This is a genomic window from Vibrio sp. R15-SG3-ISO1A (genome assembly GCF_059833955.1).
In genome coordinates, this window is sequence record NZ_JCBDGH010000085.1 from 1 (window position 1) to 83,420 (window position 83,420).

The following is an 83,420-nucleotide window of genomic DNA, read 5'->3' on the forward strand; positions in this document are numbered from 1 at the left end:
AGTCTCTGGATATAGACCCGAAACCAGGTGATCTAGCCATGGGCAGGTTGAAGGTTGAGTAACATCAACTGGAGGACCGAACCGACTAATGTTGAAAAATTAGCGGATGACTTGTGGCTAGGGGTGAAAGGCCAATCAAACCTGGAGATAGCTGGTTCTCCCCGAAAGCTATTTAGGTAGCGCCTCGGACGAATACTACTGGGGGTAGAGCACTGTTAAGGCTAGGGGGTCATCCCGACTTACCAACCCTTTGCAAACTCCGAATACCAGTAAGTACTATCCGGGAGACACACGGCGGGTGCTAACGTCCGTCGTGGAGAGGGAAACAACCCAGACCGCCAGCTAAGGTCCCAAATTATAGCTAAGTGGGAAACGATGTGGGAAGGCTTAGACAGCTAGGATGTTGGCTTAGAAGCAGCCATCATTTAAAGAAAGCGTAATAGCTCACTAGTCGAGTCGGCCTGCGCGGAAGATGTAACGGGGCTAAGCTATAAACCGAAGCTGCGGCAATACAGTTTACTGTATTGGGTAGGGGAGCGTTCTGTAAGCCGTTGAAGGTGTGTTGTAAAGCATGCTGGAGGTATCAGAAGTGCGAATGCTGACATGAGTAACGATAAAGGGGGTGAAAAACCTCCTCGCCGGAAGACCAAGGGTTCCTGTCCAACGTTAATCGGGGCAGGGTAAGTCGACCCCTAAGGCGAGGCCGAAAGGCGTAGTCGATGGGAAACGGGTTAATATTCCCGTACTTCAACTTATTGCGATGGGGGGACGGAGAAGGCTAGGTGGGCCTGGCGACGGTTGTCCAGGTTCAAGTGCGTAGGCTTGAGAGTTAGGTAAATCCGGCTCTCTTTAAGGCTGAGACACGATGTCGAGCGCCCAAGGGCGTGAAGTCATTGATGCCATGCTTCCAGGAAAAGCCTCTAAGCTTCAGATAAGTTGGAATCGTACCCCAAACCGACACAGGTGGTCGGGTAGAGAATACCAAGGCGCTTGAGAGAACTCGGGTGAAGGAACTAGGCAAAATGGTACCGTAACTTCGGGAGAAGGTACGCTCTTGACGGTGAAGTCCCTTGCGGATGGAGCTATTGAGAGTCGCAGATACCAGGTGGCTGCAACTGTTTATTAAAAACACAGCACTGTGCAAAATCGTAAGATGACGTATACGGTGTGACGCCTGCCCGGTGCCGGAAGGTTAATTGATGGGGTTAGACTTCGGTCGAAGCTCTTGATCGAAGCCCCGGTAAACGGCGGCCGTAACTATAACGGTCCTAAGGTAGCGAAATTCCTTGTCGGGTAAGTTCCGACCTGCACGAATGGCGTAATGATGGCCACGCTGTCTCCACCCGAGACTCAGTGAAATTGAAATCGCTGTGAAGATGCAGTGTACCCGCGGCTAGACGGAAAGACCCCGTGAACCTTTACTACAGCTTGGCACTGAACATTGAGCCTACATGTGTAGGATAGGTGGGAGGCTTTGAAGCAGGTACGCCAGTATCTGTGGAGCCGACCTTGAAATACCACCCTTGTATGTTTGATGTTCTAACTTAGCCCCGTTATCCGGGGTGAGGACAGTGCCTGGTGGGTAGTTTGACTGGGGCGGTCTCCTCCCAAAGAGTAACGGAGGAGCACGAAGGTGGGCTAATCACGGTTGGACATCGTGAGGTTAGTGCAATGGCATAAGCCCGCTTGACTGCGAGAATGACAATTCGAGCAGGTGCGAAAGCAGGTCATAGTGATCCGGTGGTTCTGAATGGAAGGGCCATCGCTCAACGGATAAAAGGTACTCCGGGGATAACAGGCTGATACCGCCCAAGAGTTCATATCGACGGCGGTGTTTGGCACCTCGATGTCGGCTCATCACATCCTGGGGCTGAAGTCGGTCCCAAGGGTATGGCTGTTCGCCATTTAAAGTGGTACGCGAGCTGGGTTTAGAACGTCGTGAGACAGTTCGGTCCCTATCTGCCGTGGGCGTTGGAAGATTGAAGGGGGCTGCTCCTAGTACGAGAGGACCGGAGTGGACGAACCTCTGGTGTTCGGGTTGTGATGCCAATCGCATTGCCCGGTAGCTAAGTTCGGAATCGATAACCGCTGAAAGCATCTAAGCGGGAAGCGAGCCCTGAGATGAGTCTTCCCTGATACTTTAAGTATCCTTAAGGGTTGTTCGAGACTAGAACGTTGATAGGCAGGGTGTGTAAGCGCTGTGAGGCGTTGAGCTAACCTGTACTAATTGCCCGTGAGGCTTAACCATACAACACCCAAAGGGTTTTGATGGACTCAATGAAGAACATTGAATGTGTAATGAAGAGACGAGTGACTAGTTCCTAGTCGCTAGAAACGATAAACACAGCTTTCCGAATTATTAAGTTCTAGGAACTAGGCACTAACTTCTAGGAACTTAAACAGAATTTGCTTGGCGACCATAGCGATTTGGACCCACCTGATTCCATGCCGAACTCAGAAGTGAAACGAATTAGCGCCGATGGTAGTGTGGGGCTTCCCCATGTGAGAGTAGGACATCGCCAGGCTTCAAATTATGGACACTTGCTTAGGCGAGTGATACCACTGCGGAGTGGTAGTTCAGTTGGTTAGAATACCGGCCTGTCACGCCGGGGGTCGCGGGTTCGAGTCCCGTCCACTCCGCCACTTATAAACCTCGTTTATCGAGGTTTTTTTGAATCTAATTTTTAGGGGGGTAGCTCTCATTAATAGAGCAGCGGATTCCCCAAAAGTCCTCGAGAAGGCGCGTGTTGGGAGTTCGAATCTCTCTTCCACGAACAATTTGAACCTAATTTTAGGGGTGTAGCTCCAATTGGCAGAGCAGCGGATTCCAAATCCGCGTGTTGGGAGTTCGAATCTCTCCACCCCTGCCATATTCTAAGGCTCTAGTCGAAAGACTAGAGCCTTTTTATATCTATACATACCAAATTTGAGATTTGAGGCTCTAGACTAGGCGTCCCCGACGTAAGACTAGAGCCTTTTTTGTCTCCGTCTTTTTAATCTTGCACGCGACAAAACCACAAATCGCTCATTGCACTGAGAATCATTCGCAGTATTTTGCTACATTATACGTCTTGTCTGTTTTAGGTGTTTACCGTTATGGCTTTGAGTCGTCGCCAATTTCTTCAATCTTCACTTGCTTTGTCTGCTCTCTCAATGATTCCTGCTTGTTCAGTGACTCGGCAAACTCGGACTCGAGAAGGCTATGTTTACGAGCTCACTGCTGAGCCTAGCCGGGCCGAACTCGTCCCTGGGTATCAAACAGACGTACTGGGGTTTAATGGTGCGATCCCTGCGCCGACACTCTATTGTCGTCAGGGGGAAGAGGTCGTGATTCGTTTCACGAACAAACTGTCAGAGCCTACAACCATACATTGGCACGGCTTGCGAATTCCTATCGAGATGGACGGCGTTCCTTTTCTCAGTCAAGCGCCTATCATGCCGGGAGAGACGTTTGAGTATCGATTCACTCCGCCTGACGCAGGCACGTTTTGGTATCACCCACACATGAACAGCGTTGAACAGTTAGGGCGAGGACTCGTTGGACTGATTATTGTTGAAGAGCGCGACCCCGTGGTTTTTGATGAAGAGCATGCGTTGATGCTCAAGCATTGGCACATTGACAGCCAGGGGCAGTGGAAGGAGAGAATGATTCCACGTTTAAGTGCTCGGATGGGCACTCCAGGGGAGTGGAGCAGTGTGAATGGCGTTCATGAGCCTGTATATACGCTTAAAGCACACGCGACCACTCGCTTACGCATTGCAAATGTCGACAATACCATTACCTATCCAATAGCGATTGAAGGGGCAGAGGCTTGGATATTGGCGATTGATGGTAACCCGGTCAGCACGCCAATTGAGCTCTCTCAGCATAAAATGGGACCGGGCATGAGGGTGGATCTTGGTCTGATTGCACCATCTGCTGGCAACAAAGTGTTTGTTCGTCAAATGAAGGGGCGTTTCCCTTTTCCTCTGTGTGAATTTGATGTCGTCGCGTCTGATTTGCCACAGGATCAAGCGCTGCCAAACTTGCCTCTTAACCCTGTGCCCGCGCTCGATCTTGCCAACGCTGAAGAGATTGACTTTGTGTTTGAGTGGCAAGGTGCGGTGACGCCCGTAGGCAAAGATGGCAAGGCGAGTCCAACCTTTTGGTTGACCAACAAGGTGGCGTGGCAGGGGATGAGTCGTCATTCGATTCCTGCGCCGCTGGCACAGTTGGAGCTAGGCAAAACCTACATCTTCGATCTTAAAAATGTCACTCAGTACCATCATCCTATTCATCTTCATGGCCACACCTTTACCGTGCTCGAAATGGACGGTAAGCCGCTCCCAGAGCCGTTCCATACGGATACGGTACTACTGGGCAAGAATGGTCGTGCCAAAGCGGCTTTCGTCGCGGACAACCCCGGTCGGTGGATGTATCACTGTCATGTCATAGAGCACATGAAAACCGGTTTGATGGGTTACATCGAAGTAAAGTGACTCCTGTAACTTTTTAAATCTAGCAGGATGTTTAGCGTCATTACATTGATCTGAAGTCTGTTTTTTTGTCTGTTTGGCGCTACACTAACGCCATAAATTTGGAGGGGTTATGGGTCAGTTTGCAATTTTAGGGTTTATTGCCATGGGTGGCGCCGTTGGTGCGTGCTCTCGTTATTTAGTGTCTGAGCTGTGTGCGACATTACTGGGGCGAGGTTTTCCATACGGTACGCTAACTGTTAACGTAGTCGGCTCACTGGCGATGGGCTTACTGATTGCCGCGTTTGAAAATGGCAACCTTGCGACTGAACCATGGAGACAGATCATCGGGCTCGGTTTTCTTGGTGCTTTGACGACGTTCTCTACGTTTTCGATGGACAACGTTTTACTCATGCAGCAGGGCGCCTTTTTCAAGATGGGACTCAATGTCTTACTCAATGTGGTATTAAGCATCTCTGCCGCTTGGGTGGGCTTTCAACTGCTGATCAAAAGCTAGCTTGCTTAGAGGTGCTTTGAGCCTCACTAGACAAAATTTACACAGGTCGGCTTGGTTTATCCAAGCCGTTTTTATATACTCGGTTCACTTGTCGGAGTGCCATAAGGCTGAGACCGTTTATTCGGGATCCGTTGAACCTGATCAGGTTAATACCTGCGAAGGGAACAAGAGAAGATATCGACCCTCCTAATCTAGGATTCGTTCTCTCTGATCTGAGCGTCATGCGATCTATCTACAGATAGATACCCGCGTCAGATCGCCCTCTTGTCGCATCTTTCCGCCAAGCATTTTTATCTCTAACACTCATGCTCCTACGAGCAATAAAGAGCAAGGAAAAATGCTATGTCGAATCGCAAACAAGCGAGACTGGAAGCCAAACAGTTTATTGATACCCTCTCGGTACAGGCGTACCCCAATTCACGCAAGGTTTATGTAGAAGGTTCACGACCTGATATTCGTGTTCCTATGCGAGAAATCTCCCTCGCTGACAGCTTGATTGGCGGTACTAAAGACGCGCCGATCTTTGAGCCCAATGAGCCGATTCGCGTTTACGACACTTCTGGTCCTTATACCGATCCTGACCATACGATTGACCTCTACCATGGATTACCTAAGTTACGTGAACAGTGGATTGAAGAGCGCGGTGATACGGAGCTGCTCGATGAGGTCAGTTCGGTATACACCAAACAGCGCTTGGAAGACGATACGCTAGACGAGCTGCGTTATGGTAACTTACCTCGCATTCGCCGTGCGAAAAGCGGTCAGTGTGTTACTCAGCTCCACTACGCGCGTCAAGGTGTGATTACACCGGAAATGGAATACATCGCTCTGCGTGAAAACATGGGGCGTGCTCGTTATCGCGATGAGGTGTTGAACCAACAGCATCCAGGTCAAAGCTTTGGGGCCCACTTGCCAAAGGACATCAGTGCTGAGTTTGTCCGCCAAGAAGTGGCCGCGGGCCGTGCCATCATTCCATCCAACATCAACCACCCGGAAGCGGAGCCAATGATCATTGGTCGCAACTTCTTGGTCAAGGTGAACGCCAATATTGGTAACTCCTCTGTGACCTCTTCCATTGAGGAAGAAGTTGAGAAATTGGTTTGGGCAACACGTTGGGGTGGCGATACGGTGATGGATTTGTCGACCGGACGCAATATTCACGAGACTCGAGAGTGGATTCTACGTAACAGCCCAGTTCCGATTGGTACCGTGCCTATGTACCAAGCGCTCGAAAAAGTGAATGGCATCGCAGAAAACCTCAATTGGGAAGTGATGCGAGACACCTTGATCGAGCAAGCTGAGCAGGGCGTCGATTACTTCACGATTCATGCCGGTTTGCTGTTGCGTTATGTGCCGATGACGGCCAAACGTGTCACGGGTATTGTCTCTCGCGGCGGCTCGATCATCGCTAAGTGGTGTCTCGCTCACCATCAAGAAAGCTTCCTTTACACCCACTTCCGCGAAATTTGTGAAATTTGTGCCAAGTACGATGTCGCGCTTTCGCTCGGTGATGGCTTGCGTCCAGGTTCGGTGGCCGATGCCAATGATGAAGCGCAGTTTGCTGAGCTACGCACGTTGGGTGAACTGACTAAGATCGCGTGGGAGTATGACGTGCAGGTGATCATTGAAGGCCCTGGGCATGTACCTATGCACATGATCAAAGCCAATATGGATGAGCAGCTAGAGCACTGCCACGAAGCGCCATTCTACACTTTGGGTCCTCTGACGACCGATATTGCCCCTGGGTACGATCATATTACCTCTGGCATTGGCGCTGCGATGATCGGCTGGTACGGATGTGCGATGCTCTGCTATGTGACGCCGAAAGAGCACCTTGGTCTACCCAACAAAGAAGACGTTAAGACGGGCTTGATTACTTATAAGCTCGCGGCGCATGCGGCGGATTTGGCTAAAGGCCACCCTGGTGCTCAGGTTCGTGACAATGCACTCTCAAAAGCTCGCTTTGAGTTCCGCTGGGAGGATCAGTTCAACTTATCGCTTGACCCTGATACAGCGCGAGCTTTCCACGATGAAACTTTGCCGCAAGAGTCGGGCAAAGTGGCTCACTTTTGTTCAATGTGTGGACCAAAATTCTGTTCGATGAAAATTTCTCAGGAAGTGCGCGAGTACGCTAAAGACACGCAACAAGTCGAAGCTGACCAAGCCATCTCCGTTAAAATGCTCGATGATCCACTCGAAGGGATGCGCCAGAAGTCAGAGGAGTTCCGTCAATCGGGTTCTGAGTTGTATCATCCTGCCGCTCAGCCTGAAAGTGTAGAGTCGTAGGAACGCGGCGATGAAAATTGTGATTCCTCACTCAGAGCCCACATTGCGCGATGATATCGCGCAATGCTTGGCATTAGCCGGCGAGCAAGGGTTTGCCACACAAGAGATTCAGTTGATTGAAGGGGCTGAGTCGACGGTTGAACTGCGCGGTGCGTCTTCTTCTGTTTGGATTGCTCGGGATACGCAAGTCTTTGAGTCTTCCTCTCTCAGTGACGACAGCGAACAAAACGTTCATCAACTGGTGTACTCAGTTGCAGAGGGTGATGTCTCGCTGGCGGACTATGCCCCGCATGCGATCGTTATTGGCGCAAGGTGCGAAGGGCGCGTGCTCGATATTTGGCAACACAGCACGCGTGCTCATGCTGAAGTGCGTGCGCTTAATGTCCACCAAATGGCGCTTGACCCTACACAGCACTTCGCATGGTTTATCACCTTGCGGGCGCTCGATTTTCCCGTTGAAGATGCACTGACGCTCGCACGTGCGATGGGGCATGTTTCACGTGAAACATCTCAATGGCCATGTTGTTTTGAGCAATTTCCTACGCCTGTGCTGGAAGACGAAACTCTCGGCATTCGTGTTGGTTGGAAAACTGAAGGCCGCGCGATCTCTTTTCCCTCTATGGCGAAAGAGGTGTTGGGTCTCTATCCGGTGGTCGACGATGTCCGTTGGATTGAACGATTGCTGCCTCTAGGCATTAAAACCATACAGCTGCGCATCAAAGATCCACAGCAAGCTGATTTGGAGGCGCAGGTGATACGTGCGATTGCATTGGGTCAGCAATACCAAGCAAACGTGTTTATCAACGATCATTGGCAGTTGGCGATTAAGCACGGTGCATTCGGTGTTCACCTTGGCCAAGAAGATATTGAAGCGTCGAACTTGAAGGCATTGTCACAGGCAGATATCGCTTTAGGGCTCTCGACACACGGCTACTACGAACTGCTGCGTATTGTGCAGATTGCGCCAAGCTACATCGCACTGGGGCATATCTTCCCAACCACGACCAAGGTTATGCCTTCAAAGCCACAAGGTTTAGTGCGCTTGAAGCTTTATCAACAGTTGATTGATTCGATTCCTCGCTCGCAAGGTACGGGCTTTCCTACGGTTGCGATTGGCGGTATCGACCAAGGTAACGCTGCGATGGTGTGGCAGTGCGGTGTCTCAAGCCTGGCTGTCGTGCGCGCGATTACGCTCGCCGACGACCCAAAACCGGTCATTACGGCTTTTACTGAGTTGATGAAGGCAAACAAGCAAGTAGGAGAGCAGGGATGACTATGCTGTCTGACGAGGCGTTCTTACGTTACCAAAGACAAGTGTCGTTGCCACAATGGGGCGAACAAGGGCAAGCAAAATTGTCGGATGCTCATGTGTTGCTGATTGGTTGTGGTGGCCTCGGGTCGGCGGCAAGCCTTTATTTAGCGTCCGCTGGTGTGGGCAAATTGGTGTTGGTGGATGATGACCGTGTCGAGCTAAGCAATCTTCAGCGCCAAGTCATCTATCGAAACGATGACCAAGGGCAGAGCAAAGCGTTGGCGGCTAAGAGTCAATTAGAGTATCTCAACCCTTTGATTCGCATTCGCGCGATTGACCAACGGCTCGATGATACCCAACTTGCGCTTGAGATCATGCTTGCCGACATCGTGCTTGATTGCACAGACAACCTTGAAACGCGCCAGCAAATCAATCGGCTCTGCTTCAAAAACCGGACACCTTTGATCTCGGCGTCGGCCATGGGATGGCAAGGGCAGTTCGCGTTGTTTGACTATCAGCAAGATAGTCCATGCTACCACTGCCTATACCCGTTCGATTCACTTCCTTCTGGCCAAAAATGCAGTGAACTTGGCGTGGTAGGTCCGGTGGTAGGGACGTTAGGTAATTACCAAGCGCTGGCGGCGATTCAATGGTTAGCCCTTGATGAGCCACAGCTTAGCGCATCGACATTACACCTGTTTGATGGACTCACGATGCGCTGGCAGACGTTAACTATCTCAGTGGATGCCACTTGTCACGTGTGTCAGTCAAACACCGTTAAGGAATGAACATGGAACCCATCACTATCACCGTCAATGGTGAAACTCATACGACTCACGCAGGGACAACATTGACGGCGCTCATTGCTGAGTTATCGCTCGCCGAGGTGGGCTGTGTGTTTGCCATCAATAACTGTGTCGTTCCGCGCAGCGAGTGGGACAGACATATCGTCAATCAAGGCGATGCCATCGCACTATTTCAAGCCATTGCAGGAGGCTGATCATGGCGCCAATAACACCGCTTACTATCGCGGGCAAAGTGTTTGACTCGCGTCTGTTTACCGGCACGGGTAAGTTTTCGAACAGTACTACCATGGCGCGCGCTATTGAGGCGTCGGGATCGCAACTGGCGACTATGGCGCTCAAGCGCGTCGATATCCATGATAAGCAAGATGATATCTTAGCGCCGTTGATTGCCGCTGGCGTGAATTTATTACCGAATACCTCTGGGGCAAAAACTGCGCAAGATGCCATTTTCGCCGCACACTTAGCACGTGAAGCCTTGGGCACAGAGTGGCTTAAACTGGAGATTCATCCCGATCCTAAATACCTGATGCCTGACCCAATTGAAACCCTCAAAGCGGCACAGCAGTTGGTCAAAGATGGCTTTATTGTTTTGCCGTACTGCCACGCAGACCCGGTGTTGTGTAAGCGGTTAGAAGAGGTGGGCTGCGCAGCAGTGATGCCTCTAGGTGCTCCCATAGGCTCGAACAAAGGACTGGCGTCGCAAGACTTTTTGGAGATCATCATCGACCAAGCCGGTGTCCCCGTCATTGTTGATGCCGGGATTGGTGCTCCGTCTCATGCGGCAAAAGCGATGGAGATGGGCGCAGATGCGGTGTTGGTGAATACCGCGATCGCGGCGGCGAGCAATCCCGTAGCGATGGCGCAAGCGTTTAAGATGGCGGTGGAAAGCGGGCGGATAGCGTTTGAATCCGGCTTGGCTGGTCAGGTTACCCATGCTGTTGCCTCTAGCCCATTAACCGCCTTCTTGGAGTGAGGGACGCAGAATGAGTTTTGTATCGATTCATCAACGCATGGACTGGGATGACATAAGACTGTCGATTTACGCGAAAACTCATCAGGATGTGGAACGCGCATTGGCGAAATCTAAGCGTGATCTCGAAGATTTTAAAGCCTTGATTTCACCTGCGGCAGAGCCTTACCTTGAGCAAATGGCGCAGCAATCCTATGCGCTCACGCGTAAACGGTTTGGCAACACGATTGGATTGTATATCCCGCTTTATCTCTCCAACTTGTGCGCCAATGCATGTACCTACTGCGGTTTTTCGATGGAGAACCGAATTAAACGCCGTACGCTGACAGAGCAAGAAATCGCGGCAGAGATAGACGCGATTAAGTTGATGAAGTTCGACAGTGTGCTTTTGGTCACCGGTGAGCATCAAACCAAAGTGGGGATGGACTACTTTCGCCGCGCACTGCCACTTGTTAAAGCGCACTTTAACTACTTGGCAATGGAAGTGCAGCCGCTTGATGAAGGGCAGTACCGTGAACTGAAACCCTTGGGCCTCGATGCAGTAATGGTCTATCAGGAAACTTACCATCGTCGCACTTACGCGCAGCACCATTTGCGTGGCAACAAAACAGATTTTGACTATCGCTTGGAAACGCCGGATCGATTGGCTCGAGCCGGGATCGATAAGATCGGTATAGGCGCGCTCATCGGCTTGGACGATTGGCGCACGGATTGTTTTTACGTCGCCGCGCACCTTGACTACTTAGAGCGTACCTATTGGCAAACTCGTTACTCGATTTCTTTTCCACGGCTTCGACCTTGTGAGGGCAATGCATCGGAAGGGGTGATTCAACCCAAATCGGTGATGAGTGATAAGCAGTTGGTTCAGTTAATCTGTGCCTATCGGTTGTTGAATCCGACGGTTGAGCTCTCGTTATCGACACGAGAGTCACCGCAGTTTAGGGACAATGTGTTGCCACTGGGTGTGACATCCATGTCCGCTGCATCAAAAACACAGCCCGGCGGATACGCGATGCAGGACGTCGAGTTGGAACAGTTTGAGATCAGTGATGAGCGCAGCGCCGAGTCAGTCGAGCAGGCGTTACGCTCAAAAGGGTATGACCCCGTTTGGCGAGACTGGAACGCAATTTATTCTGGATAATGTTTCACGTGAAACAACCACGCCACAATTAAAAAAGGCTCTCATGTAGAGAGCCTTTTGTTCACCTTCACGCGATATGCAGATCTACCGAGTGTTCAAAGCGCGATTAGTCGCGGTGAGCGATGGGCGACGTTGCGCGCTCTAACCACGTTTTTACCTCACCATCGACCAATGGGCTGAGGTCACTCCACACTTTTTGGTGGTAATCATTAAGCCAAGCGAGCTCAGGTTTGGTCAACATATCGATGTTGATGTTGCGCTTATCAATCGGGCAACGTGTGAGTGACTCGAAGCTCAACACTGGGAAATCACCTTGCGTTGGGGTTTCCACTACCAGTTCTAAGTTCTCAATACGAATGCCAAACGCATCGGCGCGGTAGTAACCGGGCTCATTGGAGAGCACCATACCTTCCATCAAAGCCACATCAATTTGTCGTTTGGAAATGCTTGCTGGTCCCTCATGGACACTGAGGAAGTGGCCGACACCGTGGCCCGTACCGTGGTCATAGTCAAAGCCTTCTGCCCATAGGTGTTGACGGGCAAGGGTATCAATTTGATAGCCGCGTGTTCCTTTAGGAAAACGGGCGCGTGCGACACCAATATGACCTTTGAGCGCTAAGGTAAACTGCTTGATCATCTCATCGCTAGGTTGACCGATGGCCACAGTACGTGTGATGTCCGTCGTTCCGTTGAGGTATTGGCCGCCAGAGTCGACCAGGTAGAGAGAGTTCAGGCTCAACTGACCCGGGGTCGGTTGGTTTTCGTGGTTGTAGTGACACATTGCCGCGTTGCTGCCTGCTGCGGAGATGGTATCAAAACTTAGGTCTACTAACGTTTCATCCTCACGGCGGTACGCTTCTAAACGGTCGGCTAGGTAGGCTTCATCGTGAAGTTGGCCGTTGGCGACTTCGTTATCAAGCCAAGAGAGGAACTTGACCATGGCGACGCCATCGCGCACATGACACGCTTTCATGCCCTCAATTTCGACCGCATTTTTTTGCGCTTTCGGCAGCAAGCAAGGATCGGCTGCACTTACGACATGCGCGCCACTGTTTTGCAGTGTCAATTTAAACCACGCATTGCTCGTCGCTGGGTCAAGTAATACTCGGCGTCCATTAAGCGAGTTAAGAATATTCTCCAAAGACTCGGGAGCATGAACTCTGACACCGGTACCAACATGCTCAGCAAAGCCTTGCGGCAGACGTTCTTGGCGAATAAAGAAATCAACACTGGCGTCGCGGTGAATAATCGCGTGAGACAACAATACGGGCAGGCGAGAGACATCGAGGCCACGCACATTAAGCAGCCAACAGATAGAGTCAAGCGCGGTCACGACTGCAGCATCAAGGTTCTGCTTTGTCAGTTGCTTGGCAATCTCTTCACGTTTGGATAATGAGGTTTGACCGACAGATTCAATCGGCATTAAGCGCGCAGGTGATTCGAGGGCGGCTGGGCGATCATGCCACAGTGCGTCGATGGGGTGACTGGTTAACAGCTTGAGTTCAAGTTTGTCCGCCAGTTTGGTTTGCGCAGACTCCAGCCAACCTGCATTGTGCATGCGTGGGTCAATGGCGACGACGCTGCCGGGTTGTAGCTCACTGAGCAGCCAGTCTAATGCCGGCTCTTCAATTAAATGGCGGTATTCGAACAGCTCGCTAGGGACTTGCTTGGTCACTTGTACCGTGTATCGACCATCGACAAACACCGCAGCTTTTGTTTGTGTGACCACCGCGGCCCCGGCTGAACCAGTGAAGCCGGTTAGCCAATGCAGGCGTTCGTTGTGCGCAGGAATGTACTCGCCCAAGTATTCGTCTTCATGGGGCACAAAAAGGGCATCGATATTGTTCTGAACCAGCCACTCTTTGATGGCTGTCAATCGTTGTTCAGTGGTGTTTAGCATCTGTGAATCCTTCAGTTATTAGAGGTGTCCATCCGACGTCTTAGACTCGTTATGACCGCGCATCTTGATGAGCGGGCGAATCACGTTTTGGGCTTGGACGATGGCCATTAAGCTACTCCTTTTACCAGAGCGCTGCAAATGGTCTGGATCGATAGCCGGGTAAGGCTCGCGGGGTAAGGTTAACTGAATACGTGACGTAAAAGCAGTGCGTTTATCGTCACGTAGTTAGCGTAGCGCGGCTAACGTAGCGCGGTTATCGTAACGCGGTCGTCTTTTCGCGGATAATTTGTCTGAGCCAGGCAAGAGCCGGGTCGTTCTCTCGGTCGCGATGCCAAAACAGGGTATAGGCCATAGGCGGAAATTCTAACGGCAGTGGCAGCACCGCGAGGTTAAGCTGTTTCGAGGCAAGCTTGACGAAGTGGCTTGGCGCGGTAAAGACAAAGTCCGTGTAGGAACACAGACTGGCGGCGCTGTTGAAGTCCGGAACAGTGATGGCGATATCGCGCTCTTTGCCGATGTCGGCAAGGCGATAATCAAGCAGCCAGCGATCGTTGCCATCGCAGCGTACTTGAACATGACGTTGGCTAAGAAACTGTTCTAACGTCCAAGGACGGCTCAAGGCAGGGTGATCCGCGCGCAATAAACACATCTGGTTATCACGGTAGATCTCTTGTTCACTAATATCACTCGGCGGCAACATGGTCAGCTTGGCATCATTGATGTCGATGTCCTTGCCGGTAATACCAAGATCAATTTCGCCTTTTTGCAGCAGCTTAAAGGTTTGATCGGACCAAGAGTGGGTGCTGATGGTGACACCGGGGGCACGTTTAAAAATCTCGGGTAGAAAATGGGGCAGTATCAGCGGGTAGACACTCTCTACTGCGGCGATTTGAAACTTGTAATCACTGCTGTCAGGCTGAAACTGCTCGGGTTGTGTCAGCAGCTCCAGCTGATGGATCAGCGCATCCAATTTAGGCTTAAGAAAGAGGGCTTTGGGCGTTGGCTTTAACCCATGCGCTTGGCGTACGAACAGAGGGTCATCGAATTGGTCACGAAGCTTGGCGAGGTTCTTACTGACCGCAGATTGGCTGAGACACAATCGGTGAGCAGCGCGTGTTACATTCAGCTCTTCAGTAAGAACCTTGAGGCACACCAGTAAATTCAAATCTAAGCGAGCAAGCTTCTCTATATTCATACATTCCCCTAAGGAATAACTTAAATGATGATTTGTCATTGGATGTCATATCTAGACTAACTTAGACTTTGCCGAGTTTCATCCTTTCTTGTGCATAATCATTTTAAAAGAGGCGAGCAGTGAACGCTGACAACCCGATCATCTACGGCAAACTTCAATTCATTCTTTTGACCCTGTTGGTGCTGTTTAGCCCGCTGGCAATTGATATTTATCTGCCTGCATTGCCACAAATTTCTCAAGCGTTTCACGTGGAACACGCCTTAGCACAAGATACCATCACATGGTTTTTGTTCGCGATGGGGGTCGGCCAACTGTTTGCTGGCCCGCTGGCGGATAAGCTAGGACGTCGAACTGTTGCATTAGGTGGGATCAGCATCTACGCCGCGAGCGCTTTATTGGCGTGGAGTGCTCAAAACATCGAGTGGATGCTGGTTTCGCGCTTGCTGCAAGGCTTAGGAGCGTGTGCGACATCGGTGGCCGCCTTTGCAACAGTTCGCGATATCTTCGGTCCCCAGAAAAGTGGCAAGATGATCAGCTACCTCAACGGAGCCATCTGTTTTATCCCTGCATTGGCGCCGATTCTTGGTGCATGGCTGACTCAGCAATTTGGCTGGCGGGCCAACTTCAGCTTTATGGCCGGGTTCGCGTTGATTGGTCTGGTGGCGATGTCGTTTGGCCTTAAAGAGACCAATCCGCAAGTCAGCACCGCGCCGGTATTTCGTCTACGACGCTATTGGCAAGTGCTGAGTACGCCGACGTTTTTGTTCCACGCATCGTTGTGTATGTTGGCGATGGCGGTGATTCTCGGTTATGTCACCTCAGCCCCTGTGGTGCTGATGGAAAATCTTGGCTTAAGCATGAACGCATTTACCTTTTGGTTCGGTATCAATGCGTTGATCAACATTGTCGCGTGTATGACAGCGCCTAGATTTATGGATAAGTTCGGCACGCATACAACGCTCAATGTCGGCATCTTGTTGTTGGGATTAGGTGGTATCGTGATGATAGCAATGGCGTCGCAAGCAAGTGCCTTTGCCTTTATGCTGCCAATCTTCCTATCCTCGATTGGTTTTGCGTGGATTCTCGGCGCGGCAGCAGGTAAGGCGCTTGCCCCGTTCGGTGACAAAGCGGGCACTGCCGCTGCGCTACTCGGGCTGTTCCAAATGAGTGGAGCGGGCTTGGTCGTCGGCACCATGCAGCGTTTTGGGTGGGAGCCGCAAGTGCTTATCGCCTCATTGATGCTCATCATCACACCAGCACTACTGATTTTGTGGACCAAAGCGGGCAGAGAGTGGCACTACTGTTATGAGTAAACCGTAATAAATAAGCTGCTATGAGCAAGTTGTTGTCGACACCTTGCTCACATCACTAAGTGAGGGCGCACTTAGCTTTACAAGGAAAAATATCCTTGTATATTGAGGCAAGTTAATCTTGTAACGATGGAAAAACCACCTCTATGTCGATGACGACGTACGAAAAAGCGCGTTTGATGGAGCAGCTTGAAGAGTCTCCAGAAAAAGTGATGTTTGGTAAATTAATTCATGAGCTCGGCAATCAGAGCAGCGAACGTATTCGCAGTGCCGCCAAGCAAGTCCCGCTCGATGTGTTGCGTGATATCGTGTTCCATTTTCAGCAAGTGATTGAGTCACGTAAAGGCGAGCAGCTAGATATCATCGCAAAGCAACTTGCCCAGCAGGGCATCTCAGCGGAGCAGCTCAAACAGTACATGGAAAACCAAGGCAAATAACCTTGCCGATTCGATTGGGTCAGTTGGATTCGTTCAGTTAGATTTGATAGAAAGCTCGCACAACGCGAGCTTTTTTATGGGTTGACGTTGCGGTTGATGGGATTTTGCAAAGAGATGAGCGTTTCGGTGGATTGCACTTCATCAATGGCTTGCAACTTATCGATCAGTACGTGTTGCAGCTCCTCAATCGAGCGACACATCAATTTGACGAAGATGTTGTACGCACCCGTCGTATAATACGCTTCCACCACTTCCTCGAGTGCATTGAGCTTTTGCAAAGCTGAGTGATAATCGCGCGCCGCGTTGAGGTTAATACCAATAAAGCAGCACACGTCGTAACCGAGTTTTTTCGTATCGACAATCACTTCCGTGCCTTGAATGATGTCGGCTGACTTCATCTTTTCTATTCGAACGTGAATGGTCGCAGGGCTGACATCAAATTGCTTCGCCATTTCGGCGTAGGGCGTCCGCGCATCTTCCATTAAGGTTTTCAAAATCGCTTTGTCGAGGTCATCGAGCTTGGTTGAGTGAGCTTGCATAGTCAGCCTTGTTGAGAATAGAAAGACTATTATTGCCGTGAACGGGCGAAGACATCAATGGCGATTTGTTCGTAGCGAAGTGGGGAAACTGTTAGGTAGAGCCAGCTAAAATCCATTACACTGACGCGCACGCGTCCCTCAACACTGACCTACACCGGAGCCGATAGTGGATTTGCAACTTCTCTGCGAACACCCTGAACAGACCCAACAACTGAACGACATTGCTGCTCGCTGGGGGCTTAGCCACAGTGACACCAGTCCGTTTGCTTTGGTGTTGACGGCGCAGCGTTTGGAACTTCGTAAAACCGATGAGCCCAAATTAGGGGCGATTTATGTCGACCTGGCGGGAGGCGCCGCTGAGCATCGCCGCAAGTTTGGGGGCGGAAAAGGGCAAGCGATCGCCAAAGCGGCCGGGCTCAACAAAGGTGTGGTACCGACAGTGCTTGATGGCACCGCTGGCCTTGGGCGAGATGCGTTTGTGTTGGCCTCTTTGGGCTGTCAGGTGCAGATGGTGGAGCGTCACCCTGTGGTGGCGGCGCTACTGGATGATGGCTTAGAACGCGCCAAACAGGACCCAGAAATCGGCGTCTGGGTCAGTGAGCGAATGTCACTGCTGCACGCGTCGAGCCACAACGCGCTGGAAACGCTCGCGAGTCAGCCTGATTTTGTGCGCCCTGATGTGGTCTACTTAGATCCCATGTATCCTCACCCTGAGAACAAAAAGAAAAGTGCGTTAGTGAAAAAAGAGATGCGCGTATTTCAAACGCTTGTGGGCGCCGATCACGACGCAGATGGCTTACTCACGCCAGCACTAGCGTTAGCAACTAAACGAGTGGTGGTTAAACGCCCTGACTACGCCGATTGGCTAGATGGTGTCAAACCGGCGATGGCAATAGAGACCAAGAAAAACCGCTTTGATGTCTATGTTAATGCAGCCATGAGCTAAGTGACTGATTCTATTTATACTCACCACACCGTGCTTTATCGCGGTGGAAAATAACACTTGCCAAGCCCGTCTGATGACTATATATCTTACTAAGAACTATTCGTATTCTTTTTAAGGTAAGTCGATGGCAAAGCGTTTGTGCAAGTTGAGTCGTAAACAAGTCGCACACAGTTTGGGTGAGATAGAAAAGCTCGTGGTTGAACCCAAGTTTGTCTGCCGCTCTTGCGCGCGTGCCAGTCACAGTAAACAACACTTATGCAAACCGGCGTCAATTGCGGCGGCTGCCCATACCCAGCCAACGACTCATACACCGAAAATCCTTAAGCCTCTCTCTGCGCGAGCTGAATCTGCACTTTTAGCACCTCAACAAGCGGCGGTGGCCTCTGCGCCTTCAGATACGCAGAATGTCGCTCAAGCGATCGAGACAAAGCGTGAAGAGCAAAAAGCGCAAGCCGTGCAGCGCGTCATCGCGCGAGTGAAAGCTCGCAAAGCTGACGTTGAGTTAAATACGCTGACGTCGGTGAATTCCATGACGTCGGCAGTCGAGACGTTGGATTTGATGGATAAAAAGGCGTTCAAGAAAGCGAGAAAAGAGCTCAAACGTGCTTATAAGCAGCAGAAGAAGTGGCTAAAAACGCTGAAAAAACAGCAAAAGCTCAGTAAAAAGCAGGCTAAACTGCAGGCCAAGTTAGACGTCATGCCCACCTGGCCAACCGGCTTAGCAGAGACAGAGAAGCGCCAAGCCAAGGTGCATTAAACCGAGACTAGGCGCTAGACTTTGGATTTACGCGGCGTTGGCGACACGCTTTTTCACCCAGGTTTCGTTGACCCAAAGTGAAAGGACAATAGTAGCGCCGCCAATGGTCAGTCTCGTCAGGTCGACATCGCGATTCCAGATCACGATATTGACGATAAGCCCAGCGGGGACCAATGCATTGTTCATCACCGCCAGCGCACCGGCATTCACCATGGTCGCGCCTTTATTCCACGCGAAATACCCCAACCCAGACGCAATCAAGCCTAAGTAGGTCAGAACGCCCCATTGCGTTGCCGTGCTCGGCAATTTCTCACTGTTGCCCATCAGCGCAAACGCGATGAGTGCCACAGCCAGCGCGCCCAAATAAAAGTAACCAAAGACCGTATGCTGTGGCAGGGCGACTTGCTGCTTTTCCATCAAGTATTTGTAGCCCACTTGGCCGATAGCAAAGCAGAGATTGGCTCCTTGCACCACCATAAAGCCAAGTAAGAAATGCTCATTGACCCCGGCAAACTTGATAAAGGCAGCGCCAGCCACTGCGATCGCCGCGGTGACCAAATACCAAGGTGAAAAGCGACCTTTGAGCAGATCGTAGATTAACGTGACGTAAATCGGCGTGAACACCGTGAACAGCAAGACTTCTGGTACAGACAGAAGGAGGAAGGATTGATAGTAGAAACAGTACATCAAGCCAAGTTGAAAGCCGCCAACGACCATCAATTTGGCAATCAGGGATTTCTCAACCCCTTTAAATTTCAGGAAAGGGAGGAAAACCAAGCTTGCTAAGGCGACGCGCATTAAAACCGAAAACCACGCGTCGACTTGGCCCGCCAAATAGACACCAATCAAGCTGAAGGAGAACGCCCACAGCACGGTGACCGAAGAGAGATAAAACATGATTAAGACTCATTATCAAAAACTATCTGATTATTTTATCTCAATTCATCCCTTGAATCAGTCTTTTAGTGGTACAACCAACATATCGACCGGTGAGCAATTGATCAACTGACGGGTCGAGGAGAGCAGTTTGCTCCAAAAGTCTTGATGATGGCCACACACCACAAGATCGACGTTGAACTCTTGAATGGTATCGCACAGCTCATTACCTAAGTCGCCACTGCCCACTAGGGTATGTTTAATGGGGAAGTTGGCGTGGTCCGCAAGGTTTTGCAATTGCTTTTGCGATGCCTCAATAGCTTGATGTTGTGTCTCCGCCAGGTTGATGTCGATGAGGCCGGTATACAACTCGGCGTAGTTAACATCAATGTGGATAAATGAGACCGCCGCGTCGAGCGGCTTGGCCAAGGAGACCGCTTTGTCTACCAGCAGTTTGCTGTCTTCAGACAGGTCGATGGCCACTAGAATGTGTTGATAGCTCATACCGAATCCTCTTATTTCACTCGCCTAAAGTTAGATTAGCACCTCGCTGGTCAATTTTTTGCCAAGGTGATCTCATATCCACATTCACCATACAAAGTGTTATGGTGGCTAGCATGATATAGTCAGTTTAAGTTCATAGACTTAGTAGGAGTGCGAAATGCTGTCACAAGCGATGGTCGAGCAATTGAATGAGCAAATTAATCTCGAATTCTTTTCATCCAATCTATACTTACAAATGAGTGCTTGGTGTGAGGACAAAGGCTTTGAAGGCGCGGCCGAATTTTTACGCAAACACGCCGTTGAAGAGATGGAGCACATGCAGCGTTTATTCACGTATGTGAGTGAAACGGGGGCAATGCCGATTCTAGGTGCTATCGATGCACCAAAACATGAATTTGAGAGCCTAGGTGAAGTCTTTCGCGAGACCTATGAACATGAGCAAATGATTACGCAAAAAATCAACAAATTGGCTCACGTTGCGTTTACTTCTCAAGATTACTCAACATTCAACTTCTTGCAGTGGTACGTTGCAGAGCAGCACGAAGAAGAGAAGTTGTTTAAAGGGATTTTAGACAAGCTAGAACTGGTTGGTGAAGATGGTAAGGCGCTGTTCTTCATCGACAAAGACCTAGCTGCTTTAGCAAAAGAAGGTTCATCTTCTATTATGGATACCGCCGCTGAATAATTGTCAGCGAAAGATGCTCTGATGGGATCGTCTTTTCTTCGGTAACCTATGAAGATGTAGGGAGGAAAAGATGATCAATGCAGACACCATTCTATTCACGTTGATGCTTGTAACGGCGGTGAACATGGCCCGTTACCTCACTGCACTGCGTTCTCTGATATACATCATGCGCGAGGCGCATCCTCTTTTGTACCAGCAAGTCGACGGCAACGGTTTCTTTACCACGCACGGCAATATGGCCAAGCAGGTCCGCCTGTTCCATTACATCAAAAGCAAAGAGTATCACCATCATCACGATGAAGTGTTCACGGGCAAATGCGATCGCGTCAGAGAGCTGTTCATACTCACCACCTCATTGCTCGCGGTGACCTTACTGGCAGCGTTTATTCTTTGATGATCGGCGCCTTTAAATTGGCAAGGTAGGCAATAGCCGTTAAAATAGCCACCTATTGCGAAGGATGTGCTCAGTGCACATCCTTTTTTATTGAATCATGACAGAGTTAGTAACCACCATGGCAGAGAAGTTTGATGTAGTAGTGATTGGCGCCGGTGCGGCGGGCCTGATGTGTGCCGCCCAAGCAGGAGAGCGGGGCCGTCGCGTGTTAGTGCTGGATCATGCCAAGAAACCGGGCCGAAAAATCCTCATCGCTGGGGGCGGCCGCTGCAACTTTACCAACTACGATGTGTCTGCCAAACACTACCTGTCACGCAACCCGCATTTTGTTAAATCGGCCTTGGCACAGTACACCAACTGGGACTTTATCTCGATGATCTACAAACACGGCATCGAGTTTGAAGAGCGCGATCATGGTCAGCTGTTTTGTGTCGGTGACTATGACTCCAAAGACATCGTTAAAATGCTTCTCGCCGAGTGCGATAAACCGAGTATCCAATTTCGCTACCAGCAAGCCGTTGACAATATCGAGCAGCAAGCCAATGGCTTTTCTCTGACGACCAATGGCCATGCGATTGAGTGCGAATCCCTCGTCATCGCCACCGGCGGCCTGTCGATGCCTAAGCTTGGCGCAACCCCCTTTGGTTACAAAGTGGCAGAGCAGTTCGGCCTTGAGGTCCTTCCAACCAGTGCGGCCTTGGTGCCGTTTACGCTGCATAAAGAAGACAAAGAGGATTTTTCTGAACTGTCAGGGATTGCGATTCCGGTTGAAATCACCGCTAAAAACAACACCAAATTCAAAGAGGCGCTGCTGTTTACCCACCGTGGTCTGTCTGGCCCGTCGGTGTTGCAAATCTCCTCCTACTGGACCCCGGGCGAAGCGGTTGAAGTGAACCTGGTGCCCGATGTCGATGTGCAAGCCTTGCTAACGCGTTCATTGGAAAAACACCCCAATCAAACCTTGAAAAACACCTTAGCGAAAGTGCTCCCCAAGCGACTGGTTGAAGTGTTGATCGAGCGCAAAACCCTCGAAGACAAACCGCTAAAGCAATTTAGCAGCAAGGCTCTGGAAGAGGTGGTTAACACGCTTGAGCATTGGAGCATTGCCCCCAATGGGACAGAAGGCTACCGCACCGCCGAGGTCACCCTAGGCGGCGTCAATACCGATCACTTGTCGTCGAAAACCATGGAGTGCAAATCGATCAAAGGCCTCTACTTTATCGGCGAAGTCGTCGACGTCACCGGCTGGCTAGGAGGCTACAATTTCCAGTGGTGCTGGAGCTCCGGTTATGTAGCGGGGCAGTGGGTTTAATCTCGCGCCCATTGCGCTTTCTTTTTCCACTTCACCTGTTGAATGACGAGCCCGGCGATGATCAACACAAGGCCGATTAGGGTGCTGGGGTGAATGGCTTCGCCGATGATGGTCGCCAGTAAGATCAAAGAGATAAATGGCGAGGCGAAGATGAGGTTACTGATTCTCGCGGTATTGTGAGTGGATTTTAAGGCGCTGAGCCACAAGACGAAGGTGACGCCCATTTCAAACAGTCCGACATAGCTGACCGCCAGCCAACCTTGAGGAGAAATGGCGGCAAGGCCAGCTCCTTCCCACCACGTCAGCCCTAGAGCGAAAGGGATCGCGACGAGAAAACCGAGCAGCACGCCGACCACAGGGTCGGCTTTGTTTTTGGTGTTTAAGATCCAATATCCTGCCCACAGCAGCGTTGAGAGCAACGCAAGTCCAACCCCTAGCGGGCTATCAAAATCGAGCGCCAATACGTTGCCTTTGGTGGCGATGACAATGACGCCGAGGTAGCTCAAACAGCACGCGACCCAATCTTGCTTGCGGATGGCTTGACCTAAAAACACCGCCGCCATTAGGGTGAGGGTGATTGCCCAGCTGTAGTTAATCGCCTGCGCTTGTGAGGCAGGCAGGAGATCGTAGGCTTTAAACAAAATGATGTAATACGCCAGCGGGTTGATGATCCCCAGTAATAAGTAATAGCCCGGATTGGCGGTCAAGGTGGTCACCAGCGTATTGAGCTTGCCTTGCACGGCGCAGATGAGGGTTAAGGCGAGGGCAGAGACGATACTGGCGACCGTCAACATCTGAATTGGAGTAAACTCAGCTAAGGTTAATTTAAACGCGGTGGCTACTGTCGACCAGAGCAAAACAGCAGACAAACCAAAGCCCAGCGCGCGGCGCTCATTCATAGTAAGCCTAAAAAACGGTGAAGTGATGCGCTAGTCTAACGGTAGGCCAATTGCCCTACAAACTGGACATTTATCCAGTGGTGAAATACCATCAAATGACTTGAATTTGATGAATGTACGCCGCTCATGCAATGGATTTTTGATAACGCCCCTCTTCTTATCACCGCGGCTGGCAGCGCCGTCACCAGTGGCGTTGTCGTCGGTTGGTGGGTCACCCAGAAAATGCGCCTGCAACAGCAATTGCTCAGCGCCAAGCTTGATACTCAGCAACAACTCTCACACAGTGAAATCACCCAGTTAAAAAACGCCTTAGCGGAGGCCGAGCAAGAGCTGGAAGCGTTGGATGCAGCGCGGGACAAAGCGGCATTTGAGCTCAAGCAGTCTCACGGCAAGTTGATGGCGGTGCTAGAGAAGCTGCGTTACTTTGACAGTGTTAAGCAAGAGCGTCAGCAATACCTCGACGAACTTGGACTGATGCGTGATGAAAAGGCGCAGCTCGAAGTGACCTTGAGAGAGCAAGAGGCTCGTCATGAACAGATCACCCAAGCCAACCAAGAGAAACTCGCCCTGCTCGAGAAAGCCGAAGAGCGGCTAAAACAGCAGTTTGAACACCTCGCCAGTCAGCTGTTTGATGAGAAAACGGCGCGCGTTGATCAGCAAAATAAACAGAGTTTGGATGCCTTACTGTCGCCGCTCAAAGAGCAGTTGGAAGGGTTTCGCAAGCAAGTCAATGACAGCTTTACTGTGGAAGCCAAAGAGCGCCACACCTTAGTTCATGAGCTGAAGAACTTGCAGCGCCTCAACGAGCAGATGGCCAAAGAAGCGCTCAACCTGACCCAAGCGCTCAAAGGTGACAACAAGCAGCAAGGCAACTGGGGAGAGGTGGTTCTGGCGAGAGTATTGGCTGAGTCTGGCCTAAGGGAAGGGCATGAGTATCACACCCAAGTGAATCTACAAAACGAGGCGGGCAAGCGTTATCAGCCAGATGTGGTTGTGCATCTACCTAATGATAAGCAGGTGGTGATTGACGCCAAAATGGCGCTGGTCGCCTATGAGCGCTACTTTAATGCCGAGACCGATCAGCAGCGTGACAAGGCCTTAGGTGAGCACTTACTCGCTATTCGCAGCCATATCAAAGGGCTTTCACACAAGGATTATCATCAACTCAAAGGCATTCAGAGCTTGGATTATGTGTTGATGTTTATCCCCGTCGAGCCTGCCTTCCAAGTAGCGATTTCCTCCGACCCTAGCTTGGTCAAAGATGCGATGGAGCACAATATCATTCTCGTCAGCCCGACCACCTTGCTGGTGGCACTGCGCACCATCGATAACTTATGGCGCAACGAAAGACAGAGCCAAAACGCGAAAATCATCGCGCAGCGAGCCAGTAAGCTCTACGACAAACTGCGCCTGTTCGTTGATGATATGGAGAGCCTCGGCGGCGCATTAGACAAGGCCAATCAAAACTACCAAGGTGCCATGAATAAACTGGTGACTGGGCGCGGCAACGTGATTCGACAAGCGGAGAGCTTTAAGCAATTAGGGGTGGAGGTCAAACGACCAATCTCGATGAATTTAGTGGAACTGGCGGAGCAAGAAACGCTGCCAGAATCACAGCTTAGCGGTGAAAATGACCACTTACTAGAAAGACATCCGGCTGAGGATAAAGTAAACTAATCGCCCGCAGTGCTTTGGCCGTATTGAATAGAGAGCACTGCTAAAAGAGGAATCATAATGACGGATATTAGTGTGCAATCGACGACAGCTCTAGAATCTCAGCAAGACGCAGAAACGACCCACTTCGGTTTTACCACGGTAGCGAAAGAGGAAAAAGTCACCAAGGTAGCGGAAGTGTTTCACTCAGTGGCCGCCAAATACGACATTATGAATGACCTGATGTCGGGAGGCATTCACCGCTTGTGGAAGCGCTTTACCATCGATTGCAGCGGTGCCCGTCCTGGACAACGTATCCTCGATTTAGGGGGAGGCACCGGCGATTTGACGGCGAAGTTCTCTCGTATTGTTGGCGACAAAGGCCACGTCGTACTCGCTGACATCAACAACTCGATGCTCAATGTTGGGCGTGACAAACTGCGCGATATCGGCATTGTAGGCAATGTGCACTATGTTCAAGCGAACGCTGAAGAGCTGCCGTTTCCCGATGACTACTTTGACGCGATTACGATCAGCTTCTGTCTGCGTAACGTAACCGATAAAGACAAAGCGCTGCGTTCGATGTACCGCGTACTGAAACCCGGCGGCCGCCTGTTGGTGCTGGAGTTTTCCAAACCTGTCTTTGACCCACTCTCTAAAGTCTACGATGCGTATTCGTTCCACTTGTTGCCGAAAATGGGTGAGCTGGTGGCCAATGATGCAGAAAGCTACCGCTACTTGGCTGAATCCATTCGCATGCACCCTGACCAAGAGACGTTAAAAGGGATGATGGACGACGCGGGCTTTGAAAATACGCGTTACTACAACCTAACGGGCGGCATTGTCGCCTTGCACCGCGGCTACAAGTTCTAAAGGAGCCGAGCATGCCTTTTGAGCCTATGATGACGGCGGTCATCGAAACGTCACTCAATACTCTCATTCAAGATGATCCTGATCTGGTGCGCCGACTGGCGCGACTGAAAGGTCAGGTCATTCAAGTGCATCTCAAAGAGTTCGATAAGCGCTTAACCTTCGTTTTCAGTCAACAAGTCGATGTGTTAGCCCACTACGAAGGCACCCCCGATTGCACCTTATCCCTCAATGTGTCGGTATTACCTGAGCTGAAAGATCAATCCAATATCACCAAACTCATCAAGCAGGATAAGTTGGATCTAGATGGCGACATCCAACTGGCGCAGAGCTTTTCGCAATTGATCACCCAATGCAAACCCGATATTGAAGAGTGGATCTCGCGTGTCACCGGCGATGTTGTGGCGCACACCTTAGTGCAAGGCGCAACGCAGATTGGCCAGTTCGCCCGCACTCAGCTTCGTCACCAGCAAGATTACCTTGCGCAAGTGGTCACCGAAGAGTGGCGTTTGGCGCCGCCGCCGTTAGAAGTGGCGCATTTCTGCGATCAAGTGGATGAGATCAAGAGCCAAGCGGCGCGAGTGGAAGCGAAATTGAATCAACTACTGGAGCGAGTATGACGTTAGCGGAGCTAAAACGCCTCTACCGCATCATCAAGGTGCAGCTCGAATATGGATTGGATGAGCTAGCGCCCAATCATCAACTCGCCAAAGCGCCGTTATTGGCACGAAAGGGTCTGTTTTGGATTCGTAATCAGCATCCGGACAAAACCTTAGGCGAGCGACTGCGTCTCGCACTGCAAGAACTTGGACCGGTGTGGATCAAGTTTGGCCAGATGATGTCTACTCGGCGCGATCTATTTCCTCCTCATATCGCCGATCCGCTTGCCCTATTGCAAGATCAAGTGTCCCCCTTTGACGGCCAACTGGCTAAGCAGACCATTGAACAGGCATTGGGCGGTCCAATCGAAACCTGGTTTGACGAGTTTGATATTGAGCCGCTGGCGTCGGCGTCGATTGCACAGGTGCACACGGCGAAACTCAAGTCGACGCAACAAGAAGTGGTGTTAAAAGTCATTCGGCCTGATATTCGACCGGTGATTGATGCCGATCTTAAACTCATGTACCGCATGGCGCGCATTGTCGCCAAGATGCTGCCAGAGGCAAGACGCCTCAAACCCGTCGAGGTGGTGCGCGAGTACGAGAAAACCCTGCTCGATGAGCTGGATTTGCGCCGAGAAGCGGCGAATGCCATCCAACTAAGACGTAACTTCGACAACAGTGAATCGCTGTACGTGCCTGAAGTATTTACTGATTTCAGTAATAAAACTGTCATGGTTTCTGAGCGAATATATGGCATCCAAGTGTCGGACATCGAGGGCTTGGTCGCCAATGGCACCAACATGAAGCTGCTGGCCGAGCGAGGAGTCAGCGTGTTTTTCACTCAGGTCTTCCGCGACAGTTTTTTCCATGCGGACATGCACCCGGGTAACGTCTTTGTTGAACGTGAGCACCCAGAGAATCCGCGTTGGATCGGGTTAGATTGTGGCATTGTTGGCACACTCAATAGCGAAGACAAACGCTATCTTGCGGAAAACTTTCTGGCGTTTTTCAATCGAGACTATCGCCGCGTTGCCGAATTGCATGTCGAGTCGGGATGGGTTCCACGTGAAACCAATATTGATGAGTTTGAATTTGCCATTCGCATCGTGTGTGAGCCGATTTTCGCCAAACCACTGTGCGAAATCTCGTTTGGTCATGTGTTGTTGAACCTATTTAACACCGCAAGACGCTTCCATATGGAAGTGCAACCTCAGTTGGTGTTGTTGCAAAAGACGCTGCTGTATGTCGAAGGACTGGGCCGTCAACTCTACCCTCAGTTGGATCTGTGGGAGACGGCCAAGCCGTTCCTTGAAGAGTGGATGATGAACCAAGTCGGGCCAAAAGCGGTGATCAATGCGGTGAAAGATCGCGCGCCGTTTTGGGCGGAAAAGCTGCCAGAGTTGCCAGAGCTTCTCTACGACAGCCTGCGCCAAGGCAAGATGATGAATCAGCGTATCGATCAACTCTATCAAGGGTATCGTCAGTCGAAGCGTCAGCAAGCGACAGGGAAATTTTTGTTTGGTGTTGGCGCAACATTAGTCGTATGCTCGGCAATATTGGTCAACACTCCGTATGAGCAACTGTCTATGGTCAGCGCCTTAGGTGGCGTCACATTTTGGTTGCTTAGTTGGCGAGCTTACCGTCGTTAGGCGGTAAACTTAAGAATTCAACAGTTAGACCCGAGGTAAAAAGAATGGGTGGTATTAGTATTTGGCAACTGCTTATCATTGCGGTGATTGTGGTACTTCTATTTGGTACGAAGAAACTGCGTGGCATTGGTGGCGATTTAGGTAGTGCGGTAAAAGGCTTTAAGAAAGCGATGAACGACGAAGAGCCTGCAAAGAAAGACGCCGACTTTGAGCCAAAAAACATCGAGCAACAGCAGAAAACAGACGCCACTGCTGACACTAAAAAAGACAAAGAGCAGGCATAACTCGTGTTTGATATCGGTTTCTGGGAACTGGTATTGATCTCTGTGGTGGGGCTGGTAGTTCTCGGCCCTGAGCGATTGCCGCATGCGATTCGCAGTGTCACTCGTTTTGTCGGTGCGGCCAAGAACATGGCAAACAGCGTCAAAGACGAATTGTCCCATGAGCTTAAGGTGCAAGAGCTGCAAGAGAATTTGCGTAAAGCTGAGCAGATGGGCATGGAAGATCTCTCGCCAGAGTTGAAATCCTCCGTTGACCAGTTAAAGCAAGCCGCGCAAGACGTACAGCGCCCTTATGCCAAGAAAAGCGACGAGCCTGCCAAGACTGAGCCATCTGAAGAGGCAGCGTCAAAAGCGCCTTCCGCCGACGCCACAGAGTCTTTGCATGTTGCCCCGGCTACAACAGATAAAAAGCCTGAGTAGTTCACCACTCTGATTATTGAGGGGCAGCCAATCGCTGCTCCTTTTGATTCCCAATAGTTGAGGTCTTCATGTCTTCTGTTGAGCAGACACAACCTTTGATTAGCCACCTTCTCGAACTGAGAAACCGCTTGCTGCGCGCACTCGTGGCGGTATTGGTGGTGTTTGTTGGTTTGATTTACTTTGCCAACGACATTTACGAATTTGTCTCAGCGCCCTTGGTGGAGCGCCTGCCTGAAGGGGCGACGATGATCGCCACCGATGTGGCGTCGCCGTTTTTTACTCCGCTCAAACTCACCCTGATTGCGTCCATCTTTATTGCGGTGCCTTTCATCTTGTACCAAGTGTGGGCGTTTGTGGCGCCGGGTCTTTACAAGCATGAACGTCGATTGATCATGCCGCTGATGTTCTCCAGCTCACTGCTGTTTTACTGTGGTGTGGCGTTTGCGTACTTTGTCGTGTTCCCGTTAGTGTTTGGCTTCTTTACTGCGATTTCACTCGGTGGCGTTGAGTTTGCGACGGATATTTCCAGCTATCTGGATTTCGTGTTAGCTCTCTTCCTAGCTTTTGGTATCGCCTTTGAAGTGCCAGTGGCGATCATCTTGCTGTGTTGGACTGGCGCAACCAATCCTAAAAGCCTCAGCGAGAAGCGCCCGTATATTGTGGTCGGCGCGTTTGTGGTGGGAATGATGCTGACACCGCCAGACATGATTTCTCAGACCTTACTTGCCATACCCATGTGTTTGTTGTTTGAAGTCGGCCTATTTTTCGCCCGTTTTTATGTGCGAAAAGAGGACGAACAGAGCGAGTAGTCGCTGATATAAAAAAGGCTTGCCGATGGGCAAGCCTTTTTTATCGAGTCCAATATCTTGGCACTAAAGAGTCGAGGGGAACACGCGTTGCTGGCTATAGCCTAAACAAGGCCTTGGCATTGTCGGTAGTAATCGCGTCTACTTCCTCGACCGAGATATCGCGAAGGCTGGCAACACGCTGCGCAACCAAATGGGTGTAGGCAGGCTCATTACGCTTACCGCGATGAGGCACAGGTGCGAGGTAAGGGCAGTCGGTTTCCAGAATCACTTTACTCATATCCAAATGTGGGATGACGCTATCCATCCCACCATTTTTAAAGGTGGAGACGCCACCAAGGCCAAGGTGAAAACCCAACTCATTAATTGCCTTGGCTTCCTCGAGACTACCGCCAAAACAGTGAAAAACCCCGCTGAGGGACCCGTCTTGCTCTTTTTCAAGCAGAGTGAGGGTCTCTTCAATGGAGTCACGGGTGTGGATCACCACCGGTAGATCCATTGCTTTGGCCCATTGCAGCTGCGTGACAAACGCGTGTTCTTGTTCGGCGCGATAGGTTTTGTCCCAATAGAGATCGATGCCAATTTCGCCCACGGCAATGAACGCATGTTGACTAAACCAGGCATGAATTTGCGCAAGGGTTTGCTCAACATTGCCATCGACGTAGCAAGGGTGGAGCCCCATCATCGAGCGGCATACATCGGGAAACTGACGCTCCGTGGCCAACATAGGGCCAATAGAATCAAGGTCGATGTTAGGTAATAAGATGCGGTCTATGCCTTGTTCCAATGCGCGGGCCACCACGGCGTCGCGATCGCCATCAAACTCACTGGCGTAGATATGGGCATGGGTGTCGATCATGGGATGTGTCTCTGGATAAAACGTCAATGGAGCCAGTATACCTGTCTGAGTAGAAGATGCAGCAAATGGCGCCAATCTGCCTAGGTCGTATTTTGCGTGATTTTTTCGCCTTGTTGGCTGGTGCAAGAGAGCGGGAGTGATATGATGCGACACAAGCACTTTCACCACACAAGGAGAATCGAGTGTCAGTTTCTATCCAAGGTCAGTTTCCTGGCCGTCGCATGCGTCGTATGCGTAAGCATGATTTCAGTCGTCGCCTTATGGCAGAAAATCAACTCTCAGTGAATGATCTGATTTATCCCATGTTTATTCTGATGGGCAAAGATCGCCGAGAAACTGTCGATTCGATGCCGGGTATTGAGCGTCTTTCCATTGATTTAATGTTGGAAGAGGCGCAATACCTCGCGCAGCTTGGTGTTCCTGCTATTGCGCTGTTCCCTGTGGTGAACCAAGATGCCAAAAGCCTGTGTGCGGCAGAGGCGTACAACCCAGAGGGCTTAGTTCAGCGTGCCGTTCGTTCGCTCAAAGAGCATGTGCCAGAGATGGGGGTGATCACCGATGTGGCGCTCGACCCGTTCACCACCCACGGTCAAGATGGCATCATCGATGACGAAGGTTACGTACTCAATGATGAAACCACTAAGGTATTGGTCAAGCAGGCACTATCGCACGCCGAAGCAGGGGCGGAAGTGGTCGCGCCTTCTGACATGATGGATGGCCGCATTGGCGCGATTCGTGAAGCGCTAGAGCAAGCGGGTCACATCAATACCCAAATCATGGCCTATTCGGCGAAATACGCCTCTTGTTACTACGGCCCGTTCCGCGATGCGGTTGGCTCGGCGAGTAACCTTAAAGGCGGCAACAAAAAGAACTACCAAATGGATCCGGCCAACAGTGATGAAGCCATTCATGAAGTGGCGATGGACATCAACGAAGGCGCCGATATGGTGATGGTGAAGCCGGGCATGCCGTATCTGGATGTGGTTCGCCGTGTGAAATCTGAGCTGCAAGTACCGACGTTTGCTTATCAAGTTTCCGGTGAATACGCGATGCACAAAGCCGCGTTTGCCAATGGCTGGCTTAAAGAGCGCGACACTGTGATGGAATCCCTACTGTGCTTTAAACGGGCGGGGGCCGATGGCATTTTGACCTATTTTGCTAAAGATGTGGCGCAATGGTTGGCGCAGGAGCAGGCGCAAGCGGCGACGTTTTTAAAGCAAGAGTAAGCGAAGCGACAATACTGAGGTCGGCGCATGCCGGCCTTTTTCTTTTTCACCAAACCCAGAGAAGAGATCGCAATGAGTGTGCAGTATCGTGAAGGCACGTTGGAAGAGTGTGTCGAGGTGGTCAACCAAATCAATGAATTTGCTCAAAAGGAAACGGTTGAGAGCTTGGCGGCGAGATTGAAAGGGCGCCGTTACTTGATTCAAGTGGCGCAAGAAGGGGAGCAGTTGCTCGGTTTCAAAATTGGCTACGAGCTCGATGCTGAGACATTCTACAGCTGGTTTGGCGGCGTATCGCCGTTAGCGCGCAATAAAGGCGTGGCGCAAACGCTGCTCGACGTACAAGAGGCGTGGGTGGCGAAGCAGGGCTATCTGCGCTTGAAAGTGAAATCTCGCAACCAATTTCCAGCCATGCTGAGATTGCTATTGCGCAATGGCTATCTGATCGAACACTTTGAAGAAAAAGCACCATTAATCGAGTCGCGCATTCATTTTGTAAAGACGATGTAATCTGTCATAAAAATTAAATGAGATTTTTTCTCATTTAACTATTGACGGGATAAATGAGAATGGTTATTGTTTATCTCGTCTTAGGGAATGAGGGAAGTTCACAAGGACGTGGTAGAACCGGATTCGATATGGAAAAGGTGATGCCAGACTCTAACGAACTTGCACACGTTTCTTTTGACACGACATTGCTCACATTGCTTCCAGTGTAATTTATAGCTTTACGGCAAAGTGTGATTCGCATGAACATGCTTTGACCTTTTCTGCTAGGCGACATCCTCACGATGTCGCTTTTTTTATGCCCGTCATTTGAGGTGAATAAAAGGACACCAGGTGTCTTTTCCACAGTTGAAGATCTCTAAAAGATCGATCTTTGCATGATCGATCTTGGTTATTTTTATTGTATTACAATGGTTTAAGATCTTGTTTGGCATCATTTTGTCAAATTTCACATCGCAGTGGAAAATAGTATAAACAGACTTATCCACAGCGTGAGCAAGACAAGAGGCGATCACCAACACGCTGTGTGATCGCGATTCCTCGACAGAACATGGATTCACTGCTTGAGTCATGGCATCCTAAGCAGAAATTTGGACAGGCAGATAACAAACTATGGCTCGTATCCCAGACAACCCTTTGATCTTAATTGATGGCTCTTCTTACCTTTATCGCGCATTTCATGCTTACCCCGGCACGATGAGCAACGGGGAGATCCCAACCAACGCCGTTTATGGTGTGGTGAACATGCTGCGCAGTATGATGCGTCAATTTGCCAGTGATCGTATCGCGGTGGTCTTTGATGCGAAAGGCAAAACGTTTCGCGATGATCTGTACGCCGAGTACAAGGCCAATCGTCCGCCTATGCCGGATGATCTGCGTTGCCAAATCGAGCCTTTGCACAATGTGATTCGTGCTATGGGGCTTCCTTTAATTTGTGTGCCGGGCGTGGAAGCCGATGACGTGATCGGTACGCTGGCGCATCAAGCGTCTCAAGCAGGTATGCCGGTGTTGATCAGCACCGGTGATAAAGACATGGCTCAGCTGGTGGATGACAACGTCACCCTCATCAACACCATGACTAACGTGGTGATGGACAGAGAAGGGGTGGTCGAGAAGTTCGGAATTGGCCCTGAGCTGATTATCGACTACCTCGCGCTGATGGGCGATAAAGTCGATAACATTCCCGGTGTCCCTGGCGTGGGTGATAAAACCGCGACGGCTTTGCTGCAAGGCATTGGTGGTTTAGACAAGCTGTACCAACAGTTGGATGACATTGCCGCGCTCGGTTTCCGTGGTTCGAAAACCATAGCGAAAAAGCTGCTGGATAACAAAGACAATGCCTACCTTTCCTACGAGCTGGCGACGATTAAGCTCGACGTTGAGCTCGAAGAGAGTTTAGACGCGTTGGTGAAGTCTGTGCCGAATAAGGATGAGCTGGTCAAACTCTATGGAGAACTGGCGTTTAAATCTTGGCTCAATGAGCTGCTCGAAGGCGGCACGGGCGTAGTGGAAGCGAATGAGAAATCCGGGCAACGTGAAGTCAGCTCGTCAGCCAAAGCGCCGGAGCTCAATGTCGCCGCAGCGAGCATCGATCGCAGCCAGTATGAAACCATTTTGGATGAAGCGCAGTTCGCTAAGTGGCTAGACGCTCTACGCGAAGCCAAGGTGTTTGCGTTCGATACGGAAACCGACAGCCTCGATTACATGGTGGCGAATTTAGTGGGTGTCTCTTTTGCGACCGAAGAAGGTGTCGCGGCGTATGTGCCTGTCGCACATGATTATCTTGATGCGCCGGCTCAGCTTGACCGAGATTGGGTACTCACGCAGCTCAAGCCTTTGCTCGAAGATGAATCGCAAGCCAAAGTTGGCCAGAACTTAAAATACGATGCGAGTGTGCTGGCGCGTTATGGCATCGACATGAAAGGCATCAAACATGACACCATGTTGGCATCTTATGTCTACAACAGTGTCGGTGGTAAGCATGACATGGACAGCCTCGCGCTGCGCTTTTTGCAACACAACTGCATCTCGTTTGAGCAGATCGCGGGTAAAGGCAAAAAGCAGCTGACGTTTAACCAAATTGAATTGGACCAAGCGGCGCCTTATGCCGCAGAAGATGCGGATGTCACCTTGCGTCTGCACAATCGCTTGATGGAAAACATCGAGCAAGACGACAAGCTAAAGTCCGTCTATGAAACCATCGAGATGCCGCTCGTACCTGTTCTATCGAGGATTGAGCGCACCGGTGTCTTGATTGATGACATGAAGCTGGCCGCGCAATCTCAAGAGATCGCAAAGCGTCTTGATGAGCTTGAACAAAAAGCCTATGAGGTGGCAGAGCAAGAGTTCAATATGAACTCGCCTAAACAGCTGCAAGCGATTCTGTTTGAGAAAATGGGATTACCTGTAGTGAAGAAGACACCATCGGGTACACCATCGACTAACGAAGAGGTGCTGCAAGAGCTCGCGCTGGATTATCCACTGCCGAAGCTAATCTTAGAGTATCGCGGCATGGCGAAGCTTAAATCGACCTACACCGATAAGCTGCCTAAGATGATCAATCCTGAAACGGGCCGAGTACACACCTCGTACCATCAAGCTGTCACGGCGACAGGGCGTTTGTCCTCAACCGATCCGAACTTACAAAACATCCCGATTCGAAACGAAGAGGGGCGTCGTATTCGCCAAGCGTTCGTCGCGCCTCACGGGTACAAAATCATGGCGGTCGACTACTCGCAAATTGAACTGCGTATTATGGCGCACTTGTCAGGCGATAAAGCGTTACTTGATGCCTTCCAACAAGGTAAAGACATCCACGCCGCGACCGCCGCTGAAATCATTGGCGTCGACATTGAACAAGTGACCAGTGAGCAGCGTCGCCGAGCGAAAGCGGTTAACTTTGGCCTGATCTATGGGATGAGTGCCTTTGGTCTGGCCAAGCAGCTAGGGATCCCGCGTGGTGAAGCGCAGCAATACATGGATACCTATTTCGAGCGCTACCCAGGCGTTATGCAGTATATGGAAGACACGCGCAGCACAGCGGCTGAGTTAGGTTATGTGGAAACCTTGTTTGGTCGACGCTTGCACCTTCCTGAGATCACATCACGTAACGGCATGCGCCGAAAAGCAGCAGAGCGTGCCGCGATCAATGCACCAATGCAGGGCACGGCCGCCGACATCATCAAGAAAGCGATGCTGGTTGTCGATGAGTGGATCCAAAACGAAGGCCAAGACCGAGTGAAATTATTGATGCAAGTGCATGATGAACTGGTGTTTGAGGTCGAAGAGTCATCGTTAGCCGAAATTGAAAGTAAAGTACAAGAATTGATGGAATCGGCTGCACAATTAGATGTCCCTCTGATCGCCGAAGTGGGGCATGGTGACAACTGGGATCAAGCACACTAAGCATAATTTGCACTAAATTGGTGAAATAAGTTGAGTCAGCGCACAAACGCTGACTTTTTTTTGCCTCTAAATAAGATCCGGCATAGCCATATCAAATGTTGCTTAATAAAACTTTAATGAAAAAAAATTACAAAAAAGGTTTCACTTTCTGACCAATTGTTGTACATTAAGAGGCGTAGGGTACAGAGGTAAGATGTTCTATCTTTCAGACCTTTTGTTTCACGTTATTGGATTAGGCTGATTCAGCCGCCCCAGTCAGTTTTTGACTGGGGCGTTTTTTATTGTGCGAAAGAAAAGTCCAAACAATTCAGCATCCTGCCTAAAAGCACGCCTTTATCCTCTATTCCATTCACTTGGCTTAGCGCCTGTCAGCTGATTTCATTCGTTTTGTTTTCTTTTCATCAGATGTAGGAAAACACCAATCACACTTTGGTTATTTTGACTCAGAAATCATGTGTGTAGGTGTGCATATTTTTCGTTGCGTTTGCTTCTAAGTAATTGTAATTATTATGATAGTTGGTTTTTTATCTGCGCTGTGACTTCAGCAGTAGGGCGATTGCATTTTAGCGGGCTTGGCTTATGCTAGGCGCATAATAATTATTACCAGTTATTTCTCTCCCGTTTCCCTGCCAGGATGGTGGGGATTTTTGTTTCTGGCGTTAAGGTTTTTATTGTTTCGCTGGCGAACGAATCGCACCTCACGTTCAGCGCTTCTATTGAGACAGAAAAAAGGCCCTATCGATGGATAGAGCCTATTCATTAGGTATCTCAGTGGATATGAGTGGGATGAACGCTTTAGGCGTTTGGATCTGACGGTTGTTCGTCGGCTGGCTCGTCAGCGGAGGTCGCTTCCTCTTCTGCGAGCACCTCAAGCGCACTCTCGGCAAAGGCTGGGGCAAACCACTCATCGAGTTTATTGCGCAGCACATCGACGCCCAGTCCTTTCAATGAGGAGAAGGCGGCGACGCTGACATCACCACCAAAGCCAAGGGCGGCTTCGCGGATCTTCAATACCGCCGCTTTACGCGCGCCACTTTTCAGTTTGTCCGCTTTGGTCAACAACACTTGGACAGGAATGCCGCAATCGACCGCCCAGTAGATCAGTTGTTGGTCGAGATCTTTCATTGGGTGACGAATATCCATCAGTACCACTAACCCTTTCAAGCATTGACGCTTTTGCAGGTATTCACCGAGGGATTTCTGCCACTTTTTTTTCATCTCAAGTGGGACTTGGGCAAAGCCATAGCCCGGCAAGTCGACAATGTGACAACCGTCGGCAACCTTGAACAGGTTAATCAGCTGAGTACGGCCAGGTGTTTTACTCGTCTTCGCCAAGCTCTTTTGGTTGGTCAGTCGATTGAGCGAGCTGGACTTGCCCGCATTGGAACGTCCTGCGAACGCAACTTCGATGCCTTCATCTTCTGGCATATGACGAATATCAGGTGCACTGGTGATGAAATGCGTGTTTTGATAATGAATTTTTACGCTCACTGTTAACTCCATCTCGACTTTGTGTAGTCGATTGATTACTTTTTTGTGAAATTGTGTAAAATAACCGTGCTCGGCATAAGGTCGCCTATTGTACCATGAGTGGCAACGCAGAGTGGTACTGGAAGCTTGATAATTATAATGGAATGTCATGAAGAAATTAGCGCTAATCTTGAGTCTTTTAGCCAGCTGCTCTGTGTGGGCCCAAGGCAGCATCGAAGCTGGTAAAGCAAAATCTCAAACGTGTGTTGCCTGCCATGGTGCTGATGGCAACAGTCAACTCGCCATGTACCCGAAATTGGCAGGTCAGCATGCTAAATATATCGAAAAGCAGCTAAAAGACCTGAAACTGGGTATGACCAGCAATGGCCAGCAAGGCCGTATGGACCCTGTGATGAGTGGCATGGCGATGCCATTGTCAGAGCAGGACATGCAAGATCTTGCGGCGTACTACGCTTCTCTGCCTATTTCGCACAACACCACACCTGAAAACGTGGTGGAGAAAGGCAAAACCCTTTACACCGCTGGTGATGCAGAGCGCGGTTTGACGGCGTGTATCGCTTGTCACGGCCCGCGTGGTAACGGTACTGAACTGTCTGGATTCCCTAAGATCTCCGGTCAGCACGCCGATTACATTAAATCCCAATTACTAAAATTCCGTGACGGCACACGCGCCAATGACATGAATGCCATGATGCGTGATATTGCGAAAAAGTTAACGGATGATGATATCGAAACCCTATCCAAATACGTAGGCGGTCTGCACTGATCACCTCAGCCTGTTCGAGCATCGCAGTAGAGAAACAGCCCAAGCCGATCGGTTTGGGCTGTTTCGTTTGAGCTCGATCACACCCCATTTTTCTGCTCGATACGCCATCTCGCTATCGATGTTGTGAGACATTGGCTATATCGAATGACGCAATTCAGATGGACAATTCGCTAACCTAATGAAAAATAAAGAGTGGAAAACAAGAGCGAAAAAAAAGTGCAATAAAAGTCTGAGCCGGATTGTCTGAGCGAATCATTGGGGTAAAGTGAACACATCGGCAGGGCGCTGAATCAGGATGACAGACCAAGATGGTCTCCACGGATGCGAGTAACGGAAACTCGGCAGTTGATATGGAAAGGGTAGGCAGGATGCCTGCTGGATAAGGATGATCGACTTGTCTGATGGTTTAGACAGCGAAAGGGATCAGGCTCAGGATGAGCTCAGTGACGGGACGTCGCCAACGGAAAGCCAAAATTCACTCGGACAGTGAAAAACAACACCTTTTGCAGGGAAAGCACCAAAAACAAAAGGACATTTGATGCATTGATATCGATGCAACACAGTTTCGCCGTCAGGCATTTAGAAAGCGATAGGGTTCCTATCGCTTTTTTTATCTCTTCTACATCGCGACATATTCGCCATTTCTTTTCTTTCACTCATAGAGAATATTTTCATCAATTGATGGGAATTTGTACAATAGCCCTCCACTCTAGGTCGAGTTTCTGGTATGTTTCGCATCCCTGTTTGAGGATGTCATTATGGAACCTTGTCCCCTTTGTCACAGTGTGGATACCCACGCGTATGTTTCTGATAAACGTCGTGACTATTTACAGTGCGCGCAGTGCCAGTTGGTGTTTGTACCGGCTTTGCAAAGGTTGGATGCGGCGACAGAAAAAGCCCACTATGATCAACATGAGAACTCGCCCAGCGATGTCGGTTACCGGCGCTTTTTATCGCGCGTGGCTGACCCTATGTTACACCGAGTGGCGCCCCATTCTCACGGGTTAGATTTTGGTTGTGGCCCTGGCCCGACATTGTCATTGATGATGGAGGAGCAGGGACACACGATGAGTGTGTATGATCTTTACTATTATCCTGATGTGACGGTATTAGAGAGACAATACGACTTCATCACCTCCACCGAAGTGATCGAGCATTTGTATCAGCCCGACATCGTGTGGAAGCAATGGTTAAATTTGGTTAAGCCTGGTGGCTGGATAGGGTTGATGACGAAGATGGTCATCGATGTCGACGCGTTTGCAAACTGGCACTACAAGAATGATCCCACCCACGTGATTTTCTTTAGTCGTGCGACGTTTGCCTACTTGGCAGAGCGGGATCAGCTCGAGCTAGAATTTATTGGAAATGATGTAATTTTACTGAGGAAACCCCAGTAATGAGCCGTAGTAAAAAAGCCCGATCAGGTGGCAATGGTGACCTGATTGTCGTTCGTAATCGTACAGAGTCTGATGTTGAAGGACGTCTACGTAAGAAAGACAAAAAACGCAAAGGTCTAAAGACCGGCAACCGTAACTCAGAAGTCAAGCAAGCGAAGCAGCACACTTCTGGCGGCGCGCGTGACCCACGTTTGGGCAGCAAAAAGAAGATTCCGCTGATTGTGGATGCGCCGAAAAAGCAGACCAAAGCGCAGCGCCGTCTCAATGCGGAGCAAGAGCTGGAGATGCTGGAAAACGACGCGCAGTTGAACGTGTTGCTTGACCGTCTCGATAACGGTGAGAGTTTAGGCGCCGGTCTACAGAAATACGTCGATGAGAAGCTAGAGCGCATCGAAGTGCTGATGAAGCAACTTGGTCTCTACCAAGAAGACGACGAGATGGACGACGACGCAGAGCAAGAGAGTGAACCTGTTGTGCCTGCGAGTAAAAAATCGAGCAAGAAATTGGCCACCGATGATGAACTTCTCTCGCAGTTCGAAGACTTGGATTTAAACCAATTTAAAGGATAACACGCCCAATGAATGTCACCTTGTTAGCCATCGCTGGAGGCGCTGTCATTCTCGGCCTCGCTTCCTATGCAGGGTACCTTTTGCTGCAACTGAAAAAGCAAAAGGCTTTGCAACTGCATCATCAAAAGCTGGCGATCGACAAGCGCAACGCGAATATCTTTGAGAGTGTCAGCACCTTGTGTTTAGCAGGCATCCAGGGCCAATGCGATTTATCAGAAATCAGCATTCGCCTCTACAACATTATGGATTACGTCCAAGGGGAATCGCGCGTCGACTTTGACAGTGAGTACCCAGCGACCTCTGAGCTTTACCATATTGTCAAAGAGATGGCTCGTGGTGACGAGCGTCAAGCCTTACCGAAAAAAGAACGCATGAAGCAAAATTTAGAGCGACACAAAGCAGAATCCCGTCTTGAAGACGCGATTGTGGCTGAGTTAACTCGTTTGCAAAAGCACGTTCAACCTTTGAATAACCAGATCAATATTCAGACGATCGGCTAATTCGCACCTCGATCACCCCAAAGTGGCAGTGATCGAGGTATCAAAACTGAGCATTGCTGCTCAAAATTCCTCGTGCCCCTCTACGGGTTGCCAACTTGTATGGCAAAATAGCGGGCCATAATAAGACGTCTCTTTTTTGCTAGAGCCAAGCTCAGTCATGGCCTATAGCCCAAACGGAATATCATCATGTCGCAGCCAGTTGTCGCCAGTCAGCAAATCGTGTGGGACCAAGCGGTTCTTGATAAGTACAACTATTCGGGTCCTCGCTACACCTCATACCCCACCGCGCTGGAGTTTCATGAGGCCTTTACCATCTCGGATTACGATATGGCGTGTACTGAGTACCCTCAGCGTCCTCTCTCGCTTTATATCCACATCCCGTTTTGTCATAAGCTTTGCTACTACTGCGGCTGCAACAAGGTCATTACCCGCCACTCGCACAAGGCCGATGAGTACTTGGATGTGCTGGAGCTTGAGATCCGCACTCGCGCGTCGTTACTCCATGAACGCAAAGTCACCCAACTGCACTTTGGTGGCGGAACGCCAACCTTCTTAAGCAAGGAGCAAGTGAGCCGTTTGATGTCGATTTTGCGCGCCGAATTCTATTTCGACACTGACGCGGAAATCAGTATTGAGGTTGATCCACGCGAAATTGAGCTCGACATGCTGGATCACCTACGCAGCGAAGGCTTCAACCGCTTGAGTATCGGCGTACAAGACTTCAACAAAGAGGTGCAACAGCTCGTCAATCGAGAGCAAGATGAAGACTTTATCGTCGCCATGGTTGAGCGTGCCAAGCAATTGGGTTTCCGTTCCACCAACCTAGACTTGATTTATGGCTTGCCCAAGCAAACCCAAGCCTCGTTTGCTAAGACTCTTGAGCAAGTGTTGAAGATGCAGCCGGGGCGTTTGTCCGTCTTTAACTACGCCCACATGCCGAGCCTCTTTGCCGCGCAGCGTAAAATCAAAGATGACGATCTGCCTGCTGCCCAAGAGAAGATGGCGATTTTGCAAGACACCATCGCCACTTTGACCAGTGCTGGCTATCAGTTCATTGGTATGGATCACTTTGCGCTGCCAGATGATGAGCTTGCGGTGGCGCAGCGCCGCGGTGAGCTGCATCGCAACTTCCAAGGCTACACCACTCAAGGTGATTGTGACTTGGTTGGTTTTGGCGTGTCAGCCATCTCCATGATTGGTGACGCTTACGCGCAAAATCAGAAAGAGTTGAAAAAGTACTACGCACAAGTCAGTGGCCAGCGCCATGCCTTAAGGAAAGGTGTGGTCCTTGATAGTGATGACTTACTTCGACGTGAAGTGATTAAGCAACTGATCTGTAATTTCTCTCTCGATATCCGCGCTATTGAGCAAGGCTTTAACGTCACGTTTGATGAGTACTTCAAGCAAGATTTGCAATTGCTGCAAACCTTTATCGATGATGGTTTGGTGGAGAAAGACGCCACCTCGATTCAGGTGACCCTGCGTGGTCGATTGCTGATCCGCAACATATGCATGTGTTTTGACAAATACTTAAGAGCCAAAGCGCGTCAGCAGCAATTCTCACGGGTGATTTAAACACTCAGACGGCAACGAGAGATAGTCTAGGGAGGCCCAGTTCGTCCTTGATAAGACGGACTATCAGCACAGAGATAAGCGCGGCGTTAAGTCGCGCTTTTGTTTATCTTGGAGCAGGGTAGGTATGGTCATTAGGGCGCAATATAGGTCGCTTGCGCCACCTCCCACAACGCCTTAACCAACGGGTTATCCAACTGCGATCGTTTGCAGCACACACCGAGCTTAAACGGTTCAATCGACGCCACTTTTAAGCGCTGAATCTTCTCTTTGACTGGGCTGTTGTTGATCACCACATCCGGCGCAATACCCACGCCACAGCCTAACGCCACCATACTGACGATCGCTTCATGCCCCGAGACTTGCGCGTAGATATTGGGCTTAATCTTCATCGCTTTAAACCAGGCATTCGCCCGATCTCTTGCCGTGCCAGACTCTGGGACAATAAAGGGGATGTTGGTCCAATCCGGTTTGTCTTGGCCAAGCGAGTGGGCAAAGTGACTCACGCCGGTGGGCGCGATCACTGATAGGGGAATTTCGCTGATGGTTTCAAACTCAACTCGCGCTGGCAGTTGTTCGGGGAAGGCAGAAATCGCCACGTCCACGTCATCATTGATGATCTTGTCAATTGCTTGTGCAGGATCGCCAGTGGAGAGCTTGAATTCAATAAACGGATGTTGGAGACGAAATTCAGACAAGAGATCAGGCAGATGGCTGTAGCTTGCGGTCACAGAGCAAAAAAGACGGATCTCGCCGCGCAACTCCGCGTCCTGTCCTTTGAGCTGCGCACGGTACGTCTGCCACTCGCCTTGAATTGACAGCGCAACCGGCAGCAGTTTTTTTGCCGCAGGGGTGAGCTCTACACTGCGGTTGTCTCGCACGAACAGCGTTTGACCGGTATCCGCTTCCAGTTTTTGAATTTGTCGACTGAGCGCTGATGGGCTGATGTGCATCGCGCTGGCGGTTTTGGCAAAGCTTTGGCTGTCGCACAAATGGATAAACAGCTGGAGACTTTTGATATTCATAAAACCGTCATTTCCTTGTTGCATTAATTGCAATTACTAATTGTGAATATATCACTTTAGGCAATTAAATACCTGCTTTAGTATGGACTCATTCGGTGCCAAGCCACCGACCGATACGGAAAAATTCTATAAAGGAGCGCCACATGGCTAACTATTTCAATACTTTGAACTTACGTGAGCAACTAGACCAATTGGGTCGTTGTCGTTTTATGGACCGCAGCGAATTCGCATCAGAAGCGGATTACCTAAAAGGAAAAAAAGTGGTCATCGTGGGTTGTGGTGCTCAAGGTCTTAACCAAGGCTTGAACATGCGTGATTCTGGTCTGGATGTGGCTTACGCATTGCGTCAAGCGGCGATAGACGAGCAGCGTCAATCGTTCAAAAATGCAAAAGACAACGGCTTTGAAGTGGGCAGCTACGAAACACTGATCCCTCAAGCAGACTTAGTGATTAACCTAACGCCAGACAAGCAGCACACCAACGTTGTAGAAACGGTTATGCCTTTGATGAAGCAAGGCGCGGCACTGGGTTACTCTCACGGCTTTAACGTGGTGGAAGAGGGCATGCAGATCCGTGAAGACCTGACGGTTGTCATGGTGGCGCCTAAGTGTCCAGGTACCGAAGTGCGTGAAGAATACAAGCGTGGCTTTGGTGTGCCTACCCTGATTGCGGTTCACCCAGAAAACGACCCGAAAGGTGAAGGTTGGGACATCGCCAAAGCATGGGCGGCCGGTACAGGCGGTCACCGCGCAGGTTGTCTAGAGTCTTCATTTGTTGCTGAAGTAAAATCGGATCTGATGGGTGAGCAGACCATTCTATGTGGCATGCTGCAAGCGGGTTCTATTGTCTGCTACGAGAAAATGATCGCCGACGGTATCGATCCCGGTTACGCAGGTAAACTGCTGCAATACGGTTGGGAAACCATCACGGAAGCACTTAAGTTTGGTGGCATCACGCACATGATGGATCGCCTCTCTAACCCAGCTAAAATCAAAGCGTTTGAGCTTTCTGAAGAGCTAAAAGAGTTGATGCGTCCGCTGTACAACAAGCACATGGATGACATCATCTCTGGTCACTTCTCTAGCACCATGATGGCAGACTGGGCGAACGATGACGTTAACCTACTAGGCTGGCGTGCAGAGACCGGTGAAACGGCATTCGAAAATTACCCAGAAACTGACGTTGAGATCTCTGAGCAAGAGTACTTCGACAACGGTATTTTGATGGTGGCTATGGTGCGCGCTGGGGTAGAGTTGGCATTCGAAGCGATGACGGCTTCTGGCATTATCGACGAATCGGCGTACTACGAGTCGCTGCATGAGCTACCATTAATTGCGAACACCATTGCTCGTAAACGTCTGTACGAAATGAACGTTGTTATCTCTGATACGGCGGAATACGGCAACTACTTGTTTGCGAATGTAGCGACGCCGCTACTGCGCGAGAAGTTTATGCCAGCGGTGAACACCGATGTAATTGGTAAAGGCCTAGGTGAGACATCCAACCAAGTGGACAACGCGACGCTTATCGCAGTGAATGAAACCATTCGCAACCACCCGGTTGAGTACATCGGTGAAGAGCTGCGTGGTTACATGACTGACATGAAACGCATCGCGGTTGGCGGCTAATCACTGCATTTCACTGCGTCATCGGCTTAGGCTAGGTTGGCGCAGTCACTAAACTCCAGGCAGACTGGGGTGATAAATACAAAATAAAACACGACATCTAATAAAAAGGCTTGGTCAGTTGACCAAGCCTTTTGTTTTTCTTTCGTACGCGATCTTACTCGAGAGTGGGCGCTGAGCCGATTACTTGTCGGCCAGTTTGGCTTCAAGCTCTGCGAGCTTTTGTTCCATTTCCGTCAGCTTTTGACGCGTGCGCAGTAGAACTTGCGTTTGAACATCAAACTCTTCACGGCTAACCACATCAAGCTTGTTGAGTTGGCCTTGAATTACTTGGCGTACTTTTTGGTCAACGTCCGCGCCGAGCTCTTTAACAGGGGCGGGCATAGAGTCATGAATTTGTTTGGCAATTTGTTCCAGTTTCTTTGGGTCAAACATGTGGCAACTACTCCTATTATTCTTGTCTGTATTCTACGTAATCGGACGGGGAAAGTCGTCAAGTGTTGCGTAAAAAGCGTGCGCGCGTTGGTGGAATAGCAATAGTTGGTCGAACAGCAATAAAAGTCGAATAACGATAAACGTCGAATCACAATAAAAAAGGCCACCGAAGTGACCTTTTGATATTGAATGAGGGCGTGTGCGTTTTATGACGACTGCTGCGCGGCGCGCTGCTCATCCTCACGCGCTAACGCCTCGAGTTCGTCATCTTCAACAAATACCGGTAGAGGCTTGTGCTGCTCAGCCAGGTAGCTGTAGATCACTGGCAGTACGAACAGAGTAAACAGCGTACCAATCGCCAAACCAGAGACAATCACGATACCGATACTAAAGCGCTGCGCCGCGCCAGCGCCAGTGGCGTACATCAGCGGGATCAAACCAGCAATCATCGCCGCCGTTGTCATCAAGATCGGACGCAGACGCACTTTCGCTGCTTCCATCACCGCTTCAGTTTTGCTCAGTTTGTTGTGCAGCTGCTCTTCTTTGGCAACCTCACAAATCAAGATACCGTGCTTGGTGATAAGACCGACCAGAGTGATCAAACCGACTTGTGAGTAGATGTTCATCGATGCCGCGCCCCAGGCAAGAGCGATTAAGGCGCCACAAATGGCGAGCGGAACCGAGACCATGATAACCAGCGGATCTTTCACTGACTCAAACTGAATCGCCAATACCAAAAAGATGATCGCCAACGCTAAACCAAAGGTGGCGTATAGCGCGCTGCCTTCTGTCACGTACTGACGAGCTTCACCCATGTAGTCATGGTTGTAACCGCTTGGCAATTTATTCACTGCGGTCTCTTCAAACCAAGCGATTGCATCGCCCATCGCGGTACCCGGAGCGGGGACGGCACCGATGGTGGCCGAGTTAAGCTGGTTGAAGTGTGGCAGCGAGCGAGGTTCGGCAATCACATCAATGGTGATGAGGCTACCTAGAGGTACGGCTTTGCCATCCGCGGCGCGTACATAGTAGTTGTTCATTGATTCTGGGTTGAGACGCCATTTACGCTCGACCTGAGGGATCACTTCGTACGAGCGGCCATTGAGGTCGATACGGTTGACGTAACCATCGGCCATCATGGTGCTCAATGTGATACCGATGTCTTGCATGGTCACACCGTAGGCACCGGCTTTGTCTTTGTCGATGTTGATTTTCATCGTCGCTGAATCGTAGTTCAGATCCAGGTTCGAGTAGACGAACATCGGGTTCGATTGCACCGTGAGCAAGATGTCAGACGCGATGGTAAACAAGCTTTCAAATGCATTAGGCGTGGTGATTACGAACTGAATCGGCAGACCTGAACCCGCACCTGGCAACTCAGGCATCTGGAATGCCGTGACCGCCATACCCGGAACATTTGACACCAGTCCACTCACTCGGTTGGTGACTTCCGCTTGGCTTGCTTCGCGTTCACTCCAAGGCACCATTGATGCAATACCAAACGCTTGGTTGGAGTTAGGGACACCAGTAAACACCTGCGCGTACGCCACTTCCGGTTGATCCGATAAGATGGTGTTGACATCGTTCATGGTGTTTTGCATGTAGTCGAGGTTGGCATTCGATGACGCCGTGCCAAGCAGCATGATCACGCCCTTGTCTTCCGACGGAGCCAACTCACTTGGGATGAACTTAAACAGCATCGGCAAGCTAGCAAACACAATCAGTGCAAAGGCAATCACGACAGGACGACGCTGCATGACCGCACCAAGCATACGCGAGTAGCGGTTGGTCATACGATCCAATACGTGATGCACTTTTTGCTCAAACTTGTTGGGCTCTTCATTAGCCTTAAACATTTTTGAACACATCATTGGCGACAAGGTCAGCGCGACGATACCCGAAACAAACACCGAACCGGCAAGGGTAAGGGCAAACTCTTTAAACAGCGAACCCGTGATGCCACCCATCAAGGCGATCGGAGCGTATACCGCGCCGAGGGTCAGCGTCATTGCAATGACAGGCACGGCAATTTCGCGGGTACCAATGATGGCCGCGCGAAACGGCGATTCGCCAAGCTTGATATGGCGGTCAACGTTTTCCAGTACGACAATCGCATCATCCACTACCAAACCGATGGCCAATACCATCGCGAGTAGCGTCATCAAGTTCCACGAGAAGCCCATCGCCTGCATCACCATCGCAACACCAATCAGTGACAGCGGGATGGTGACAATCGGGATAAGAACGGCGCGGAAAGAGCCTAAGAAAAGGGTGATAACGACCAATACAATCAGCGCCGCTTCAACGATAGTCTTGATGACTTCGCTGATGGACTCATTGATCGCGATGGTGGAGTCGTACATCACGTTCATCTTGATGGTGCTTGGCAAGTTACGCTCAAGTTGAGGCAACAGCTCTAGCACGTCGGCGGCAATGTTGATTGGGTTAGCACTTGGCGCGGCGTTGATCGCGGCCACCACGGCTTCTTGACCGTTGGCACTGGCGCGATAGGTGTCATGACTCTTTTCAAGCGTCACTTTCGCGATGTCACTTAAACGGGTCACATCCCCTTCATCCGAGCTAACGACCAGATTCTCTAGTTCCGCGACATTCGACACCTGCGTATCGGCACTGCCGTTGTACAGCACGAATTCACCAATCGCTTGACCGGTGGCAGACTGATAGTTGTTGGCATTGAGCACGCTCATCACATCGGTAGCGGTCAGGCCAAGCGCGGCCATTTTCGCTGGATCCAACCAGACGCGTAGGGCGTATTTCATCCCACCGTACAAGTCGATTTTCGATACGCCATTGACGGTAAAGAGCTGTGGGTTGACCACTCGCTCTAGGTAGTCAGTGATTTGGCTCGATGAGAGCTCATCACTGGTAAAGCCAATATACAGCACCGCAGTCGTGGAGCCCGTCGACATGGTCACCGTGGGATCTTCTGCCTCGCCGGGGAGCTGCGAGCGAACCGAGTTGGTTTTCGCCAACACGTCCGATAGCGCCGCGTTAGGATCGGTATTGAGCTTCATGTTGACCGTAATCGTCGACTGACCCAGCACCGATTGTGAGGTCATATAGTCGATGTTATCGGCCTGAGCGACCGCTTGCTCCAGAGGCTGAGTAATAAAGCCTTGGATCAAATCGGCACTGGCACCGTAGTAGCTGGTGGTGACCGTCACCACCGTATTCGTCATTTCAGGGTATTCACGAACTTGCATTTTGAACACCGCTTGCAGACCAAGCAGGGCAATCAAAAAGCTGATCGATACCGCTAAAACTGGACGTTTTATGAAAACATCAGTAAAGCGCATGAATCCTCCACATTACAGCATAGGGGTTTGTTCAGGTGGTGTGGTCGCATCGCTTTCTACGACGCGGACTTTGGCACCGTTGCTGAGACGCACTTGACCTGATGTCACGACTACATCGCCCGGTTGCACCCCATCGAGGATGTGTGCGATGTCTTGGGTGCGTTCACCCACTTTAATCACTTGCTGCTTAACGCGCTTCTCACCGTTTTCCTCAGAGACAAGGTAAACATTGTCACCGTAGAGGGTAAAGGTGATGGCGGTTTGTGGCAGCGCCACTTGGTTTTCCAGCTTAGGCAGGATGATGTTGGCACGCGCGAACATACCGCTGCGCAGTTTGCCATCACTGTTTGGAATGTCAGCCTGGACTTGAATCAAACCACTTTGGATATTGACGGCGGGTTCAATGGCGGTAATTGAGCCTTTGAACGCAATCGCAGGGTAGGCATCCACAAAAATGTCGACCTCTTGGCCCATATTGATGCGTGAGATGTCCGTTTGCGGCACGGTGAAACGAAGGCGCATCACGCTGGTGTCTTCTAAACGCACAATGTCCGTACCCGCTTGCAGGTATTGACCAAGGTAAACGTTACGAATCCCGACCACGCCAGCAAATGGCGCTTTGATTTCACGACGGTCAATCGAGGCATTCAAACTTTCGATATCCGCCAAAAGGGAGAAGTAATTGGCTTCGGCTTCGTCGTACGCTTCTTTTGAAATTGAGCCTTTTTGATACAAGCCTTGGTAACGCTTATATTTGGCTTCGGCCGCAGGCAGTTTCGCTTTGGCGCTCTTTAAGTTGGCTTTTTCTACATCGGAGTCGAGCAGAACTAAAGGTTGGCCTTCTTCCACTTGAGTGCCTGACTCAAATGCAATTTGGTCAATCACACCGCTAGTTTCGTTGGCGACCGTCACACCTTGGTTCGGTTCAATAAAGCCGATCGCTTCAATCACAGGAACCCAATCGATAGAGGTGACTTCGGTTACCGTTACGGGAAACTCTGGTTCTGGGCGATTCGCCATGTATTCAGCAATCTTCTGCTGCTTAAAGAGATTGAAACCTATCACACTGCCAAACAGCAGCACGGCGATAAGTAACATAAAGAAAGTCCACTTTTTCATTCCGATAAGAACTCCAAGTTAATGTGTGATAATGGCGTCCCAGCTGGCTTCAATCGCGGCTTCAAGTGCCTCTTGATCCAGTGGGTAAAGTCCTAAAGCGTGTTTGCGTGCAAGTGCAACACTAGCCTCAAGACTGAGTCCGGCGAGTACCTCGTTGGCGAGAGGTTTAAACAGTCCTTCTGCTTTCCCTTGATCAAAAAGAAGGTCGACTTTGTCGAACATCTGGCGCTCCAACTCACGAGTCGACTGGCCGCTGTCACAAGGTAAAGATTCATATTGAATACGGTTGCTGATGGTTTTCAGATTGGAACCAGCCATATTCCATATATTGAGCCACATCGTGCGGTAGCGACGTTTCAGTGGCATATCATCGTTCACACCCGCTTGAATGGCGTTCGCCACCCGCTGCGCTACCGACAGACGAAGCTCTCGAAGTAAGTGCTCCTTATCTTCGAAATATCGGTAGATGGTGCCCGCTGCAACCCCAGCCTGTTTGGCCAGTTTTTGCATCGACAAGCCTTGAAATCCCGACTCAGCCACAAGAATTTCTGCGGCAGCGAGAATTTGTTCTCGTTTATCTGGATTTAACGATTCCGGCATGATGACTTCAGTTAATGAATGAACGTTCATTCATTATAGATCGGATCCTAACCATCTTTGCAACAAAGTGTGACACTTATTTGATAAATATTTTTACTCGACCTATTGGTTGGCTGAAGGTGAGCTTATCGGTGACCTCGAAAACATGGCAATATGATGAGGTGGCGATTATCATAAGCGCCATTCCACTCCCTTTGAGCAATGCAGATTGAGCCGACAATGAAGCTGAACCCAAGACAAGACGAAGCCGTTAAATATGTCTCCGGACCTTGCCTAGTACTCGCGGGTGCCGGGTCAGGTAAAACGCGTGTGATCACCAATAAAATCGCGTATTTGGTTCAGCAATGTCAGTACAAGGCACGCAATATTGCAGCGGTGACCTTTACCAATAAAGCGGCCCGCGAGATGAAAGAGCGCGTCGGTCAGACGTTGGGTAAGCAGGAGTCCAAAGGTTTGATGGTGTCGACCTTTCACACCCTAGGTCTCAACATCATCAAACGTGAGTACAAAGCGCTAGGGCTCAAGGCTGGCTTTTCGCTGTTTGATGATCAAGACCAAATGGCGCTGCTAAAAGAGCTCACAGAAAAGCAGCTTGATGGGGATAAAGATTTGCTGCGCCAGTTGCTCAGCGCGATCTCTAGCTGGAAGAACGACATGCTGACGCCCGATCAGGCCAAGGCACTGGCACAAGGTGAGCAGCAACAGCTGTTTGCGTTCTGTTTTGAGATGTACCAAAAGCAGATGAAGGCGTACAACGCGCTCGATTTTGATGATTTAATTTCGCTGCCCGTGCTTCTTCTGCGCACTAATGAAGAGGTGCGCCAGCGTTGGCAAAATCGGATTCGTTATCTGCTGGTGGATGAGTACCAAGATACCAACACCAGTCAATATGAGTTGGTCAAATTGATCGTCGGCGAACGTGGTCGCCTGACTGTGGTGGGTGATGACGACCAATCCATCTACTCTTGGCGAGGAGCGAAACCGCAAAACTTGGTCTTGCTTGGCGAAGATTACCCGAACTTGCGCCTGATTAAGCTGGAGCAAAACTATCGCTCGACCAGTCGCATCTTGCGTGCGGCCAACATCTTAATCGCCAACAACCCGCACGTGTATGAAAAGACCTTGTTTTCGCAAATTCCTGATGGCGAAAAACTCAAGGTGTTGATGGCGAAAGATGAAGACAGTGAAGCGCAGCGTGTGACTGGGGAGTTGATCGCCCATAAGTTTCTCAACCGCACGGACTATCGTGACTATGCGATTTTGTATCGCGGTAACCATCAATCGCGCTTGATAGAAAAGTCGCTGATGCAAAACCGAGTGCCCTACAAACTCTCAGGAGGCACCTCCTTTTTTGCTCGCGCAGAAATTAAAGACATCATGGCGTATTTAAAAATTTTGGTGAACCCAGATGACGACAACGCTTTTCTGCGCATCGTCAATACGCCGCGACGTGAGATTGGTCCGGTGACGCTCGAGAAACTGGGCAGTTATGCCAACATGCGTGGCAAGAGTCTGTTTGAGGCCAGTTTTGAAATGGGGCTGGAGCAGCACCTAACGGGCAGAGGGTTAGAAAACTTACGTCGATTCACCACCTGGTTAGTGAAGATTGCCGATCAAGCAGAGCGGGGCGACACCGTCAGTGCAGTGCGCTCACTGGTGCGTGACATCAACTACGAAGATTGGCTGTACGAAACCTCCTCGAGCCCGAAGGCCGCAGAGATGAGAATGAAGAACGTCTCCGATCTCTACTCTTGGATTGTGGCGGATCTTGAAGGCGACAACTACGACAAAGAAGAGAAGAATCTCAAAGAGGTGGTTCAGCGTTTGACGCTACGCGACATGATGGAGCGTGGCGAAGAAGATGACGACAGTGATGCGGTACAACTGATGACGTTACACGCATCAAAAGGCTTGGAGTTTCCTTACGTCTATTTGATTGGCGCCGAAGAGGGTATCTTGCCGCACCAAACCAGTATCGATGAAGACAATGTCGAAGAGGAGCGCCGTTTAATGTATGTGGGAATTACGCGCGCGCAGCGAGAGCTCACTTTCACCATGTGTAAAGAAAGACGTCAGTTTGGCGAGCTGATCAAACCGACCCAGAGCCGTTTTTTGGATGAACTGCCGTTTGATGACGTGGAGTGGGAGGTCAACAAAAAGCCGCAAAGCGCAGAAGAGCGAATGGCGAAAGGCCAAGCCCACATTGCCAACCTAAGAGCAATGTTTAAAAAATAACTCATCGATAAAAAGATAAACAAAAAAGCGGCTCACCCTAAAGTCAGCCGCTTTTTCATTTCTGCTTGTAGAAAACGCGCTACAAAAATGAGGTATGAAAATAAGAGGGCGGGTTATAGCCCTTCAATCATATGCTCGATCGCCGCGATGATTTCATCATCTGAACAGTCCATACATGAACCACGTGCAGGCATCGCATTGAAGCCGTTGATGGCATGATTCGCGAGAACATCTTTACCTTGAGCGATACGTGGCGCCCAATCATCCGCGTTGCCTGTTTTCGGTGCGCCGCTCACGCCTGATGCGTGACAAGCAATACAGAAGGTGCCATACACAGTGGCACCATCACGAGGGCCGCTCGGCTCTGCCACGACAGGTTCGGCACCGGCTAGATAAACATCACCAACAGGTTTAATGCGCTCAGCAATGGCATCGTATTCTTCTTGGCTTACGCTTGCTGCGATCGATGCGCTGGAAAAGGTGACAGCGGCGATAAGGGCCGTTAATAATTTTCGAGACATATCCATTAAACTCACTTTACATTCCTGAAGGTAAGTGCGTGCTTACCTATTCTATTAATGTGGCATTGAGCTAAGCAGCATCAAAGGGCTTCTAAAATGCAGATAATGCTGTTAAATCAATGTAAATAATGGGTGATTATATCCTGATAACTTGTTGCAATAAACAACAAGATAACCGCTTCCACAAGGTTATCTAATGGGAAATAGGGGTTTATCACACTTTAATTGCCCAAAAAGGCGTCAAACGAGAAAAAAACTTGAAAAAGTACTAGACGCCCTAGTGTGATATACGTATTATTCCACTCCGCCGATAGGGCATGCGCCCGTAGCTCAGCTGGATAGAGCGTTGGCCTCCGGAGCCAAAGGTCGAAGGTTCGAATCCTTTCGGGCGCGCCATTTGCCTCGGAGGATGTATCGGTAAAAAATATTGTGGTGGCTATAGCTCAGTTGGTAGAGCCCCGGATTGTGATTCCGGTTGTCGCGAGTTCAAGTCTCGTTAGCCACCCCATTCTCGGTGAATAGCGCAGCTTGGTAGCGCATCTGGTTTGGGACCAGAGGGTCGGGGGTTCGAATCCCTCTTCACCGACCACTTATTTATACGATTAGGCAATCGCGTGATCGTTTGTTCTTATCACCGCGTAAGAACGACAACGGCAAGAAGCCGGTTGAAGCAAAAATTGATGGTGGCTATAGCTCAGTTGGTAGAGCCCCGGATTGTGATTCCGGTTGTCGCGAGTTCAAGTCTCGTTAGCCACCCCATTTCGGTGAATAGCGCAGTTTGGTAGCGCATCTGGTTTGGGACCAGAGGGTCGGGGGTTCGAATCCCTCTTCACCGACCACTTTCAAAAAGCCCCGCTAGTCATAGCGGGGCTTTTTTACATCTTACGATCACTGATTTGTGCACATATCGGGTCGGGGTCTGGAAGCCCAGTCGCATCGAATCCCTCTTCACCGACCACTTTAGAAAGCCTCGCTAGTATTAGCGGGGCTTTTTTACATCTCACGATCACCGATTTGTGCACATATCGGGTCGGGGTCTGGAAGCCCAGTCGCATCGAATCCCTCTTCACCGACCACTTTAGAAAGCCTCGCTAGTATTAGCGGGGCTTTTTTACATCTCACGATCACCGATTTGTGCACATATCGGGTCGGGGTCTGGAAGCCCAGTCGCATCGAATCCCTCTTCACCGACCACCTTTAAAAGCCTCGCTAGTATTAACGGGACTTTTTTACATCTCACGATCACCGATTTGTGCACATATCGGGTCGGGGTCTGGAAGCCCAGTCGCATCGAATCCCTCTTCACCGACCACTTTCAAAAAGCCTCGCTAATCATAGCGGGGCTTTTTTGCATCTTGCGATCCAGAATTTGTGCACATATTGGTTATTTCTTGCATCCCATCTATATGTTTTGTCCAATCCTCCCACAACCCACAACCCACAACCCACAACCCACAACCCACAACCCACAACCCACAACCCACAACCCACAACCCACAACCCACAACCCAGATACTTACTCAACAACTGCTCTGCTACGTTCCTTATTCCCCACCACCATTTCTATGGTATTAGAGTGATTATTCAATTTATTACACCACTCACGTGATTGATATCTAGTTTTTGATCTCGATAAAAATAATCTCACTGGTTATGTGTGTTATTTTTGTTAATTGAGCGGTCTGAATAATGGGTGAATAACTATGCCTTGCGGCTTCTCGTTGACCCTGAAAGTTTCGCAGTGAAAGTGCGCCAAAACTGTGCAAATGACGGCCAAAATGCAGCAGGTCCGATCAATGCATCGTATCGCTAAGGTGCATAGATATTTTGTTAAGCTGCTTGATATTTGTGCGTTCTCAACTTTTTATCCTAAGATTGTTGATTTTCTGTGAATTTTTTGCCAAATTGATGACCTTGTAAATTGCCGGAATACTGATCCGGTTTTTTGAATGGATTCACTTTTCAGACAGGGCAGAAGGCTGCCGCAGCAGTAGAGGTCTGGTTAATGGCACTTTTAGAAGTCAAAAATCTTCGTATCGAATATCCGTCACGTCACGGCGTACACGCAGCGGTCAAATCGCTTTCTTTTAATATAGAGAGAGGCGAGATCGTTGGCGTTGTTGGCGAATCGGGTGCCGGCAAATCCACCGTAGGTAATGCGGTGATCGACTTACTGAGCCCTCCGGGTCAGGTCGCAAGTGGTGACGTCTATCTTGATGGAGAGAAGATCTCCGGACTGACACCAGAAAAAATGCGCAAAGTGCGCGGGTCAAAAATCGGTTTTATCTTCCAAGACCCAATGACCTCTCTTAACCCACTATTTACCGTTGAGCAGCAACTCACCGAGACCATCCATGCCAATATGAGGGTGTCGGACGACGAAGCGTATCAACGTGCATTGTCATTGATGAAGCAGGTGGGCATTCCTCAGCCAGAAAACCGTCTCAAACAATACCCGCACCAGTTCTCTGGTGGTATGCGCCAGCGCGTGGTTATCGCGATTGCGCTTGCCGGTGAGCCTGATTTAATTATCGCTGATGAGCCAACGACGGCCTTGGATGTGTCGATTCAAGACCAAATCCTCAACTTGATTCGCGAGTTGTGTATCAAGAACAACGTCGGCTGTATGTTGGTGACGCACGACATGGGCGTGGTATCGAACGTCACCGATCGCGTGGCGGTGATGTACCGTGGCGATTTGGTGGAGTTTGGCCCGACGAACAAAGTGCTAGGCGACCCCGATCATGCTTACACGCGCAGCTTGATTTCTGCCGTACCTCGTTCGGATATCAAACTCGATCGTTTCCCTCTGGTGAGTTACATCGAGGAAGCGAAAGAGATGAAGCCACTGGATGTCAAAAATCACTGGTTGGGTCAAAGCCAAGATCAGCGTGCTTATTCTGGCTCTTTGTTGACGGTCGAAAACGTCAACCTGCGCTTTGTCACCAAAGACTCTTTATTTGAAAGCCGCCGAGAGTACGTTCAAGCATCGAACAATGTCAGTTTTGAAGTGTTTGAAGGTGAGACGTTTGGCCTAGTGGGTGAGTCTGGTTCAGGAAAATCGACCATTGCGCGAGTGATTGCCGGTCTTTATCAGCCGAACTCGGGCAAAGTGTGCTTTGAGGGCATTGACCTTACTGCGATGACGTCAGAGAAAGAGCGTCGTCCGCTGCGCCGTCAAATGCAGATGGTATTCCAAAACCCTTATACCTCGATGAACCCTCGAATGAAGGTGTTCGACATCATCGCCGAGCCGATTCGTTTCCATAAGCTGACCAAGAATGAATCCGAAACACGCCAGATCGTTAACGATCTGTTGGATCATGTTGGTTTGGGCCGAATGGCTGGGGTGAAATACCCGCACGAATTCTCAGGTGGTCAGCGTCAGCGTATTTCGATTGCGCGCGCGCTGGCGACTCGTCCACGTTTGCTGATTTGTGATGAGCCGACGTCGGCGTTGGATGTGTCGGTGCAAGCGCAAATCCTCAACTTATTAAAAGATCTCCAAGATGAGCTCAATCTGACTATGCTGTTTATCAGCCATGACTTACCTGTCATTCGTCAGATGTGTGACCGTGTTGGGGTGATGCAAATGGGGACACTACTTGAAGTGGCCCCCACTGAGCAGCTGTTTAATTCACCACAGCATGAGTACAGTCAACAACTGATTTCTCTGATGCCAGAGTTCACCGGCTTAAGAGAAGAAGTAAAAACGGCCTAAAGCCGTATACCTTGCCCAACGCGGTTTTGTTGGGTAGCTAAACAGAAGCAAATACAACAACTAGGGATGAATCCCGCATAAGGAGTTATGCATGAAAACCATGAAAAGCAAACTAGCAGTGGCTTTGATGGCAGCAGGCTTAAGTTTTGCCGCCGCTGCAGCAGATATTACTGTCGCTTATGACGCTGACCCGGTGTCGCTTGACCCACACGAGCAGCTATCAGGCGGTACTCTGCAAATGTCTCACATGGTGTTTGATCCGCTAGTTCGTTACACACAAAAATTGGATTTTGAACCTCGTTTGGCTGAGAAATGGGAACGTGTCGATGACACGACATTCCGTTTTGAGCTACGCAAAGGCGTGAAATTCCACTCTGGTAACGAGCTAACGGCGGATGATGTGGTTTGGACGTTCGAGCGTCTGAAAAACTCTCCAGACTTTAAAGCGATCTTCGAACCGTACGAGAAGATGGTGAAAGTGGATGACTACACAGTGGAGTTGGTGTCTAAAGGCGCTTACCCACTGGTTCTACAAACCGCGACTTACATCTTCCCAATGGACAGCAAGTTCTACTCTGGTCAAACAGAAGATGGCAAAGACAAAGCGGAAGTTGTGAAGCACGGTAACTCGTTTGCTTCGACCAACGTATCTGGTACGGGTCCGTTTATTGTGACGTCTCGTGAGCAAGGTGTGAAAGTCGAATTTCAACGCTTTGCGGATTACTGGGATACCACAACAGGTAACGTTGACAAGCTAACGCTAGTGCCAATCAAAGAAGACGCAACACGTGTGGCTGCGCTACTTTCTGGTGACGTTGATATGATTGCGCCGGTTGCACCAAACGACCACAAGCGTGTACAAGGCGCCAAAGATATCGATCTTGTGACACTGCCTGGTACTCGTATTATCACGTTCCAAATGAACCAAAATAGCAACGAAGCGTTGAAAGATGTCCGCGTTCGTCAGGCGATCGTTCATGCGATCAACAACGAAGGCATTGTGGATAAAATCATGAAAGGCTTCGCAAGTGTTGCGGGTCAGCAAGGACCTGAAGGTTATGCAGGTTACAGCGCGGATCTTGTGCCACGTTTCGATCTGAAGAAAGCCAAAGAGCTGATGAAAGAAGCGGGTTACGAGGACGGCTTTACGTTGACAATGATGGCGCCAAACAACCGCTACGTGAACGATGCGAAAATCGCTCAAGCGGCGGCGGCAATGCTGTCTAAGATCGGCATTAAAGTTGACCTGAAAACCATGCCAAAAGCGCAATACTGGCCAGAGTTTGATAAGTGTGCGGCAGACATGCTGATGATCGGCTGGCACTCAGATACCGAAGATTCTGCAAACTTCTCTGAGTTCCTAACCATGACGCGCAACGAAGAAACAGGTAAAGGTCAGTACAACTGTGGTCACTACTCAAACCCAGAGCTTGATCAATTGGTTGAAGCGTCAAACGTAGAAACGGATCCAGCGAAACGTGCGCAAATGCTACAACAAGTGGAAACCATCCTGTACAACGATGCGGCGTTTGTTCCTCTACACTGGCAAAACCTGGCGTGGGGCGCGAAATCTAACGTGGACATCGCACCTATCGTCAACGCTATGAACTTCCCATACCTTGGCGACCTAGTGGTCAAGTAATGAGAGTCTCTCGCTCTCAGTAATGGGAGAGCGAATTTGGCGCTTTGCTTTGTTTCAGTCGGGCAAAGCGCCATCATTAAGACTGAATTTTGCGAGCAGATCCCTCTGCTTTAGCAAGGCTGAAATCCATGGAAAGTTAAGGGGCAAGGAATGTTTTCGTTTCTGGTCAAGCGCCTGTTTCAGGCACTGATAGTGATGTTTGTGATCAGTCTAGTGGCGTTTGCCATTCAGGATAACTTAGGTGATCCACTGCGTGAGTTGGTGGGCCAGTCTGTTTCAGAGGCGGAGCGCCAAGCGCTGCGTGATGAATTAGGCCTGAATGATCCCTTCATTACCAAATATTCTCGTTTTGTCGGCGCTGCGCTACAAGGCGATCTCGGTACATCGTACTTCTTTAAGCGTCCTGCAGTGGATGTAATTCTCGATAAGCTAGTAGCGACGTTAGAGTTGGTGTTTGGTGCAACGATGATCATCATCGTTATGTCGATTCCACTTGGCGTGTACTCGGCGATACATCCAAAAAGTTTCTTCACTAAAGTGGTGATGGCGGGCAGCAGTATCGGCATCTCGATCCCAGTCTTTTTGACGGCGATTATGCTGATGTATGTGTTCTCCATCGAACTTGGCTGGCTGCCTTCCTATGGTCGCGGTGAGACGGCGAACTGGCTCGGCTGGGAGTCTGGCTACTTTACTTTAGACGGCTTAGCGCATCTGATCTTGCCGTGTGTGGCTCTGGCTTCGATCATGTTGCCATTGTTCATTCGTCTGGTTCGCTCTGAAATGCTGGAAGTGCTGAGCTCGGAATACATCAAGTTCGCTAAAGCTAAAGGCTTGGCGATGAACAAAATCTATTACCAACACGCACTGAAAAACACCATGCTACCGGTGTTGACTGTGGGTGGGGTACAAATCGGTACTATGGTGGCGTACACCATTTTGACGGAAACGGTGTTCCAGTGGCCTGGGATGGGTTTTCTTTTCCTTGAAGCGATCAACCGAGTCGATACACCTTTGATTACGGCGTACGTAATTTTTGTTGGTCTTATCTTTGTGGTGACCAACACGATTGTCGACTTACTCTACGGCATCATCAACCCAACGGTTAATCTGACAGGAAAAGGAGCATAACATGAGTCAAACAGCCGCAGCTCCTTCTCATTGGGAGCGTTTCAAACAGTCTGATTTCTTGTACTACTTCAAGCGCGATAAAGTCGCGATGACAAGTTTCAGCATTTTTATGATTTTCTTGATTGTCGCGATTGCCGCGCCCGTACTTGCGCCAAGCGATCCGTATGATTTGTCATCGATTGATATTATGGACTCAGAGCTGCCTCCATCGTGGATGGACGGCGGGGAAGAGCGCTTTGTGCTTGGTACCGACGAGCAAGGCCGTGACATCCTATCGACCATTTTGTATGGCTCACGTTTGTCTCTCACCATCGGTTTCTTGGCGGTGGGTCTGCAACTGCTACTTGGCATCGTGATTGGTCTGTCTGCGGGTTACTTTGGCGGTCGTATTGATAGTTTCTTGATGCGTTTTGCCGATGTGCAGCTGTCGTTCTCAACCATGATGGTGGCCATCATTGTCTCTGCCATCTTTAAAGCGAGTTTCGGCAGTGACTTTTACAGTCAGTATGCGGTGATCATGCTGGTGGTGATCATTGGTGTCGCTGAATGGCCGCAATATGCGCGGACGATTCGTGCATCGGTGTTGGCAGAGAAGAAGAAAGAGTATGTCGAAGCGGCACGTGTGATGGGCTTTAAAGCGCCACGTATCATGTTCCGTCATATTTTGCCGAACTGTTTGTCACCCATCTTGGTTATCTCAACCGTTCAGGTGGCGAATGCGATCATGTCCGAGGCGGCACTCTCTTTCCTAGGATTAGGTTTGCCGGTTGATCAGCCATCATTGGGTGCGTTAATCAGCATTGGCTTTAACTACATCTTCTCCGGTGCATGGTGGATTACCGCCTTCCCTGGCATTGTGTTGGTGACACTGGTATTGGTCATCAACCTGTTGGGTGACTGGTTACGTGATGTATTTAACCCCAAAATTTACAAAGGGTGATCTAAGCCTAAGATCTGACTACAAAAACATCACTACACTAAGAGCCGTAACCGATTACGGCTCTTTTTTTGCATTCATCTTTTTTCAACAGTGTATGGTTTACCCTAGTGGCGTGGATTAGACGCCCGTTTTTAGGCGAAAGAATAAGGGATTGGATATCATTATGGCAGTCAAGCCGAAACGAACCATGTTACCGCTTTTGAGTGTTGCCGCGTGGCTCACTGTCTCCTTGTCGACCAGTTCAGTCAGTGCTGAAGAATTTCTCTGTGATGCCACACAGGCCTCAAATACCGAGTTGCCAGTGCTCGATGCGGCCTGTCCTATCGGTAATGGCCTTTGGGGCACCAAACCTAAGGGCAGTGAATCGAGCTTTTGGATTCAGTGTGGTGTCTTCAGCCAACCGTTATCATTGGATAAAGCGAAGGTGCTGTACCAGCATATTTCCACTGATGTGTGGGCAAAACCAGAAGGCAAAGGGGTACGCTGCTTAATTGGCCCGTACGATGAGTTTGCCAAGGCGCGCGCAGATCTTGCGAAGGTGAAAAGTGAGCCCGGCTACAAAGAAGCGTTTATTCGTGAAGTTGTCAAAGGGGCGCCGCCGAAAGCCCCCGCCGCTAAGCGTAAGACTCAGCCTGTCGAAAAAGCCAAACCCTCACCCAAATCCACAGCAAAAACGCAGACTCAACACACCACGGTACTGCCTGCGCCGATTCCCTTAAAAACAGAGTCAGCGAATGTCGAGAGGGCAAATAGCGAGCCTCAAGATGAAATCCTTATCCGACTGTCCGCGAGCATTAACGGCGTAGAGTACAAGGTGCCTTACACCATGTTTGGTAATGATCAGTTCTATATGGAACATGGCTTGCCGTGGAATCGCATGAATTATGAGGACGCCTACAAAACCTGTTATCGCTTGGGAATGCGTCTTGCCAGCGAGCAAGAGTGGCAAAATCTATTGGCGGCTGAACATATGGGCCCGAATAAGTGGCCGATGCATTTGCCCTACTGGGGAAGCGGACGCACTGGACTTTTTGCCAGTGGCAAGGTCAACCAGTTAAAAGGCACCTCTCTGCTTAATGTGATGTGCGTGAAATAAAAAAGGACGCGATGCGTCCTTTTTATTAAATATCAGTAGCTTATCTCATTGTGACAAATTCTTCGCTACCCGTTGGGTGAATCGCAACCACAGAGTCGAAGTCAGCTTTGGTGGCGCCCATCTTCATTGCTACGCCGAAGCCTTGAATCATTTCGTCCACGGTAAAGCCAATGCCGTGTAGACCGACTACGGTTTCTTCTTCTCCCGCACACACGAGTTTCATTTTGCATGGCTGACGGTGCTGAGTCACTGCGGTGTACATGGCGGTAAAGCCAGAAGTGTACACTTTTACATTCTCTTTGCCGTACTTCTCTTCGGCTTCTTGGGTGGTTAAACCAATGGTGCCGATCGGTGGGTGACTAAACACCACGGTCGGGACAAGGTTGTAATCCATCTTGGCGTTTGTTTTACCGTTGAATAGACGCTCAGAGAGTTGGCGACCAGCCTTAACTGCCACTGGTGTTAGCTCGATGCCCCCTTCCATAATGTCACCGACACAGTAGATACCCGGCACGTTGGTCGCTTGGAACTCATCCACTTTGATGTAGCCACGCTCATTGGTTTCAACACCGGTTGAGGCGAGATTGATCGCGTCCGTGGCAGGATGACGGCCGATAGCCCAGATCAACTGGTCAACGTTGTGTGTATGACCGTTTTCAAGGTGAAGTGTCAGGCTGCCATCGGCTTCTTTCACCACCTCTTTTGGAATGGAGTGAGTGTGCAGTGCTGGCCCTTCTGCTTCCATCACTTCTACCAAGGTCTCGATGATCATTGGGTCAAAGCTGCGTAGCGGCGACTCTTTACGAACAAACAGGTGAGTTTCCGTGCCGAGAGCGTTAAGCACACCCGCAATCTCGACGGCAATGTAGCCAGCGCCAATCACCGCAACGCGTTTTGGCTGCTCAGCAAGCTCGAAGAAGCCGTTTGAGTCGATGCCGTACTCTGCACCTGGGATATTAGGAATGGTTGGACGACCACCAACGGCAATCAGGATATGATCAGCGGTGTAGTGCTCACCGTTCACTTCGACGGTTTTCTCATCAACGAATTTCGCAAAGCCCTTGATGACGTTAACTTTGTTGTTGCCCAATACGCGGTCGTAAGATTGGTGGATGCGGCCAATATACGCTTGGCGGCTTTCGACCAGCTTGCTCCAATCGAAGCCTTTGACATCGATGTCAAATCCGTAGTCTTCGGCATAAAGGTTCATCGCATCTGCGATTTGCGCGCCGTGCCACATCACTTTCTTAGGTACACAACCAACATTGACACAGGTACCGCCTAGGTCTTGAGCTTCAATTAGGGCTACTTTTGCACCGTACATGGCCGCGCGGTTCGCTGATGCGATGCCGCCAGAACCACCACCGATACAGATATAGTCAAAATGAGTCGCCATTACTTTCTCCAAATTTTTTAGCTGATTATTATGTATATGAGGATGAACTGGTTGAACTCAATCCATCGCAGCGAAATGTCTGACTTTGCCAAGGCTACTCAGGAACAATCCAATCGACTTTCCAGTGGCCTGTGACGGGGGCAATAGCCTCCTTGAGGAAAGGCAAAATGTCGTTCATGTCGCTTTCCAATGTCCAAGGGGGATTGATGACAATCATCCCAGAGGCCGTCATGCCGCGCTCATTGGTATCTGGAGAGACGCCAAGCTCGATTTGCAAGATTTTACGAATCCCGAGTCCTTCTAGACCTTCAATCATATCTTCAATGTCGCAGCGGTTGACCACAGGATACCAAATCGCATAAATCCCGGTAGCCCAGCGCTTATAACTTTGTGCTATAGCCTGAACCACATCGCGATATTCTTTGGCTAGCTCATAGGGTGGGTCGATAAGCACTAGGCCGCGGCGCTCTTGCGGCGGCAAGCTGGCTTTGAGACGCTGGAAACCATCCTCTTTAAAAATGCTGACTTGGCGATCACGATGAAACTCTTGTTGCAGCAATGGGTAGTCACTAGGGTGAAGTTCGGTCAATAGCATGCGATCTTGTGGGCGCAGGTGGGCGCGGGCAACGCGTGGTGAGCCAGGGTAGTAGCGCAGTCCTTCACCGTTGTTTAAGCTCGTGATGGCATCAAGATAGCTCTGAATCGCCGCAGGTCTCTCACTTTGTGCCCATACCCGTGCGATGCCTTGCTTGTACTCACCCGTCTTTTCTGACCATTCGTGGGTCAAATCGTAACGACCAACACCGGAGTGCGTGTCGTGATACACAAACGGTTTGTCTTTGTTCTTGAGCGAGTTAAGGATCAGGCTTTGCACAATGTGTTTAACCACATCGGCATGGTTACCTGCGTGAAAACTGTGACGATAGCTTAGCAAAACGGTTCTCTCTAAATGGCCCTAGGCCATAGTTATTTCCCAAAAAGCGATGTGGGAGAGTATAACCGCACCGACGCCGGGCTGCTTGTCTTTCTCTGTGCCTTTGTTGGCTAGGTAAACAAAAAGTCGTGACTTGCCGATTGGTGCTTATCCCACGCGAATATCGTAAGAATTGGCAACAACTTAGCGGTCGATGACTATTGAAAAAGTCCTCTCGGGGCACTATCTATTCTATAAGACCCGACGAACATCTCAGCTCGTCTGCCAACAAAAAAGGAATGCTTATGTCTAACCCATTGCTGACGTTTACCGATCTGCCGCCTTTTGCTCACATCCAACCAGAACATGTGAAACCAGCAGTTGAAGACGCGATTGCTGCGTGCCGCGCTAAAATCGACCAAGTGCTGGCCGGCAACGACGCACCGACTTGGGAGAGCGTGATTGCGCCCATTGAAGAGGTGGATGACCGTTTAAGCCGCATTTGGTCGCCAGTGAGTCACATGAACTCTGTGGTCAACAGTGATGAGTTGCGTGAGGCGTACGAAAGCTGCTTGCCGCTGTTGTCGGAATACGGCACTTGGGTAGGTCAACACAAAGGGCTGTTTGATGCCTACAAAGCGATCAAAGCCAGCCCAGCGTTTGCGACTCTAACGCAAGCACAAAAGAAAACCATCACCGATGGCCTGCGTGATTTCGAATTGTCTGGTATTGGTTTGCCGGCTGATCAGCAGCATCGTTATGGTGAGATCAGCAAGCGTATGTCAGAGTTGGGCTCAAAGTTCTCGAACAACGTCTTAGATGCGACCATGGGTTGGAGCAAGCACGTCACCGATGATGCTGAGTTGGCAGGCATGCCAGAGTCAGCGCTGGCCGCCGCGAAAGCCGCTGCGCAAGCGAAAGAGTTGGACGGTTATCTGCTCACCCTCGACATTCCTTCCTACCTGCCAGTGATGACCTACTGTGACAACCAAGCGCTACGCCAAGAGATGTATGAAGCCTACGTGACGCGCGCGTCTGATCGCGGCCCGAAAGCGGGAGAGTGGGACAACAGCGAGATCATCAGTGAGCTGCTCAAACTGCGCTATGAAGTGGCGCGTATGCTGGGTTTCAATAACTACAGTGAAAAGTCGCTTGCAACGAAAATGGCGCAGAGCCCTGAGCAAGTACTTGGCTTCCTCAATGACTTAGCCGCGAAAGCGAAACCACAAGGTGAGCGTGAAGTGGAAGAGTTGCGCCAGTTTGCTCAGCAAGAATTTGGCGTTGAAGAGCTCAACTTATGGGACATCGCTTACTACAGCGAAAAACAGAAACAGCACCTGTTCCAAATCTCAGATGAAGAGCTGCGTCCGTACTTCCCTGAATCCAAAGCGGTCAGTGGTCTGTTTGAAGTGCTCAAGCGTGTCTTTGGTATGCGTGTTGAGGAGCGCCAAGGCGTGGAAACTTGGCATGAGTCGGTGCGCTTCTTTGATATTTTCGATGCCAATGACACCTTACGTGGCAGCTTCTATCTCGATTTGTACGCCCGTGAACACAAACGCGGCGGTGCGTGGATGGATGAGTGCCGTGTGCGCCGCATCAACGCTAACGGTGAGCTGCAAACCCCAGTGGCCTACTTGACCTGTAACTTCAATCGTCCGGTGGGCGATAAGCCAGCGCTGTTTACCCATGATGAAGTGGTGACCTTGTTCCATGAGTTTGGTCACGGTATCCATCATATGTTGACTCAAGTGGACACCGGTTCGGTGTCGGGCATCAACGGTGTGCCTTGGGATGCGGTGGAACTGCCGAGTCAATTCCTGGAAAACTGGTGCTGGGAAGAGGAGGCACTGGCCTTCATTTCTGGTCACTACGAAACCGGCGAACCTTTACCCAAAGCCATGCTCGACAAAATGCTGGCCGCGAAAAACTTCCAGTCCGCGATGTTCATTCTTCGCCAGCTAGAGTTTGGTCTGTTTGACTTCACTTTGCACACTGAATTCGACCCAGAGGTTGGTCCACGTGTTCTTGAAACCCTGGCACAGGTCAAAGCGAAAGTCGCGGTACTACCAAGCTTAGAGTGGAACCGCTTCTCACACAGCTTTAGTCATATCTTCGCAGGTGGATACAGCGCGGGATACTACAGCTACTTGTGGGCCGAAGTGCTGTCATCCGATGCGTTCTCGAAGTTTGAAGAAGAGGGGATCTTTAACCCGCAAACGGGTCAGAGCTTCTTGAATCACATCTTAGAGATGGGCGGCAGTGAAGAGCCGATGGAGCTGTTTAAGCGCTTCAGAGGCCGTGAGCCAGAGATTGATGCCTTGTTGCGTCACGCAGGGATTGCCGCATAACACGGTCGCATCACAACGCTGCATTATACGGGAAACAGGAGGCCAAGCGCCTCCTGTTTTTCATCGTGCTTTTTCTAGTTTTTCTTCTGAAATGGCAAGGCTGTTTAGGTTATAATCATTTTTCATGTATAGATAACCAGTAGCCGAGTCCCCCATGGATCCTTCTTTACTTCTCGACGGTCTCAACGACAAACAGCGCGAGGCTGTTGCCGCTCCTTTAGAAAACCTGCTTGTGCTGGCTGGCGCCGGAAGTGGTAAAACCCGCGTGCTGGTCCACCGAATTGCGTGGTTGATGTCTGTGGAGCAAGCGTCGCCGTTTTCGATCATGTCGGTGACCTTCACCAACAAAGCCGCGGCGGAGATGCGTGGCCGAATTGAAGAGTTGATGATGGGCAGCGCCTCGGGAATGTGGAACGGCACGTTTCATGGGATTTGCCACCGCATTTTGCGCGCACACTACCTAGATGCCAAACTGCCCGAAGATTTTCAAATCATCGACAGTGATGATCAGCAGCGCCTATTGCGCCGATTAATCAAAGCGCAAAATCTGGATGAAAAACAGTGGCCACCGCGTCAGGTGGCTTGGTGGATCAACGGTAAAAAAGATGAAGGCCTGAGACCGGCGCACATCGATGCTTACCACGATCCCATTACCCAAACCTATCTGCAAATTTATCGAGCTTACCAAGAGTCGTGCGATCGCGCCGGCTTGGTCGATTTTGCTGAAATTTTGCTGCGTGCCCATGAGCTATTGCGTGATAAGAAGCACATCCGCGAGCATTACCAAGCGCGCTTTAAGCATATTCTGGTCGATGAGTTTCAAGACACCAACAACATTCAATACGCTTGGCTGCGAATGATGGCTGGCCCAGATTCGCACGTGATGATCGTCGGCGATGACGATCAGTCCATCTACGGTTGGCGCGGGGCGAAAATCGAGAACATTGAAAAGTTCACCCAAGAGTTTCCAAGCGTCAATACCATTCGTCTTGAGCAGAACTACCGCTCAACCAAAACCATTTTGCAGGCGTCCAACGCGCTGATCGCCAACAACACTGAGCGTATGGGCAAAGAGCTGTGGACGGAGGGCAGTGAAGGCGAACCTATTTCTGTCTACTCGGCGTACAACGAGCTTGATGAAGCGCGTTTTGCGGTCAACAAAATTAAAGAGTGGCAAGAGAACGGCGGGGCGCTGGTGGATGCCGCGATGCTTTACCGCAACAACGCCCAGTCACGTGTTCTGGAAGAAGCCTTGATTCAAGCTGGGCTCGCATATCGCATCTACGGCGGCATGCGCTTCTTCGAGCGCCAAGAAATCAAAGATGCCTTGAGTTACTTACGATTAATGGCCAACCGCAATGATGATGCGGCGTTTGAGCGAGTGGTGAACACGCCTACCCGTGGCCTTGGTGATAAAACCCTGGAAACCATCCGTTTTGCTGCCCGCGATCAAGGCTGCACCATGTGGGAAGCGAGCGTGCGTTTACTGGAAGATAAAGTCCTTGCTGGCCGCGCTGCTGGTGCCTTAAGCCGCTTTGTGGAGTTGGTGAATGCGCTGGAAGATGACACCCTAGAGATGCCGTTACATGAGCAAACCGACCATGTGATCAAATACTCCGGTTTGTACGCCATGTACGAACAGGAGAAAGGTGAGAAGTCCAAGGCACGCATAGAGAACTTGGAGGAGCTGGTCACTGCAACTCGTCAATTTGAAAAGCCAGAAGAAGCGGATGAGATGACGCTGTTAACGGCATTTTTGACCCACGCTGCACTCGAAGCGGGCGAAGGGCAAGCGGATGAGTTTGACGATGCGGTGCAATTAATGACGCTGCACAGCGCCAAAGGGTTGGAGTTTCCGCTGGTGTTTATGGTCGGTGTCGAAGAGGGGATGTTCCCAAGCCAGATGTCTGCAGAGGAAGCAGGGCGACTCGAAGAAGAGCGTCGTCTGTGTTACGTCGGCATGACTCGTGCGATGCAAAAACTCTACATTACTTACGCCGAAATGCGCCGGTTATACGGTCAAGACAAGTACCACAAACCGTCGCGCTTTATTCGTGAGTTACCCGAAAATTGTTTGGACGAAGTGCGAATGAAAGCGCAGGTCAGTCGCCCGACCAGCAGTGGTCGCTTTAGCCAAACGGCGGTCAAAGAGAACTTCAATGAAACCGGCTTTAGCCTTGGCTCGCGAGTGATGCACCCTAAATTTGGTGAGGGGACCATCATCAATTTTGAAGGCAGTGGCCCGCAAAGTCGCGTTCAGGTTGCCTTTAATGGTGAAGGGATCAAGTGGCTCGTTACCGCGTACGCGAAACTCGAAAAGCTCTAATCTGCCCCATCGACCCTAAGTTCCTAGACATACTCCCCGAGTACCCCTCTAGGAACTAGGCACGAGAACCTAATCACTTTCTTCACACAAAGAAAAACCCCGAGGGCTTGCGCCCATCGGGGTTATAGTCTTACTCGCAGCAATCCGGCTACTAAAAGTGCTCCATGCATCAAATCCTTGATAGTATGCTGACGTCCTTCAGCGTAGTCCTTTCATCGCCATCCTAGCGGTGTCCTTGACCCTATCCTGGTCTACTAACGTTCCTCGTTAGTTCACTTCGCTTGTTCCCTGAGCGGTGTCCCTTTCATCATCCTGATGATCGTTCCATGCCTCGTCCAGAGGTGTCCATTTCCCATCCTTAGTAGTAACCATCCTAGCTACTATTGCGTCCGTTCAATGTCCAATTTGCTTTCCGTGCCGATTACTCATCCTAAGCAACCGTATCTTCATCCTGAAGACCACCGAATCCGTGGTGATTTCCTGTTCCGTGTCAGCATCCTTCCGACAGAGTTCATATTAAGACTTTGGCGAAGTTCAGCAACGTCAGAAAAACGATAAGAGGCAAAAAAAATTGACGAAATTTCACACATAACAAGTTAAAACAATGAGTTATGATTTTTAATTGATAATTTTCTTAGACAAAAAGAGAGTTTGACTCACTCGCTTGTGAGAGATCTCGCACAAGATGCCTGGACGATCGCCGATCATTGACGAGAAACCGATTGTGATCGAGCGCAAATTTTTGCCCTAAGATGCGTTAGAAGTGAATAAATAAACAAAAAATGGCCGTTATGGCCATTTTTTATGAGTGGTTATTCTGAGCAGAGCTAAAAGAGCATGGCGATGGCGTTAGTTGATTGCCATAAAATGCCAAGGCCGATGCCGCTGAACATCAGACCGCATAATGCGTCGATGTAGAGGCTCAATGATTTCAGTTTGCGCTGCATACGCTGCGTTGACAGCATCCAGGCCAAGAAAGAGAACCAAGCGAGCGATAGGCCCCATAAAATCAACAGTGCAGCGCTTTTGCCGCCTAGCGACATACTGGCGGGCACCAGGCTGGACATCAAACTGACAAAAAAGACCAACGCTTTGGGGTTGAGAATATTGGTCGCAAAGCCTTTAGAAAAGGCGTGACGCTTGTTGACCAAGAGTGCTTGTTCAGAGGAGGCATCATCTTGCGCTGCGGTCTGCGAGGATTGAATGCGCGCCCATGTCCCCTTTAGCGCGCCTACGCCGAGGTATAAGAGGTAGCTACCGCCGGCAAGTTGCACGAGCGAAAACAGGGTTGGCTGCTGATGCACCAAATAGCTCACCCCAGTCAGGCTGAGCAGCGAGTGCAAGAGAATGCCGAAAGAGAGGCCCAGCGCGATAAAAAATCCGGTCTGGCGCCCGTAACGGGTGGCATTTTGCACCACAAGCGCAAAGTCGGGGCCCGGGCTCATTAAGGCAATGAAATGAACCGTCGCTAGAGTGGCAAGTAAAGTGATCTCATTCATGTCGGTAACGTTAGGCTTGTTTCGTGTTTAACAGTTTGGCGGCGCGGCGGCTTTGGCGGTTGGTTTTTAAACCGTCGAAGCTAAATACGACCAGTGCACCCCAAATAAAGGCAAAGGTGATGGCTTTGTCTGGCGTAAAGGCTTCACCATAGACAAGCACGGCGAGCATAAACATCAGGCTTGGGCCTATGTATTGGAAAAAACCCAGCGTTGAGAGCTTTAATCGTGTCGCGGCGCCCGTAAAGCAGAGCAGCGGTAGGGTAGTGATGACACCCGCAGCAACAAGGAGCAGATTGAGATCTAAGGGATTCTGGCTCAGGTTCGAGGTGGCGGAGTCGGCAATCCCGATAAGATAGATCGCAGCGGCAGGCAGCATCACCAAGGTCTCGATAAACAATCCCGTTTGCGCATCTAAGCTGACTTTTTTACGCAGCAAGCCATAAAACCCAAAGCTCATCGCCAGCGCGATGGCGACAATAGGTACCGAGCCAAACGCAACCAACTGGACCAATACACCACAGGCGGCAAGTACGACAGCAAACCACTGCAATTTTCGCAGGCGCTCACCGAGAAACAGCATGCCGAGCACCACATTAATTAACGGGTTGATGTAGTAGCCAAGACTGGCATCCAGCATATGATTGGCGTTCACCGCCCAGATGAAAATCAACCAGTTGGCCCCAACCAAGGTCGCCGTGGTGACGAGGTAGGTCATTTTCTTTTTGGATGTCAGCACGTCGCGTACGGTCTTCCAACCTCGGCTGAGATGAATCAGTAGCGCTAACAGGAAAAAAGACCAGACAACACGGTGACTTAAAATCTCAAGCGCAGAGACCTCGCTAATGGTCTTAAAGTAAATTGGCGCGATTCCCCACATGGTGTAGGCACCAATCGCAAGGAGGACACCTTGCCGCGCGCGTTGCTGTTCGTCGGTTGTCATTGGATGATTCTCAACACAGAATTATGAAATCAAACGAGTAGTATACGAATAGGATTGAGAATCACCTAGCACTTTGCAGTTTTATTCACCGCTATTCCCAACTACAATAAGCGCTCGATTTTTCCACCCCACTTATCCCAACAGAGAGCGTAATGACAGCCACACTGATCGCGCAGCAACCTGATTCTATCGAAACCGCTCAGAGCGTCTTGGAAAAGGTGTTTGGTTACCACGAATTTCGAGAAGGTCAACGTGACGCGATTGATACCGCGCTAGACGGTCAAGACAGCTTAGTCATTATGCCAACAGGCGGCGGTAAGTCACTGTGCTATCAAGTGCCGGCGCTGCTCAAAGAGGGGCTGACCTTAGTCATATCGCCTTTGATTTCCTTGATGAAAGACCAAGTGGATCAGTTGAAAGCCAATGGCGTCGCCGCTGAGTGTATTAACTCGACGATGGCGAGAGAGGCGCTTACCTCTGTCTACAATCGCATGCACTCTGGGGCGCTTAAGCTGGTCTATGTCTCGCCGGAACGTGTGTTGATGCGTGATTTTGTCGAGCGGTTAGAGAACTTGCCGCTGGCGATGATTGCCGTGGATGAAGCGCACTGTATTTCCCAGTGGGGACACGACTTTCGCCCGGAATACGCCGCGCTAGGTCAGTTGAAGCAATGGTTTCCACAGGTTCCTGTGATGGCGTTAACGGCAACCGCTGATGAAGCGACGCGCAGCGATATTACTCACCGTTTACAACTGAACGAGCCACACATCTATTTGGGCAGTTTTGATCGACCGAATATTCGCTACACGCTAGTGGAAAAGCACAAGCCGGTCTCACAAATCGTGCGCTTTTTGGATGAGCAACGCGGTCAATGCGGCATCATCTATTGTGGTAGCCGTAAAAAGGTCGAGATGGTGACCGAAAAACTGTGCAATAACGGGCTGCGTGCCGCCAGTTATCACGCAGGGTTAGACGCCGACGAGCGCGCCTATGTACAAGAGGCCTTTCAGCGCGATGATATTCAAATAGTCGTCGCCACGGTCGCGTTTGGCATGGGGATCAATAAGCCTAATGTGCGCTTTGTGGTCCACTTTGATATTCCGCGCAATATTGAGTCCTACTATCAAGAAACTGGCCGTGCAGGTCGAGACGGCTTACCAGCAGAGGCCATGATGCTCTATGACCCCGCTGACATCGGCTGGCTGCGTCGCATGCTCGATGAAAAAGAAGAGGGGCCGCAAAAGCAAGTCGAAGCGCACAAACTGAACGCCATGAGTGCGTTTGCACAGGCGCAAACCTGTCGCCGCCAAGTACTGCTTAACTATTTTGGTGAGTATCGACAAGAGCCTTGCGGCAACTGCGATATCTGCCTCGATCCGCCAAAACATTTCGATGCCACTGAACAAGCGCAAAAGGCGCTCTCTTGTGTTTACCGGGTCAATCAAAGCTTTGGTATTGGTTATGTGGTGGAAGTGCTGCGCGGCATGCAAAACATTCGTATTCGAGAAAACGGCCATGACCAACTCTCGACGTATGGACTTGGGCGCGAGAATAGTCACGACTACTGGGTGAGTATTTTCCGCCAGTTGATCCATAAAGGACTGTTAAGCCAAAACATCACACGCAACTCGACGCTGCAATTAACCGAAGAAGCGCGCCCACTACTCAAAGGTGAGCGCACATTGGAACTGGCCGTCCCTCGGTTAGATACCGCGGCGCGTGCTGCACGTTCGGATAAGCTGGCGAATAAACACTACGATAAGAAGCTGTTTGCTAAGCTGCGTAAACTAAGAAAGTCGATTGCTGATGAAGATGGCTTGCCACCTTACGTTGTTTTCAGTGATGCGACCTTGATGGATATGGCGGAGATCTTGCCAACCTCTTACGGCGAGATGCTGGCAGTGAATGGCGTTGGTCAGCGCAAGCTGGAGAAATATGCCGATCCTTTCCTTGATTTGATTCAGGAGCATTTGACGCACCATGGCTAATGAGCACAGCGAGTTTGGCTTGATTGACTATCAAGCGGATCAGGGGCGATTGATTTTGCGTACGCCTCGATTTGATTTTGACACCTTTCCAGAATTGGCCGAGCGTTTGGTTGGCCTACTGTCGGCCAAGGTAATAGAGAAACAGTGGGATGCAGACATCCACACTTGGTTGATTGATTTTGAAGGCTGCCAGTTGGTGCTCAGAGCGGAGCACTACAGTGAAAGTGTCTGGCTAGAATCCTTGATGGTCGAGCAATCTCAGCCGGAGTGTGATTTTTTAGCTGCGCTGTTTGAACGTGGTTTTTAACCGCCAGTTTTTTAACTTCCTGCCTACTAACGAATAGTCATGTGCGCTGAAGTGGCTGATGCGTCGCCGAAATCGGTACGTGAACGATTGCCTTTGGTTGGGCGCTTGCGGCGCGGGTTGGTTAATGTATAATCGCCGGCCGTGATAATGGCAGGGTGCCATTATTGAGTATAGACATTGTTGGTCTGAGCCACTTCATGATGAAGAGGTTCAATTTGGGTTCCCTCACCCCCAAACCAAACTAAAAAGGTATCGCATGAATCACTTTACTCCTGCGCAGCAGCGCAAAGCCCTTTTTCTGTTAGTTCTGTTCCATTTAGTTATCATTGCATCGAGCAATTATCTCGTGCAGTTGCCCTTTACGGTTATGGGTTTTCATACCACTTGGGGCGCGTTCACCTTTCCTTTTATTTTTCTCGCCACGGATCTCACCGTCCGTGTCTTTGGCGCGGCATTGGCACGTAGAATCATCTTCTTGGTGATGCTGCCGGCCTTAGCGGTTTCTTATGCGTTGTCTGTCCTCTTTTTCGAGGGGCAGTTTCAAGGCATCGCTCAGCTTGGCGAGTTCAATCTGTTTGTTGCACGTATCGCAGTCGCCAGCTTCATGGCCTACCTACTTGGACAAATCCTCGATGTACACGTGTTCAATCGTCTACGCCAGTTGAAGCAGTGGTGGGTGGCGCCGACTTGCTCGACCTTGTTTGGCAACGCACTTGATACCATCGCCTTTTTTGCGATTGCGTTTTACCAAAGCCCAGATCCGTTTATGGCTGAGCATTGGACGGAAATCGCGCTGGTGGACTACGGCTTTAAACTGGTTATCAGTCTTGGCTTGTTCGTGCCTATGTATGGGGTGCTACTGAACTACTTGGTTAAGAAGCTGACCGCCGTGAACCCAGACTTTAAAGTGGTGGGTGCTAACTAGCATTTGGCATGGTATCGATGGTTCTGATGAGAGACATCGATCTGCGGATAAAAGAAAACCCGAGGCGAGAACGTCTCGGGTTTTTTGATCTCTGCGTTACTTTGATCTCTGTGCTGCTGTGCGACGTGATTTAGACGGCCGCCACTGCGCGGGTGGTGATCACTAAAGGCCAGCCAATATCACTCTGGCGGTTCGCTTCAATTTCAAGCTCCGCACTGGTGAGAGGGTTTTGCTCTAACCAGAGTGGGTCCAAGGTCAGCGTCAGCTTATCACCGTCAGTGGTTAACACCACATCTGGCGCAAGTTGTGGATTACGGCGATGGGTTAACAGCACGGCCAGTCTAAGTAGACGTAGCACACGCTTGGCACTGGTGCCAGAGAGCGCGTGCTGCTCAGGCAGTGAGGTGAGCTGTTCACGATAGCGACGAGTGAGCTCACCCAACAGATGCTTCTGCGCACGGGTAAAGCCTGGCAAATCGAGATGCTGAAGGAGATACGCTCCGTGCTCCCCGCCTTTTTTAAAGTCGATCGTCAGGCCAATTTCATGCAGCTTAGCGGCGGTATCGAGTAGCACCACCCCTTGGTCTTCCGCAATCCAGCCTTGCTCGCATTGAGTGAGTAAGGTATTGGCTTGCTGCGCAACTTGTTCACCGTAGGCGACATCCAATTGGTATCGCGTTTGGACACTGGCAATGGTGCGCGCACGTATGTCGTCTTGCTTAAGTTCATCGACCATTTCGTACACCAAGCCTTCGCGCAGTGCGCCGCCGGCCAGTGTCATTGCCTCGATCTCTAACAACTCGAAAATCGCAATGAGAATCGACAAGCCGCTCGGAAATACCAGCGCACGTTCGAAAGTGAGCCCTTCGATATCCAGCTCTTCGAGGTGGTCAGCGCGCATGGCTTGCTTTTGTAAGCGCTTGAGCTTCGGGTGGGTGATCACCTCATCCATCCCTTGCGCTAACATGATCTCTTGCAAAGCTTGCACCGTGCCTGACGCGCCGACACACACATCCCAACCCAGCGCGCGGTATTGCTCCAAGATGGGATGCAGCGTCTGCTTGGCCGCCGAAATGGCGTTGTCAAAGTTACTGGCTGTCAACTGTCTATCTTTAAAGTGCTTCTCAAGCCAGGTCACGCAGCCCATTTTTAAACTGGTGAGCGCTTTGGCTTCAAACCCTTCACCGATAATCAGTTCAGTGCTGGCGCCACCAATATCGACCACCAAACGACGTCCGCTACCACCGGAGGTGTGCGCAACGCCTTTATAAATAGTGGCCGCTTCTTCCTCACCACTGATGACCTCGATCGTGTGACCTAAGATTTCATTGGCTTTGGCAAGAAATTGCTCGGCGTTGGTGGCCGTTCTTAAGGTCGCGGTGCCGACGATGCGGATATTATCCGGTTCAATGTCTTGCAATCGCTCTGCAAACAAGCGCAAGCAGTCCCATCCGCGCTGCATGGCGTCTAGGCTCAGAGCATTGTTTTCGTCTAGGCCAGCGGCAAGGCGCACTTTGCGCTTGATTTTAGCCATGGTTTGAACGCTGCCATCGATATGACGCACAACGAGCATGTGAAAACTGTTCGACCCGAGGTCGATGGCAGCGTAGAGCGGAGAGGAGGCGGCTTGACTCATAGACGACTTAAGAATCCTTTTGCTGACGTGAACGAGAGCGGTTGTTGTTACGGCGGTTATTGTTTCGAGAGCCACCGGTGTTTGTGCGACGTTGCTGAGGTTTGTTGCTGCGCATGCGAATCGGTGCTGGCAGGTCTTGAATCAAAGCGCTCGCGTCGTAATCCGATTGTGGGATCGTGTGCTCAATGTACTCTTCAATAGCAGGCAAATTGATCGCGTAATCTTCACAAGCGAAGCTAATAGAGTGACCGCTTGCGCCCGCACGACCAGTACGACCGATACGGTGGACATAATCTTCACAATCATCAGGCAAATCGTAGTTAAAGACGTGCGTGACTTGCGGAATGTGTAAACCGCGCGCCGCGACATCGGTAGCAACCAGAATATCAACGTCACCTTTGGTGAATTGCTCAAGAATCTTCTCGCGCTTCTTCTGCGGAACATCGCCAGTAAGTAGGCCGACACGATGACCGTCAGCGGCCAGATGTCCCCATACGGATTCACACTTGTGCTTGGTGTTGGCAAACACGATAGCACGGTCTGGCCACTCTTCTTCAATCAGAGTTTGCAGCAGCGCCATTTTATGTTCGTTCGAAGGGTAGAACAGTTCTTCTTTTATACGGTGACCGGTTTTTTGTTCCGGCTCGACCACGACATGCTCTGGGTTGTGCATGTGTTCAAAAGCGAGTTCTTGCACGCGGTATGACAGCGTGGCAGAAAACAGCATGTTCAAACGCTCTTTTGGCTCTGGCATGCGGCGGAAGAGGAAACGAATGTCTTTAATAAAGCCAAGATCGAACATGCGATCTGCTTCATCTAATACCACAGCTTGGATATTGTTGAGGTTAAACACACGCTGCTTATAGAAGTCGATGATACGACCTGTGGTGCCGATCAGTACGTCCACACCTTGCTCAAGTTTCGCAAGTTGTTTGTCGTAGCTTTCGCCACCGTAGGCAAGGGCGGTTTTGATCCCTGTGCTTTCGACCAATGGCGCCGCATCATTATAGATCTGGATCGCCAGCTCACGAGTCGGCGCCATAATGATGGCACGCGGCTGTGTCGGTTTGCGGCCGTCATGCTCAGGCGTGGTTAACAAATGGTTAAAAGTAGCAGTCAAGAAAGCCAGGGTTTTACCTGTCCCTGTTTGAGCTTGTCCTGCGATGTCTTGGCCGGTGAGCAGTACCGGCAACGCCAAGGCTTGGATAGGGGTACAAAACTCGAACCCTTTTTTCTCCAATCCTTCAGTAACTTGGGGGTGTAAACCCAAATCGGCGAACTTTTGCTCTGTGATATGCGTCTTTTTCATTGCTATAGAATATCAGCTTAAGCTTGCAATACGAAAGTAAATACATTCCAATAGGGCATCTAAATACTGGTTATCATCCAACCAGTTCAGAAAAAACACATTGGAGTGGAAGATGAGTGATAAAATTTTGCAGCTAACTGATGATGGTTTTGATGCTGATGTAATCAATGCTGCAGGCCCGGTTCTTGTGGATTTTTGGGCAGAATGGTGCGGGCCATGTAAAATGATCGCGCCGATTCTGGACGAAATCGCAGACGAGTACGAAGGCAAACTCACTATCGGTAAACTGAACATCGACCAGAACGCAGGCACACCGCCTAAGTTTGGTATCCGTGGTATTCCAACGTTACTTCTGTTCAAAGATGGTAACGTCGCAGCGACCAAAGTGGGCGCGCTGTCTAAGACTCAACTGAAAGAGTTTTTGGACGCCAACCTATAAGTCCACCGAGCTAAGACCGTGCATTTTAACCGATGCACGGTTTTGTTTTTGAAGGCCAACAAAATCTAGACTAGTCTAGTATTTAGTGCTAATTTATCGCACGTTAATTAAACAAGTTCTCTTCTTTGGTCGATCCTCTGACCAAATTCATCTAACTAAATAACAGATCCTTATTTTGACTAAACAAGTATCCACCACCATGAATCTAACTGAACTGAAGAACAGACCTGTGTCTGATCTTGTCAAACTTGGCGAAAGCTTGGGCCTTGAAAACCTAGCTCGCCTAAGAAAACAAGACATCATCTTCGCTATCTTGAAAGCGCATGCTAAAAGCGGTGAAGATATTTTCGGCGACGGGGTTCTGGAAATACTGCAAGACGGTTTCGGTTTCCTGCGCAGCGCAGACAGCTCTTACCTCGCAGGTCCGGACGACATCTACGTGTCACCGAGTCAGATTCGTCGTTTCAACTTACGCACGGGTGACTCAATTGCAGGTAAAATTCGTCCGCCAAAAGATGGGGAGCGATACTTTGCATTGTTGAAAGTCAATACGGTTAATGATGATAAGCCAGACAACGCGCGTAACAAGATTCTATTTGAAAACTTGACGCCACTGCACGCCAATGAGCGTATGGTGATGGAGCGTGGTAACGGTTCGACGGAAGATATTACGGCACGTGTTTTGGATCTCGCGTCACCGATTGGTAAAGGTCAACGTGGTCTGATTGTTGCTCCGCCAAAAGCGGGTAAAACCATGCTGCTGCAAAACATCGCTCAGAGCATCACCTACAACCACCCTGAGTGTGTGCTGATGGTCCTTCTTATCGACGAACGTCCAGAGGAAGTGACAGAGATGCAACGCCTAGTCAAAGGTGAAGTGGTTGCATCGACGTTTGATGAGCCAGCGTCTCGTCACGTACAAGTAGCAGAAATGGTGATCGAGAAAGCGAAACGTCTGGTTGAACACAAGAAGGACGTGGTGATCCTACTTGATTCGATTACGCGTCTCGCGCGCGCCTACAACACCGTTGTGCCCTCATCGGGTAAGGTTCTAACGGGTGGTGTCGATGCAAACGCACTACACCGTCCCAAGCGTTTCTTCGGTGCGGCACGTAACGTCGAAGAAGGTGGCAGCTTAACGATTCTAGCGACAGCACTGGTCGATACCGGTTCTAAGATGGATGAAGTCATCTACGAAGAATTTAAAGGTACAGGTAACATGGAAATTCACCTGAACCGTAAGATTGCCGAGAAGCGCGTCTTCCCTGCTATCGATTTCAACCGCTCTGGTACTCGTCGTGAAGAGCTACTGACGAAAAACGAAGAGCTGCAAAAAATGTGGATCCTACGCAAAATCGTACACCCAATGGGTGAAACCGATGCGATGGAATTCCTCATTGATAAATTGGCCATGACCAAGACCAATGATGAATTCTTCGATGCCATGCGCAGACAGTAATGAGCAAGTTTGAATGAATGAACGCCACCCAACCCGGGTGGCGTTTTTATTTGCATTCTCCGCTATTCCTATCCACAATAAGTGAAATGTTACAAGGAGGTTAACATGCAACAAGGAATGTTGTCGTCACTTCTCCTCTCGGCATCTCTACTGGTGGCTCACCCCGTCTCGGCAACACCCATGGAGCCGGAAAGAGCGCAAGCGTTGCTCGCCGATGAGCACATTGAACTGAAAGTGGCTGAGCTGCTGCAATACGCCATCGAAGACAATATCGACACACTCAAATTTGCGTTAGATCGTTTGTCACTCCCGCAGCAGGAAGTGGCGCGTTATCTATTATTGAAAAAGTTTGAAGATCAAGAGTTAGCGCTCACGTCGAAAATGGCTTTGTTTGTTGAGCAGCAAAAACGTCGCGTACCCACTTATCAAGTCTTGGAGGTCGGCGATGGTTATGAGTTTTCAACCCCCGCGTTTAATTATCCTGCGATTGCGAGTCGTCTGCTAAAACAGTGGAAGCAGGGCCAATCGGCATTGGAATTTGTGCTAGCGGCAGAGCGCCAGGAGCTGAATCTGAAACAGTGGTTATCGGGCAGCGATTATCAGGTGCAAATGAGAGAGTCCTTGTTTATCCGCGAGCTAGATACCCTGTCTCAGCAAGCGGTTTTGGCATTGGCGGCGCAGCTCACAGAGCAAACGGTCACCAGTTGGCTTCCTTCATCGGCAGTCATGGTGCGCTTGGCGCAAGTGAGTGAAGACCCAGGTGTTTACAAACTGATCTGGTTAACCAAAGCGGACTTTAATAGTCAGCAAGAGTTGGCGAGGCTCGCTGATGTGGGCGACGAGTTTGCTATGCAGCAAATCATGCGTGCATCTACGAACCCTGCCTTGAAAGCATCGGCGATTGAGGCGTTAACGCGCATTAAACCGATGTCACCAGAGGTGAAGGAATTTCTTATCGCCAAAATGGCCATTCGTGAAGAGGCGTCAATGGTGGCAAGCGCGCTCGCCAATCAAGGTTATCGAAGCTGGCTTGAAGAGTTAGCCAAGAACAACCAAACCGTACGCAGTCATGCCATTTTGAGTGTGTTAACCCAATAAGACCCTGCACAAAAAGGGGGATCGGACGGGCGAGGTTTTTGATATACTGATGCGATATTAATCAGCCAGCAAAAGCCCATGAGTTTTAAGGATTTAAGAGACTTTATCGACTTCCTCGAGCAAAAGGGGAAGCTTAAGCGCATTACTCACCCGGTTGACCCCGCTTATGAAATGACAGAGATCAGTGACCGAACACTGCGTGCGGGTGGTCCTGCTCTGTTGTTTGAAAACCCCATCGGTTACTCCATGCCTGTCCTTACCAACCTGTTTGGTACGCCAGAACGTGTCGCGATTGGCATGGGGCGTCAGGAAGTCAAAGAGTTGCGGGAAGTGGGTAAACTGCTTGCCTACCTGAAAGAACCCGAGCCCCCTAGAGGGTTTAAAGACGCGCTCGAAAAATTACCTGTCTTTCGGCAAGTCCTGAACATGCCAGCGAAACGCTTGCGCCGCGCACCGTGTCAGGAGATCGTTTGGCAAGGTGAGCAGGTCGATCTCGATAAAGTCCCCGTGATGAGTTGTTGGCAAGAAGACGTGGCGCCGCTGCTCACCTGGGGATTGACGGTTACGCGTGGCACCAAGCAAAAACGACAAAACCTCGGGATTTATCGTCAGCAAAAAATTGCCAAAAACAAGGTGATCATGCGCTGGCTCGCGCATCGTGGTGGCGCACTTGACCTACGTGATTGGATGGAGACGCATCCAGGTAAACCGTTCCCAGTCTCTGTCGCCTTTGGTGCGGACCCTGCCACCATACTTGGCGCCGTTACGCCGGTACCAGATACCTTGTCTGAGTATGCTTTTGCCGGTCTATTGCGGGGCAGCAAAACCGAAGTGGTGAAATCGGTGAGTAACGATCTCGATGTTCCTGCGAGTGCAGAGATCGTATTGGAAGGATACATTGACCCAAATGAGTTTGCCGATGAAGGTCCATACGGTGATCACACCGGGTATTACAACGAAAAAGAGCAGCATCATGTGTTCACCGTGACGCACATTACAATGCGTCAAAATCCCATTTATCACAGTACCTACACTGGCCGCCCGCCCGATGAGCCCGCAGTGCTTGGGGTGGCATTGAATGAAGTGTTTGTGCCGATTTTGCAAAAGCAGTTCCCGGAGATTGAAGATTTTTACCTACCGCCGGAGGGGTGTTCGTATCGCATGGCGGTGGTGACGATGAAGAAACAGTACCCGGGCCACGCGAAGCGCGTCATGATGGGTGTGTGGTCTTTCTTGCGCCAGTTCATGTATACCAAGTTTGTCATCGTGTGCGATGAATCTGTCGATGCCCGCGATTGGGGCAGTGTCGTCGCGGCGATGAGCCAGCATGTCGATCCGCTGCGTGATAGTTTATTCATTGAAGATACCCCGATCGATTCCCTTGATTTTGCATCGCCAGTCGTGGGTCTAGGTTCCAAGATGGGTCTCGATGCGACAGTGAAGTGGGATGCAGAACGTGTGGGTCGAGCTGAGTTGCCCGTCAGCGCTAGGCTATCACAGGATGCCATCCGTCAATTTATTGCTCAGAATGACAACGTCCGAACGATACACATTCCAGAAACCGCTCACGGTGATGGCGTGGTCATTGTGACGATGAATAAGCAGCAGGCTGGAGAATCAGCGTTACTCGGACACCACACCCATCAGTGGTTAGCGCAGCACACGCGACCTAAGTTCATTATTCTTTGTGATGATGATGTCGATGCTCAAGACTGGAACGACGTTATCTGGGCGGTCACAACACGTATGGATCCATCGCGCGACAGCCTACGTATTGCAGCGACAGATAATCAATCGTCATGCTTAGTGCTTGATGCCACCAATAAAATCGAAGGGCTTGAAGTGACGCGCGAGTGGGGCACGCCTATCAAGAAAGATCCGGACTTAGTGGCAAAAATCGATGCTATTTGGCCCGAGTTAGGTATCCTATGACGTATCAAGTCATCTTGCACCCAGGGGCAATCGCGTTTGACGTGCAAGAGGGAGAAACGGTGCTGGAAGGGGCGCTCAACAATCAATTACCTTTCCCACACCGTTGTCAGGTCGGTGCATGCGCAGCCTGTTTGTGCCGGATAATAAATGGAACAGTGAAGTATCAATTAGAACCTATGCTGACAGAGAAAGAGCAGCAAGAAGGGTGGATATTCGCTTGTCAGGCTCTCGCAACGAGCCATTTAGAACTTACTCTAGAGGAGTGAGTTAGAGGAATACCATGACAATCCAATGTAAAGTAAAGTCTATTCAGCCGTTAGCTGCGAATACATTTCAAATTTTGCTTCATCCACAACAGCCGGTTGCGTTCAAAGCTGGCCAATACCTTACTGTGGTGATGGGTGAGAAAGATAATCGCCCTTTTTCTATTGCCAGTAGCCCGTGCCGCCATGAAGGGGAACTTGAACTTCATATCGGCGCAGCGGAACACAACGCTTACGCCCTTGAAGTGGTGGAAATGATGCAACACGCGCTGCAAACCCAAAGCGACATCACCATAGATGCACCACACGGCGATGCTTGGCTACAACAAAATAGCGAGCGACCACTATTATTGATTGCTGGAGGAACCGGCTTCAGTTATGTACGCTCCATTCTCGATCATTGCTTGTCCCAATCTTTAGAGAATGACATCTATCTTTATTGGGGAGCGCGAGATCAAAGTCAGCTGTATGCTCAACAAGAGTTAGCAGCCATTGCAGAGCAACATCGCCATGTACACTTTATTCCGGTGGTGGAAGCGCCAGAAGGCGAATGGCATGGAAAGGTAGGTAACGTCCTTCAAGCGGTGGAAGATGATTTCGACTCACTCGCCGAGTTTGATATCTATATCGCAGGGCGCTTTGAAATGGCCGGCGCCGCGCGTGAGCGCTTCACACAACACAGAGATGCGAAGAGTGATCGTATGTTTGCGGATGCGTATGCTTTTATCTAATCGATAAATTTCCCTATCAAAGTGTGGTTGAAAAGAGAGCAAAATGCTCTCTTTTTTGCCCTTTCGGCCACAATTTCAGCGAACAGTCTGTTTTTTTAAATTATTTTCAAATAGGGCTTGCGCTATAGAATCAACTCCCTATAATGCGCATCCACTGACACGGCAGACGGCATAAGGCTTCAGCAGTGTTAAAGAGGTAAAAGCTTCTTAAGAAAATAAATTTGAAAAGTGTTTGACTCTTCAAATTAACTCGTTAGAATGCACCTCCGCTTCGAGATAAAGCTGAAAGCAAAGCTCTTTAACAATATAAACCTATCAATCTGTGTGGGCACTCGTTGATGATAATCCAATTAGATACCTTCGGTATCAAATTAGGTTTCAATGAACTGAGTGACCATTGAGTCTTCGGACTCAGCACAGTCAATTCAAGTTTTCTAGGAACTAGCTTCTAGTCACTAGGAACTTATCAGTATTCATTGAGCCAACAAAATCTTAAATTGAAGAGTTTGATCATGGCTCAGATTGAACGCTGGCGGCAGGCCTAACACATGCAAGTCGAGCGGAAACGAGTTATCTGAACCTTAGGGGAACGATAACGGCGTCGAGCGGCGGACGGGTGAGTAATGCCTGGGAAATTGCCCTGATGTGGGGGATAACCATTGGAAACGATGGCTAATACCGCATAATAGCTTCGGCTCAAAGAGGGGGACCTTCGGGCCTCTCGCGTCAGGAGGTGCTGGAGGGTTCTGTCATCCT

The 83,420-nt window shown here is 50.1% G+C and carries 69 protein-coding genes, 7 tRNA genes, 3 rRNA genes and 1 riboswitch; of the genes, 59 read left to right on the top strand and 20 right to left on the bottom strand.

Annotation, left to right across the window (positions count from 1 at the left end; translation table 11 throughout):
* From AC6R0L_RS14655 to thiH, 12 genes are all read left to right on the top strand, one after another.
* Positions 1 to 2,248 (top strand): 23S ribosomal RNA (locus AC6R0L_RS14655); the annotation flags it as partial.
* A 161-nt stretch (positions 2,249 to 2,409) separates the two neighbouring features.
* A 5S ribosomal RNA gene (gene rrf, locus AC6R0L_RS14660) occupies positions 2,410 to 2,525 on the top strand.
* A 41-nt stretch (positions 2,526 to 2,566) separates the two neighbouring features.
* Positions 2,567 to 2,643, top strand: a tRNA-Asp gene (locus tag AC6R0L_RS14665).
* Between the two features lie 150 nt (positions 2,644 to 2,793).
* Positions 2,794 to 2,870, top strand: a tRNA-Trp gene (locus tag AC6R0L_RS14670).
* Positions 2,871 to 3,096: 226 nt separating this feature from the next.
* The gene (locus AC6R0L_RS14675) at positions 3,097 to 4,479 is read left to right on the top strand and encodes a multicopper oxidase domain-containing protein (RefSeq protein WP_500629588.1); all 1,383 of its coding nucleotides are present in this window, start codon (positions 3,097 to 3,099) and stop codon (positions 4,477 to 4,479) included.
* Between the two features lie 109 nt (positions 4,480 to 4,588).
* Positions 4,589 to 4,972: a fluoride efflux transporter CrcB gene (gene crcB / locus AC6R0L_RS14680; RefSeq protein WP_334555415.1), complete on the top strand. Its 384-nt coding sequence runs from the start codon at positions 4,589 to 4,591 to the stop codon at positions 4,970 to 4,972.
* A gap of 82 nt (positions 4,973 to 5,054) precedes the next feature.
* A riboswitch (TPP riboswitch) is annotated at positions 5,055 to 5,153 on the top strand.
* Between the two features lie 161 nt (positions 5,154 to 5,314).
* Positions 5,315 to 7,258, top strand: coding sequence for a phosphomethylpyrimidine synthase ThiC (gene thiC / locus AC6R0L_RS14685; protein WP_500629589.1), 1,944 nt, complete (start codon positions 5,315 to 5,317; stop codon positions 7,256 to 7,258).
* A 10-nt stretch (positions 7,259 to 7,268) separates the two neighbouring features.
* The gene (locus tag AC6R0L_RS14690; RefSeq protein WP_500629590.1) at positions 7,269 to 8,531 is read left to right on the top strand and encodes a thiamine phosphate synthase; all 1,263 of its coding nucleotides are present in this window, start codon (positions 7,269 to 7,271) and stop codon (positions 8,529 to 8,531) included.
* A gap of 2 nt (positions 8,532 to 8,533) precedes the next feature.
* Positions 8,534 to 9,298: a HesA/MoeB/ThiF family protein gene (locus tag AC6R0L_RS14695; RefSeq protein ID WP_500629618.1), complete on the top strand. Its 765-nt coding sequence runs from the start codon at positions 8,534 to 8,536 to the stop codon at positions 9,296 to 9,298.
* Positions 9,299 to 9,300: 2 nt separating this feature from the next.
* A complete protein-coding gene (gene thiS / locus AC6R0L_RS14700; RefSeq protein ID WP_500625349.1) occupies positions 9,301 to 9,510 on the top strand; it encodes a sulfur carrier protein ThiS in 210 nt (69 codons plus the stop codon).
* A 2-nt stretch (positions 9,511 to 9,512) separates the two neighbouring features.
* Positions 9,513 to 10,289 (top strand): thiazole synthase, encoded by a 777-nt coding sequence (locus tag AC6R0L_RS14705; RefSeq protein WP_500629591.1) that lies wholly within the window; start codon positions 9,513 to 9,515, stop codon positions 10,287 to 10,289.
* A gap of 10 nt (positions 10,290 to 10,299) precedes the next feature.
* Positions 10,300 to 11,427 carry a 2-iminoacetate synthase ThiH gene (gene thiH, locus AC6R0L_RS14710; RefSeq protein ID WP_500629592.1) on the top strand — a complete coding sequence of 376 codons (1,128 nt, stop codon included), beginning with the start codon at positions 10,300 to 10,302 and terminating at the stop codon, positions 11,425 to 11,427.
* A gap of 106 nt (positions 11,428 to 11,533) precedes the next feature.
* Here thiH and AC6R0L_RS14715 read toward each other — a convergent pair whose 3' ends face one another.
* Positions 11,534 to 13,327 carry an aminopeptidase P family protein gene (locus AC6R0L_RS14715; RefSeq protein WP_500629593.1) on the bottom strand — a complete coding sequence of 598 codons (1,794 nt, stop codon included), beginning with the start codon at positions 13,325 to 13,327 and terminating at the stop codon, positions 11,534 to 11,536.
* A 253-nt stretch (positions 13,328 to 13,580) separates the two neighbouring features.
* Positions 13,581 to 14,522: a LysR family transcriptional regulator gene (locus AC6R0L_RS14720; protein ID WP_500625345.1), complete on the bottom strand. Its 942-nt coding sequence runs from the start codon at positions 14,520 to 14,522 to the stop codon at positions 13,581 to 13,583.
* A gap of 119 nt (positions 14,523 to 14,641) precedes the next feature.
* Between AC6R0L_RS14720 and AC6R0L_RS14725 the strand changes: the two genes are divergently transcribed.
* Entirely contained in the window at positions 14,642 to 15,835 is a 1,194-nt protein-coding gene (locus AC6R0L_RS14725) for a multidrug effflux MFS transporter (RefSeq protein WP_500629594.1), read from the top strand.
* A 143-nt stretch (positions 15,836 to 15,978) separates the two neighbouring features.
* A complete protein-coding gene (tsrA, locus tag AC6R0L_RS14730; protein WP_487902714.1) occupies positions 15,979 to 16,269 on the top strand; it encodes an H-NS-like global regulator TsrA in 291 nt (96 codons plus the stop codon).
* Positions 16,270 to 16,343: 74 nt separating this feature from the next.
* Here the strand turns inward: tsrA and asnC are convergent, their stop codons facing one another.
* Positions 16,344 to 16,808, bottom strand: coding sequence for a transcriptional regulator AsnC (gene asnC / locus AC6R0L_RS14735; RefSeq protein WP_334555425.1), 465 nt, complete (start codon positions 16,806 to 16,808; stop codon positions 16,344 to 16,346).
* A 166-nt stretch (positions 16,809 to 16,974) separates the two neighbouring features.
* Here asnC and AC6R0L_RS14740 point away from each other — a divergent pair, with 166 nt between their 5' ends.
* A complete protein-coding gene (locus tag AC6R0L_RS14740; RefSeq protein ID WP_500625343.1) occupies positions 16,975 to 17,754 on the top strand; it encodes a class I SAM-dependent methyltransferase in 780 nt (259 codons plus the stop codon).
* Positions 17,755 to 17,878: 124 nt separating this feature from the next.
* A complete protein-coding gene (locus AC6R0L_RS14745) occupies positions 17,879 to 18,511 on the top strand; it encodes a hypothetical protein (RefSeq protein ID WP_500629595.1) in 633 nt (210 codons plus the stop codon).
* Between the two features lie 27 nt (positions 18,512 to 18,538).
* On the opposite strand, the gene AC6R0L_RS14750 is transcribed toward AC6R0L_RS14745, so the two are convergent.
* Together AC6R0L_RS14750 and uspA are read right to left on the bottom strand one after the other, a co-directional pair.
* On the bottom strand, positions 18,539 to 19,408 hold the full coding sequence (locus tag AC6R0L_RS14750; protein WP_500629596.1) for a carboxylate/amino acid/amine transporter: 870 nt from the start codon (positions 19,406 to 19,408) through the stop codon (positions 18,539 to 18,541).
* Between the two features lie 57 nt (positions 19,409 to 19,465).
* The gene (gene uspA / locus AC6R0L_RS14755) at positions 19,466 to 19,891 is read right to left on the bottom strand and encodes a universal stress protein UspA (protein WP_334555429.1); all 426 of its coding nucleotides are present in this window, start codon (positions 19,889 to 19,891) and stop codon (positions 19,466 to 19,468) included.
* A 157-nt stretch (positions 19,892 to 20,048) separates the two neighbouring features.
* Here uspA and ftnA point away from each other — a divergent pair, with 157 nt between their 5' ends.
* The 3 genes from ftnA (at position 20,049) to AC6R0L_RS14770 (ending at position 22,282) form a co-directional block, all read left to right on the top strand.
* Positions 20,049 to 20,576, top strand: a complete 528-nt coding sequence (gene ftnA, locus AC6R0L_RS14760) for a non-heme ferritin (RefSeq protein ID WP_334555430.1) — start codon at positions 20,049 to 20,051, stop codon at positions 20,574 to 20,576.
* Between the two features lie 70 nt (positions 20,577 to 20,646).
* Positions 20,647 to 20,970 carry a universal stress protein UspB gene (gene uspB, locus AC6R0L_RS14765; RefSeq protein ID WP_334555431.1) on the top strand — a complete coding sequence of 108 codons (324 nt, stop codon included), beginning with the start codon at positions 20,647 to 20,649 and terminating at the stop codon, positions 20,968 to 20,970.
* A gap of 118 nt (positions 20,971 to 21,088) precedes the next feature.
* On the top strand, positions 21,089 to 22,282 hold the full coding sequence (locus tag AC6R0L_RS14770) for a BaiN/RdsA family NAD(P)/FAD-dependent oxidoreductase (RefSeq protein WP_500629619.1): 1,194 nt from the start codon (positions 21,089 to 21,091) through the stop codon (positions 22,280 to 22,282).
* Here the strand turns inward: AC6R0L_RS14770 and AC6R0L_RS14775 are convergent.
* Positions 22,279 to 23,181, bottom strand: a complete 903-nt coding sequence (locus AC6R0L_RS14775; RefSeq protein WP_500629597.1) for a DMT family transporter — start codon at positions 23,179 to 23,181, stop codon at positions 22,279 to 22,281. The two genes, AC6R0L_RS14770 and AC6R0L_RS14775, sit on opposite strands and share 4 nt — an antisense overlap.
* Positions 23,182 to 23,307: 126 nt before the next feature.
* On the opposite strand from AC6R0L_RS14775, the gene rmuC reads away from it, so the two are divergent.
* The 7 genes from rmuC to tatC all read left to right on the top strand — a co-directional run bounded on the left by rmuC (position 23,308) and on the right by tatC (position 29,465).
* A complete protein-coding gene (gene rmuC, locus AC6R0L_RS14780; protein WP_500629598.1) occupies positions 23,308 to 24,858 on the top strand; it encodes a DNA recombination protein RmuC in 1,551 nt (516 codons plus the stop codon).
* A 57-nt stretch (positions 24,859 to 24,915) separates the two neighbouring features.
* Entirely contained in the window at positions 24,916 to 25,707 is a 792-nt protein-coding gene (gene ubiE, locus AC6R0L_RS14785) for a bifunctional demethylmenaquinone methyltransferase/2-methoxy-6-polyprenyl-1,4-benzoquinol methylase UbiE (protein WP_334555434.1), read from the top strand.
* Positions 25,708 to 25,718: 11 nt separating this feature from the next.
* Positions 25,719 to 26,324: a ubiquinone biosynthesis accessory factor UbiJ gene (locus AC6R0L_RS14790; RefSeq protein WP_500629599.1), complete on the top strand. Its 606-nt coding sequence runs from the start codon at positions 25,719 to 25,721 to the stop codon at positions 26,322 to 26,324.
* Positions 26,321 to 27,955, top strand: a complete 1,635-nt coding sequence (ubiB, locus tag AC6R0L_RS14795; protein WP_334555436.1) for a ubiquinone biosynthesis regulatory protein kinase UbiB — start codon at positions 26,321 to 26,323, stop codon at positions 27,953 to 27,955. The genes AC6R0L_RS14790 and ubiB overlap by 4 nt, the downstream gene beginning before the upstream one ends.
* 44 nt (positions 27,956 to 27,999) lie before the next feature.
* Positions 28,000 to 28,239 (top strand): Sec-independent protein translocase subunit TatA, encoded by a 240-nt coding sequence (gene tatA, locus AC6R0L_RS14800; protein ID WP_334555437.1) that lies wholly within the window; start codon positions 28,000 to 28,002, stop codon positions 28,237 to 28,239.
* Between the two features lie 3 nt (positions 28,240 to 28,242).
* On the top strand, positions 28,243 to 28,656 hold the full coding sequence (gene tatB / locus AC6R0L_RS14805; protein WP_487902707.1) for a Sec-independent protein translocase protein TatB: 414 nt from the start codon (positions 28,243 to 28,245) through the stop codon (positions 28,654 to 28,656).
* A 68-nt stretch (positions 28,657 to 28,724) separates the two neighbouring features.
* Positions 28,725 to 29,465 carry a twin-arginine translocase subunit TatC gene (gene tatC / locus AC6R0L_RS14810; RefSeq protein ID WP_487902706.1) on the top strand — a complete coding sequence of 247 codons (741 nt, stop codon included), beginning with the start codon at positions 28,725 to 28,727 and terminating at the stop codon, positions 29,463 to 29,465.
* 94 nt (positions 29,466 to 29,559) lie between these two features.
* Here the strand turns inward: tatC and AC6R0L_RS14815 are convergent, their stop codons facing one another.
* Positions 29,560 to 30,321 carry a TatD family hydrolase gene (locus AC6R0L_RS14815; RefSeq protein WP_500629600.1) on the bottom strand — a complete coding sequence of 254 codons (762 nt, stop codon included), beginning with the start codon at positions 30,319 to 30,321 and terminating at the stop codon, positions 29,560 to 29,562.
* Positions 30,322 to 30,503: 182 nt separating this feature from the next.
* Here AC6R0L_RS14815 and hemB point away from each other — a divergent pair, with 182 nt between their 5' ends.
* The 4 genes from hemB (at position 30,504) to spfP (ending at position 35,697) form a co-directional block, all read left to right on the top strand.
* Positions 30,504 to 31,547 carry a porphobilinogen synthase gene (gene hemB / locus AC6R0L_RS14820; protein ID WP_500629601.1) on the top strand — a complete coding sequence of 348 codons (1,044 nt, stop codon included), beginning with the start codon at positions 30,504 to 30,506 and terminating at the stop codon, positions 31,545 to 31,547.
* A 72-nt stretch (positions 31,548 to 31,619) separates the two neighbouring features.
* Positions 31,620 to 32,054 (top strand): GNAT family N-acetyltransferase, encoded by a 435-nt coding sequence (locus AC6R0L_RS14825; protein ID WP_334555442.1) that lies wholly within the window; start codon positions 31,620 to 31,622, stop codon positions 32,052 to 32,054.
* Between the two features lie 609 nt (positions 32,055 to 32,663).
* On the top strand, positions 32,664 to 35,456 hold the full coding sequence (gene polA / locus AC6R0L_RS14830) for a DNA polymerase I (RefSeq protein ID WP_500629602.1): 2,793 nt from the start codon (positions 32,664 to 32,666) through the stop codon (positions 35,454 to 35,456).
* 193 nt (positions 35,457 to 35,649) lie between these two features.
* Positions 35,650 to 35,697 (top strand): small protein SpfP, encoded by a 48-nt coding sequence (gene spfP, locus AC6R0L_RS14835; protein WP_438356636.1) that lies wholly within the window; start codon positions 35,650 to 35,652, stop codon positions 35,695 to 35,697.
* Between the two features lie 554 nt (positions 35,698 to 36,251).
* Here the strand turns inward: spfP and yihA are convergent.
* Complete coding sequence (yihA, locus tag AC6R0L_RS14840; protein WP_500629603.1) at positions 36,252 to 36,947, bottom strand: ribosome biogenesis GTP-binding protein YihA/YsxC; 696 nt, start codon at positions 36,945 to 36,947, stop codon at positions 36,252 to 36,254.
* A gap of 148 nt (positions 36,948 to 37,095) precedes the next feature.
* On the opposite strand from yihA, the gene AC6R0L_RS14845 reads away from it, so the two are divergent.
* From AC6R0L_RS14845 to hemN, 5 genes are all read left to right on the top strand, one after another.
* Positions 37,096 to 37,713 (top strand): c-type cytochrome, encoded by a 618-nt coding sequence (locus AC6R0L_RS14845; protein WP_334555445.1) that lies wholly within the window; start codon positions 37,096 to 37,098, stop codon positions 37,711 to 37,713.
* Between the two features lie 758 nt (positions 37,714 to 38,471).
* Positions 38,472 to 39,110 carry a class I SAM-dependent methyltransferase gene (locus AC6R0L_RS14850; protein ID WP_487902702.1) on the top strand — a complete coding sequence of 213 codons (639 nt, stop codon included), beginning with the start codon at positions 38,472 to 38,474 and terminating at the stop codon, positions 39,108 to 39,110.
* Positions 39,110 to 39,679 carry a Der GTPase-activating protein YihI gene (gene yihI, locus AC6R0L_RS14855; RefSeq protein WP_500629604.1) on the top strand — a complete coding sequence of 190 codons (570 nt, stop codon included), beginning with the start codon at positions 39,110 to 39,112 and terminating at the stop codon, positions 39,677 to 39,679. Before AC6R0L_RS14850 ends, yihI begins: the two co-directional genes overlap by 1 nt.
* An 8-nt stretch (positions 39,680 to 39,687) precedes the next feature.
* Positions 39,688 to 40,179, top strand: a complete 492-nt coding sequence (locus tag AC6R0L_RS14860; protein WP_487902700.1) for a DUF2489 domain-containing protein — start codon at positions 39,688 to 39,690, stop codon at positions 40,177 to 40,179.
* A gap of 186 nt (positions 40,180 to 40,365) precedes the next feature.
* Positions 40,366 to 41,754 (top strand): oxygen-independent coproporphyrinogen III oxidase, encoded by a 1,389-nt coding sequence (gene hemN, locus AC6R0L_RS14865; RefSeq protein ID WP_500629605.1) that lies wholly within the window; start codon positions 40,366 to 40,368, stop codon positions 41,752 to 41,754.
* 131 nt (positions 41,755 to 41,885) lie between these two features.
* Here the strand turns inward: hemN and ilvY are convergent, their stop codons facing one another.
* Positions 41,886 to 42,776: an HTH-type transcriptional activator IlvY gene (ilvY, locus tag AC6R0L_RS14870; protein ID WP_500629606.1), complete on the bottom strand. Its 891-nt coding sequence runs from the start codon at positions 42,774 to 42,776 to the stop codon at positions 41,886 to 41,888.
* Between the two features lie 143 nt (positions 42,777 to 42,919).
* Here ilvY and ilvC point away from each other — a divergent pair, with 143 nt between their 5' ends.
* Positions 42,920 to 44,404: a ketol-acid reductoisomerase gene (ilvC, locus tag AC6R0L_RS14875; RefSeq protein ID WP_334555451.1), complete on the top strand. Its 1,485-nt coding sequence runs from the start codon at positions 42,920 to 42,922 to the stop codon at positions 44,402 to 44,404.
* A gap of 180 nt (positions 44,405 to 44,584) precedes the next feature.
* Here ilvC and ubiK read toward each other — a convergent pair whose 3' ends face one another.
* The 4 genes from ubiK to AC6R0L_RS14895 form a co-directional block, all read right to left on the bottom strand.
* Positions 44,585 to 44,836 (bottom strand): ubiquinone biosynthesis accessory factor UbiK, encoded by a 252-nt coding sequence (gene ubiK / locus AC6R0L_RS14880; RefSeq protein ID WP_334555452.1) that lies wholly within the window; start codon positions 44,834 to 44,836, stop codon positions 44,585 to 44,587.
* A 206-nt stretch (positions 44,837 to 45,042) separates the two neighbouring features.
* Positions 45,043 to 48,153 carry a multidrug efflux RND transporter permease subunit gene (locus tag AC6R0L_RS14885; RefSeq protein ID WP_334555453.1) on the bottom strand — a complete coding sequence of 1,037 codons (3,111 nt, stop codon included), beginning with the start codon at positions 48,151 to 48,153 and terminating at the stop codon, positions 45,043 to 45,045.
* A 12-nt stretch (positions 48,154 to 48,165) separates the two neighbouring features.
* Positions 48,166 to 49,272 carry an efflux RND transporter periplasmic adaptor subunit gene (locus AC6R0L_RS14890; protein WP_334555454.1) on the bottom strand — a complete coding sequence of 369 codons (1,107 nt, stop codon included), beginning with the start codon at positions 49,270 to 49,272 and terminating at the stop codon, positions 48,166 to 48,168.
* Between the two features lie 18 nt (positions 49,273 to 49,290).
* Positions 49,291 to 49,872: a TetR/AcrR family transcriptional regulator gene (locus AC6R0L_RS14895; RefSeq protein WP_487902726.1), complete on the bottom strand. Its 582-nt coding sequence runs from the start codon at positions 49,870 to 49,872 to the stop codon at positions 49,291 to 49,293.
* A gap of 219 nt (positions 49,873 to 50,091) precedes the next feature.
* Here AC6R0L_RS14895 and rep point away from each other — a divergent pair, with 219 nt between their 5' ends.
* Positions 50,092 to 52,107 carry a DNA helicase Rep gene (rep, locus tag AC6R0L_RS14900; protein WP_500629607.1) on the top strand — a complete coding sequence of 672 codons (2,016 nt, stop codon included), beginning with the start codon at positions 50,092 to 50,094 and terminating at the stop codon, positions 52,105 to 52,107.
* A 113-nt stretch (positions 52,108 to 52,220) separates the two neighbouring features.
* Here rep and AC6R0L_RS14905 read toward each other — a convergent pair whose 3' ends face one another.
* Entirely contained in the window at positions 52,221 to 52,634 is a 414-nt protein-coding gene (locus AC6R0L_RS14905; RefSeq protein ID WP_487902695.1) for a c-type cytochrome, read from the bottom strand.
* Positions 52,635 to 52,947: 313 nt separating this feature from the next.
* Here AC6R0L_RS14905 and AC6R0L_RS14910 point away from each other — a divergent pair.
* From AC6R0L_RS14910 to AC6R0L_RS14955, 10 genes are all read left to right on the top strand, one after another.
* Positions 52,948 to 53,024: transfer RNA gene (locus AC6R0L_RS14910), tRNA-Arg, on the top strand.
* Between the two features lie 36 nt (positions 53,025 to 53,060).
* Positions 53,061 to 53,136 (top strand) — tRNA-His (locus tag AC6R0L_RS14915).
* A 4-nt stretch (positions 53,137 to 53,140) separates the two neighbouring features.
* A tRNA-Pro gene (locus AC6R0L_RS14920) sits at positions 53,141 to 53,217 on the top strand.
* Positions 53,218 to 53,311: 94 nt separating this feature from the next.
* Positions 53,312 to 53,387: transfer RNA gene (locus AC6R0L_RS14925), tRNA-His, on the top strand.
* A gap of 3 nt (positions 53,388 to 53,390) precedes the next feature.
* Positions 53,391 to 53,467: transfer RNA gene (locus tag AC6R0L_RS14930), tRNA-Pro, on the top strand.
* A gap of 1,166 nt (positions 53,468 to 54,633) precedes the next feature.
* Positions 54,634 to 56,349, top strand: a complete 1,716-nt coding sequence (locus AC6R0L_RS14935) for a dipeptide ABC transporter ATP-binding protein (protein WP_500629608.1) — start codon at positions 54,634 to 54,636, stop codon at positions 56,347 to 56,349.
* A 91-nt stretch (positions 56,350 to 56,440) separates the two neighbouring features.
* Complete coding sequence (locus AC6R0L_RS14940) at positions 56,441 to 57,991, top strand: ABC transporter substrate-binding protein (RefSeq protein ID WP_487903370.1); 1,551 nt, start codon at positions 56,441 to 56,443, stop codon at positions 57,989 to 57,991.
* A gap of 150 nt (positions 57,992 to 58,141) precedes the next feature.
* Positions 58,142 to 59,119: an ABC transporter permease gene (locus AC6R0L_RS14945; protein WP_334555460.1), complete on the top strand. Its 978-nt coding sequence runs from the start codon at positions 58,142 to 58,144 to the stop codon at positions 59,117 to 59,119.
* A gap of 1 nt (position 59,120) precedes the next feature.
* Complete coding sequence (locus AC6R0L_RS14950; RefSeq protein ID WP_487903369.1) at positions 59,121 to 60,059, top strand: ABC transporter permease; 939 nt, start codon at positions 59,121 to 59,123, stop codon at positions 60,057 to 60,059.
* A 163-nt stretch (positions 60,060 to 60,222) separates the two neighbouring features.
* Positions 60,223 to 61,155 carry an SPOR domain-containing protein gene (locus AC6R0L_RS14955; protein ID WP_487903368.1) on the top strand — a complete coding sequence of 311 codons (933 nt, stop codon included), beginning with the start codon at positions 60,223 to 60,225 and terminating at the stop codon, positions 61,153 to 61,155.
* A gap of 40 nt (positions 61,156 to 61,195) precedes the next feature.
* Here AC6R0L_RS14955 and gorA read toward each other — a convergent pair whose 3' ends face one another.
* Together gorA and AC6R0L_RS14965 are read right to left on the bottom strand one after the other, a co-directional pair.
* Entirely contained in the window at positions 61,196 to 62,551 is a 1,356-nt protein-coding gene (gene gorA, locus AC6R0L_RS14960) for a glutathione-disulfide reductase (RefSeq protein ID WP_334555463.1), read from the bottom strand.
* Positions 62,552 to 62,645: 94 nt separating this feature from the next.
* Positions 62,646 to 63,485: a 23S rRNA (adenine(2030)-N(6))-methyltransferase RlmJ gene (locus AC6R0L_RS14965; protein WP_500629609.1), complete on the bottom strand. Its 840-nt coding sequence runs from the start codon at positions 63,483 to 63,485 to the stop codon at positions 62,646 to 62,648.
* A gap of 284 nt (positions 63,486 to 63,769) precedes the next feature.
* On the opposite strand from AC6R0L_RS14965, the gene prlC reads away from it, so the two are divergent.
* Positions 63,770 to 65,812, top strand: a complete 2,043-nt coding sequence (gene prlC / locus AC6R0L_RS14970; RefSeq protein ID WP_500629610.1) for an oligopeptidase A — start codon at positions 63,770 to 63,772, stop codon at positions 65,810 to 65,812.
* Positions 65,813 to 65,966: 154 nt separating this feature from the next.
* Positions 65,967 to 68,138: a DNA helicase II gene (gene uvrD / locus AC6R0L_RS14975; RefSeq protein WP_500625325.1), complete on the top strand. Its 2,172-nt coding sequence runs from the start codon at positions 65,967 to 65,969 to the stop codon at positions 68,136 to 68,138.
* Between the two features lie 827 nt (positions 68,139 to 68,965).
* Here uvrD and AC6R0L_RS14980 read toward each other — a convergent pair.
* Together AC6R0L_RS14980 and rarD are read right to left on the bottom strand one after the other, a co-directional pair.
* Positions 68,966 to 69,637: a LysE family translocator gene (locus AC6R0L_RS14980; protein WP_500625324.1), complete on the bottom strand. Its 672-nt coding sequence runs from the start codon at positions 69,635 to 69,637 to the stop codon at positions 68,966 to 68,968.
* Positions 69,638 to 69,647: 10 nt separating this feature from the next.
* The gene (gene rarD / locus AC6R0L_RS14985) at positions 69,648 to 70,577 is read right to left on the bottom strand and encodes an EamA family transporter RarD (protein ID WP_500625323.1); all 930 of its coding nucleotides are present in this window, start codon (positions 70,575 to 70,577) and stop codon (positions 69,648 to 69,650) included.
* 152 nt (positions 70,578 to 70,729) lie between these two features.
* Here rarD and recQ point away from each other — a divergent pair, with 152 nt between their 5' ends.
* The 3 genes from recQ (at position 70,730) to AC6R0L_RS15000 (ending at position 73,797) form a co-directional block, all read left to right on the top strand.
* Positions 70,730 to 72,565: an ATP-dependent DNA helicase RecQ gene (recQ, locus tag AC6R0L_RS14990; protein ID WP_500629611.1), complete on the top strand. Its 1,836-nt coding sequence runs from the start codon at positions 70,730 to 70,732 to the stop codon at positions 72,563 to 72,565.
* Positions 72,558 to 72,872 carry a DUF3630 family protein gene (locus AC6R0L_RS14995; RefSeq protein ID WP_500629612.1) on the top strand — a complete coding sequence of 105 codons (315 nt, stop codon included), beginning with the start codon at positions 72,558 to 72,560 and terminating at the stop codon, positions 72,870 to 72,872. The genes recQ and AC6R0L_RS14995 overlap by 8 nt, the downstream gene beginning before the upstream one ends.
* A gap of 256 nt (positions 72,873 to 73,128) precedes the next feature.
* Entirely contained in the window at positions 73,129 to 73,797 is a 669-nt protein-coding gene (locus AC6R0L_RS15000) for a 7-cyano-7-deazaguanine/7-aminomethyl-7-deazaguanine transporter (protein WP_500629613.1), read from the top strand.
* A gap of 130 nt (positions 73,798 to 73,927) precedes the next feature.
* On the opposite strand, the gene gppA is transcribed toward AC6R0L_RS15000, so the two are convergent.
* A complete protein-coding gene (gppA, locus tag AC6R0L_RS15005; protein WP_500629614.1) occupies positions 73,928 to 75,433 on the bottom strand; it encodes a guanosine-5'-triphosphate,3'-diphosphate diphosphatase in 1,506 nt (501 codons plus the stop codon).
* 7 nt (positions 75,434 to 75,440) lie between these two features.
* On the bottom strand, positions 75,441 to 76,742 hold the full coding sequence (gene rhlB / locus AC6R0L_RS15010) for an ATP-dependent RNA helicase RhlB (protein WP_334555473.1): 1,302 nt from the start codon (positions 76,740 to 76,742) through the stop codon (positions 75,441 to 75,443).
* A 112-nt stretch (positions 76,743 to 76,854) separates the two neighbouring features.
* Here rhlB and trxA point away from each other — a divergent pair, with 112 nt between their 5' ends.
* From trxA to AC6R0L_RS15045, 7 genes are all read left to right on the top strand, one after another.
* Positions 76,855 to 77,181, top strand: a complete 327-nt coding sequence (gene trxA / locus AC6R0L_RS15015; RefSeq protein WP_053440774.1) for a thioredoxin TrxA — start codon at positions 76,855 to 76,857, stop codon at positions 77,179 to 77,181.
* A 199-nt stretch (positions 77,182 to 77,380) separates the two neighbouring features.
* Positions 77,381 to 78,640 (top strand): transcription termination factor Rho, encoded by a 1,260-nt coding sequence (gene rho, locus AC6R0L_RS15020; RefSeq protein ID WP_334555481.1) that lies wholly within the window; start codon positions 77,381 to 77,383, stop codon positions 78,638 to 78,640.
* Positions 78,641 to 78,745: 105 nt separating this feature from the next.
* Entirely contained in the window at positions 78,746 to 79,738 is a 993-nt protein-coding gene (locus tag AC6R0L_RS15025) for a hypothetical protein (RefSeq protein ID WP_500629615.1), read from the top strand.
* A gap of 78 nt (positions 79,739 to 79,816) precedes the next feature.
* Complete coding sequence (ubiD, locus tag AC6R0L_RS15030) at positions 79,817 to 81,670, top strand: 4-hydroxy-3-polyprenylbenzoate decarboxylase (protein WP_500629616.1); 1,854 nt, start codon at positions 79,817 to 79,819, stop codon at positions 81,668 to 81,670.
* Positions 81,667 to 81,936, top strand: a complete 270-nt coding sequence (locus tag AC6R0L_RS15035; RefSeq protein WP_500629617.1) for a 2Fe-2S iron-sulfur cluster-binding protein — start codon at positions 81,667 to 81,669, stop codon at positions 81,934 to 81,936. Before ubiD ends, AC6R0L_RS15035 begins: the two co-directional genes overlap by 4 nt.
* Positions 81,937 to 81,950: 14 nt before the next feature.
* Positions 81,951 to 82,664, top strand: a complete 714-nt coding sequence (gene fre, locus AC6R0L_RS15040; protein ID WP_334555477.1) for an NAD(P)H-flavin reductase — start codon at positions 81,951 to 81,953, stop codon at positions 82,662 to 82,664.
* Positions 82,665 to 83,158: 494 nt separating this feature from the next.
* Positions 83,159 to 83,420, top strand: a 16S ribosomal RNA gene (locus tag AC6R0L_RS15045); the annotation flags it as partial.

Coding starts and splice junctions, on each gene's coding strand:
- AC6R0L_RS14675 (WP_500629588.1), top strand. CDS start 3,097: ATGGCTTTGAGTCGTCGCCAATTTCTTCAATCTTCACTTGCTTTGTCT.
- crcB (WP_334555415.1), top strand. CDS start 4,589: ATGGGTCAGTTTGCAATTTTAGGGTTTATTGCCATGGGTGGCGCCGTT.
- thiC (WP_500629589.1), top strand. CDS start 5,315: ATGTCGAATCGCAAACAAGCGAGACTGGAAGCCAAACAGTTTATTGAT.
- AC6R0L_RS14690 (WP_500629590.1), top strand. CDS start 7,269: ATGAAAATTGTGATTCCTCACTCAGAGCCCACATTGCGCGATGATATC.
- AC6R0L_RS14695 (WP_500629618.1), top strand. CDS start 8,534: ATGCTGTCTGACGAGGCGTTCTTACGTTACCAAAGACAAGTGTCGTTG.
- thiS (WP_500625349.1), top strand. CDS start 9,301: ATGGAACCCATCACTATCACCGTCAATGGTGAAACTCATACGACTCAC.
- AC6R0L_RS14705 (WP_500629591.1), top strand. CDS start 9,513: ATGGCGCCAATAACACCGCTTACTATCGCGGGCAAAGTGTTTGACTCG.
- thiH (WP_500629592.1), top strand. CDS start 10,300: ATGAGTTTTGTATCGATTCATCAACGCATGGACTGGGATGACATAAGA.
- AC6R0L_RS14715 (WP_500629593.1), bottom strand. CDS start 13,327: ATGCTAAACACCACTGAACAACGATTGACAGCCATCAAAGAGTGGCTG.
- AC6R0L_RS14720 (WP_500625345.1), bottom strand. CDS start 14,522: ATGAATATAGAGAAGCTTGCTCGCTTAGATTTGAATTTACTGGTGTGC.
- tsrA (WP_487902714.1), top strand. CDS start 15,979: ATGTCGATGACGACGTACGAAAAAGCGCGTTTGATGGAGCAGCTTGAA.
- asnC (WP_334555425.1), bottom strand. CDS start 16,808: ATGCAAGCTCACTCAACCAAGCTCGATGACCTCGACAAAGCGATTTTG.
- AC6R0L_RS14745 (WP_500629595.1), top strand. CDS start 17,879: ATGGCAAAGCGTTTGTGCAAGTTGAGTCGTAAACAAGTCGCACACAGT.
- AC6R0L_RS14750 (WP_500629596.1), bottom strand. CDS start 19,408: ATGTTTTATCTCTCTTCGGTCACCGTGCTGTGGGCGTTCTCCTTCAGC.
- uspA (WP_334555429.1), bottom strand. CDS start 19,891: ATGAGCTATCAACACATTCTAGTGGCCATCGACCTGTCTGAAGACAGC.
- ftnA (WP_334555430.1), top strand. CDS start 20,049: ATGCTGTCACAAGCGATGGTCGAGCAATTGAATGAGCAAATTAATCTC.
- uspB (WP_334555431.1), top strand. CDS start 20,647: ATGATCAATGCAGACACCATTCTATTCACGTTGATGCTTGTAACGGCG.
- AC6R0L_RS14770 (WP_500629619.1), top strand. CDS start 21,089: ATGGCAGAGAAGTTTGATGTAGTAGTGATTGGCGCCGGTGCGGCGGGC.
- AC6R0L_RS14775 (WP_500629597.1), bottom strand. CDS start 23,181: ATGAATGAGCGCCGCGCGCTGGGCTTTGGTTTGTCTGCTGTTTTGCTC.
- rmuC (WP_500629598.1), top strand. CDS start 23,308: ATGCAATGGATTTTTGATAACGCCCCTCTTCTTATCACCGCGGCTGGC.
- ubiE (WP_334555434.1), top strand. CDS start 24,916: ATGACGGATATTAGTGTGCAATCGACGACAGCTCTAGAATCTCAGCAA.
- AC6R0L_RS14790 (WP_500629599.1), top strand. CDS start 25,719: ATGCCTTTTGAGCCTATGATGACGGCGGTCATCGAAACGTCACTCAAT.
- ubiB (WP_334555436.1), top strand. CDS start 26,321: ATGACGTTAGCGGAGCTAAAACGCCTCTACCGCATCATCAAGGTGCAG.
- tatA (WP_334555437.1), top strand. CDS start 28,000: ATGGGTGGTATTAGTATTTGGCAACTGCTTATCATTGCGGTGATTGTG.
- tatC (WP_487902706.1), top strand. CDS start 28,725: ATGTCTTCTGTTGAGCAGACACAACCTTTGATTAGCCACCTTCTCGAA.
- AC6R0L_RS14815 (WP_500629600.1), bottom strand. CDS start 30,321: ATGATCGACACCCATGCCCATATCTACGCCAGTGAGTTTGATGGCGAT.
- AC6R0L_RS14825 (WP_334555442.1), top strand. CDS start 31,620: ATGAGTGTGCAGTATCGTGAAGGCACGTTGGAAGAGTGTGTCGAGGTG.
- polA (WP_500629602.1), top strand. CDS start 32,664: ATGGCTCGTATCCCAGACAACCCTTTGATCTTAATTGATGGCTCTTCT.
- AC6R0L_RS14845 (WP_334555445.1), top strand. CDS start 37,096: ATGAAGAAATTAGCGCTAATCTTGAGTCTTTTAGCCAGCTGCTCTGTG.
- AC6R0L_RS14850 (WP_487902702.1), top strand. CDS start 38,472: ATGGAACCTTGTCCCCTTTGTCACAGTGTGGATACCCACGCGTATGTT.
- yihI (WP_500629604.1), top strand. CDS start 39,110: ATGAGCCGTAGTAAAAAAGCCCGATCAGGTGGCAATGGTGACCTGATT.
- AC6R0L_RS14860 (WP_487902700.1), top strand. CDS start 39,688: ATGAATGTCACCTTGTTAGCCATCGCTGGAGGCGCTGTCATTCTCGGC.
- hemN (WP_500629605.1), top strand. CDS start 40,366: ATGTCGCAGCCAGTTGTCGCCAGTCAGCAAATCGTGTGGGACCAAGCG.
- ilvY (WP_500629606.1), bottom strand. CDS start 42,776: ATGAATATCAAAAGTCTCCAGCTGTTTATCCATTTGTGCGACAGCCAA.
- ilvC (WP_334555451.1), top strand. CDS start 42,920: ATGGCTAACTATTTCAATACTTTGAACTTACGTGAGCAACTAGACCAA.
- ubiK (WP_334555452.1), bottom strand. CDS start 44,836: ATGTTTGACCCAAAGAAACTGGAACAAATTGCCAAACAAATTCATGAC.
- AC6R0L_RS14885 (WP_334555453.1), bottom strand. CDS start 48,153: ATGCGCTTTACTGATGTTTTCATAAAACGTCCAGTTTTAGCGGTATCG.
- AC6R0L_RS14890 (WP_334555454.1), bottom strand. CDS start 49,272: ATGAAAAAGTGGACTTTCTTTATGTTACTTATCGCCGTGCTGCTGTTT.
- AC6R0L_RS14895 (WP_487902726.1), bottom strand. CDS start 49,872: ATGCCGGAATCGTTAAATCCAGATAAACGAGAACAAATTCTCGCTGCC.
- rep (WP_500629607.1), top strand. CDS start 50,092: ATGAAGCTGAACCCAAGACAAGACGAAGCCGTTAAATATGTCTCCGGA.
- AC6R0L_RS14905 (WP_487902695.1), bottom strand. CDS start 52,634: ATGGATATGTCTCGAAAATTATTAACGGCCCTTATCGCCGCTGTCACC.
- AC6R0L_RS14935 (WP_500629608.1), top strand. CDS start 54,634: ATGGCACTTTTAGAAGTCAAAAATCTTCGTATCGAATATCCGTCACGT.
- AC6R0L_RS14940 (WP_487903370.1), top strand. CDS start 56,441: ATGAAAACCATGAAAAGCAAACTAGCAGTGGCTTTGATGGCAGCAGGC.
- AC6R0L_RS14945 (WP_334555460.1), top strand. CDS start 58,142: ATGTTTTCGTTTCTGGTCAAGCGCCTGTTTCAGGCACTGATAGTGATG.
- AC6R0L_RS14950 (WP_487903369.1), top strand. CDS start 59,121: ATGAGTCAAACAGCCGCAGCTCCTTCTCATTGGGAGCGTTTCAAACAG.
- AC6R0L_RS14955 (WP_487903368.1), top strand. CDS start 60,223: ATGGCAGTCAAGCCGAAACGAACCATGTTACCGCTTTTGAGTGTTGCC.
- gorA (WP_334555463.1), bottom strand. CDS start 62,551: ATGGCGACTCATTTTGACTATATCTGTATCGGTGGTGGTTCTGGCGGC.
- prlC (WP_500629610.1), top strand. CDS start 63,770: ATGTCTAACCCATTGCTGACGTTTACCGATCTGCCGCCTTTTGCTCAC.
- uvrD (WP_500625325.1), top strand. CDS start 65,967: ATGGATCCTTCTTTACTTCTCGACGGTCTCAACGACAAACAGCGCGAG.
- AC6R0L_RS14980 (WP_500625324.1), bottom strand. CDS start 69,637: ATGAATGAGATCACTTTACTTGCCACTCTAGCGACGGTTCATTTCATT.
- rarD (WP_500625323.1), bottom strand. CDS start 70,577: ATGACAACCGACGAACAGCAACGCGCGCGGCAAGGTGTCCTCCTTGCG.
- recQ (WP_500629611.1), top strand. CDS start 70,730: ATGACAGCCACACTGATCGCGCAGCAACCTGATTCTATCGAAACCGCT.
- AC6R0L_RS14995 (WP_500629612.1), top strand. CDS start 72,558: ATGGCTAATGAGCACAGCGAGTTTGGCTTGATTGACTATCAAGCGGAT.
- AC6R0L_RS15000 (WP_500629613.1), top strand. CDS start 73,129: ATGAATCACTTTACTCCTGCGCAGCAGCGCAAAGCCCTTTTTCTGTTA.
- gppA (WP_500629614.1), bottom strand. CDS start 75,433: ATGAGTCAAGCCGCCTCCTCTCCGCTCTACGCTGCCATCGACCTCGGG.
- rhlB (WP_334555473.1), bottom strand. CDS start 76,742: ATGAAAAAGACGCATATCACAGAGCAAAAGTTCGCCGATTTGGGTTTA.
- trxA (WP_053440774.1), top strand. CDS start 76,855: ATGAGTGATAAAATTTTGCAGCTAACTGATGATGGTTTTGATGCTGAT.
- rho (WP_334555481.1), top strand. CDS start 77,381: ATGAATCTAACTGAACTGAAGAACAGACCTGTGTCTGATCTTGTCAAA.
- AC6R0L_RS15025 (WP_500629615.1), top strand. CDS start 78,746: ATGCAACAAGGAATGTTGTCGTCACTTCTCCTCTCGGCATCTCTACTG.
- ubiD (WP_500629616.1), top strand. CDS start 79,817: ATGAGTTTTAAGGATTTAAGAGACTTTATCGACTTCCTCGAGCAAAAG.
- AC6R0L_RS15035 (WP_500629617.1), top strand. CDS start 81,667: ATGACGTATCAAGTCATCTTGCACCCAGGGGCAATCGCGTTTGACGTG.
- fre (WP_334555477.1), top strand. CDS start 81,951: ATGACAATCCAATGTAAAGTAAAGTCTATTCAGCCGTTAGCTGCGAAT.